Here is a 115343-nt window from a genome sequence, read left to right as displayed (position 1 = left end):
CCATACGCACGGCGGTACGGTAGAACTCATCCAGCAGCAAAATATGTTGGGTAGAACCGCAGTCTTCACCGCCGAGGCTACCGCTTTCGTTATGGCGGAAACGGTTCTCGTCAATCAGGAAGAAGCTGACTTCCACACCCATCGACACACACCATTTCTGCAACAGCGTACACTTACGCTGCAGATTGAGGCGCTCTTCATTATCCAGCCACGATTGGTGGCATACCCAGATGTCGAGGTCGGAAATGCTGTTTTGCCCAACCGACGAGGTGCTGCCCATTGAGTAAATGCCGGTAATTGGACGTTCGCCCGCGACGGCGGCGGTGAGATCGAGCGGTTGTCCGCCCGCTAAGTTCTGCAGCAGCTGGAATTGATTTTCATCGGGCGTGTAAAGGCAGACGCCATGCGGAACGCTACCTTCGAGGTAGCCCGGCATCAGCGGATGATGGTAGTGCAATAATGTTGGCAGCAGACTGTAGACTTGCTGGAAAGCAGGCCCCATGGCAGCCAGTGCGCGATCTACACGCAGCTGGTTAATCGCATCCAGTCTCTGTTTCAGTGTCTCAATGTAGAGGTACAAGACGTTTCGCCTGATTGTCCCAGTGTTAAGCACCCTGTTTCCGCATTCTGCCGCTTAATAATAAAGATATCGGGCAAATAATTGCTGGAAACGTGATCAATCTAACACCCGGAGGATTGACCGTAAAGAAAGTTGCGCTACTTAACAGTTTAGCATGTTCCGACCGTAGCCCTGCTTTTTTCAGACTTCGACACAAAACTGCGACCCGCAAGATCCAGGCGCAGTCTGACATCGCGGCCTTTTCAATCCGTTGAAACTGACAGCATTCCCCTATCAATGATAGGATATTCGATGAACGATCAAAATGGTTAACAGCATGTTAAACAAAATTTTCAGAATTGCTACCAGACAAAGTCCCCTTGCTTTGTGGCAGGCACAATATGTCCAACAGCGTCTGATGGCGGCTCATCCGGGTCTGCAAGTTGAGTTGCTGCCGATGGTCACCAAAGGTGATGTCATCCTTGATACGCCACTGGCAAAGGTTGGCGGCAAAGGGCTGTTCGTTAAAGAGCTTGAGCTGGCAATGCTGGAAGGCCGCGCCGATCTCGCCGTGCACTCAATGAAAGATGTGCCGATCGATTTTCCAGAAGGCCTCGGTCTGGTGACCATTTGCGAGCGTGAAGATCCGCGCGATGCTTTCGTCTCCAATCGTTACAACAGTGTTGATGAGCTGCCACAAGGCGCGGTTGTTGGGACGTCCAGCCTGCGTCGCCAGTGCCAGCTTAGCGCCCGTCGTCCGGATTTAGTGATTCGCTCACTGCGCGGCAACGTCGGCACGCGTCTTGGCAAACTTGATGCCGGTGAATATGACGCCATCATTCTGGCGGCGGCCGGTTTGAAGCGTTTAGGTCTGGAAGATCGCATCCGTCAGGCAATGCCTGCCGAGATCTCCCTGCCCGCCGTGGGTCAGGGCGCCGTCGGCATTGAATGCCGCGCAGATGATGAGCAATTGATTACGCTGCTACAGGCGTTGAATCACGACGATACCGCCGTGTGCGTGCGCGCCGAACGCGCAATGAACACGCGGCTGGAAGGCGGTTGTCAGGTGCCTATCGGCAGCTTCGCGGTGCTGGAAGACGATCAGCTGTGGCTGCGCGGATTAGTTGGCTCACCGGACGGCAGTCAAATGGTGGTCGGCGAGCGTCGCGGTCCACGCGATCACGCCGAAAGAATGGGGGTTTCGCTGGCTGAAGAGCTGTTGGATGGCGGCGCGCGCGACATTCTGCGTGAAGTGTATCAAGGTCAACCGCCAGTATGACCATCCTCGTGACCCGCCCGGAACCGGCCGCCACTGAACTGGTCTCGCGTTTGCGCAGCCTGGGCAAGCTGGCATGGGGCTTCCCGCTGATTGAATTTACGCCGGGTCGCGATCTTATCCATTTGCCAAGCCAACTTGCGGCGTTACAGCAAGGCGATCTGGTGTTTTTACTGTCGCAGCAGGTCGTTACTTTCGCCGAGCCCGCTTTACAGCAAAGCGCGACAACATGGCCTGAAGCCCTCAACTATTATGCTATTGGTCGCAGCACTGCTTTAGCCCTGCATACCGTCAGTAATCTCAAAGTAGACTATCCTCATGCGCGGGAGACCAGTGAAGAGCTGGTGCGCCTGAATCGGCTGCAGCAGGTCAGCGGCAAACGCGCGCTGATTCTGCGCGGCAGCCCAGGGCGTGAGTTGCTGGCGGAAACGCTGATTGAACGCGGCGTTGAGGTGCAATATTGCGAGTGTTATCAGCGCTGTGAAAAGCACTACAACGGCGCGACTGAAGGCCGCCGCTGGCGCGATCGCGGCATTACAACGCTGGTGGTAACCAGCGGCGAAATGTTACAACAACTCTTTTCTCTGTTTCCGCCAATTGATCGTCGGGAATGGTTACTGCACTGTCGGCTTGTGGTCGTCAGTGAACGTTTGGCTACGCAAGCCGCTGAATTAGGCTGGCAGGACATTGATGTAGCCGATGGTGCCGATAACGATGCGCTGCTGCGCGCGTTACGCTGAACTTAACAATGGGATGAGCCATAATGACGGAACAAAAAGCCTCCTCCGCCATGGTTGAAGAAACCACCCCAGCGGACAATTCTCCCTCGCCAGCAACCAAGCCACCTCGCGATAAAAAAGGCGATGGCAAGGTGCTGAGTGCAGTGGCGATTGTGATTGCGCTGGCGATTGGGGCGGGACTTTACCTTAATGGGAAACATCAGGCCGATTTACAGACTCAAACTAACCAAAACCTCAGCGAGCAGCTGAGCGCCTTGCAGCAGCAACTGGGCAGCGACAAACAGCAGCTGACGCAACAGCTGGATAGCGCCAACAGCGCCTTGCAGCAGACGCGCACGCAGCAGGATAACAGCGCAAAAGAGCTGGAAACCCTGCGCGATAAAGTCGCCACCATCTCTGGAAACGACACGCGTACCTGGCTGCTGGCGCAAGCGGATTACCTCGTCAAACTGGCGGGCCGCAAACTGTGGAGCGATCAGGATGTCACCACCGCGGCAGCGTTATTGAAAAGTGCTGATTCCAGCCTGGCCGACATGAATGATCCGAGCGTGATGAACGTGCGTCGCGCGCTAACGCAGGACATCAGTTCACTCTCCGCCGTCAGCCAGATTGATTATGACGGCACCATTCTCAAGCTCAATCAGCTGTCGAACGGCGTCGATAATCTGCGTCTGGCAGACAATGACAGCGATGATTCACCTATGGACGCCGATGGCGGCGAACTCTCCAGTTCGCTACACGAATGGCGTCAAAATCTGGTGAAAAGCTGGCACAACTTTATGGATGATTTCATCACCATCCGCCGCCGCGACAACACCGCACAGCCGCTGCTGGCACCGAATCAGGACGTTTACCTGCGCGAAAACATTCGTTCGCGCCTGCTGATTGCGGCTCAGGCCGTACCGCGTCATCAGGATGAGATCTACAAACAGTCTATCGATGCGGTATCAACCTGGGTTCGCGCCTGGTATGACACCAACGATGCCGCCACCAAAGCCTTCCTTGCACAGCTGGATGAATTGAGCCAGCAAAGCATTTCAATGGATGTGCCGGATACGCTGGAAAGCCAGCCGTTGCTGGAAAAACTGATGCAAACCCGCGTACGTAATTTGCTGGCTCAGCCATCGGTTGCTGCTGATCAACAAGGAGGCTAACCATGCTGAAAGTATTGGTGCTTTTCCTGCTGCTGATTGCGGGCATTGTGGTTGGACCGATGGTAGCCGGCCATCAGGGCTACGTGTTGATCCAAACCGACAACTGGAACATTGAAACCAGCGTAACCGGCCTGGCGATCATCTTGATCCTCAGCCTGCTGGTGATTTTGTTGGTGGAATGGATTCTGCGTCGCCTGTTTCGCACTGGCGCCCGCACACGCGGCTGGTTCACCGGCCGCAAGCGCCGTAGCGCGCAGCGCCACACGCAAAGCGCGCTGATGAAACTGGCGGAAGGTGACTTTAAACAGGCCGAAAAACTGCTGTCGAAAAATGCCGACCACGCCGATCAGCCAGTGGCAAACTACTTGCTGGCTGCCGAAGCGGCACAGCAACGCGGTGACGAAATCCGTGCTAATCAGCATCTGGAGCGCGCTTCTGAGTTGTCGGTGAACGACACGATTCCGGTTGAAATCACACGCGTACGTCTGCAACTGGCGCGCAACGAAGATCATGCGGCACGCCATGGCGTTGATCGCCTGCTGGAAGTCGCGCCGCGCCATCCGGAAGTGTTGCGTCTGGCAGAACAAGCCTATATTCGTACCGGCGCATGGGGCGCATTGCTCGACATTCTGCCTGCGATGCAGAAAGTGCAGATCAATGATGAAGCACAGCGCGATGCCTTGCAGCAGCAAGCCTGGCTGGGCCTGATGAACCAGGCGATGGCCGATCAAGGCAGCGACGGTTTGAAGAGATGGTGGCAAAACCAGAGCCGCAAAACGCGTCAGGAAACCGCCTTGCAGGTGGCTATGGCAGAACATCTGATTGAGTGTGACGACCCGGATACCGCACAGAGCATCGTGCTGGAAGGTCTGAAACGTCAATATGACGATCGTCTGGTGTTGCTGATGCCGCGCATCAAAAGTGGCGATCCGCAATCTCTGGAGAAAGCATTGCGTCAGCAGATTAAACAGCATGGCGCCACGCCGCTGCTGCACAGCACGCTGGGTCAGCTGCTGATGCGTCATGGTGAATGGCAGCAGGCAGCAGAAGCGTTCCAGCAAGCGCTGGCGCAGCGTCCGGATGCGTTTGATTATGCCTGGCTGGCCGATGTTTACGACCGCCTGCATCGCCCGGAAGACGCAGCCAAAATGCGTCGCGAAGGCCTGCTACTTACGCTTAAGACCAATCCCAGCGCCTGATTTTACGATTGTTACTTTTGTGCACGCCGGGCTTGTCCCGGCTTTTTTTTGCCTGTCATAAACTACAGATAAAAAAACACCTGCCATAAGCAGGTGTAAGATCAGGTCGTTAAGACAACTGATGGCATCCGACTCAACGCAATGTCCTTCTTACTGCAGTAAAGCGTGCGCAAATACTGCCAGGCTGGACAACGGATGCCGTAAGGGGCTCTGCATCATTCCCAAGTTTATGTAGCATCAGCAAACATAAGAGGTGGAATGAGCATCTACAGGTAGATTATTGCACAAGACGTGCCAAAGTTGCAGTTAGCGCAATAAGTTAATTAATATCAACAAGATAAAATTTCAGCTCCGATCCTGGTTTAGCCACTGTCGGTAAAACGCGACGAATACTCAAAAAGCTGTCTCCGCAGAGCGACAAGCTATGCAAGGAATTGTCATGCCCATATAAATCAGTGATTTATATGTATCTGAATAGCGACAATGTGCGGAATTACGCTCAAAGGAAATGATGGGAAGAGTTGAGAACACGAATGGCGGATATAAACGAAAAAAGCCTGCTTTTTCAAGCAGGCTTTTCGAATATGGTCGGCGAGAGAGGATTCGAACCTCCGACCCACTGGTCCCAAACCAGTTGCGCTACCAAGCTGCGCTACTCGCCGATTTTTTACTTCTTTAACGCTACTGCGTAATTTTGCCTGGTGCGAAGGGAGGGACTTGAACCCTCACGTCCGTAAGAACACTAACACCTGAAGCTAGCGCGTCTACCAATTCCGCCACCATCGCGTGACCGAGCAAAATCTGGGGTGGCTAATGGGACTCGAACCCACGACAACTGGAATCACAATCCAGGGCTCTACCAACTGAGCTATAGCCACCATAATTCTGGTGCGTAAGCGTGTTTCGCTTACTAATTCACTGCATAACGCGGTCTAACCAACCACCGAAGCTCTTGCGCACAAACTAAATGGCGCGCCCGACAGGATTCGAACCTGAGACCTCTGCCTCCGGAGGGCAGCGCTCTATCCAGCTGAGCTACGGGCGCGTAGCGCCGTTGCGGATGGGCATACTACGGGCTTGACCTCATACTGTCCAGCCCTTTTTTAGAAAAAAAACGCGTTTGATTACGCTTTGTGCATTCCATCGATAATGACAGCAGTTTGAGGCGCTTACCCTCTCATTTTCGCTGGAAAAACCAGCAATTTCAGAGATCGCCCCGCCAATGGTAGCGTAAGTATTTCAGCAGCTTTAATTGGCGACGCAGACGCGAAGGCTGACGAATAAGGCGATAAAGCCATTCCAGTCCGGACTTTTGCCACCAAACGGGCGCGCGCTTAACGTGCCCGGTAAACACATCGTAAGTGCCACCAACGCCCATATAGAGCGCATGCGGCCAATGGGCGCGGCAATCACGCATCAACAGCTCCTGGCGCGGCGAACCTTGCGCCACCGTAACAATCTGCGCACCACTCGCGGCGATGCGGGCAAACAGCGCGTCGCGCGCTTCAGGCGCAAAGTAACCATCCTGACTGCCAACGATATTCACATTCCACTCTCGGCGCAGCTTGTCGCAGGTTTCCTGCAGCACCGCCTGACGTCCACCAATCAGAAACACCGGAATGCCGCTACGCCCTGCACTCTCCATCAACGCTTCCCATAAATCCGCGCCTGCAATGCGGTTCACCTGCAGCTGAGGATACTTCTTACGTAGCGAACGGACGATGCTGATGCCATCCGGATATTTGAACTCAGCCTCAGCGATCAGTGCGCGTAGCTGCGCATCTTCTTCCAGCGTGAGCATTTTCTCGGCATTCATCGCCACCAGCGTGCCGCAACGCGGTTTACCCTCGGGCAGCAGAAAGCGCAGAAAGCTCGCCATATCGTTGAAGGCGTGAAGATCGACTCCGCGCAGGCTATAGCGCGGCTTATCGGTTTCCATGGTATGAATTTCCCGTTGTGCCCAAAGGTTAAGAAGGGCTGTGTAAAACCGGCTCGCTGCGCGGACGAATCAACCCCGCGCGCGCCAACAGCCAGTAAAGCAATTTAGCCGCCCACATACAGGCCGCAAAAATCAGACAAAAGAACACCACGCGCGAGCCGAAAGCATCCAGCCCTTCACGCGCCAGCACGATCATATTAAACACCGCGCCGAAGCAGAAACTCTGCAAAATCGCCCCGCTGTAACGATTGCTGGTATCGCGGCCATACAGATAAAGGTTATCGAAGCCTTTCATCAGCAGGCCGACAGCCACCGCACCGATTGGGATAAACCACACGCCGCCCATCACCACCAGCGAACCCAACAGCGTGGGCGAGATCGCCAAGCCGGAATGGTTATTCAGCACTTCCCAGGTAAAGTAGTTAGCGCTGTTAAGAATGGCTGTTGGACGTCCCGGCCACATCCAGCTGGGAATGAACACGTAGAAATCGCGCCAAATCGGTGCCAGCCCCTGAAAATCGATCTTGTCGTAGTTTTGCAGCAACAGCGCCAGATTTTCCCACGGCGAGAAGGTGTCGCGCGTCAGATAAAGGAAGGTATAAAACGCTTCATCGCCCACTACGTCGAGGTTATAGCGACGCAACGCCAGCCAGAACATACCGCCAATCGCCATCACACCGGCGCCAACCAGCATCCACAGCGTGATCCAGCCGCGCGTAATGCCAATAAACAAGAACAGCGCGAACGCGATAATGATATTGGCGCGCGTGCCGCCCACCAGCGCGTAGGTCAGCAAGCCAAATGCCACCGACACCAGCAAAAACCACAGCCACTGACGCTGGGTTGGCTTGAGGAAGTAGCGAATCAGCATCGCCGGAATAAAGAAGTAGAAGAAGCGTTTAAGCGCCACGCCGGACACTTCGCTGGAGAAGATCTGGTTGTAAGCCGAAAGCCGGAACAGCAGCAGGCCGTTGTGCATAAAGAACACCGTTACCGTGCCAATCGCCACCAGCGCCAGCAGCAGACAGGTCAGATGGGTTTCAACCCGGTTCATCTGCAGCCAGGGTTTGCGCGCAGGCGCATTGGCCGGCCGCAGCCGCACCTTATAGCTAACGTAATAGATGGCATAAAAGCTGGTAGCGGCCAGCAGCGCCTGCAGCAGATATTCCGGCGGCACCACCGCCACGTTAAAGCGGAATACCAGCACGCTGGTCAGCGGGAAGCCGAAATAGAAGGTCAGTAAAAACAAAATGGTGAAGAACAGGTGGAAGTTGAAGCGCACCCGTTTAAATTCCCGCCAGGTTAGGGTCAGAATGAAACCCAGCGAACACAGATAAACCACCAGCAGACCACTAAACTGCATCAGGCTCATGTTCTCTCCCTTTCACTCAGGGTTAGCGCGTCGCGCCAGCCTGCCAGATAGCCGGGGGCAAAAAAGGCGATCGAAGAGTGATCGCATTGCGCTAATTGCCGTTGCGCTTCGGCCACGCTGGCGCTATCCAGCGCATCTTCGCTAAACAGCACCGGCAAACCTTGCTCGCTAAGATCGCGCCAGAACGGATTTTTGCGGTTCAGCACAAACGGAATATTGGCCTGAATCAGCAAGCAAAGCGTACCAATGCCTTGCTGGCGCTCGAACATAAAATAGCCGAGCTGGCAGCGGCTAAGCAATGTCAGATAGGCATCAAAGTCGATCTTGTCGCGCAGCAGCGTCACTTGCCCCGCCGGGAACAGGCGCTGTGCGGCGGCGGCAATCTCATCGATGTAAGCGTGATTGTTCTGCGGATAACCGAGCGGCACGACGATTTTCACCTGTTCACCAAACTGGGCACGAATCGCCTCTAAACCGGCAATGTGACGATTACTGCGATCGCCGGAGTTACCGAGCAGAATAGTGAAATCGGGGCTTTCCACTGGCGCAGGCAGCGCCACATCCGGCATGCGCGTCGGGAAATAGAGCCGCGAGGCGGGAACGCGCGGATGTCGCTGCTGGAAATGGTGCAAATCACCGCGCGTCGCAAACACGCGCGCCACGCGCCCTTGCGCCATTCTGCGCAGCAGATAAAACAGCTGATACTTAAGGCCGCGCCCTTCTTCGTAGAGATCTGCGCCCCATACATGCCAGAACGCCTGCTGACGACGCAGTTTGCCGCTCAGCAAGGCCAACCAAATGCTGGGATTAAACTGGCCGTGAAAGAAGAAGCGCTGCGAGCGATCGGCAGCACGCGTCACCACCGCTTGCGCCAGCGCACGCTTGCTGGCAAAGGTTTCAATCTGCAATGAAGCATACGCTTGCAGCGTTTCGGGCGCGCTGGATACCACCATAAACTGACGCGGCGCAGCGCCAGGCAGCTCGGCGCTCATCACGTCATTAAAGAAGCGCAGCACCGTATGATTGTGATGCGGGATATCCGATCCCAATACGTGAAAAGTCGTCATTTTTTCCGGCAATAAATCATGAAGGCGCCACAACAAAGGGCGAAATAGAGAACGTAGGTTGCCATGTAAGCCTGCGCGGCCCCGGCGGTCCCGTGCAGCGGAATCAGCCAATGGGAAAAACCGGTCAGCAGGGCAAACTGGCTGATTTCCGTCAGAATATAGAAGCGCAGTGACGCTTTGGCGATCACCAGATATCCGAAAACATAGGCGCCGACTTTAAACACATCACCGCACAACTGCCAGACGAAAAGGTCACGCATCGCGCTGAACTGCGGCGAAAACAGCAGCCAGATAGCGACATCGCGCAGCAGCCATACGCAGAAACTGGCCGCTGCGACGGCAGGTAACACAAAGCGCAGCGCACGCCCAATCTCACGGGCGATTTGCGGTTTCTGCTCCAGCCGCGCCAGTGTGGGCAGCAGCCAGACGCTAAAGGTGGCGGTGATAAATTGCAGGTAGGCATCGGAAATACTGGTCACGCCCTGCCATAAACCGACCTGCGCCCAACCTTGCTGCTCGGCCAGCAGATTTCGCATCATCACCCACGCCACCGGCAAGGTGAATGAGGTGATCAGCGCCATCAGCGTAAACTTCGCCAGATTGCGCGCCAGGTCAGGATGCCAGCCTGGCATCAGCCAGCTCAGCGGCAGCCGATCGCGATGGCGACGTAGCATCAGCAACGCCGGAAACACCAGCAGCGCCGGCACCAGCGCCAACCCCACTAACGCACCAGCATAGCCGCCCAGCCACCAGCACAGCACATAACCCAGCACGCCGACGATACTTCCGGCAATCAGCGCCAGCGCATTGCCGCGCGCATCGCGAAAGCCCTTCAGCAACGCCAGCGTCAGATTGGCCCAGGCAATACCGAGCTGCAGAAAGGCGACAATGCGCACCACGTTGGCATATTCAGCATGACCAAAAAGCGCCGTGCTGATGGGCGTTGCCGCCAGCAAAAACAGCAGCGCCAGCAGCGTTGAAAAGCCGAGCACAATCGCCGAAGCCGTGCCGGTGACCGCGCGCAGTTGTTGTGGCTGTTGCTGATGTTGCGCGACTAAGGTGGTGACGCCGTTAAAGATGCCGGCGCCCGCCAACACGCCGAGTACGGTAATCAACTGGCGGAAGTTACCGGCTTGCCCGATCCCTTCGGGTCCGAAGCTTATCGCTAACAGTTTCACCACCAGCAGGCCAGCAACGATTTTTACCAGCGTGGAAGACGCGGTCCAGACTGACGCTTTTGCTAATGACATCAGGCAAAGAAACTCAGCAGCGAACTGATCACCGTACGCTGGTTGTTATCCGATAAGTTGTAGAACAGCGGCAGGCGCAGCAGGCGTTCGCTTTCACGCGTGGTAAAGGCATCATCACCGTGGAAGCGGCCAAAACGTTCACCCGCTGGCGACGAGTGCAGCGGGATGTAATGGAACACCGTGAGGATTTCCGCCTCTTTCATCCAGTTGATCAGCGCCTGACGATCGTCGCTGTCGCGCAGCTTGATGTAGAACATATGTGCATTGTGGCGGCAATTTTTTGGCACCACCGGCAGCTCAATACGGCCGGCAGCAGCCAGCGGCTGCAGCGCATCGTAGTAGCGTTGCCACAAACGCAAACGCTGCTGATTAATTTGCTCCGCCGCTTCCAGCTGCGCCCACAAATAGGCCGCCTGCAAATCCGCCATCAAATAGCTGGAGCCAATATCGCGCCAGGTATATTTATCTACCTGACCACGGAAAAACTGGCTGCGGTTGGTGCCTTTTTCACGAATGATCTCGGCACGATCCACCAGCTTCGCGTCATTGATCAGCGTTGCGCCGCCTTCACCGCCGGCGGTGTAATTTTTAGTTTCGTGAAAGCTAAAGCAGCCAATGTGACCAATGGTGCCGAGCGCGCGTCCTTTGTACTGCGACATCACGCCTTGCGCGGCATCCTCGATAACATAGAGTTTATGCTTCGCCGCCAGCGCCATGATGCTGTCCATCTCGCAGGCCACGCCCGCGTAATGCACTGGCACGATGGCGCGGGTTTTCGGCGTGATCGCCGCTTCAATCAGCGTTTCATCGATATTTAGCGTATCGGGGCGCACATCGACAAACACAATGGTCGCGCCGCGCAGCACAAAGGCGTTGGCGGTGGAGACGAAGGTGTAGCTCGGCATGATCACTTCATCGCCAGGCTGCAGGTCAATCAGCAGCGCCGCCATCTCCAGCGACGCGGTGCAGGATGGCGTCAGCAGCACTTTTTTGCTGCCGAAATGCTGTTCCATCCACTGCTGGCAGCGGCGAGTAAAGCCGCCATCGCCGCACAGCTTGCCGCTGGCCATCGCCGACTGCATATATTCAACTTCGCTGCCGACAATCGGCGGCGCATTAAATGGGATCATGAGGCTTTCCTGTAGAACCAGTAAGCGGTGCTTTCCAGCCGCGCACCGCTGCGTAAATAGAGGCGCATCGCCGTGAGATTGCTGAGCTGGGTCGCCACGCGCAGATGCGTTAGCTGACGCACGCGGCCCCAGTCGGCGGCGGCGAGCAGTAAGCGCTGGCCGACGCCGCAACCTTGTGCGGCGGGCAATACCGCCAGCAGACCGATGCGCATGTCGCCGTCCACTTCGCGCATCGAGACGAAACCTTGCAGCGCGCCCTGCTCATCGCAGGCCACCAGACATTGATTATCAAAGGTGCCGCGCACCGCATTTTCAATCCACTGCGCGTAGAAACGTCCGCTGTCCGCCGCAGCAAACCACGGCGCGCGGAAGCGACTTTGGCTAAACGCCCGCGCAGCCGCTTCACGCAGTGCCGGGATTTGTGCTTCCCGCGCAATGCGCACGCCAACTTGCCGCTCGGTATGTTTGATGCTGAGGGAAAGGTCAGCTTCGCCTTCCACTAACTGAAAACCATGCTGGCTCAGCGCATCGATGGCATCAACGCGTTCAGCGGGCACCTTCACTTGCCACAGCGCATACGGCTGCTGAAGGGCCTCGGCCAGCACCAAATCGCCATCCAGCGATAAGCGCACGCTGTTCTGACCGAAGAACTCATTTTCCCATGTAAGGGGATCAATATTGACGCGGACGGGCATTGTGAACATCCAGCAGATACTGGCCGTAGCCGGTTTTGGTTAGCGCCTGAGCCGCGGCTAAAAGCTGGGCATCGCTCAGCCAGCCGTTACGCCATGCAATCTCTTCCAGGCAGGCAATTTTAAAGCCCTGCCGTTTTTCCACCGTCTGCACAAACATACTCGCCTCAATCAGGCTGTCGTGCGTGCCGGTATCCAGCCAGGCAAATCCGCGCCCCAGCAACTCCACCGCTAGCTCGCCCTGATCGAGATACATTTGGTTGATGGCGGTGATTTCCAGCTCACCGCGCTCGGAAGGTTTCACCTGTTTGGCGAACTCCACCACGCGGTTGTCGTAAAAATAGAGTCCGGTGACCGCCCAGCGCGATTTCGGCTGCTGCGGTTTTTCCTCAATGGAGAGCGCGTTAAAGTCGTCATCAAACTCCACCACGCCAAAACGCTCCGGATCCATCACCTGATAAGCAAAGACGGTCGCGCCGCTGCTGCGCGCGGCCACTTTCTTCAGCTTGGGGCTGAAACCCTGGCCGAAATAGAGATTGTCGCCCAGCACCAGACAACAGTGATCGTCACCAATAAAACTTTCGCCAATGATAAATGCCTGCGCCAGCCCATCAGGACGGGGTTGTTCTGCATAGGTTAGCTGAATCCCAAATTCACTGCCGTCGCCCAGTAAACGTTCAAAATGGGCGCGATCTTCTGGCGTGGTGATGATCAAAATTTCGCGAATCCCTGCCAGCATCAGTACCGACAGCGGATAGTAAATCATGGGTTTGTCATATACCGGCAACAGCTGTTTCGAGATGGCGCGGGTAATCGGATGCAAACGCGTGCCCGAACCTCCGGCTAAAATAATGCCTTTCATCGCTGCTCCTTCTGAAGTGCGTTTAACGCGGCGTGGCTAATCCCAGACGCTCACCGCGATAGCTGCCGTTAAGAATTGCCTGCCACCATTGCGGGTTTGCCAGATACCAGTGCACGGTTTTACGAATGCCGCTCTCAAAGGTTTCCTGCGGCGTCCAACCCAGCTCACGCTCAATTTTACTGGCGTCGATGGCGTAGCGCTGGTCGTGGCCGGGACGATCGCTAACAAAGGTAATCAGGTCACGGTAGCGGCTCAGGTGCGGTGCACGCTGCTGCGGCGCCAACTCATCCAGCAGATCGCACAGCGTTTCCACCACTTCAAGATTACGTCGCTCGTTATGACCACCAATATTGTAGGTTTCCCCTACTTTGCCGCTGCTCACCACGCTATACAGCGCCCGCGCGTGATCCTCTACATATAGCCAGTCGCGTATCTGGCTGCCGTTGCCATACACTGGCAGCGGTTTGCCCGCCAGCGCATTAATGATGGTGAGTGGGATCAGCTTCTCCGGGAAATGATACGGTCCGTAATTGTTGGAGCAGTTAGTGATGATGACCGGCAAACCGTAGGTGCGCAGCCAGGCGCGCACCAGATGATCGCTGCTGGCTTTGGTCGCCGAATAGGGGCTGCTCGGCGCATACGGCGTGGTTTCGGTAAAGAAATCGTCGCTACCGTGCAGGTCACCAAACACTTCATCAGTGGAGATATGATGCAGAATGAAGCCTTTTTTGCGTTCATCTGCCATGCCATTCCAGTAATGACGCGCCGCTTCCAGCAGCTGATAGGTGCCGACAATATTGGTTTCGATGAAGGCGATAGGTCCATCGATCGAGCGGTCAACATGACTTTCTGCCGCCAGATGCATAATGCAATCCGGTTGATAGTGTGCCATGACGCGATCCAGCTCAGCGCGATGGCAAATATCCACCTGTTCGAAGGCGAAACGTGCATTCTGTTGCACCGGCGCCAGCGACGCCAGATTGCCGGCATAGCTTAGCTTATCGACCACCACCACGCGGTGTTCAGTGTTTTCAAGCAGAAAACGTACCAGCGCAGAACCGATAAATCCTGCCCCGCCGGTCACCAGAAACTGTTTCATCGCCAAACGCCTTTGGTATCAACAATCCACGGCTGGGCAATCTGGGCCGCATCAATCGCGCGGAACTGTGCGTGATCAACCAACATCACCAAAATATCCGCCTGCTGCAGCGCTACGTCCGTGGCAACCAGCGTGGCTTCATGCGCCAGACGTTGCGGAATGTCTTCCACATGCGGTTCAACCACCCAGGTTGCGCCGCTGTGCCACTCGGCAATACGATGCGCGACGCTCATCGCCGGGCTTTCGCGCAGATCGTCAATATTCGGTTTGAAGGACAGACCAAAGCAGGCAATGGTGACATCACTGGCGCGTTTTCCGCTGGCGGTGAGGCACTCTGCTACCGCCTTTTTTACCTGATCCAGCACCCAGCCCGGTTTGGCATCATTCACTTCACGTGCGGTGCGAATCAGTCGCGCCTGTTCTGGATTCTGCGCCACGATAAACCACGGATCGACGGCGATACAGTGCCCGCCGACGCCCGGTCCGGGTTGCAGGATGTTGACGCGCGGATGGCGATTCGCGAGCGCAATCAGCTCCCACACGTTGATGCCCTGCTCGGCGCAAATCAGCGACAGCTCATTGGCAAAGGCGATATTCACATCGCGGAAGCTATTTTCTGTCAATTTGCACATCTCGGCGGTACGCGCATTGGTTTCCACACACGCGCCGCGCAGGAAAATGCGGTACAGCTCGCTGGCGCGTGCGGAACAGGCTGGCGTCATGCCACCAATGACGCGATCGTTTTCCAGCAGTTCAACCATCACTTTGCCGGGCAACACGCGCTCCGGGCAGTAAGCGATAAACACATCGCACGCATCACCGTGCTGCGGGAAACGCAAATCGGGACGCGCCGCCGCCAGCCATTCCGCCATTTGCTCGGTGGCGCCCACCGGCGACGTCGATTCGAGGATCACCAGATCGCCCGCTTTTAACACGGGTGCAATCGACAGCGCCGCGGCCTGCACATAGCTGAGATCCGGCTGATGGTCGCCGATAAACGGCGTGGGCACGGCGATCAGGAATGCATCGGCGGCTTCGGCCTGTGTAGTCGCACGTAGATGACCGGCACGCACGGCTTTGCGCACCACATCACCCAACTCGGGTTCCACGATATGGATATCGCCACGATTGATGGTTTCAACGGCGCGGACATTAATATCCACCCCAACGACTTTCTTTCCCTTTGAGGCAAAAACGGCTGCCGTTGGCAGCCCAATGTAGCCCAGTCCGATAACGGAAATGGTTTCAAAACGCATGGTTACACTCTGTGTTGTTTTAGGGCCTGCAAGATGCGCGCGCAGGCATGGCCATCGCCATACGGATTGTGCGCGCGACTCATTGCCTGCCAGGCTTCATCGTCCTGCAACAGCAGGCTGACTTCAGCGACAATTTTACTGATATCGGTGCCGACCAGTTTCACCGTGCCTGCCTCCACCGCTTCCGGACGCTCGGTGGTATCGCGCATCACCAGCACCGGTTTGCCTAATGACGGCGCTTCTTCCTGAATGCCACCGGAGTCGGTGAGAATCAGCCATGAGCGATTCATCAGCCAGACAAACGGCAGATACTCTTGCGGCTCAATCAGAATGATGTTTTCGATGCCGCTGAGAATGCGATTAACCGGTTCGCTGACGTTGGGATTGAGGTGCACGGGATAGACAATTTGCACTTGCGGATGCTGGCGCGCGATTTGCGCCAGCGCACTGCAAATGCGTTCAAAGCCGTCGCCAAAACTTTCACGGCGATGTCCCGTAACCAGAATGAGTTTTTTGTCAGCGTCGAGGAACGGATAGCGCGCGGCGAGGCGGGCATTGAGATCGGCATCGTCCAGTACGCGATCACGCACCCACAGCAGCGCATCAATCACCGTGTTGCCCGTCACGAAAATGCGCGCATCTGGCAGATTCTCGCGCAACAAATTTTGTCGCGAATTTTGCGTGGGCGTGAAGTGATAACTGGCGAGATGGCCGGTGAGCGTGCGATTGGCCTCTTCCGGCCACGGCGACATCAGGTTGCCGGTACGCAATCCCGCTTCTACGTGACCCACCGGAATCTGGTGATAAAACGCCGCCAGGCTGGCCGCAAACGTGGTGGTGGTATCGCCGTGCACTAACACCACATCCGGCTGGAAATCGGCGAGTACGGTTTTCATGCCCTGCAGAATGCGGCTGGTGATCTCCGTCAGCCCTTGCTCCGGGCGCATGATATTCAGATCATAATCAGGCTGCAGCTGGAACAAACGCAGCACCTGGTCGAGCATTTCACGATGTTGTGCGGTGACGCATAGGCGTGACTCGAACGCAGCATCCTGCGCCAGCGCCTGCACCAGCGGAGCCATTTTGATCGCTTCAGGACGCGTGCCAAATACCGTCAGAACTTTCACGTGGCTTCTCTTAATGGCTCGTTGCTAACGTTGAACGCGGACGACGCACCAGCGCCACTCCCGCACCGACCAGCGCGCCAATCACGCCCCACATGATCATCATAAACAGGCGGCGCGGACTATCGCGCGACACCGGCTCTTCCGGGGTGCGCAAATAGCGGTAAGTCTGAAATTGTTTATCCAGACGCGGACCGGCCTGCAGCGTACTCAGCATCGCTTTGTTTTGATCATAGCTTAAATCGTAAGCAGGCCCGCTGGCTTGCAAGGTGTCGAGTTGCGCCTGCAGCATTTGCTGACCCAGCAGGAAACGATCGCTGTCTGGCAGCGCTTCGCCGGTTGCCGGCGCGCGGTTCTCTTTAATCCCCTGCTCGCTCGCCACTTTCAGCGCCTGCTCGATGCGCTGACGTTGACGTTCAAATACCGCCTGCGCCACTTCCTGCTGGCGGTTAACCTGCGACGCCAGCTGCACGCTGCGCGCCTGCCAGGCGCCTTTCAGCTCCGCATTAAGATGACGCGCCGCACGCTCGCTGGCGTAGGCAATATATTGACGCAGCAGATTGTTAGCATCGCTGGCGGTTTCGGCGACCAGCTTAATGTTATCTAAGATATTGCGCGCCGGGTCGGCAGCGGTGAACTGAATGTTGGTGATCAGGTCGTCGAGCAGCGCCGCATCGTTGTGCGCGTTACCGCTTTTGCGGCTTTTGAAGTATTCGGTCTGCTGCCAGAAATCACGGCGCGTATCCCATGATGCCAGCTGCATGGTGAACTCCTGATAAACCTCATCCATCACGGTCGGCGCTGGCGAACTGAGATTGAGCGTATTGGTGCGCACATCCAGATTATTGAGGAATTGCTGCTGTACGAAGAAATCACCCAGCATATTAACCGTTGGACGATCGGTCACCGCCGTGGTGCTCCACGCCTGCTTCATTAACATCGATGCTAACCAGGCGACCAGCGCAAACAGCAGCGCCAGACCGATAATCCAGCGTTTACCACGCCAGAGTGTGCAGCCAAGGCCACGTATATCCAGTTCGTTCTCCACAACGACAGAGGTCATAACAAAATCCTTATCAGGGTACTTTCTGGGTAATTTATTTTTTATCTTCGCTGCTTTGCCAGCGACGTTTAATGCGACGGATTTTGCGCGCCACGCGCCATGCGTGTTTCAGGCAATAGCCATAAAGGAGGAATGCCATCATGAACAGCACCAGCATCACCCATTCCGGGATGAAAGCCAGATACTCGCCGAGCACACCAATACCCGCCAGAAGCGCGGCGGCGACGGTAATCAGCAGGAACGCCTGACGTGACGTGAAGCCGGCGCGCATAATTAAATGGTGGATGTGCTGGCGGTCAGCGGAAAACGGGCTCATGCCTTTGCGCAAACGGCGATACATAATCGCCACCATATCCATCAGCGGAATCGCGATCAGCCACAGCGCGGTGACGGGCGTGATCGGATGGCTCAGGCCTTGGGTGGTTTCCAGCAGAATCCAGATGATGGTGAAACCGATCATGGTGCTGCCGGCATCGCCCATAAACACTTTGTAGCGACGGCCAATCAAGCCGAGATTAAGCAGGATATAAGGAATGGTGGCGGCGATCATCGCGAAGCACCACATGGCGAGGCTGGTCTGGCCGTCGAAATAGAGAATGATGCCGATGGCGGCGAAAGTGACGCTGGAGAGGCCGCCAAGCAGGCCATCAATCCCATCCACCATATTGAACGCATTGATGGCGGCCCATACGGCGAATAGCGTCAATACGTAGCCAAACGGACCGACAATTAACTCAACCGGCCCGATAATGAAGCCCAGACTGAGCAAATAGAGTTTGGCGCCGACCATCATCACGATGGCGACCGCCGCCTGCACCAGCGCGCGAATTTTAACGCTGATATCGAAGCGATCGTCCAGTGCGCCAACCAGCACCAATACGCCCGCGCAACTCAGATACAACATCGCGTGCGGCAAATAATAATTTGAGATGGCAAAAGCGAAGCAGATTCCCGCGTACACGGAAATGCCGCCAACTAACGGAATGGCGCCATGGTGCCTTTTTCTGGAGTTTGGTGTGTCCACAAGCCCAATTTTTTTAGCTGCTTTGCGAGCAAAAAACAGGAACACTAAAGTAAAAAGAAAAACTAAACCAAGCTCAGTACTCATAGTGAGTAAATTCACGTTAATGCTCTCAGCTAAAATCGTGGACAACAATATGCAAAACACCCGCCATTGCCGTATATCCCTATTCCGAATTCTGCTACAGAAAAGTCTGATTGCTGAAAAAACAAACGAATCTCTGCCACAGTCAATATAAAAGCTTCCTGACTGCGCTAATCCTAATGCCCATAAATAAAAAACGCCACGTTAAGACGTGGCGTTAGCAATATTTCCTGGCAAATTGTGCGAATCACCGCTTGGCTTAGCGACTCGCCGATCGCAACTTAGGAACGCTTCATCATATCGAAGAATTCGTCGTTGGTTTTGGTCATGGCCAGTTTGTTAATGAGGAACTCCATCGCGTCGATTTCACCCATTGGATGGATGATTTTGCGCAGGATCCACATCTTCTGCAGCTCTTCCTGAGTGGTGAGCAGCTCTTCTTTACGGGTACCGGAGCGATTGTAATCAATCGCTGGGAATACACGCTTCTCGGCGATTTTGCGCGAGAGGTGCAATTCCATGTTACCTGTACCTTTAAACTCTTCGTAAATCACTTCGTCCATCTTCGAACCGGTATCAACGAGCGCGGTCGCGATGATGGTCAGGCTGCCGCCCTCTTCCACGTTACGTGCCGCACCGAAGAAACGCTTCGGACGATGCAAGGCGTTGGCATCCACACCACCGGTCAGGACTTTACCTGATGCTGGAACCACGGTGTTATAGGCACGCGCCAGACGCGTGATGGAGTCAAGCAGGATGATCACATCTTTCTTGTGCTCAACCAGGCGCTTGGCCTTCTCAATCACCATCTCAGCAACCTGCACGTGACGTGACGCTGGCTCATCAAAGGTCGAAGCGATCACTTCACCTTTAACCAGACGCTGCATCTCGGTCACTTCTTCCGGACGTTCGTCAATCAGCAGCACCATCAACAGGCAATCTGGATAGTTGTAGGCGATGCTCTGCGCGATGTTCTGCAGCAGCATGGTTTTACCCGCTTTCGGCGGCGCCACAATCAGACCACGCTGACCACGACCAATCGGAGAAGCCAGATCCAGCACGCGTGCGGTCAGATCTTCAGTCGAGCCATTACCGCGTTCCATACGCATACGCTTGCTGGCGTGCAACGGCGTAAGGTTTTCGAACAGAATCTTGTTACGCGCGTTTTCCGGCTTGTCATAGTTAACTTCATTAACTTTCAACAGCGCAAAGTAGCGTTCACCCTCTTTTGGCGGGCGAATCTTGCCAGAAATGGTGTCACCAGTGCGGAGGTTGAAGCGGCGGATTTGGCTAGGAGAGACGTAGATATCATCGGGACCGGCGAGGTAGGAGCTATCTCCAGAACGGAGGAAACCAAATCCGTCCTGCAATATCTCCAGCACACCATCACCAAAGATGTCTTCGCCGCTTTTTGCGTGCTGTTTCAGGATAGAGAAAATAATATCCTGCTTGCGCATACGCGCCTGGTTTTCCAGCCCCATATTTTCGCCGAGGGTAATCAGCTCAGAAACCGGCGTATTCTTTAATTCGGTAAGATTCATAGTGATGGGTTCTTAAACTCGGGGTAATTCTCGAAATGATTGTCGTGAGTGGTATGGCAAAAATTCCATGCCTGTTAATGGCTCTTTTTCAACTCAGCTCGACGATTATCGTCAGATGTGGCGATAGGAAACGAGGAGACGGTCGAAAGATGATGCCGAATGTGCTAGTCATCAGATTGCCAAACCACGATAACGTTCATTGCGAGTAGGGTCTGACAAGGGAAAACTTAGATGCAAACTACAAGGTAAGAGCGTAATGCAGTGAAATTAACTTAACACGCTTAAAGTGAGACGTCCAGCAGTGGCGAAAAAATTCACCACTGCCGAACAAACACCGCGCCGGGCTTAGGCCAGGTTGGCGTTCAGGAACTCTTTCAACTGCCCTTTAGACAGTGCGCCAACCTTGGTTGCCGCAACTTCGCCGTTCTTGAACAGCAGCAGAGTTGGGATACCGCGGATGCCATATTTTGGCGCCGTACCCGGGTTGTCATCAATGTTCAACTTAGCGATGGTAAGTTTACCTTCGTACTCTTCTGCGACTTCGTCGAGAATTGGGGCGATCATTTTGCAAGGACCACACCATTCAGCCCAGAAATCTACCAGAGTGACACCGTCTGCTTTCAGTACGTCTGTGTCGAAACTGTCATCGGTCAAGTGAACGATCTTATCGCTGCTCATGTTTAACTCCAAAAGATTGCGCCTGGCGAATTGGCGGAAATGATACCAACGTAGGTTGACTTTATTTCATCGGATACGCTTTCGTAAAGCGCTAGTAAGCTGATATTCTACCACACTATGAGCAAAACACACTTAACTGAACAGAAGTTTTCCGACTTCGCCCTGCACCCTCAGGTGGTAGAAGCCCTTGATACCAAAGGCTTTTCTAACTGCACGCCTATCCAGGCGCTCGCATTGCCTTTTACGCTTTCAGGGCGTGATGTTGCGGGTCAGGCGCAAACCGGTACCGGCAAAACGATGGCGTTCCTGACGTCAACGTTTCATTATCTTCTTTCTCATCCTGCCGCAGAAGGTCGCCAGATCAATCAGCCACGTGCGCTGATCATGGCCCCGACGCGTGAGCTCGCCGTACAAATTCATGCCGATGCAGAACCGTTAGCCAAGGTCACTGGCTTAAAGCTGGGCCTGGCTTATGGTGGCGACGGCTACGATAAACAGCTGAAAGTGCTGGCTGATGGTGTCGATATTCTGGTGGGCACCACCGGACGTCTGATTGACTACGCCAAGCAGAACCATGTCAACCTGGGCGCGATTCAGGTTGTTGTGCTGGATGAAGCCGATCGCATGTTTGATCTCGGCTTTATTAAAGACATTCGTTGGCTGTTCCGCCGCATGCCGCCGGCCACCCAACGCCTGAGTATGCTGTTCTCTGCAACCTTGTCTTACCGCGTGCGTGAACTGGCGTTTGAGCACATGAACAACGCCGAATACGTGGAAGTGGAACCCGAGCAGAAAACCGGCCACCGTATTAAAGAAGAGCTTTTCTACCCTTCAAATGAAGAGAAAATGCGCTTGCTGCAGACGCTGGTAGAAGAAGAGTGGCCAGATCGCGCCATTATCTTTGCGAACACCAAGCACCGCTGTGAAGACATTTGGGGCCATCTGGCTGCCGATGGTCATCGCGTGGGTCTGCTGACGGGTGATGTGGCGCAGAAAAAACGTCTGCGTATCCTCGATGACTTCACCAAAGGCGATGTGGATATCCTGGTTGCCACCGACGTCGCGGCACGGGGTTTGCACATTCCTGCGGTAACGCATGTGTTCAACTACGATCTGCCTGACGATCGCGAAGATTACGTGCACCGTATCGGTCGTACTGGCCGCGCGGGCGCCAGCGGTCACTCCATCAGCCTGGCGTGTGAAGAGTACGCGCTGAACCTGCCGGCAATCGAAGAGTACATCGGTCACGGTATTCCGGTTAGCAAGTACAACAGCGATGCCTTGCTGAATGAACTGCCACCGCCGAAGCGTCTGCAACGCAGCCGCTCGGGTAACGGCCCACGTCGTGGCGGGAACAACAGTAACCGTCGGAGCGGCGCGCCGCGCAATAGCAACCGTAAACGTTCGGGTTAAGCACACCATGCTAAGCGCATCGTCACTTTATGCAGCGATTGATTTAGGTTCTAACAGCTTTCATATGTTGGTGGTGCGCGAGGTGTCTGGCAGCATTCAGACCGTCGCGCGGATAAAGCGCAAAGTGCGTCTGGCGGCTGGCCTCGACAAAGCGAATCACCTCTCCGCTGAGGCGATGCAACGCGGCTGGCAGTGCCTGAAGTTGTTCTCTGAACAGCTGCAGGATATTCCTCCGGAACAAATCCGCGTGGTGGCAACCGCCACGCTGCGCCTTGCCGAAAATGCGCAGGATTTCCTCACAACGGCTGAACAGATTCTTGGCTGCGCGGTGAATGTTATTAGCGGCGAAGAGGAAGCACGCCTGATTTATCAGGGCGTAGCGCATACCACCGGCGGTTCCGATCAGCGTTTAGTGGTCGATATCGGCGGCGGCAGCACTGAACTGGTGACCGGCGAAGGTGCACATGCCACCACGCTGTTCAGCTTGTCGATGGGTTGCGTAACCTGGCTTGAACGCTACTTCAGCGATCGTCATTTGGCCAAAGAGAATTTTGAGCAGGCCGAACTGGCCGCGCGCGAGATGATCCGTCCGGTGGCTGCTGCGCTGCGCGAGAAAGGCTGGCAAATCTGTGTCGGGGCATCGGGCACCGTACAGGCGTTGCAGGAAATTATGATGGCGCAGGGCATGGATGAGCGCATCACCCTAAGCAAACTGCAACAGCTGAAACAGCGCGCGATTCAGTGCGGCAAGTTGGAAGAGCTGGAAATTGAAGGATTGACGCTGGAGCGCGCCTTAGTGTTCCCGAGCGGTTTATCGATTCTCATCGCTATCTTCCAGGAACTCAGCATTGAAGGCATGACGCTAGCCGGCGGCGCACTGCGCGAAGGTTTAGTGTATGGCATGCTGCATCTGCCGGTGGATCGTGATATCCGCAGCCGCACATTGCAGAACGTGCAGCGTCGTTTTGCCATTGATATTGACCAGGCCGGTCGCGTACGTCAATTGGCGGAAAGTTTCTTCCGTCAGGTGAGCAGCAGTTGGAAGCTGGATAACCGATGTCGCGATCTACTCCTTAGCGCCTGTTCTATCCACGAAATTGGCCTGAGCGTCGATTTCCGCCAGGCACCGCAACACGCCGCTTACCTGATTCGTCATCTCGATCTTCCTGGCTTCACTCCCGCGCAGAAAAAAATGCTGGCTTGCCTGCTGCAGAACCAAAGCGGCAGCATCGATTTAGCCTTGCTGACCCAGCAAAACGCCGTACCGCCGCGCATGGCGGAGCGTTTAAGTCGTTTGCTACGCTTAGCGATTATCTTCTCAAGTCGTCGTCGCGATGACACTTTGCCTGCCGTGCGTTTACAGGCGGATGATGATGCGCTGCATTTGACGTTGCCAGCCGGTTGGCGCGAAGTGCATCCGCTGCGTTCTGAGCTGCTGGAGCAAGAGAGTCATTATCAGTCCTACGTGCACTGGTTACTGACGATTTCCTGATTGGAAATGTGCTGGCTGTCCCCCATCCCGACCTTCCCCCGCAAGCGGGGGAAGGAGATGCTGCCACATGCAGTTCCATCACTAACATGTGGCAGCATCTTCCTCCCCCATTCATGGGGGAGGACCGAGGAGGGGGACTGCGAGCACGGACCGAGGAGGGGGACTGCAAGCACGGACCGAGGAGGGGAACTACGACCACTAACCGGGAACTCAACCCTTCTTCGCATTCTCCAGCATCGCTCTTAACCCAGCGACGCGCGTCTGTCCGGTCTTCACGCGCTCTTCGGCGCTTACCACTTTTTTCTCGCGTTCCCACACCACATCGTCCTGCGGCAACTCCAGCAGGAAGCGACTCGGTTCCGGGCGCATCAGCTCGCCATACTGGCGGCGTTCACGGCACAGCGTAAAAGTCAGCTCTTTCTGCGCCCGGGTAATCCCCACGTAAGCCAGACGCCGCTCTTCCTCGATGTTGTTCTCATCGATGCTGCTCTGGTGCGGCAATAACCCCTCTTCCATGCCAACCAGATAGACATACGGAAACTCCAGCCCTTTTGAGGCGTGCAACGTCATCAGCTGCACCTGATCGAGCTCCTCGTCGCTTTCACCGCGCTCCATCATGTCGCGCAGCGTAAAGCGCGTCACCACCTGCGCCAGCGTCATCGGCTCGTTCAGCTCATCGCCTTCCAGCATCTCGGTCATCCACTGGAACAGCAGGTTAACGTTCTTCATGCGCATCTCAGCGGCTTTCGGGCTGGGCGAGGTTTCAAACAGCCAGCTTTCGTAGTCGATGCCGCGAATCAGGTCGCGCACCGCATTCACTGGCTCGCGTTCGGTCAGTTGGACGATTTCACTCAGCCAGTGCGTAAAGCGCTGCAGATGCTCCAGCCCGCGCCGGCTCAGCGTTTGCTCCAGCCCCATATCGAAGCTGGCGTTATACAGGCTTTTATTGCGCAGGTTGGCCCATTCGCCCAGCTTCTGCAGCGTTGCCGGACCAATCTCACGGCGCGGCGTATTCACGATACGCAGAAACGCGCTGTCATCTTCCTGATTGGTCAGCACGCGCAGATAAGCCAGCAAATCTTTGATTTCCGGGCGTGAGAAGAACGACGTACCGCCCGAAATACGATACGGAATACGGTTCTGCATCAGCTGCTTCTCGAACACGCGCGACTGATGATTGCCGCGATAAAGAATGGCGTAATCTTTGTAGGCGGTTTTGTTGATGAAGTGATGCGCGATCAATTCACCCGCTACGCGTTCCGCTTCGTGGTCTTCGTTATTCGCGCTCAGCACCTTCAGCTCGCTGCCCTGCCCCAACTCTGAGAACAGGCGCTTCTCAAATACGTGCGGATTGTTGGCGATAAGGATGTTGGCCGATTTCAGGATGCGCTGCGTCGAGCGATAATTTTGCTCCAGCTTCACCACTTCCAGCGCCGGGAAATCCTGCTGCAGCAGCACCAGGTTTTGCGGACGCGCGCCACGCCACGAGTAAATTGACTGATCGTCATCGCCCACCACGGTAAAGCGCGCGCGCGCACCCACCAGCAGCTTGACCAGCTCATATTGGCTGGTGTTGGTGTCCTGATACTCATCCACCAGCAGATAGCGGATGCGCTGCTGCCAGCGTTCGCGCACTTCCTGATTGCGCTGCAGCAGCAGCGTGGGCAGCGCGATTAAGTCGTCAAAATCCAGCACGTTGCAGGATTTCAGATGTTGGTCGTACAGCTGATAACAGTGAGCAAAAATCTGATCACGCTGCGATTGCGCCAAACCCGCTGCGCCCTGCGGATCGACCAGATCGTTCTTCCAGTTGGAGATGGTGGAAATCAGCTGCTGTAACAGCGTCTTGTCCTCTTCCAGCCACTGTTTGGTCAGGTCTTTAAGCAAGGCCAGCTGATCCTGATCGTCGAACAGCGAGAAGCTGGCTTTCATTCCCAGCGCCTTGTATTCGCGTTTAATGATCTCCAGTCCCAGCGTATGAAAGGTGGAAATCATCAGGCCGCGTGCCTCTTTACGCCCCAACGTCTGCGCCACGCGCTCTTTCATCTCGCGCGAGGCTTTATTGGTAAAGGTTACGGCGGCGATATGGCGCGCCTGATAGCCACATTCGCGGATCAGGTGGGCGATTTTGTTGGTGATCACGCGGGTTTTACCCGAGCCAGCACCGGCCAGCACCAGACAAGGACCGGTGACAAATTCGACAGCTCGTTGTTGGCCGGGGTTTAAACGCATAACGGAATTCGCTCAGTTGAATCAAAAGAAAGGAGGTTATAATGGCCGGATTATACACATTAGGACTTCATCATGGCGAAAACCGCGGCGGCTTTACATATCCTCGTGAAAGAGGAAGCGCAGGCCAAATCCCTGCTGGCGCAACTTGAGAAAGGGGCGAACTTCCAGCAGCTGGCAAAGAAACACTCTACCTGCCCATCCGGACGCAACGGCGGTGATTTGGGTGAGTTCCGTAAAGGACAAATGGTACCGGCATTTGATAAGGCGGTCTTCTCCTGTCCGCTGCTACAGCCTTACGGACCGGTGAAAACCGCCTTTGGTTACCACATCATCAAAGTGCTGTGGCGTAACTGATCACTTCTGATTCTTCATCTGCTGCAGCACATTACTGCACTGATTGTCGTCAGTATCGCTAGGCGAAATCAGTGCGATCAACGCGGCGGCGGGAGCAACCACCGCCCCGAGCGCCACCGCTGCGGCACCGCGTGCAATCAGCGGTCCGGCTTTCACCCCGGCATCCGGATTTTTAAAGGTGCCGCGCACATACAGCGGCGAACGCAGCGTGATGATGCGAATCCCTTTACTCTCCGGATTGATCGACAAGTCCATGCGTTCATTCGCGAAATTAACGTTGCCGGTCACGTTGATCACCGCGTTCTCGGTATCCAGCAGGAACAGTTTCGGCGTCGCTAAGCCCTGACGAATATTCATATCGGTCGCCGCGCAGTTGATCTTCACTTCATCATCGCCGAACAGCTTACCCACCACATAGTTACCGACGTTCAGTCCGGCAATCTCCATCAGGCTACGACTGATCAGGCCATCATTCATCAGTAGCTTAAGTTCGCCATTGCTGGTGCCGAGCAGATCCGCCACCGAATTGCCGGTGCCGCTCAGCGAGGCATCGCCGTTGAGCTGGCCCAAACTGTTCTGCATCGCCGTGACATCCGGGAACAGCTGACGCAGACGCAGCTTACGCGCGTGCAAATCGGCACGTCCGCGCATCGGGCTGCGATTGCCCTCCAGATGAATGGTGGAGTTGATGCTGCCGCCGGCCATACCGAAGCGCAGCGGATCGAGCAGCAGGTCGCCGTTTTTCAGCTGCAGATGCGTATAGAGATCGCTGAGCGGCAGCTTGCTGCTGTGTTCGATGCGTTTGCCGCTGAACTTCACATCCGCATCCATCACGTCCCAGCTCTTGGTATCAAACTTGTCGTGTGGCAACACGCGATCGGCAGGCTGCGATGAGGCTTCGCCGCGCTGCGCTTTGGCCTGCTGCGTTTTCTCGCTGCCTTTGCCGGAGTTGACGCCAATCAGCGGCCCCAAATCTTCCATCCGCAGCTGGTTCGAGGTCAATTCACCGGTCAGCGTTGGACGCGGTTTGCCCTGACGATAGGTGAGCGAGCCGTGAATATCGCTGTCGCCGATGTGGCCGTTAAACTTCTCGTAGCGGAATAGCGGCCCTTTCGCCTCATTGAAACGCGCAATCAAATGGCCGTCAGTTTCATAGGGCGGCGTATCGGGCAGCAGCACGCCGGTCAGGCCATACAGATTGGCCAGCGTATCGCCCGCGAAGCGCAGACGCACATCAAGTCCGCCAAGATTGAGCGGATCCTGCAAGGTACCGTCAATACGTACACGCGTGGTGCCATTACGCACATCCACCTGCAGCGGGAACGGCGTGGTTTTACTGCGCAGCGATAGCATGCCGCCAATTTTGCCGTCGCCATCCAGCTTCTGATTGTTGTAGGTGCCGTTCGCCTGCCAGCCAAAGACAAAATCACCCGCGCCTTTCTGCTGATCGTCACCGCCCGCTACTTGGGCGTACGGCACCGGTTTGCCCAGCGGATTGATGGTCACTGTGACATCGGCTTTATTGACGGCGTCGCGATAGCGCACTTGTCCCTGATCGAACAGGATGTTGTCGAGGCGGAAGGACCAGGCAGAAGGCGCGGCGTTAGCATCGCTGTTCTGGCTGCTGGCGAGATCAAAGGTCCAGTTATTCTTTTTGTCTGCGGTTTGCACCAGCCGCGCATCCGGCTTTTGCATCTTGATCCACGGCAGGTAGATCTGCTGATGCAGCAGCGCCAGCGGCGCAATGGTGGCTTCAACCCGCTGCAGATGCACCATGGTGACATCAGGAATAGAGGGCGGATTGCCGAGCATCACATCATCGGCATGCACCTGCGGCCACGGCACCCAACTGCGCCAGCCAGGTTCCTCACGGTTGCGAACCCAGGCCACGCCGAGATCGCCGCGAATCGCGAAAGGTCGGTTCAGTTCGGCTGAAACTTTTTGATTAATCGTTGGTTTCAAGCGGTTCCAGTCAAAGGTGGCGATGAGCACCACAATCACTACAACCAATAACAAAAAAATCCCGAACACCCAGCTCAGGATCTTTCGAGTACGTGACATATTGCTTCCTCCTTGCCCTTCCACGTCTGACTAAGGATAGTCGAGACGCCGCGGAACGGGATCAGGGAAGCTCAAGTGCCATACGTTCCAGCTCGCTGAATGGCACCGGACGCGAGAAGAAGTAGCCCTGCGCCGCCATCGCTGGCGAGCTACGCACCTGTTGCCACTCCTCTTCGGTTTCGACGCCTTCAACGATGACGCCGTTGCAGTAACGGTTAATCAACGCCAGCAGCATCGAGAACATCGAGCGGCCTTCATCGCTGGCGCGCAGCAGCATAAAGAGCTCGCGCGAGAGTTTGATGTAGTCGTAACGCAGTTCGGTCAGCGCGGAGAAGTTCGCCATGCCAGAGCCAAAATCATCCAGCCACAGCGGTCCGAGTTCCGGCATCTTCGCCACCATCTCTTCCTGCGGCAGCGCATGATGCTCCGTTAGCTCGAAGCGCACCCACGGCAGTTGCGCAATCAGCGTGCGAATCGACTCATGCTTCTCAATCTCCATCAGCGTTGGACCGTCGATATTAACCGACGCCACCAGCTGACGCTGATTGAAAAACGCTGACCATTTTATCAGCAGCTCGAGTTGTTCCTGGACGACACCAAGCCGCTGCGCGATAGTCAGTGCTTCAAAATAGTCTTCGGGCGACAGCCTTTTTTCTGGCGCGGAGGGATGGGTAACCGCCGTCAGTAATTCAATAGCCAGCATGCGGCCTGAGACCTGGTAAATCGGCTGGAAAGTATAGAATCGTTGGCACTGCTGCCAGAAGAGACGCGTTTCCTGTTGTTGCTCCAATTCATTTGAAACAGGCAGCCGATGACTCAAATTCTTCATCACCATGGTATTTTCCTGGTTGGTGTTGAGTGCCTGCAAATAGCATCTCAGCGGCAAGTATCGGCGATCGCCGGGATAACTTTATCAATCTCGTTAGTCCCATGAAGAGTTGAGTGTAACAGCGTGCTTCGCACTTAATCGGCAAAACAAAACGCGCTTTGGCCGCTAAATCACCGTGGCGCAGGCGGTTTGCTGCCTTAAGTTAAATCAAAACATCGTTTTAAAAACCATTGACGACTGCCATACCAGACGCGAGACTAAGGCAGAATTCACTACAGGCTGAAGACCATGACGCAGAAGAAAATCGCTATTATTGGCGAATGCATGATTGAGCTGTCCGAGAAAGGTGAGAACATCAAACGCGGTTTTGGCGGCGATACGCTGAACACGGCGGTGTATCTGGCGCGTCAGTCAGATAAACAGCTGCGTGTCGATTATGTCACCGCACTCGGCACCGACAGTTTCAGTAACCAGATGATCGCCGCCTGGCAGCAGGAAAAGGTCGAAACCGCGCTGGTTCAGCGCCTCGACAATAAAATGCCGGGTTTGTACTTCATCGAAACCGACGACCACGGCGAGCGGACCTTCTGGTACTGGCGCAACGACGCCGCCGCCCGTTTCTGGCTGGACAGCGCGCAAGCGGACGCGATTTGCCAGCAGCTGGCGCACTATGATTATCTCTATTTGAGCGGCATCAGCCTGGCGATTCTGCCTGCGACCAGTCGCGAAAAACTGATGACGCTGCTTAGCGCCTGTCGTCAGAACGGTGGCAAGGTGATTTTCGATAACAACTATCGTCCGCGTCTGTGGGCCGATAAAGCCAGCGCTCAGCAGGCGTATGCCGAGATGCTGCGTCATACCGACATGGCATTTCTGACGCTCGACGACGAAGATTTGCTGTGGGGCGAGCAGCCGCTGGATGCGGTGATTGCTCGCACACGCGCTGCGGGCGTGCAGGAAATTGCCATCAAACGCGGTGCGGACTCCTGTCTGGTGGCGGTTGGCGATGAGCCGCTGCGCGAGGTCGCCGCCATCAAGCTGGCGAAAGAGAAAGTGATCGATACCACCGCGGCTGGCGACTCCTTCAGCGCTGGTTATCTGGCGGTGCGTTTAGCCGGAGGAAGCGCCGAAGATGCCGCCGCACGCGGTCATCTCACCGCCAGCACGGTGATCCAGTATCGCGGGGCGATTATCCCGCTCAGCGCGATGCCGCGTTAATCCAGGTGCGCATGTTGTAGGGTCGCCATTTATGGCGACCAAACGCATAAACACTGCTAACCAACCCGCCCGCGCAGTTTGCCTTAACGCAGCATTTTTCCCTGCTAATTTCCGCTAACGACCTGACTCATCCACTTCTGTAACAAAACCGGTATGACTTCTTCACTCGCGCTAATCAGATCGATTTAAATTCAATGCGTTATGGCACGAAATCTGGCCGCCAGGCATAGTCCGAAACTGGCGTAATCGGCGGTTTTCGGCTGGACGCCAGCGGCAAAAGAGACCATGTTTTAATCAACAACAGCAGGACGCTGTTACTCCGGCCGCGAAAAAATAACGACAACATGACTCGCTCAGGACTGACTTATGCACACAGAAATCATCAATATCTGGCCACACGGTGATGCGCCAGGCGCGAGCGATTCGCGCGCTCAGCCGCAGATCGTCGATCTCGCCAAAGAGTACGAACCTTATGACCGCGCCGCCACCGGCGTGCGCTGCCCGGAAATTGCCATCTGGCATCCGGAAACCTCGAACGGCATCACGCTGCTGGTCGCGCCGGGCGGCGGTTATCAGCGGGTATTGATCGACCGCGAAGGCAGCGCGCTTGCCACTTTCTTCACGTCAATGGGCTACACGCTGGCGGTGATGACGTATCGCCTGCCGTATGACGGTCACCATGAAGGTCCAGACGCGCCGCTGGCCGATGCGCAGCGTGCGGTGCGCGTGCTGCGTGAACGTGCGCAGCGCGGATTGAACGGCAAATATATTGTGATGATGGGTTTCTCGGCGGGCGGACACGTTGCCGCCAGCCTCGGCACCCGCTTTGGCGAGAAACTTTATCCAGTGCAGGATCAGGCCGACAGCTTCACGCCGCGCCCGGATGCGATGGTGCTGCTCTATCCGGTGATCAGCATGCGTGAAGGTCTGGCGCATGAAGGTGCGCGCACCCGCTTGCTCGGCGCATGGCCGGATCAGAAGATGGTTGATGCTTATTCGCTGGAGACGCGCGTGCACGCACAAACGCCACCGACGCTGCTGATTCACGCCTCCGATGATGAATCGGTTTCGGTGAACAACAGCATGGTGTTCTTCAGCGCGCTGCGTGAGCACAAAGTGCCGGTGGAGATTCACTTCTACCAGAAAGGCGGCCACGGATTTGGTATCCGTGGCGTGGCGGATTTACCGCTCGCCAGTTGGCCGATGCTGGTAACCGAATGGCTACGTGCTAAGACCTAATGGTTAGGATGATGGCGCGGTCTGATCCGCCGCGCCTGCGCTGTTATCCGGTTTCACTTCTTCCGGACTCGCGGGTACCGCTGGCGGTTCGGGTAGCTTCATCACTTTATCCCAGCTTTCCTGCAGCATCTTCACGTTGGTCTCAGCTTCACCCTGCGGCTGAATCAGCACCATGGTCAGCTCCTGCGACAGTTGCTGGCGCAGTTCCTGATTTAGCTGGTCGCGCGTCATTTCGCTGAGGAAGGTTTGACGCAGCTTCTGATACTGCTCAGGCGCAATGTCCACCACCGCGTTTTGCTGCGAGCGCAGACGCTGGCCCATCAGAATATCGGTGTCGGTGCGGGCGTATGTGGCAAACAGCTTGTTGAGCTCCAGCAGCTTCTGCGCCATCAGCGCATCAAACTCCTCCTGCGGTAACCCTTTGTCACGCACCGCCGCCAGCTCTTTCGCCACCTGATTCATATTCTGCGGCAAAGAGGCGTTCGGGCTGTCCATGTTGATTGAGCACTGCGCGCGTTGATAAAGCACACGGCAATCGAAGCCAACCTGCACGCTTTGCGCTTTGCTGTCAGCCAGCGCGCGCTGCACATGCCAGAACAGCGCTTCACGCGCTAAATCGCTCTGCCAGTAGCGCTGCAAATTTTGCGAATCACGAATCGGCTGCCATGCGGTGTCCCACACCAGCGACAGGCGATCCTGATTCATGCCGCCATTCACCAGATTCACCGGCTGATGCGGCAGCGGTGACAGCGTCGGTAGCGCGGCAGGTGCGACACGCTTGCCTTTCAGCGGCGCAAAAGCTTTGTTGATCTGCTCCGCCATGCTGCGGCTATCGACATTCCCCACCACGTACAGCGTCATGCCGTCTGGCGTGTACCACTGTTGATAGAAGCTGTTGAGTTGGGCGATATCCACAGGCGCGCGCGGTTGTTCGCCCGGATCGTGCGCCAGCATCGCCGAGCCTTTCAGGCGATAGCGCCACCACACATCCTGCGTATTGGCGGGCCAGGTGGCTATCGGATCGGTCGCCATTAATGCGGTAGAAACCACCTGCTCATTAATCGTCATTTTCCCGGCGGTCGCCGCCAGCCAGCTGAGCGCTTCTTTCAGCAGATCAGGGCGGTTATTTGGCAAGCTCAGGTTGTATTGGGTGTAATCGTACGACGAAATAGCGGGTGGCAGCGGACGTTGCGGATCCATGGCTTGCTGCCACAGCGCACGTTGCTGATTGGTGTCCAGCGTGGCGTTATGCACCATCGCTAAACGCGGTAAAAGATGGCTATAGCCGGTTTGTTGCGCACTCTCCACCAGCGAACCGGTGTTAACAATCAGGCGCAGCTCAATACGATCGCTTGGACGTTGTGGTGTGGTTAGCAGTTGCCAGCTAAAACCATTGTCCAGTTTGCCTTCCTGCCAGGCGGGATCGGGTTGGAGCGTCTCGGCGTGCACGCCAAAACCGGACGCTGCCAGTAGCAATCCGCCAACCAAAAGCCGAATTCTGGTGCCCTGCATGTGAACCCCTACTCAAACAGATCAACGCTCGTTAGCGCGGCATGTTCGGTCACATCTGGGGTGACCGGCGCGGCATTGTGCCGCCACGTTTATTTGATAACAGACTCTTTGACCACGAGAAGGTCAGGATGTCGCGCAACGAGGCAAAAAATCGGGAAAAAAATCAATGGGGTTTATTATGCAAATGCCCGCTGTCAGGGCAAGCGACAGCGGGCATTTCTCGGCAAATTAACGCAAATAGCAGGTTATGCGGCGGTTTCTGGTGCGTTATTCACCTTTTTCCCGGCAGAAAGCGTCGCATTCAGTTGTTTCTCATCCAGCTGGCCGACCCACTTCGCCACCACGATGGTCGCCACGCCGTTGCCCACCAGATTGGTCAGCGCACGCGCTTCGGACATAAAGCGGTCGATACCGAGAATCAGCGCCAGGCCCGCAACCGGTAAATGGCCCACCGCTGACAAGGTCGCCGCCAGCACGATAAAGCCACTGCCGGTTACACCCGCTGCGCCTTTTGAGGAGAGCAGCAGCACCACTAACAGCGTGATTTGGTGGAACACATCCATATGCGCGTTGGTCGCCTGAGCGATAAAAACCGCCGCCATGGTGAGGTAAATCGAGGTGCCATCCAGGTTGAAGGAGTAGCCGGTTGGAATCACCAGCCCCACCACCGATTTCTTACAGCCCAGCTTCTCCATCTTATCCAGCATGCGCGGCAGCGCAGACTCGGAAGATGACGTGCCCAGCACAATCAGCAGCTCTTCTTTGATGTAGGCGACAAATTTAAAGATGTTGAAGCCAGCGAAGCGTGCAATCAGCCCCAACACCACCACCACGAACAGCACGCAGGTGATATAGAAGCAGATGATCAGCTGCCCCAACTGCACCAGCGAGCCGACGCCATATTTACCGATGGTGAAGGCCATCGCCCCGAAGGCACCGATTGGCGCGAGACGCATAATCATGTTGATCACGCCGAAGATCACTTTTGAGAAGCTCTCAATGACGTTGAACATCACGGTGCCGGCGCTGCCCAGGCGATGCAGGGCGAAGCCGAACAGGATAGCGAACAGCAGCACTTGCAGAATGTTGCCGCTGGCAAAGGCACCAATGACGCTATTCGGGATCACATCCAGCAGGAAGGCGACCACACCTTGCTGCTCTGCCTGCTGCGCATAAACCGCGACCGCTTTGGCATCCAGCGTGGCCGGATCAACGTTCATGCCCGCGCCAGGCTGCACCACGTTTACCACCACCAAACCGATGATCAGCGCGATGGTGCTGACCACTTCAAAGTACAGCAGCGCCACTGCGCCCGTACGTCCAACGGCTTTCATGCTCTCCATGCCGGCAATACCGGTCACCACCGTACAGAAAATCACGGGGGCGATGATCATCTTGATCAACTTAACGAAACCATCGCCAAGCGGCTTCATTTGCGCGCCTAACTCAGGATAGAAGTGGCCCAACAGGACGCCGATGCCGATGGCAACCAGTACCTGAAAATAGAGGCTTTTTAAGATTTTCATAACAGGTGTCCAGTAAGACGGTTCGCACCGCCATTGTTGTGGAGAACGCATGCGGCAAGCCGCCAGAAGCGTAAAACCTTACCGATGGCGAGGAAAATAACACCCTGTTAACAAGATTAATATCCCCTACTATTCCTTACAAAAGTTACAAAACTCTAACTATGAACTGAAACGCTTCAGCACAACGCTTCACTGCATTTTTGTAAGGAAAATCAATAACCAAGGTGATTATTCAGGGAGTTGCGAGCTATTGAGCCAGCGTTGATTAAAGACGTGGAGCGGCAGCGCTTCAGCGTATAAGTAGCCTTGCCCTATAGTAATTCCGCGCGCCAGCAGCCAGTCGCGCTGCTCGGCGGTTTCCACACCTTCGGCGATGACGTCGAGGTGAATGATGTCGGCAATCGCCGCCACGATACGCACCATGGTGTCGTCATCCGGCAGCGCGGCGACGAAGCTGCGATCCATTTTCAGCTTATTTACCGGCAGCGCTTTGAACTGATGCAGATAGTTGAGGTTGGAGTAGCCCATTCCGAAATCATCGAGCGCAACCGCCACACCGGTTTGCTGCAGCAAGCGCAGTAGCGCAATCGCCTGTTCGGCATCGCCAATCTGCGCGGTTTCGGTGATTTCCAATACGAAGTTGCCCGGCGCGATGCGATGGCGCTCCAGCAAGCCCTGCAAATGGCTGACCATGCTGGCATCACGCAGCTGCACCGCCGAGATATTGACGCTGAGCGGGATGTTAATGCCCTGCTTCTGCCAGCCGGCCAGAATGCGGCAGGCTTCTTCAAACACCCAGCGGCCAATGGCCGAGATCACGCCAATCTCTTCGGCGCTGGCAATAAACTCTTCCGATAATCCGTAGCTGCCATCCGGCATGCGCATGCGCAGCAGCGCTTCGGCACCGGCCAGCTCGCCGGTTTCCATATTGATTTGCGGCTGGAGATAAAGAGCAAACTGCTCGTCCTGCAGACCTTGCAAGATGTCGTGTTCCTGCGTTAAACGCTTTTGCGCCCGCTCGGTGAGCGCCGGATCGAAGAACAGAATCTGGTTTTTGCCCTGATGCCGCGCCGACATCATCGCCGAGGTGGCGCGATCGAGCTGTTCGCTGGCCGAGATGCTGCTCTCTTCGTGCAGCGCCAAACCAATGCTGGCGTTCGGGCGCAGCTGCAGCTGTTGCAGGTTCACCGGCTGATTAATGCGAATCATCAGGTTACGCGCCAGGCGCATGGCGCGGAACGGATTATGCGCGCGTTTCATCAGCAAGGCGAAGTCGCTGGGCCCGGTTTGCGCCAGCAGTGAGTGATCGTCAACGGTGCTGCGAATCTTCTCCACCAGCGTCAGCATCAGCGTATCGCGCTGCTCATCACTCAGCACGCCGTTGGCTTCCTGCAACGTTTCAATGCGAATCACCATCAAACCCCACGCCTGACGATTGTGGCGATGGCTGATGTGCTGTTCGAGCAGCGCAAGGAACAGCGCGCGATTGGGCAGATCCGTAACGGCAAAATGCGTGGTCATGCGGCTCATTTCGTCGTGAATCGACTCCAGCACCTGCTGGTTGCGGTTATAGCTGCGGATCAACATGCCGATTTCATCATCGCGATGATTATTAGGCAGCTTCATTTTGTGGGTCAGAATCGCCTGCGGCGGCAGCTCCTGCAAATCACGCGAAAGGTCGCGCAGCGGATGCACAATCAAGCGGTTAATACACCAGCTAATGGCGATCGAGAGAATCAGCGCCAACAGCAGATAGGTGGTGATCATGGTGGATAACGTGCTGAGCAGGAACTGATAAACGCGCGAGGAATCGGCCTGCAGTACCAGATAGGCAATCGGCTTCGGCAAGCCGGAACGCTCCACCGAATAGAGCGGCAGCGTGATTTGCACCGGCAGCTCAAACAGGCGCGCGACCCAGCGCGGCACCGGTTTCTCCGGCGCGAAATCGGCGTGCAGCGCCTGGAAGGCATTCGGCAACACCACATCGGCGCGCGATAAAATACCGGCCGGTTTCAGGGTATTAAGGATGCGTTCGGCTTGCGGAATATCGGCTTTGAGCACCGCTTCGGAGAGTGGCTGACGCACGGTGTGCGCCACATTTTCCATTTGCTGGGCGTAGTCAATCCTGCGCTGCTGCACAAAGTGAAAGAGCTGGATGACAATAAAGATGCAGATGGTCACCATCGCCACGGCGGAAACCGTCGCCATCTGCTTTATCGTTAGAGAACGACTGACGCGCAACAAAACTTCTCCAGGCCACCAAAGGCGTGTAATGAGATGAAATTCGCAGCGAGTATATCCCAGGTCACGCGTTTTTTTCGCCGGGATAAAGGCGAAAAATAAGCAAGTTTGGTTATTTATGAAGTGATTCGGAATTATGCAGGTTTTGACGCGCATTCAAGCGCAACCGTAGATTCGCAATCAATAGCGTAGTGCTTGCCAGTGAAGAAAGTATTTTGGTGCGGGCGCCAGCGCCTCCAGCCAATGAGCCCTTTTCAACAACATTCACTGAAGGTTCGGAGCAGGCCGGGGCCACTTTTGGGCCGGCAATCCGCAGCGCTGAACGAAGCGAGGAAGCCAGGAGAGCCCGCAGGACGCGGGCGAAAGGCGGAGCCGGGACAGGGAGGTCCCGTCTCCGCCGGTCCGACAGGCAGACGAGCGAAGTGAAGGTACCGCGCTAGCGGCGCGAGGACCGCCGGACCAACAGTGGCCCCGGCCAGCGTATTCATCGTAGGCTTATTACGCCATTAATGGCGCCCTACTGCGGATACGGCACCCAATCGCCGCCGTTGAGGCGGATCCACGGTTTACCCTGATACATCATCACCACCGCGTTATCGTTCTCAGACACCACCGGCGTCTGCGGCAAATTATCGGTCAGCACCGACATATTAACGTTCGGCGCGTTAAATACCTGGCCATCCACCACGCGCGACACGATTTCCGAGATCGCCATCAGGCTGGTAGGCGTCTCCACGCTAAGCGGCTGGCCCTGATGCGGTGCTTTCATGCCAACAAACTTAATGCCGACCGGCACATGGGTAATATCCGGACTGGGGATATCACGCAATCCTGACATCTGCATCTTGTCGCCCTGCAGCGCCGCGCCGTGTTCCGGCACCACCAGCACCATCACGCGACGGCCCGACTTCTCCAGATTGGTCAGGAAGGCATCGAGCTGATCAAACAGCACTTTGGCGCGCGGCTGCCAGTCTGCGCTGCGCGTACTGCCCAACTCGCGCGTACCGTCATGCAGCGGAATCAGGTTATAGAAGGTCGCGGAGCGCGCATCGCTGCTCTTGGTGCGATCGTCGAGCCAGCGCTGCATCAGCTGCGCATCATTAAATACCGGCGAGCCATCAAATGACGTCACCTCCGGCGAGATGCCCGCCTGCGACATCAGCGGCGCCTGCAGATTGCCCTCTTCACGCAGTTCCTTGAGATAGTTACCAAACACGCCGGTGTGATCCATCATCAATTGCTGTTTAAAGCCTAGCTTCGCCAAATTATCAAACAGATAGCAGCGCTGATCGGTGGCTTTGTACAGATCGCTGTGCGAGCTCTGGCCGCAGCTGGCGCGCAGCAGACGAATCCCCGCCGGGCCGCTGTAACCGGTGGCAGAGTTGTAGTTGTTAAGCAGAATATCGAAGTGCTGCCACAGCGGATGATTACGCAGCTGCGCGACGTTCAAATCCGACCACGACAGCGAACAGATGTTGATAACCAGAATATCGAACGGCTGCGAATCAGCTGGCAAGGCGTCCGGGAAATGGGTCGCACGCTGGCGCTCGGCGTCGTAAAAACGGTTGAGCCACGCAGTAAGATTGGCGCTGGTTGGCGGCGCGGATTGATCGAGGCCATCTGGCGCTTTCGCCGCTGGCGTATCGTTGAGCTTCACCGTCGGCGTGGCGGCGCTGGTCGGCAGTAAATTCATTGCCGGTCCGGCGATCGTCAGCACGTTAAGCCAGATCAGCATCAGCGACACCAGCACGGTGACGCGAATCCACTGCGCGACGAACAGATACAGCACCAGCAGCACAAAGCCCGTGCCAATCATCTCCCAGTTGATAAAGCGATTAGCAAGATCGAGCAGATAGCTGGGCGAGAAGCCCGCCAGCTGGCTGCCCTGGCTCATAATCGAATTGAGTCCCGGCAGCCAGGTATCGTGCCAGAACAGCGCCACGCCAATCGGCAGCGAAATCCACTGACGCAGGCGATGCAGCCGCGCGCCCGGCAGCGGGAACAGCAGCCACGCCAGAAACACCAGATTACTCAGCGCGTGAAAATTGAGGTAGCCGTACCACAGCAGCGCAAATTTGATCAGGAAGTAAAAGTTCCAGCCGCCGAGGCCGCGCCACCACGAACCGTGCATCGTGAATCTGTTATTCATGTTTATCCGTTTTATTGGTTTTGCGTTGCCACTGTCCTTCTGATTTTAATGCGCGCGTCGGCAGCAAACGCCGCAGCGGATTGGTGCCGCTGCGCGCTCGTCCGCGCCCAAACAGTGATGTCAGGAACAGCAAAATCAGTAACAGCAGGATCGCCACCTGCACCCAATCCATCAGCGTCATTGGTGGCTTACTCCGTCGAGGTTGAGGGTAATCGGCTGCGGCGTTTGTGCCCCGCGCTCAGGCGCGGCGGTTTGCGTGCTGACTGGCGCAGCGGCCAGCGGCACGGTTTGCCTGTCACGCTGCGCCACCGAGGTTAACTGCCGAATTTTATCCGCCTCCGACACGATCTGATTGTCTTCAAACCAGACGATACGATTGCTAAACAGCTCGTCGTGCGGCAGCGAGAAGATCGACTTCAGCGCGATATCCAAATCATTGAATCGGCATGAAGAGAGGAACAGATAGATGCGGTCATTCACCAGCGTCACCAAATCGCCGAAGCGGCGCGGTTTACACAGCGTCAGAATCTGTTCGGGTTTCAGCTGCGGCACCGCGCGCAGCGCCACCAACAAGCCTTTGTCATTTTCCGGCAGCAGCGTATTGCTCATCAACTGCTGCACCGCCGCGCAAAAGGCATCCAGCGGTAAAAAGCCTTTCTGCTGTAGCGGCTGCAGCGCCTGCATCAGGTCATGGAGATTGGCAGGCACATGGCGCGAGAACTGCTGCCCCTGAATCCCTTCCAGCGTGGTCAGAAAGCGCGACAGGCTAGCCGCGGTCGGCACAATGGCATTCACCCCGCAGGCCAGCAGCAAACGCTCATCACTGTAGCGCAGCGTGGTAGTGATTTCGCGCACCACAATCTTAAGCGCGCTACCGCGTGAGCGACGCAAACTATGGACCATCGTTGCTAAAGAATTAATGTCTTGATTATGAACCAGACTAAAGATGACCGTGGCGGCATTCGCCTGCTGGGCACGCGAGAACACACTTTCATTGTCACTAAATAATTGCCACTGCACAGAAAGTGGCGGTGCGCCTTCCAGCACACCTTCTTGCGCAAGGAATTGGTTTTCATCATTGCGGCTTAAGGGAATATTTTGTTCCGCTTGATTAACGGCAATAAATTGATTATCGACATAACTCAAACGGATAGCGCGGTCGGCCAGCAATTTATCTGCCGCATACCACCAGTTAATTCGATATTGCCAACTGTCCTGCTGAAACTCTAAATGTGCGAGACCATCAAGCTGGCGAAAATAACCTTGCAGATGATTACGCAAGTGAATTATTGACGTACCGGAGGTGATCATTAACAGCGTAATTTGTTTTTTAGATAACAAACGGCGCATTCGCTTAAGCCAGAGGATTAACTCGTCGGGCGATAATTTCCCCCACAGCGCGGCATTACTATAAAAAATTACCAGGCCGCTGCGGCTATTCAGCACGCGGGAAAAATCACTTTCCAGCTGCTTTAAGCTGCTTTTATTTGCCGGCAGTGAAAATAACGGCATACGCGCCGGACCGCCGATGGGATCTGGCGTCAACAGCGCCTGCGGTTTCTCGTCCGCACTAATGAGCGTAGCCGCTTTTTGCTGGCTAACCACCTGACGCAGCAGTATTCGCGCATCTTCCTGACGCTGGCTGGTAATCCAGTAAAACCCTGGATTCTGCAGAGTATTTAATTCCTGCTGAATCTGCTGCAGGCCAAGCGCATAATGTTTTTTCATATTTGATTCGCGATCGATACAATCCAGGCTAGTTTAATCGAGACAGCCACAATTGGAACGGGTGAAATAAAAAATAGCGTATTGGTGAAAATCATATTGATCTGTGGATAGCATTTGTCTTTACTTCAGGTTTAAACTTTACAAAAAATAAAACCACAATTCATCCGTTGTCGATTTTTCGGTGGCAAAAAAATAATGAAAACAGAGAATGCATTTTCGCTGAATGCTGCTAGCAGCGAAGAGCACGATGACATTACAGCCTTAAGTTATGCCTTTTCCCTTAAGGCATTTCGCTACATTGATATTGCCCGCGAAGCGCGACTTAATACCATTATGACGCGCTGGCCATTGCTGCGTGAAATAAGCGCCGCACAGGAGTCAGAACGTTAATGCCTGTTATTGCATTACAAGGATTGCGTGGCGGTTGTGGCGCCACTTCGCTGAGCGCCGCACTTGGCTGGGCGTTTAACGCGCTGCAGCAGTCGGTGCTGGTTATCGATTTTTCACCGGTAAATCAGCTAGCTGCCCACTTTAATATGCCGCTCGACCGCTCTCAGGGCTGGGCGCCCGCGCTGCTCGAACAGCACGCTTGGCAGCAGTACGCACAGCGCTATCAAGCGGGGCTGGATTTTCTGCCGTTTGGCGCTCTCACGTCGCAACAGTACGCCAGCATCAGCGCTATCAACGCAGAATTTGCCGCACCGCTGCTACACGCGCTACCGGTCCTGAAATCGCACTACGACTGGATTATTTTCGACATGCCAGCGGATCTGTTGCCGTGGCAGCGATCCCTGGTTACCACCGCCGATCGTCTGCTGCAGGTGCTAACGCTGGATGCCAACTGTCAGTTGCGTCTGCATCACGCGCGTTTTCCTGCGCACACGCTGTTTCTGATCAACCAGTTCAACGCCAACAGCCAGCTACAGCAGGATCTGCATCAGCTGTGGATCAGCTCGCTGAAAAACCTGATTCCCCAGGTGATTCACAGCGATGAAGCGCTGGCGGAAGCGCTGATGATGAAACAGCCGGTGGGCGAATATCGGCCGCATGCGCTGGCCAGCGAAGAGATCAACACCCTGGCTAACTGGCTGCTGCTGCATGTGCCGGGAGGCGCGGCGTGAATCCATTACGCTGGCTGCTGATGCCGCAAGCATGGCAGGCGCTGCAACGCCGCGCTCAGCTGGCGCATCAGCACGGCGCGGGCCGTTTCACCATCGCGCTGCATTTAATGTGGTGCATACTCGCGTGGTCGCTGTTGCGGCTGGAAACCCCCGGTTGGCAGCGCATCCTGCAACATCGTCAACGTTACTACCCGCAAATTTCGCCGCTGCGCCCACGTCCGCTTGACCCGCTGCGCTATGCACTGCAAAGCCTGTGGCTGATGCTGGTATTGCCGCTGGATAAACGCACGCGTAAAAGTTTCAGCGTCAAGCCGCTGTTCCGCTGGCGTGAGCCGCTCTATCAGTGGCTCGGTGCGCTGCCGGCACGGCTGGAACAAAACCGGTTCGCCCAGCGCAGCGAACAACGTATTCAGGCGCTGCCCGTGTGGTTGCGGCAGCTGCTGTTTATCGTGGCAGCGATTGTCGCCAGCCTGCTGGCGCTGCTGTGCATCTCGCAGCCCTTCGGCATCACTACGCAGTTTGTCTTCGTGCTGCTGTTATGGGGATTGGCGATGCTGGTGCGTCGCGTGCCGGGCCGCTTGTCCACCATCATGCTGATCGTGTTATCGCTGACGATTTCCTGCCGTTATCTGTGGTGGCGCTACACCGAAACCCTCAACTGGGACGACCCGATCAGCCTGACATTTGGTCTGCTGCTGATAGGTGCAGAAACCTATGCGTGGGCGGTATTAGTGCTGGGTTATTTCCAGACGCTGTGGCCACTCAATCGTCAGCCGGTCTCGATGCCGCCGGAAATCACCTCGTGGCCGAGCGTCGATATTCTGGTACCGACCTACAACGAACCGCTGAGCGTCGTGAAACCGACCCTCTACGCGGCGATGGGCATCGATTGGCCGCAGGACAAGCTCAATATCTACCTGCTGGACGACGGCACGCGCGAAGAGTTCCGCGAGTTTGCCGCCAGCGTCGGCGTCAATTACGTGGTGCGTCCCACCCACGAACACGCCAAAGCGGGCAACATCAACCATGCTTTGAAAGCCGTGTGCCGCAGCGAATATGTTGCCATTTTTGACTGCGACCATGTGCCGACGCGCTCGTTCCTGCAGCTGACGATGGGCTGGTTCCTGAAAGATCATCGGCTGGCGATGCTGCAAACGCCGCACCACTTCTTCTCACCCGATCCGTTTGAACGTAACCTCGGTCGCTTCCGCCAGACGCCTAACGAAGGCTCGCTATTTTACGGTTTGGTGCAGGATGGCAACGATACCTGGGATGCGGCGTTCTTCTGCGGCTCTTGCGCCATATTGCGCCGAACTGCGCTGGATCAGATCGGCGGCATTGCGGTAGAAACCGTCACCGAAGATGCGCACACCTCGCTGCGCCTGCATCGTCAGGGTTACACCTCGGCGTATATCCGTATTCCGCAGGCTGCGGGTCTGGCCACCGAGAGTTTGTCCGCGCATATCGGCCAGCGTATCCGCTGGGCGCGCGGGATGGTGCAGATTTTCCGCCTCGATAACCCGCTGTTCGGTAAAGGATTAAAGCTGGTGCAGCGCCTGTGTTACGCCAACGCCATGCTGCACTTTCTCGCCGGGATTCCGCGTCTGATCTTCCTGCTGGCACCGCTGGCGTTTCTGCTGTTCCACGCCTACATCATCTACGCGCCCGCGCTGGCGATCGCCATCTACGTGTTGCCGCACATGCTGCACACCAGTTTGACCAACTCGCGCATTCAGGGCCGCTGGCGACATTCGTTCTGGAGCGAAGTGTATGAAACTGTGCTGGCGTGGTACATCGCGCGGCCAACCACGGTGGCGCTGTTTAATCCGCACAAAGGCAAATTCAACGTTACCGCCAAAGGTGGTTTGGTGGCCGAACGTCATCTCGATTGGGTGATTACCAAGCCGTACATGATGCTGGTGCTGCTGAATATCGCCGGTATTGGCATGGCCTTCTGGCGCATGGCGTACGGTCCGGCCAACGAAATGCTCACCATTTGGGTCAGTTTGGTGTGGGTGATTTACAACATGATTATCCTCGGCGGCGCGGTGGCGGTATCGGTTGAAGCGCGTCAGATCCGCGAAGCGCATCGTGTGGAAATCGCCATGCCCGCCGCCATCGCGCGTGAAGATGGACACATGGTGCCGTGCACGCTGCGTGACTATTCCGACGGCGGCGTGGGCGTTGAGCTGCGCGAAGCCGATGCGCTGAAAGAGGACGAAACCGTGTCGCTGCTGCTGCGCCGTGGTCAGCAAGAGTTCAGTTTCCCGTGTCAGGTGCAGCGTGTGTTTGGCCGTCGCGCCGGGATTCGTTTGCATCAACTCAGCACGCGCCAACACATTGAATTTATTCAGTGCACCTTCGCCCGCGCCGATACCTGGGCGCTGTGGCAGGACGGCTTCCCGGAAGATAAACCGGTGCAAAGTCTGGCCGACATTATGGTGCTGGGTTTTAAAGGCTATCTGCGTCTGGCCGAGTATGGACCTGCGCCGCTGCGCCGCTTATTCCGTGGCCTCACCGCGCTGGTGAGTTGGCTGGCGACACTGCTACCGCAGCGTATTGACCGCCAGCCTGCGACGATCAAAACCGATTTTACTTAAGTTGATGATATGACCATGACGAAAAAACTGAGTTGGTTCACCGCCCTGCTGCTGGGCTGCGTCTCTGTGGTGCAGGCCGCGCCGCTGACTTCTGGCGCCATGACTGCGCCGCAGCCGTTACCGGAGGTGAACGCGCGGGTCGACGCCAACGCGCCGCTGCGTGACAGCCAGCTGGTGTTTAATCAGGTCGCTCCGCCGCCCGGTAGCATGACGCTGCGCGGTACCGAACCAAGCAGCCAGATTGAGTTCGGCGTGCGCAGCGATGAAGTGGTGACGCGCGCGCTGCTGAATCTGAGCTATCGTCCCTCGCCGGCGCTGATTCCGACGCTGTCGCAGCTCAAAGTCTATCTCAACGATGAGCTGGTGGGATTGGTGACGGTCACCGCCGAGCAGCTCGGCAAAGAGAACCAAACGCAAATCCCTATCGATCCGCGCTTTATCAGCGACTTCAACCGCGTGCGGCTTGAGCTGGTAGGTCACTATGCCAACGTATGTGAAAACCCGGCCAACAGCACCATCTGGCTGGATATCGGCAAAGCCAGCAAACTCGATCTAACGCTGCAAAAGCTGCCGCTGAAAAACGATCTGTCGCATTTCCCGGAGCCGTTCTTTGATACGCGCGACAGCCGTCCGCTGCAGCTGCCAATGGTCTTCAACGCCCAGCCGAATCTGCTGCAACAGCGCGCGGCGGGGATTCTGGCTTCCTGGTTTGGCAGCAAAGCGCAGTGGCGCGGACAATCCTTCCCGGTGCTGTATAACCAGCTGCCCAAAGAGCAGCATGCGGTGGTGTTTGCCACCAACGATCATCGCCCCGACTTCCTGAAAGATCTGCCGCCGGTGGAGAAACCGACGGTGGAGATGGTGAATCAGCCGGACAATCCGTACGAGAAGATGCTGCTGATCCTCGGCCGTGACGATAACGACCTGCTGACCGCCGTCGAAGGCATTGCGCAAGGCCAGCTGCTGCTGCGCGGCGACAGCTCAACCATCGACAGCGTAAAACGGCTGGCCGCACGCCAGCCGTACGACGCACCGAACTGGGTGCGCACCGATCGCCGCACCACCTTTGCCGAGCTGGCGCAGTATCAAAACCAGCTGCAGGGCGACGGTTTGCAGCCGAATCCAATCAGCCTGACGCTGAATCTGCCACCGGATCTGTTCCTGGTGCGCGCGCGCGGCATCGATATGGATCTGCGCTACCGCTACACCTCGCCGATTCAGCAGGATGGTTCGCGCCTCGCGGTGCATCTCAACAATCAGTTCATGCAGGATTATCCGCTGACGCAGAAAGATACCGCCGGTCAGCAGCTGATGCGCATCCCGCTGATGCAAGGTTTGCAGGACAGCAATCGCCAGTTGACCATTCCGGCGCTGCGCCTTGGCGTAGTGAATCAGCTGCGTTTTAACTTTGATTACGCCAACACCTTTATTGGCGGTACCGCCGATGGCCGCTGCGAAACCGTCACCGCCGTCGGACATCACGTGGTGATCGACGATACCTCGAGCATCGATTTCTCTGGCTATCGTCACTACATCGAAATGCCGTCGCTGGGCGCGTTCGCCAACGCTGGTTTCCCGTACAGCCGCTACGCCGATCTGGCGCAAACGCTGGTGTTGGTGCAATCCAGGCCGAGCAATGATGAAGTCAGCACGCTGCTGAATGCGCTCGGCAGCATCGGCGCACAAACCGGTTATCCGGCGCTGCGCGTGCAGATGAGCGATGACTGGAGCACAGCGAAATCGGCGGATGCGGATTTGATGATGATCGGCGGCATTCCGCAGGATCTGCAGGACGACACGAAGATCACGCTGCTGGCCGATGCCGCCCGCAGCTGGATCAGCATGCCTGCACGCAGCAACGCGGCAGCCAACGTACCGATTTCTGACAGTGAACGTGCAGTGGAAAGCCAAACCACCATCAGCTCACGCGGGCCGATGGGCGCGATTGTCGGCTTCCAGTCACCGTTTAACGATCAACGCAGCGTCGTGGCATTGCTGGCCGACAGCCCACGCGGCTGGGAGCTGCTGAATAACGCGCTGCTCGACAGCGGCAAACGCGCGGCAGTGTTCGGTACCGCCACGGTGATCCGTGAATCGGGCGTTAACAGCATCCGCGTCGGCGATACTTATTACGTCGGTCACCTGCCGTGGTGGGAACGCCTGTGGAATCTGCTGGCCACCCATCCGGTGTGGCTGGCGATTTGCGCGGTGGTGGTGGTGGTTCTGTTTGCGCTGATGGCATGGCGTTTAATGCGCATGGTCAGCCGTCGCCGTCTGGCCGAGCTGGATGACGATGAATAAGCTGCAGCTGGGATTGCTGATCAGTAGCACGCTCGGGGTGTTGGCCGGCGCGACTGCCGCCCCGATCGGTCCCCAGGTTTCGCCGGTTGAGTGGCTGCTGATGCAGATTCGTACCGGCGAATCGACCAACAAAATCGATCTGGTACAGCAATCGCTCTATCGGCTGGAAAAAATCGATCCTGATAATCCGCAGGTGCTGGCGGCGCAAATCCGCATGGCACTGCGCCAGGGCGATCAGGCCAAAGCGCAAAAACTGCTGGATGAACTGAAGCGCGTGGCACCGAATGCCGCCGCCACGCGTGAATCAGCAGCCGGCTTGCGTCTGGTGACTGCGGAAGGGCGTCAGCAGCTGCAGCAGGCGCGACTGCTGGCCACCGCCGGGCATGTCGTCGAAGCCAAAGCCGCGTGGGACGCGCTGTTCCAAGGCGTGTTCCCCGATGTGAATACCGAGCTGGAGTATTGGCGGCTGGTGGCGCGTTTACCCGGCCAGCAGCCGCAAGCGTATCAACAGTTGCAGGCGCTGGAACAGCGCTATCCCGGCAACATCGGCGTAGAACTGCAGCTGGCGCGCATGGCGTTTGATAATAATCAGCCGGCCGAAGCCTTCACCCAGTTGCGTCGTCTCGCCAACCGCAACGGCGGGCGCGATGCCGCTTCCGAGCTGTGGCTACAGCAGATCCAGAATCAGCCGGTGAGCGAAAGCAGCGTCGCCAGCCTGCAGCAATATCTGCAAACCTTTACCGAAGGCGATGCCCAGCAGCGCGGTCAGCAAGAGCTGGCGCGTCAGCAACAACTGCTCGCCGATCCCGCGTATCGCCAGCGCATGCGTGGCTTAGCGCTGGTGGATGCCGGTGGCGGCGCCAATGCGATTGCCGCGCTCAATGCCGCGCTAACCGCCAATCCCAACGATGCTGAATTGATGGGCGCGATGGGCCAGGCGCAGGCGCGAGCCAACAATCGCGCCGCCGCCATTAGCTGGCTGGAGAAAGCGATACAGGCCGGTCAGGCCAGCACGCAGATCGGCAAATGGCAGTCGCTGCTGCAAACCAACCGTTACTGGTTGGCGATCAACAACGGCGATGCGGCGCTGAAAAAAGGCGATATCGCGGCGGCGGAAGGGTATTACCGCAGCGCGCAAGCGCTGGATAATCGCGATAGCTGGGCGCTAATTGGCTTGGGTGATGCCGCGCTGGCACGTAAAAACACTGCGCAGGCAGAGCGTTATTGGCAGCAGGCGCTGCGCTTAGATCGCAGCAATAGCACGGCGAAACGTCGTCTGCTACAGCTGCGCACCGATGCGCTGATGGCCGAAGCCGATGCGTTGGCGCAGCAAGGCCAATGGCATCAGGCGGCGGAGAAGTATCGCCAGGTAGCGCAGGCGAATCCCGATGATATCTGGCTGGTTTATCGACTGGCTGGCGCGCTGCGCAACGGCGGCGAAGAAACTCAGGGCGCGCAGGTGATGGACGCGATGGTGCGCCAGCATCCACAGGAACCCACAGCGCTGTATGCATCGGCGCTGTGGCTGGCTTCCGGCGACCGCGATGACGCGGCGCTGGCCACCTTGCATCGCCTGCCCGCTGCGCGCTGGGACAGCAACATGCATGAGCTGGCCGATCGTCTCGAGCAGGACAAGGTGTTTACCCGCGCCAGTGATTTACGCACGCGCGGCGATGAAACGGCGGCGATTGCGCTACTGCAACAGCAACCCGCTTCTATCCGCCGCGATATCACGCTGGCCGATTGGGCGCTGGAGCGCGGCGACGCCCGCCGCGCGCTGGCGAACTATCAACAGGTGCTGCAGCAAGACGGTAAAAACGGCGATGCGGCGCTGGGTCGTATCGAAGCCTTGATCGCCTTAAAACGCCCTGCTGAAGCGCAACGCGCGTTACAAGCCTTGCCGCCAGGCGTGGCGCAGCAAAGCGTGAACAGCGGTCGACGCGTGGCGCTCGCCTGGCAAAACAGTGGCGATGCGGTGCGTGCTCAACAGATTTTTGCTGAGCTGAAAACCCGCGCGACGCAACAGGTCGCGTCACAGGAAAAAGCGTTGGTGTTTCGCGATGCGGCGCGGCTGGAAACGCAGCTGCAACAACCCGCACAAGCGCAGCAGGATTATCAACGGGCGATGGCCGCGAGCGGCATCAGCCCGGATGTGCCACAGGATAACGATCGTTATACGCAATTAACCCGCAATCAGGTGCAGGATGACTGGCTGAAACGCAGCATCCGCAGCGACGCCGCCGATCTTTATCGCCAGCAGGACACCACGTTCACGCTGGAGCAGGATTACTCGCGCAACAAAGGCAACGGCGGCACCTCCGATTTCACCGCCCATACCACCATGATGCAGGCAGAAACGCCGCTGGCCGATGGCCGCAGCTTTGTGCGTGTCGATCATGTGCTGGTTTCAGCTGGCACCTTCTCCACCAGCAACGGCAGCCACAGCGAGCAGTTCGGCAGCTGTAACGATGACAATTCCGGCGGATGCAGCCGCGACTTTAACCAGCGCGATGAAGGCACTGCGCTGGGCGTGGGCTGGCATAACGATCGCTGGTCGGCAGACTTCGGCACCACGCCGCTCGGCTTCGAGACCAGCAACTGGGTCGGCGGCGTCAGCTGGAAAACCGACGTCAAAGACATTGGCCTGACGTTCACCGCATCACGCCGACCGATCTCCAGCTCGCTGCTGGCGTACGCAGGCGCGCGCGATCCCGCGGCGAACGGCGGCAAAACCTGGGGCGGCGTGGTGGCAACCGGCGGCTCGCTCGGGCTGAGTTATGATCAGGGCGGCGCGCATGGCGTGTGGGGCGATATCAGTGCGCATCAGCTCAGCGGTGATAACGTCGCAGATAACAGCCGCGAACGCCTGATGGCGGGCTATTACTACAAGCTGATTAATGAAGATAATCGCCGCGCCACCGTTGGCCTAAACAGCATGCTGTGGCATTACCAGAAGGATCTCAGCGACTACACCTTTGGTCAGGGCGGCTATTACAGCCCGCAGCAATATTTCTCGCTGTCGGTGCCGGTGACCTATCGCCAGCGCACAGAGAACTGGTCGTTTGATCTCGGCGGCTCGGTTTCCTGGTCGCAATCGCATACCGACGGGCAGCTGCGCTATCCGGTCAATCCAGGCTTTACGCTGGCGTCGAATCCCACTTCAGACAGCAGTTCGGGCGCCGGTTTCGGTTACACGCTGCAGGCGCTGGTGGAGCGACGCATTACGCCGCATTGGTCGGTGGGATTGGCGATGGATATTCAGCAGGCGAAGGATTACACCCCAAGCCACGGCCTGATTTTCATGCGCTACTCGATGTCCGGCTGGAACGGCGACATGGATATGCCGCCACAACCGCTAACGCCGTATGCGGATTTTAAATAGCGACTTCGGATGTAACTCACAATAACTCTGACGCCTGAGAGTCTTTAACGGCACACATTTTAGTGTACAATGTACTCCTTGAAGGCAAAGGAGATAGCCGATGAGTCATGCGATTGAGTTTATTGAAACTCCGATATTTACTCGTCAGATAAAGCAAATCGCCACGGATGACGAACTCAGGGAGTTACAAAAAACGCTTATCGAGTCACCCGATAAAGGTGATCTCATTCAACATACGGGTGGCCTGCGAAAAATCAGGATGGCAACGGGTAATCAGGGAAAAAGTGGCAGTGCAAGGATGATTTATTTCCTGGCCACCGTTGAAGTGATTTACCTGGTAATGGCCTACCCGAAAAATATCAAAGAGAGCCTCACGGATGCGGAAAAAGCCGAGTTGAAGAAGTTGACCCAACGATTAAAAGACGAGGTATAACATGAGTTTTTTTGACGAGCTGAAAGCATCGCTTGAAGAAGCTGTAGAAATTAAAAACGGTACAAGCGAGCCTGCTCGCGTAACCCGTTATGAGTTGGCTGACGTAAAAGCCATTAGGATGCAGCTGAACGTCTCGCAAAGCGAAATGGCGCAGGTCCTCGGCACCAGCCTCGATACCATTAAAAGTTGGGAAACGGGGCGGCGCAATCCGACCGGGCTGGCCGCAAAGGTGCTGGCAACGATTCAAGCCAATCCAAAATTCTTCCATGAGCTTGCGTCACACTAATGAACAGCTCCGCCGTCCTGAGGTCGCCATAAATGGCGCCCCTACGGATGAGGTGCCGGTTTTGTAGGGTCGCCATTTATGGCGACCTGGTTAAAAATGGGACTTACCGCTTTTCCTGATACGCCATCCAGGTCAGCAGCTGCAGGCTGGCGGAAAAGTAGTTTTGATCCGCTGCTAGCGTGTCATTGAGATACTGGGTTTGACCCAGGGTCAAATCGCGCACCGCAATCAATCCCCCCTCCATGTTGTACGGCGCTGGCGTGTTGCCCAACACATCATACCAGGCGGGCGTGGTCATGCGCGCCGAACCTTGCCAGACACGCTGGAACGGCACCAGACGCAGGCTTTGCGGGTCGTACCACCAGATATTTAGCGGAATACGGATCGCGTCATAGCTGAAGCGATTGGAATAGCCGACCGCCGGTGCCACAGAACCATCAGCATTCAGCGCCACCCAATCGAGCGGCAGGCCGGTTTTGCCGAAGTGCATCTCACCCAGCAAATCCATGCTGTCATCAATCAGCTCATTCCAGATACGCAGATGGCTGTGTTCCGCAAACTCGCGCCAGGCCTCAAACAGGAAATAAGAGGGATTAAGCACCACGTAGCTGGTTTTGTTGAAGCCCTGCGCGCCCGGCAGCATCACTTTATGTCCGCCGTAGCTGATCACATTCAGCTTGACGATCGCACGCTGAATGCGGTCGGAGGCCTGCTGATAATCGCCGCCCCACTTTTGCGCCGCACGTTGCAATGCCCAGGCAATCAGGACATCACCATCTGAAGCATTGTTTTTGTCGGCAATCGGATCGGCGGCACCTGGCGTGTAGCGCCAGTAGAACAGATCGTTTTGCGGATTACGCAGATGGCTGCGCGTCCACTGCCACAGCAGATCGAAGGTGGCGCGATCGTCATGCGCCACCGCCAGCAACATGCCGTAGCCTTGCCCTTCGGTATGGCTGACGTTGTTGTTGGCCGTATCGCTGATTCGACCATCACTGCCCATAAAACGGCTTTTGTAACTACTCCAGCCATCTGCGGCCGCCTGAGCGCTAAAAAACATCACCATGAAACACAGCATCCATTGACGCCAGAACCGCATCACTCTCATTACAGCATCCTATTGATATCGATAGTGCAGCGTGCCGCCGTCGTTGTTCTCCAGCGTCACCGGCACCGCCGCGCTGCCGCCTTGTGCCTGCAGCCACTGCGCATACACGCCCGCCAGCACCGCGCTCAACGCCAGCTGCCAACGTTCAACACCGACGTTGCTGTCACCCTGCGGCAGCGCGTGGTGCTGAATCAGAATGGCATTCTCCTGCGGCTGTAATTGCACAAAGCCCCAGTTAAATCGCGCCAGCTGCAAATTCATTTCACGCTCCAGATCCTGCACGGTGCGCGCGTCGGGTAAAGGATAGCGTGTTGCCAGCGATACGCCGACTCCGTTGAGGAAGCCTTCTGCTTCCTCGCCCGCGTTGTCCAGCATGCTCTCAATCATCGCGCTCACCAAATCAAACCAGCCCGGCTGATGCGGATGGCTGACGCGCGCGGTTACTTGCTCACTCATTAGTAATCTCCGAACATGTAACGAAAGTACAGATTGGCTGTGCTTTCGTTGTAATCGCCAAAGGTGTCGTAGCCGAGCTGACCGCCCACGGTGACATCTTTGTTGATCTTATAATCCGCACCGGCATGCAGGTTGTAGCCAATGCCGTTTTTGCTGTCGCCGCTGTAGAACGCATCCTTCACGTAGCCTTGATCGGCCAGACTTTGCAGCTGCGCCTGCAACGACGGATTATTCGGGAAGTAGGCGCTCTTATCCTGGCTGTAGGATTGATAACCCACCGAACCGCCGACGTTCACTTTCAGATCGTCAAACTTGCGGCTGAACTCGATAGGGAACGACACCGACGCATAGTTCTGCGGGCTGAAGTAACCGCCCTGACCGTAGCTGAAGTAGCTGAGGTTTTTCGAGTAATCCATCCACGACAAGCTCATGCCGACTTTCAGCTCGCGATCGTCAAGATGATACGGGCGCACATACGCGCCTGCGGTGGCCTGCACGCTGTTGTTGCTCGCCACGTTTTCGCCGATGTAGCTATACGCGCCGCCGCCGACATAGAAACCGGCATCGCCGTTGTCGTAACTCAGCAAGGCGTTACCGCCGTTTTTGGTCACGCGGCCCCAGCGTTTACCGCTGGTTTTGTCTTCGACGCCGACATACGACAGCAAGCTGTCGGTCATCGCGCGACGTTCACCGGTGAGGATCAGCGTCAGGAAGTCGGTCAGCTTCGGCGACCACTGCACGCCGCCCACCAGCGTGCTCAAGTCCTGACCCAGCGGCGTGCTGCCGAGGTCAATCTTGTAGCTGTCGCCCTTCAGCGCCATGTTCAGCTCCACGCCGGTCGCGGATTGCGAATCGGTGGAGGAGTTGGGCACATCGTCGATTTTCGCATCACCCGATGCCACCACTTGTCCCTGCACCAGCGAGTTGGTGCCGAAACGACGCCATGCGTCGCCACCGGCGCTGCCGGCGGTGAGGGAAACCGGCGTCATGGTGAAGTCGAAGCGCGACTCGCCAAACGGCACGGTGGAGAAGGTGAGCGGCGCTTTGGCTTCGGTGAGTTTGCTCAAGCCTGATTCGCCATCACGACCGCGTACCTGCATTTCGCCCTGCACCCAGGTGCCGGTTTTCTCTTGCAGGTCATCCATCATGTTGTCGATTTGGCGCAGCGTCTGGCTCTGCTGAATCGCCGGCGTGTTGCTCGCCAGCGTCACGCCTTCGGCGCTGCTGGTGGCCGCCGGAGCCGACTGCCACGGCATCACCGCGCCATAGCTGGACGGCGTGCGGCCCACCGGCGAGGTGCCGCGATTGATAAACGGATTGTCGGCCAGCGCCAGACCGCCAACGCTTGGTACGCTGCCGGTTTCTGCGCCCTGCAGACCAATCAGCTGACCGCGCGCGGTACGCAGGTAGCTCATCGCCTGGCTGTGTTCGCCATTGGCTTCGGCCACGCGGGCTAACAGTAGCAAGCGATCCGGCGACTGCTCATTGCGCAGGCCGCGCGTTAAGGTATTGGCTTTGTTGACGTCATTCTGCGCCAGCGCCACGTTGATGGCGCCGGTGCGCGCATCTTGCGTTGGCGTATCCTGCGTCATCAGGTAGTCGTACACCACGCCCGCTTCTTTGTTCATCTTGCCGGACTGATAGAGTCGCGCCATGGCGAACATCAGATCGCGGTTCTGCGGATCGTGCTGCAGCGCGCCCACCAGCTTGTCGTAAGCGGCGGCGTACTGTTTCTGCTCGCGCAGACGATCCACTTCGTTGATCACGTAGCCGTTGCGGATGCCCGCCAGCTGGGTTGGCGTGCTGCGTGCCTGCAGTTCCGGGCTACTGAGGAAGCTCTGCGCTTCGGTATTCTGCCCGGCCTGATTCAGCACCGCCACCTGCGCGGCGTAATCACCGGCGTTGCCCTGAATGCCGCGCTGCATGTTGCTGCGCACCACGGAGACGGCAGTGGTGAGATCGCCGGCTTTCGCCAGCTTCTGCGCCAGGTTACCGGCATCAACCGGATTGGCGGGCGGCGTAGAGGCCAGCGCACGCAAGGTGTTGGCTGCTGCCGCGTTCGAGCCCTGCGCCAGATACTGATCGGCGGTAGCCATCTGCAGGTTGAAGTTGACGCGCTGCGCCAGCTCGCGCATATCGCTGTTTTTGCTGCTGTTGGGAATGCGAGACAGCAACTGACTCGCCTGCTGCCACGCGCTGCTTTCGCTGGCGTTTAACGCACCCGCGTAGAGTTCGGTGGTGCTGGCGCCGCTGCGCATAGTGGGCTGCATGATATTGGCCGCCATCATGTTATTGCCCTGCGCGCGGTAGAGACGTGCCAAATCGAGACGCAGCCAGCCATCGTTAGGATAGCGCTGAATACCCGAGGTCAAGGTGGCGATGGCGGCACTGTTATTGCCCGCCGCCACTTCACGTTTGGCCTGGGCACGAATTGGATCGGTACTGCTGCCGCGCGGTGCCACGCTTTGGCGCACGCTGTCGGGCAGCGACGCCAGCAACGTATTGGCTTCTGCGCCACGGTTCTGCTGACGCAGCACGTAGAACAAGCCTTCTTTGGCGTTGCGGTTATTGGCATCGCTTTGCAGGATGGCGCGATAGGTTTGCTCCGCCTGATCGAGCTGATTGCTGCGACGCTGCACATCGGCGCGGAACAGTTTAGCGGAGACGCCTTTCTCGCCATCGGCCTGCGCCAGCGGTTCGCTCAGCGCCAACGCCTGCGCGCTGTCACCATTTTTCAGCGCCTGCTGCGCGGTGCCCAGCTGCGCGTAGAAGCGTGCATCGGCGGCCTGCTTCTGGCGCGTGTCGCTCTGATCGCCACCCATCTGCGCTGCGCGCGTCAGGTAATCCGCCGCTTCGGCATAACGTCCAGCGCGCTGGGCAACATAGCCCATACCGGCCAGCGCATCCGCATCTTGCGGGTTGGCTTGCAGCACTTTCTCAAAGTTGTTCTGCGCGTTGCTGACGTCGCCGCTGTTCAGCGCGGTAAAGCCCGCACCCTTCTCAGCGCCGCCGACGTTTTTACGGTAGTAATCCAGCACCGCGTTGTCTTGCGGATGGCGCTGCTGCCAGGTTTGGTACAGCGACGCATCGGAAGCCTGCGGACCAAGCCACAACAGCGCCTGACGCAGTGAACGATCCGCTTCTTTGTTGCCGTCTGCCAGGCTGCCGAGCACATCGATACCCTGACGACGCGTTGCTTCCTGATAGGTCAGCGCTTTACCCAGCGCCAGTTTGGCACCGGTATCCTGCGGATGATCGGCGGAGAACTGACGCAGCGCTTCAACCGCCTGCGGCAGCAGCGAACGATCGCCCGCCATGGTCAGATAATATTCGGCTGCCACGCTCGGCGGCGGCTCGTTGCCACTGAAGGTGTTACGCCAGGTTTGCAGCGACGCCGCGATGTTGCCGCTGCGTGCCTGCTGGCGCGCCAACTGCAGCTGCGCCTGCGGAATGGTTTGCAGCTGGCGGGCGTTATCCAGCTCGGTGAGATGCGGATCGTTCGGCGAGGCCGCGCTCAGGCGCGCACGCCACTGCGCCGCTTCCGCCGTGCCGCCGCTCTGCTGTGAATAGAGCGCCAGCAGATAGAGCGCTTGCGTGTTGTTCGGCTCAACCATCAGCACTTTCTGCAGCGAGGCTTTGGCCAAATCGTCATGCGCTTTCTGGTGCCAGTAAGCCGCCTGATCGAACAGCGCCTGTAACGCAGGATTACTGCTCTCCGCCGCCAGCAGCGGCTGAGAGAGCGTCAGCGCCCCACCCAGAATCAGGGCATGGCGAATACCGGCACTTAACAGATGTTTTTTCATTGTTTTTATCCTTACTTCTTGCCGGACTTGCTATCAACTTTTGGATTAAGACGACGCCACGCATGACGTTTCAGCATCACCCACGCACCGCCGCCGACCAACGCTGAAAGCAGCAGCGCCGCCAGCGCCATCAGCACCGAGTGCTGGTTGGCATACCACACCACCATCATGTACCACGGCATTTCGCCGCTCGGGAATTGCGGGCCGACGCGGAAGCTGCGAATGCCGTTCTCATCGGTGATGATGGCGGTATCGCCGCGAATCCCGGCGTTGATGCGTGCAGAATTCAGGTCTTCATGCAGGCGCAGCAGTTGCTGATCGCTGGTCGCCACCGTCATCACCACTAAGCGATCCGGGTTCCACGGCGATCGATAGCTGACAAAGCCGCGCCACGCTTCGTTGGAGGAGAAGTAACGATCGGCATCCAGCGGCTGGCGATACCAGTCGCCGGTCAGCCAGCCACGCAGTTTGTCCCAGGTGGTGGGCTCTTTCACGCCCAGCGTGTTGCCGCTGGTATCGAACGGCGTGTTCGCCAGCATTGCCTGGTTGAAGTCGTTGTTCTGCGTGGTGCTCACCGCCAGCAGATCGCTCTGCTGCAGGCGCGTCATGTTGGTGCCGCCGTTTGGCAGGCCAAACAGCACCTGATTTTGCAGCAGCGGCACGCCGGTAGCGTTACCGGCGCGTGAGGCCATATCCAGCAGCGTGGCGATCTCCGCATCGCTTGGTTGTTCCGGCAGCAGCAGCGTGGTCTGCGAGAAGTCCGCCAGACGCGAGAACGGGAACGAAGCGCCAACAAAATAAGAGAGATTTGGCAGCATGGTGAAGTGGCGCGTGTGGCTCAGATCGATCCACGAATCCTCTTCGATGCGGCTCTTAATGTTGTTGTTCAGCAGCACGCCGCACGGCGCATCCGCTTTCGGCTTGATGTTGAAGTAGAGCGCCAGCTGGTTATCACCGTAAATCAGATAGGGTTCGAGCTTCAGGGTGTAATGCTCCTGACGCGCGTCGCCGCCCAGCCGATGCCAGGCGCTCTCCAGCAAGCCGACTTTATTCACCGTTAGATTGCGCAGGAACGTGCCGTTAATCATGACGTTGAGGAACGAGTTGTCCTCATCAATCCAGCTTTCGGATGGGAAGCGATAATGCAGCTCCACCGGAATGGTATCGCCATCCCACAGGAACAGGTCTGGCGCAGCGCGGAAGTTGACGCTCAGCGCATCGTGCCAGATGCCGGTGGTGGTCAGGCTCTGATCTTTGCGCAGCAGTTCGCTCAGACGCACCGGACGCGTGGTGTTGATCCAGCGCGGCGCATCGTACGGCTTACGCACGCCAATCGGCTGCGGCTGCACGTTAAGGCTGCTGGCATCGGTCGCCAGCGGCTGAGTGGTTAAACGGTTAGCGGCCTGACGCAGTTGATCGTCATTCGCGCCCACCACCAGCAGCAATTTGTAGACCGGATTGTTCGGGTTATCGATCACCTGCAGCAGCGGACCACTGGTGGCTGGCAAGGTTACGGTACCAATTTTGTCGCCCGGATGGCCGACCAGAATGCCGTTGTGTTCAGGCAGATCGCCGCGCACCACCGGGAAACGGATGCCACGATAATCCGACTGAATGCCCATCCACGATGCCACCAGCGCAGCGGCGCTGATGCTGTCCGGCGCGACATTGGCGGCAAAGCCAAAGGTGACGCTGGCTGGCGTCATGCGCTGCGCATCGATAAACGGACGCGGGAAGTTACGCAGGCTGGTGCCGATGTTCAGCTGCTGGCCTTCGAGGCTCAGCGTGGTTTTCGGCAAAATCGACACCTGATACTGCTGCGCGCTCTCTTTCTCGCACAGCAGCTTGTCGGCATCGTTAATCTTGAAGCTGAGGTTGTTGCTGGAGACCACCATCGCCGCCGGAATATCCAGCTGGTAATCGCTGACATCGCTGTCGCTGGCGCCTAAAGGCAAGGTACCCAGCGGCTGACCGTTCAGCATCAGCTGCAGCGAGGTGTTACGCGCGGCCAGCGCCGCCGAGACGCGCAGCGACAGATTAAGACGCGCGTTGGTGATCACTTCATCGCTGGGCAGGGTGAACATGATACCGGATTGCAGCTGGCCGCCGGTCAGCGTAATGCCGCGTGGCTGGCCCATCTGCGCCACCGAAACGGTGCTGCTGATTGGCTGGTTAAGCGTCACGGAAGCCGTTTCTGGCATTACCGCCGGTGCGGTTGGCGTTACCGTTGGCAGCACCATTTCTGGTGCGGCAGCAGCAGGTTCGCTGGCAGCAGGTTCAGCAGGCGCGTCGTTTTCCATTGTCGATGCGGCTTCCGGTACGGTTTCCGGAGCAGTTTGCGGTGCGGTTTCCGCTGGCGCATAAGGTGCAGCGCCCGCCGCCTGTTGCAGCTGTTGATCGGCGGCACTTTCAATACCTTGCGGCGGCGGCACGTCTGAAAGCGCGCCGCTATCCTGAGTGACTGGCGGGGTTTCGGCCCACGCTGGTGCGAGCAGCAGCGCCGTTGCCAGCGAGCTTGCCAGCAACGTTTGCGTCAAATTCTTCATGCAGCGCTGTCCTCTTTTACCGCGGGCTGGTTGTCACGCTTACGCTTCTCACGGCGATCTTTCCAGGTCAGCCAGAACAGCTCAAATACGGTACGAATAATGGTGCCAAGCGAAATCAGTGGATTGTCTTGCTTATACTCTGGCTGAATCCACGCATCGGCACGCGCCAGTACCACGCGCACCAGCTCACGGCGGCGCGACAGCGGCATATCGCCAAAGCGCAGACGGATGCTCTCCTCATCGCCGGAAATTTTGTTCACCGGAATGGTGATAGTGCCCGACTTCAGCAGCAGATCGATCTCTTCAATTTCATCGTGCTCATGACGATTGTCCGGCGCATCCAGCTGCGCGCCGCCCATCGACAGATCGCTGGTTTTCGTGCGTGACGAGATGCCGCTGGCGTAGTGAATCACCGCCGGAATCTGCACTTCAATACGGATGGTTTTACGCACCTGCTTGGTTTCGCGCGCCACGGCAATCGCCGCCATCAGGATAACCAGGCTGAATACCGCCCAGCCGACGTTGAGCGCAATAACGTAAGGATCAACGCCAAAGTAGTCATGCGCGGTCGCACGCACCACGCCCGCGATGATGCCGATCGACAGCAGCACCGCGACAATCACATGCGGACGCACGATGTGGAAGTCGAAGAAGCCCTGATCGAGCAGGCCGCCTTTATCCGTTACGTTAAACTTACCGCGCTTCGGCGCCAGCATGGTGAGCAGCGTTGGAATGACAAGGTGGAAGCACATCACGGTTTCGTAGATTTCGCCCCAGAAGGTGTAACGGAACTTGCCGTTCATTCGCGAGTTGACGTAGAGCGACATCACTAGATGCGGTAGGACGTAGGCGAAAATCAGCGAGGCTGACGAGTGAATGATATTCAGGTTAAACAGCAGGTAGGCCAGCGGTGCCGTCAGGAACGCCACGCGCGGCAAGCCAAACTGGAAGTGCAGCATGGCGTTGAGGTAGCACAGACGCTGCTGCCACTTCAATCCACGGCCAAACAGCGGATTATCAACGCGGAAGATCTGCGTCATGCCACGCGCCCAGCGGTTACGCTGCACGACGTGCAGGCCAAGACGCTCGGTCGCCAGACCGGCCGCCAGCGGAATCGCCAAAAAGGCCGATCCCCAACCGCGACGCTGCATTTTCAGCGCGGTATGCGCATCTTCGGTCACGGTTTCCACCGCAAAACCACCGATCTCTTCCAGCGCGCTACGGCGAATCACCGCACAAGAACCGCAGAAGAAGGTGGCGTTCCAGTTATCGTTACCCTGCTGCACCGGGCCGTAGAACAGTGAACCTTCGTTCGGGATGCTGCGCGCTGCGCGCAGGTTACGCTCGAACGGATCTGGCGAATAGAAGTAGTGCGGGGTTTGCAGCAGCGCCAGCTTTGGGTCTTTCAGGAACGGACCGACCGTCGCCTGCAGGAAGGTGCGCGTGGCCACGTGATCGCAGTCGAAGATGCAAATCAGCTCACCTTTGGTGATCTTCATCGCGTGGTTGAGGTTACCGGCTTTAGCGTGATTATTGTCGTCACGGGTGATGTAACCCACGCCAACATCGGCGGCAAATACCGCAAACTCACTGCGCTTACCGTCATCCAGCAAATAGACCTTCAGCTTGTCGCGCGGGTAATCAATACACTGCGCCGCCAGCACGGTATCACGCACCACTTCGAGACTTTCGTTGTAGGTCGGAACATAGACGTCCACCGTCGGCCACAGGCTGGTATCATCCGGCAGAGGTTCGATGGTGCGTTTTAATGGCCAGGTGGTTTGCAGGAAGCCGAGAATTAAGATCAGCCAGACGTACAGTTCGGCCAGATATAAGCCGATACCGAGAATCGCTTCAATCTCAGAATTAAATTGCAGCGTCTCCGTGGTGCGCCACCAGATATATCGGGTCGACATCAGCGCGGATAAGATAACCATCACGATGGTTATTTTGCGGCTTTTGCTGAAGCCCAGTAGAAACATCATCCCGATGCTGATTAAGCCAAATATATATTGCTTCTGGCTGTCCATAGGCGTGATGACAATTACCGCCGCCACCGGTGCAAGCACCAGCAGCAGCAGGTAAAACCCGAGTTTACTCATGATTCACCCTGAAGAAGCTGTGTTGTTATTATGTGGCCGGAGTCGGCCTCATTATTAATAGTGGCTGCGAATAGGTGCCTGAACTTCGCCGTTACCCACGGTGATATCCAGGATATTGGCTACGCGTTTTGCCACTAATTCGATATCAAACGCAGCTGCAGACGCTGGGCTGAAATCATAAACCGATTGTTGCGAGGCATTGGCTTCCGCGACACTTTCATCACGATGAACCACGCCTAATAAGTTTTCACCCAGACGCTGCTGCATAAAAGCGGTGACTTCACGGCTAATATTGCGGCGGTTATCGCTCTGGTTAAGGACAAAATAGTGACCACGTTTATTATTCAGCGGTCGACCGATCATGCGGTCATTTTCTATTTGCGGCAGCAACGAGACCGATGCGGTATCCGCTAACATCACCACTAAATGCATATCGGCAAGTGCCTGCATTGCTTTAAGCGCCGGACCCGGACCGGGAGGAAAATCAGCGATAATTACCAGCCCCGGATAATTCAGCACCGTATCCAGCCCGCGTTTCAGGAAATGCGGATCTTTAACCAGGTTCTCTTCAAAGCGTTCACGCTGCTCTTCGCTGACCTCGCCATACGGCATGACGAAAATATTGCCGCCGGTGGTCAGAATCGATTGGCTCCAGTCAGCCTGATCTTCAGAGCGTGCCACAAAGCCGCGACCATCATTCAGCGGTACACCAAAATGCAGGCGCAAGGCGTTCTGAACATCGAAATCGATTGCCAATACCTTGCTGCCAGCGCGAGCCAGACTCCACGCAAGGTTGGCCGCCATGGTGGTTTTCCCTACTCCCCCTTTTGGCGAGCACACACAAACTAACGGCATAGCGCAATCTTCTCCAGTAGCGGTTTTAACGGTGTTTCTTTTAACAAATTAGCGGGCTCGGCGGGACGCGAGCGGAACAGCGCACCAAAGCGAGACGGGGCCGGCGCAGCCGGACGTGCCGGTTCAACCGCAGCGGCCAAGGTTGGCACAGGCACTGGCGCGATTGGCGCGGGAGCTGCCGGTGCGGCAACAGCAGCAGGCTGAGCGGCTGGCGCGGCGGCGGGTTTTGCTGGTGGAAACAGTGAGGTTGTCGCCTGGCGCTCGACCAGCGTGGCTTTCGGCGCTAATGGCGTCGCAGAGGAGAGCGGCTTAACCGACGGCGCGGGCGGAAACAGCGGTGAGCCGCTCTCCGGTTGCGCGGCGGCAGGTGCGTTCAGGCGATCGAGAATCGATGCGCGCGTCGGGCTGGCTGGTGCAGCCTGAGCCGGTTCCGGCGGTGCGCTGAATTCATCCCCGCGAATCGGCTGTGGTTGCGGCATATCGATGCGCTGACCGCTGCCTAATTCAGGCTCTTGTTCGGTGGTCAATTGACGCAGTAACGCCCACTGACTTTGATCGGCTTCCTGCGATTGACCGGACATATCCTTAAAAGCGATGTCAAGCGTCTGCGTTTTCTCTTTAAAACGCTGCAGATCGTCGTAATTCTTCATGATCAGAGCCTGTAAAAGCGGGAGGGAATTTTCCGCGAATATATCACACACATTAAAAGACGGTGAGACAAATCTGATTACTAAAACAGCGCATTCAATAAAACAATTCTATCTTTAAGATTGAAAAAGCGGGAATGCAAAAAGCATGCAGTTATTTATGGACGGAGATTAATTAGTATCAATTAACAGAAATAATCACGCAGGGGATTTTAACCTAAGCTACTGAAAAACCTCTACTGCGCTGCAAGTTATGGATTTTATTCTACAGTGACATTGCTCACACAATGATGATGAAAATAGGAATTTGCCTTTACGCTATATATCTTAATCAGGACCAATTGTTCACAGATGCAGTGGCGTAATGCTTTTGCCAGGGCTTTGGCAGTAACACTTTTTGTCGTTAATTTATCTCATGTATTAATCAGCAAAAAGAAAGGCTCCCGCAGGAGCCTTGATTCATTTATGGCAGTAATTTATGACACGCCTACCGGCTGATTTTCATCCTGATCAACCGCGAAGCAGGCGATTTGCTGATCGCCATATTGCTTCAGTTTTGGCTGCAGCTGAACGCAGGTGCCAAAACGACGACGGCAGCGCGCGTTAAACGCACAGCCCGGCGGCGGATTGAGCGGGCTTGGCAACTCGCCCGTCAGTTTGATGCGCTCGCGGCGATCGTCCGGGTTGAGGCGTGGTGTCGCCGACAGCAGTGCCTGCGTATAAGGATGACGCGGATTGCTGAAGATCGCCTCTTTGCTGCCCTTCTCAACGCAGCGGCCGAGATACATCACCATCACCTCATCGGCGATGTGTTCCACCACGGAGAGATCGTGCGAGATGAAGACGTAGGACAAACCTAAATCCTGCTGCAAATCCATCATCAGATTCAGCACCTGCGCTCGCACCGACACGTCGAGCGCGGAGACCGGCTCATCGGCGATCAGCACATCAGGATCGAGCATCAAACCACGCGCGATAGCGATACGCTGACGCTGGCCGCCCGAGAACATGTGCGGATAGCGATCGTAATGCTCGGTTTTCAGGCCAACCTTCGCCATCATCTCCAGCGTTTTTTCCTTGCGCTCCGCTTTGGTCAGCGAGGTGTTGATCACCAGCGGCTCTTCCAGAATCTGGCTGATTTTCTTACGCGGATTGAGCGAGCCATACGGGTTCTGGAACACGATCTGAATTTTCTGGCGACGCAGTTTCTGCGCCTGCGGATCGTGTTTCAACAGATCCTGACCGTGCCAGAACAGCTGGCCTTCGGTCGGCGTTTCAATCATCGTCAGCAAGCGGCCCAGCGTGGATTTACCACAGCCGGATTCACCCACCACCGCCAGCGTTTTACCGCGTTCGAGGTTGAACGAGACGCCATCCAGCGCTTTGACCAGACGTTCCTGGCCAAACAGACCTTTCTTCACCGGGTAGTGTTTTTTCAGGTCAATCGCCTGCAGCAGATAATCCTGCTTATCGTTATCAAGACTCATAAGTCGGTCTCCCGGCATCATCCAGTGGGAAGTGACATTTGGCCTGGCGGCCAGGAATGTCGCGCAGCTCCGGCTCTTCGCGGCGGCAGCGATCGGTCACATACGGGCAGCGCGGATTTAACAGGCAGCCGGTTGGGCGATCGTATTTACCCGGCACTACGCCAGGCAGCGAGGCCAGACGCGCTTTATCGGCAGCAAACTCCGGCAGCGCGCGCAGCAGCGCTTGCGTGTAGGGATGACGCGGCGCTTTGAAGATATCCACCGCTTTACCGCTCTCCACCACTTGTCCGGCATACATCACGATGATGTGCTGAGCCGCTTCGGCCACCAGCGCCAGATCGTGGGTAATCAGGATCAGCGCCATGTTCTCCTGCTTCTGCAACTCCAGCAGCAGTTCGATGATTTGCGCCTGAATGGTCACGTCGAGCGCGGTGGTCGGCTCATCGGCGATCAGCAGCTTCGGTTTGCAGGCAATCGCCATCGCGATCATCACGCGCTGGCTCATCCCGCCCGATAGCTGATGCGGATAGACATCCAGACGCGATGCCGGGTCGGGAATGCCCACCTGATCGAGCAGATCAATCGCACGCTGACGACGGGTACGTTTGCTGCCACCCTGATGCACCTTCAGCGCTTCCATGATCTGGAAACCCACGGTGTAGCAAGGGTTGAGGCTGGTCATCGGGTCCTGGAAGATCATCGCTACTTCGGCGCCCACCAACTGGCGGCGCTCTTTTTCGGAAATTTTCTGCAGGTCGCGCTGATTGAATTCCAGTTTCTCGGCCATCACGCGGCCGGGATAATCGATCAGGCCCATAATCGCCAGCGAACTGACCGATTTACCGGAACCGGATTCCCCGACGATGCCGACTACCTGGCCTTGCTCGACCTGATAGCTGATGCGGTCAACTGCACGGAACGGTGTTTTTTCGTCGCCGAAATGCACCGATAACTTGTCTACATTTAATAACGCCATCTCGGTGCCTCTTTACTGCTTGAGTTTCGGGTCGAGTGCATCACGCAAACCATCGCCCATGAGGTTGAATGCCAGAACCGTTAGCAGAATGGTCACTCCAGGGAATGTCACCACCCACCAGGCACTTTGCGCATACTGCAACACGTCGGAGAGCATGGTGCCCCACTCCGGCGTTGGCGGCTGCGCCCCCATACCGAGAAAGCCCAACGCCGCCATATCCAGGATGGCGTTGGAGAAACCTAATGATGCCTGCACGATCAGCGGTGCCAGGCAGTTAGGCAGAATATTGATGAACATCTGGCGCAGCGTACCGGCACCCGCCACGCTTGAGGCGGTAACGTAGTCGCGGTTAACTTCAACCAGCACCGCAGCACGCGTCAGACGGATATAGTGCGGCAAGGCGACGAAGGTAATCGCCAGCGAGGCATTAACGATCGACGGACCGAAGATTGCCACCAGCACCAAGGCCAGCAGCAGGCTTGGCAGCGCCAGCATAATATCGACCACACGCATAATGATGGCGTCAACCACGCCGCCGAGGTAGCCGGCCATCAGGCCAAATATCACGCCAAGAATCAGCGACAGCACGACGACCATGCAGCCAACCAGCAGCGACAGGCGCGCACCGTACATCAGACGCGACAGCACATCGCGGCCCACGTCATCGGTACCGAGGATGTAGCTCCAGCTGCCGCCTTCCTGCCAAACTGGCGGATGCAGCAAGGCATCACGGAACTGCTCGGCCGGTGCGTGCGGTGCCAGCACATCAGCAAAGATAGCGATTAACAGCATCAGAACGATGTAAACCAAACCGATAACCGCGCCTTTATTACGTTTGAAGTAGTGCCAGAATTCCTGCAACGGGGTCATCGGCTTGGGTGCAGCAGTTACGCTTGCGGGATCAACAGCAGACATGATTCCCCCTTATTTCTTATGACGGATACGTGGATTGACCACGCCGTACAACAGATCAACCAGCAGGTTGACCACGATGATCAGAATCGCCACCAGCAGCACGCCGCCCTGCACTACCGGATAGTCACGGCGTTGCAGCGCTTCAATCAGCCAGCGACCGAGTCCCGGCCATGAGAAGATGGTTTCGGTCAGAATCGCACCGGCCAGCAGCGTACCAACCTGCAAACCAATCACGGTGACGACCGGCAGCATGGCGTTACGCAACGCGTGGACCACAATCACACGCATACGCGTCAGACCTTTGGCGCGCGCGGTACGGATGTAATCTTCACCCAGCACTTCCAGCATTGAGGAGCGCGTCATACGCACAATCACCGCCAGCGGAATGGTGCCGAGCACGATGGCAGGCAGAATCATGTGCATCACCGCATCTTTGAAATCGCCCTCTTCGCCCCAGAACAGCGTATCGATCAGCATAAAGCCGGTGAGCGGATGACTGTCGTCGAGGAAGATGGTGTCGCTGACGCGCCCGGAGACCGGCGTGAGGTTCCACTGCACCGAGACCAGCATGATCAGCATGATGCCCCACCAGAAAATCGGCATCGAGTAACCGGTGAGCGAGATGCCCACGGCGGTGTGATCGAAGATCGATCCACGTTTTACTGCGGCCAGCACGCCGACGGGAATGCCGACAGCTACCGCGAACAACATGGCGCAGATGCCCAGTTCCAGCGTGGCTTTGAAGCGTGGTACGAATTCGTCCCAAACCGGGATGCGGCTTTTCAGCGAGATGCCGAGGTCACCGTGTAAGACACCGTTGATGTAGGTGATGTATTGCTTCCACATCGGCTGATCGAGGCCAAACTGCGCCATCAATTGTGCGTGACGTTCAGGAGAGATGCCGCGTTCGCCGGCCATGATCAGTACCGGATCGCCGGGGATCAAGTGGACAAACGCGAAGGTCAATAATGTGATACCGATGAACGTTGGGATGACAAGGCCCAAACGTCGGAGTATGAATTGCAGCATAAGCCTGGTTCTCTGACATTTCCCACAGCGTTACCGCGGGGACAACATTGCTCAACACTCGCAGCCAGCCAAGGGCGGACGCGACGCAAGAAGCGCTTCATTAGTAGAATTTGCCGGAAAAAAAGAGCGGAATACGGGCGGCGAAGGTGCCGCCCGAGGGCCAGCAATGCTGGCCCTGACCGCGATAATCCGAAAGGTTATTCCTGGATATCGACGTTTTCGAAGTGATGTTTACCTAATGGATCAACCACATAACCAGAGACTTTCTTACTCACTGGCTCGTATACGGTTGAGTGAGCGATGATCAGCGCTGGAGCCTGGTCATGCATCACTACCTGAGCCTGTTTGTACAGTTCAATACGTTTGTTGTGATCGGCTTCAGCACGCGCTGGCTGAATCAGATCTTCAAACGGCTTGTAGCACCAACGTGAGTAGTTAGAACCGTCTTTCGCCGCTGCACAGCTGAACAGCGTGGCGAAGAAGTTATCCGGATCCCCATTATCACCGGTCCAGCCCATCATCACGGTCTGGTGTTCACCGGCTTTTGCCCGTTTCAGGTACTCGCCCCATTCGAAGGTGACGATTTTGGCTTTCACGCCAATTTTCGCCCAGTCAGCCTGAACCATTTCCGCCATGCGACGTGCGTTCGGGTTGTATGGACGCTGAACCGGCATTGCCCACAGGTCGATGGAGAAACCATCAGCCATACCTGCTTCTTTCAGCAGCGCTTTGGCTTTCTCAGGATCGTAAGCGTAATCTTTGATGTCGTCGTTGTAGCCCCACATGGTGGGTGGGATCAGGTTTTTCGCGGCCTGGCCAGCGCCCTGATAAACAGCATCAATGATGGCTTGTTTGTTCACCGCCATGGTCAGTGCCTGACGCACCTTCACGTTATCCAGCGGCTTTTTCTCGGTGTTGAACGACAGGTAACCGACGTTCAAACCAGGCTGTTCCATCAGGTTAATTTTGTCGTCTTTCTTCATGCTGGCGATGTCGGCCGGGTTCGGGTACGGCATGACCTGGCACTCGCCTTTCTGCAGTTTCGCATAACGCACAGAGGCGTCTGGCGTGATGGAGAACACTAAGCGATCAATCTTCGGCTTGGTGCCCCAGAAGTCTGGGTTAGCTTTATACAGAATGCGCGAGTCTTTCTGATACTGCTGCAGTACAAACGGACCGGTGCCCACTGGATTGAGGTCCAGCTTCTCAGGCGTGCCCGCTTTCAGCATGTTGTCGGCATATTCTTTAGAAATGATTGAGGCGAAGTCCATGCCGAGGTCAGCAATGAACGGCGCTTCAGGACGCGTCAGAGTGAAGCGTACGGTGTAATCGTCAACTTTTTCGATTTTGGCGATCAGCTTAGGCATGTCCATGCCTTCGAAGTATTCGTAGCTGCCGCCAGAAACACCGTGATATTTGTTGTTTTTGTCGAGCTGACGCTCGAAGGAGAACACGACGTCATCGGCATTGAAGGTGCGGGTTGGCTTGAAGTCTTTGGTGGTTTGCCACTTCACGCCCTGACGCAGGTGGAAGGTATAAGTTTTACCGTCCGCGCTGACATCCCATTTTTCTGCCAGACCTGGCTGCAGCTCGGTGGTACCGGTTTTGAATTCAACCAGACGGTTGTAGATCGGTACGGAGCTTGCGTCGTAGGTGGTACCCGATGTGAAGAGCTGCGGGTTGAAGCCTTCCGGCGAACCTTCTGAACAATAAACGAGGGTTTTCGCCTGGACACCAGCGGCAACGGTCATAGCAATCAGGCTGAGACCGACCTTCAGCATCCTGGATTTAGCCAGGGAGTTGATCATGTTTTGCTCCATTGTGATGTGATGTTGTGTGCGTCGCCCGACCTCTGATTTTTTTATGCGGTTCGGGCAGGTCAATTAAGAGTAAGCAAAATGTGAGCGGTTATTTTTTTGTGCTGGCACCGTGGAATCTGTCAGACACGTCCTTCTCTACATTTTATTGACGCATCAATTTGTCAACAGTTGCAATGAACGTCAATACAGTGTGGGGTTATTTACACAGAGTGTGAGTAAGTGCAAGCAACGATAAAAAACACCCTTGCGCGCCTAAGCCAAAATTAAAAAAGGTGATAAAGCACTCAATGCCGCGTGATTATCTGGCTATGTAGCCAAATGACAGTGATTATCACCGCTAAAAAACACACGAAACTTATTGGTAAATGTTGAATATCTGAACGATTCTGCGTGCGTTATGACGTTCAGGCAGCGGAATGTGCTAGGGAAATGGCATAAGAAATCAGCATGATGCATAAACCGGTCATAAGAAGAATGTTTCGCGAATTAAGCCTGTTGGTGTGATTTGGCAAGGGATGCGGAGAGTAAACTGGAGATATTAATGGTTATTATTGGTTTGACGCGCGGAAGGGTTAAATCGACGGGTTTTGCTGTTCGCTCGGTGCGTTGCTCAGGAAAGGCGGCTCGAACGCAAAGTCGGCGTAAATACATCCCTGTAGCCTCGACCGCCGCATCCCTGCGGCGGACGCTTTGCTAACCGAGCCGCCTTCCCATCGCTGATCAGCATTGGTGTGGCGGTAAAAGGCAACGCATCGGAGCCTCATTAAGGATGAGATACAGGGCCGCGGAGTAAAGCTTCCGACGCATGGATGCGTCGGCAGAGCCCACAGGGATGTGTCCACGGCGACTTTACGGAGCGGCCCTGTATTTCAGCCTGATCGGCACAAGGCCCAACAAATTACAGACGAAAAAAAACCTGCTTATAAAAGCAGGCTTCTTCAAAAATGGTCGGCGAGAGAGGATTCGAACCTCCGACCCACTGGTCCCAAACCAGTTGCGCTACCAAGCTGCGCTACTCGCCGATGGGGGCGCATATTACTGTGCTGCTAAAAAAGCGTCAATGCCTTTTACTGAAAACCCAACTGATCGCCTGGAAAGCAAGCAGCGGTCAACAACCCCAAAAAATCACAGTGCTTTAGCAGGCGCGGCCGCAGGTGCTGAACACCAGTTGTTTGCGTCTTTAATTCCGCCGTCCGGTGAGGTGTAGCCGAGGCATCCCATAATGGTATCGAACAGTTCAACATGACGATGGGTTTTACCCACGCGCTGCTGCGCCTGTAAACGTTCGAAGTTGCTGCGGTTGGTTGGATCCTCAAGATACTTATCAGAAGCCCACACCATCATCGGTACACGGAACTGCTCCGGTGGCGCCATCTCGCGCGGTGTGCCGTGCAAGTGCATATTCTCGCTGATTGATTCACCGTGATCGGAGGCGTAGAACACAATCGCCTTCTTATCACGCAACTGATCGAGCACGCTATCCAGCATGGTATCAACGTATAAAATCGAGTTGTCGTAGGCGTTAATCAACTGCGCTTTACTGCACTTCTCATCAACGCCCATGCACTCCGGCTGATAGCGCGCGAAGTCTCGCGGGTAACGCTGAGAATAAAGGTAGTGCGAGCCTTTGGTGTGCAGAATCACCACGTGCTTGCCTTTCGGGAAGCGCTGTAGCGATGCCTGCAACTCCGGCACTAACAGCATGTCATCGACCGCTTTGCCCTGATTACGCTTCTCTGAACCAATCTGCTCGCGGAACGAGAAGTTATTGGTGTCAGCGTTATCGTAGAACCACACTTCGCTCTGCATCGCGAACAGCTCAGACGTGAAGCCCAGCTCTTTCAACACGGCGAAAACATTTTGTTCTTTCAACGTGCGGCCCGGATTATCCATGGTGCCGCCTTCGCGCACGAACATGCAGCGCAACGACAGCTTGGTGGCGGTATCACAAGATTCACCACGGAACGCGACCAGATTCTTCTCTTTCGACAGCTTCGGCGTGGTATCACGATCGTAGCCGAGCATGCCCATGTGATCCCAGCGCGTGGTTTCGCCAATCACAAACACCATATAGGTATCGTCGATGCCCGCAGGCGCGACGTAAGTAAACTCTTTTGCCGGATCGAGTAATTTCTGACCATCCCACTCTTCATCAACTTTGGTCCAGGCGAACAGGCCCAGCGCGGCAATCCAGTTGGATGGCAGATACGAGTGCGCCACCACGCCGCCATAGCTCGGCAAATCGATGTTGGTGATCTCTTCATTCACCTTCTGCAGTTTGTCGAAATAGCGAATCGGCAGCCAGACCAGCGCCACGCTCAGCAGCATAATGGCTACCGGCTTCAAACGTTGCCCTGGCGTTTTAAGTTGTTCAATCAGCGTTTGGCTAAGCTTATTGCGCCAGATAAGCAGCAGTGGCAGCGCGCTCACCAGCACCATCCACAGCACGAAATGCAGACCAATCACTTCTTTAGAGAGATCGATATCGGTGGTCATCACCGAGGCGATAATGCCGTAGCCGATCACCACGTTGAAGAACGCCATGTAATAGGCGGCGGCAACAGAGATGATCACGGTGAGTGTGGCGAGAATGCGGTAAACCCATTTGCCGCCCAGCGACAGTAAGCGCATCAGGAAGAAAGTCAGCAGCACAGCTGCCATCACTTCCGCCGCCGCGGAGAGCCAATTAGAGATATTGGATTTCGTTAAGAAGCCGTCAAAGCGGCGATAAAATATCGGTAAATTCAGTAAGATACCGAGATATAACGCAAGCAGTAGTGACAGCTTCTGCTGCGTTAAACTTTTAATATAATTCATGAAAATTTCTATTCCCGACCTGGTGTCGTTGTATCAACCGTTATGTGACTGTTTAAAGACAGCAGAGTTCGCTAAACCGCAGAAAAAGCGTGACGCAAGATGCAGGATCGGGACGATTCCGACTGGCGAAAGGGCGATGGCGCGAAGCCGAGCAGTAGAACATTTAACCAATGGTAAGACCAGATAAATTTTCTAATCGAACCGGTTAGCGTTTTATTCATATGTAAAAAAGGCTCCCGCAGGAGCCTTTTGTCATTAACAACATCAATTAGTTGATGATGTTCAGCGTCACGTCGATGTTGCCACGCGTTGCGTTTGAGTATGGGCAAACGATATGTGCCGCATCCACCAGCTTCTGCGCTTCAGCTGCGTCCATCTCTGGCAGATGGATATTCAGCTTGGCTTCAATACCGAAACCGTTCGGGATTGGGCCAATGCCAACTTCGCCTTCAATCCACGCATCTTTCGGCATCGCAATCTTGTCGCGGCCAGCCACAAACTTCATCGCACCGAGGAAACACGCTGAATAACCTGCAGCAAACAGCTGCTCTGGGTTAGTCACTTCGCCGCCTGCGCCGCCCATCTCTTTTGGCACGCCCAGTTTTACATCCAGCACGTTGTCGGAAGAAGTAGCACGACCATCACGACCGCCGGTAGCTTTAGCTTTTGCAGTGTAAACAACTTTTTCTAAAGACATAATAACCTCATTAATTCGCTATATAATCGCGCACTACTTATTATGCGCAAACCTGAACGTCATCTTTTGGGTTGTCTGGACAGCGACTTCCCCTGTTTATTAATTGGCGCGGTAAAGGCTATCGCGCAACTCGTCTAACTGAGCTTTCAGAGATGCCATCACCTGGTCATCGCAGGCTGTTGCGCACTGAATGGCTTCCGGAATACTTTCTGCTTTGTCACGCAACGCACGACCTTCATCGGTCAGCGTTACCACAACCTGACGCTCATCCTGACGGGAACGCTGGCGATGCAATAAACCCGCGCTCTCCAGACGTTTCAACAGCGGCGTCAGCGTAGCTGAATCAAGAAACAGCTGCTCGCCAATCTCAGAGACCGTCACATCGTCCTGATTCCACAGCACCAGCATCACCAGATATTGCGGATAGGTAATCTCCAGCTTTGATAGCAGCTGGCGATAGACTTTGTGCATCGCGAGATTCGCCGAATACAGCGCAAAGCAGAGCTGCTGATCTAACTGAAGTGGCGCCTGCTTCACTTTTTTGTCATCTTGATTACTGTTCATGGGTTTCAATATAAATAGCGCGCTAGATAATTGCAAGCGACTTTTCTCTGGGAGAGTGAAATATGCGAGATTCACTGGAAGAGCAAGCGCGCCGTTATGCCACTGAGGCGCATGCCGCTGCGGGTCAACGTCGCAAATACACTGACGAGCCTTACATTGTGCATCCGGCTGCCGTCGCCGAATTAGTGCGTAGCGTTACCGATGATGAACAGATGATTGCCGCCGCCTGGCTGCATGACACGGTAGAAGACACGCCCAGCACCATTGACGATATCGAACGCCATTTCGGCCCGCGCGTGGCGGAACTGGTGGACCAGCTCACCGACAGCGCGCAGCCTGCGGCAAAAAACCGCGCCGCACGCAAGCTGGCGCATTTTCGTCATACCGCCGATGCCTCGCCCGAAGCGCAAACCATCAAGCTGGCCGACATCATCGACAACACCCGCGCCATCGTGCAGTACGATGCCGACTTTGCGCGCGTCTATCTGGTGGAAAAGCAGATTCAGATTCAGCTACTGCGCGAGGGCGATAGCCATCTTTGGCGGCAGGCAGAGCAGACCATCAAACAAGGGCTTGCGCAGTTAGCGCAACCGCCGCACTGCGTGCCGGAGAGCTGGTTCGTTAAACAGGCAGCAAAGTATGGCGCCATAAATTAAAAAACCCGCCATCAAGGCGGGTTGGATCATCCCAAAAAAGGGATTACTCCAGCAGCTGACGCCCTAAATAAGGGTTGGCCTGCAACAACTTCATCAATTTACGCGCCGTAGCGGAAGGACGTGTACGTTGCGCCTCCCAGCTTTTCACTGACGAAACGCTGACACCCATCACACGGGCAAATTCGTCAACCTGCATGCCGGTCATCTCGCGTAAACGCTGCGGCTCGGGAACTGTAGTCTGATTGATTGAAATTTCTGATACGGATGGCTTCGCGTCACGTGTCAAAACAATCTGCTCAAGGCTGCTGAGCAACTCGACCATGGGATCTTTTAATTCCATAGAGAACTCCTTAAAAACTCACTATGAAGCACGTGAAAGTAGAGAGGTAAGCGCCACCAGGCGCTGAAACCGGACGATCAGGCTGTATCCCGAAGCGGTTTAGCATAGTTATTATCAAACCGATGCGGGACACAGCCTGTTGAGCACTGCAAAAGATGTCAGGGCAATGCAACAATAGTTCGGGTTTCTAAGTATGGGACATATCCCCGACTTTGCTGCCAGATTCCTGATTATTTTTTATTCTTTCTTATGCCACTTTTGGGTCGATCAGCATAAGCAATTGACCTGCCTGCACTTGCTGCCCAGACTGCCGCGTCAGACTATGGATTTTTCCACTGACGGGCGCGACGATCGGGATTTCCATCTTCATTGATTCGAGAATGCCGACCGTGGCCCCCGCACTGATTTCACTGCCTTCCTCTACCAGCCATTGCCACACGCTGCCCGCCACCTGGCTTTCAACGGGATGACAACCGGCTGGCACCACACTCTCTTCGCTGCTCTGCGCTTGCAGCTGGCTATCGAAGGTAAACTGCCCTTCCGCTCGCCAGCGCAACAACTCCTCATCAAACGCCTGCTGGCGCTGCTGCTGGAAGGCATCAATCTCCTGCGCGTGCTGCGTCAGCATCGCCTGATACTCGGCGAGGCGGAATTCACCCTGTTCCACGCGTAGCGGATAATCGCCCCACGGAAAACGCTCACGAATCTGCAGCAACTCGTCGGCATCTACCGGATAAAAGCGAATTTGATCGAAGAAGCGCAGTAACCAGGGCTGGGTAAACGCAGCTGTGGGTCGATCGCGGTTCCACATCTGCATAGTGCGTCCAACAAACTGATAGCCGCCCGGCCCTTCCATGCCGTACACGCACATATAAGCGCCGCCGATACCGACCGAATTTTCCGCCGTCCAGGTGCGCGCCGGATTGTATTTGGTGGTCACCAGGCGATGGCGCGGATCGAGTGGCGTAGCCACCGGCGCACCGAGATAGACATCGCCCAATCCCATGACCAAATAAGAGGCGCTAAATACGATCTCTTTTACCGACTCAATGCTATCCAGCCCATTGATGCGGCAAATAAATTCAATATTGCTTGGGCACCACGGCGCATTCGGTCTGACGGAGTGGTCGTAGCGCACAATCGCTTCACGACAGGCCGCATCATCCCAGCTAAGTGGCAGCCAGACGGTGCGCGCAGGCACGGCCGCATCGGCCAGGCTTCCCAATGCTAAATCAGCGTGCAATATTTGCGCCACTCGCTCACTTCTGGCACACATTTGTGCGTCATAATGAATTTGTAGCGAGCGGATGCCAGGCGTCAATTCCAGTTGCCCCGGCAGCGGGTGCGCTTCCAGCCATTGCATCAGCGCATGCACGCGAAAACGCAACGCGATATCCAGTTGCAAATCGCCATATTCCACCAGCAGAAAACGGTCGCCTGCCGTCCGAATACAGAGCGAAGGACGTTGCTCCGTTGCCGCATGATGGTGCAGAACCGGATCAATTAAGGGCAGCGCCGCGTTCACTGTAATCGGTTGAGATTGCAGTTTGATGATCTCGTCACGCTGCGCTTGCGCCAGTTGATCGGCGGTGGCAAGTTCGATCGGCTGGAACTGGACGCGATCGCCAGCTTTCAGCTGCCCCAGCTTCCACAGATCGGCTTCGATCACCGTTGCCGGACAAACAAAACCTCCCAGCGATGGGCCATCCGGGCCGAGGATCACCGGCATATCGCCGGTAAAATCCACCGTGCCGAAGGCGTACGCATTGTCGTGGATGTTCGAGGGATGCATGCCCGCTTCGCCGCCATCGTTGCGTGCCCAGGTCGGTTTGGGGCCGATTAGGCGAATGCCGGTGCGGCTGGAGTTGTAGTGCACTTGCCACTCAGCGGCGAAAAATTCGGCGATGTCTTCATCGGTGAAGAAGGTTGGCGCGCCATGCGGACCGTAAATCACCCGCAGCTGCCAGCTGCCGTTCAGTGACGGCAGCAAATTATCCGGCAAGCTGGCCGCTGTCAGCACCTGCGGCGCGGCGAGATGCAGCACATCACCAGCGCGCAGCGCGCGTCCGGCATGACCACCAAATTTGCCGAGGGTGAAAGTGCTGCGGCTACCCAGATAGCGCGGCGTATCGAGGCCACCGGCCAGCAGCAGATAGCTGCGGCTGCCGTCTCGAACTTCGCCGAGCGTCAGCGTTTGCCCGGCCTGCGCCGTCAGCCGCTGATGCATCGGTATCGTTTGTTGATCAAGCTGCGCGGCAATCGGCGCGCCGGTCAGGACAAAACTGCAGGCCTGGTTGAAGCGCAGCGTCGGGCCACGCAAGGTGATCTCCAGCCCGGCGGCCTGCGCATCATTGTCTAACAGGCGATTACCCAGCTGGAACGCGCGGCTGTCGAACGGACCGGAAGGCGGCACGCCAACATGCCAATAACCGATGCGGCCCGGCGCATCTTGCACTGTGGTTAAGGTGCCGCCGCTGAGAATATCCAGCGTTGGCGGCTGCCACTGCAGGGTGCCGAGCGTGGCGGTGATGATGCGTCCCTGCTGCACGTCCGGCAGCGTGCACAGCTGGCGCAGCCATAGCAAATTGGTTTCGATGCCGTACAGTTCGGTGGCGGACAGCGCCTGCGCCATGCTGCCTAGCGCGCTGGTACGGTCAGCGGCATGCACGATAAGTTTCGCCAGCATCGGATCGTAAAATGGCGAAACCTCCATGCCGCTCTCCACGCTGCTGTCGATGCGCAGCGTAGCGCCCTCAATCGTAGTCGGGAACTGCACATGGCTGAGCAATCCCGCGCTGGGCTGGAACTGCTTAGCCGGATCTTCGGCGTAAAGCCGTACCTGAATGGCGTGACCTTGCACCACCGGCTGCAAATCGGCCAGCGGCGGCAATTTTTCCTGCGCCAGTTCTACCATCCAGCGCACCAAATCAACGCCATACACCATTTCGGTGACGCCATGTTCCACCTGCAAGCGCGTGTTCACTTCGAGGAACCAGAACTGCTGGCTGGCATCGTCATAAACATATTCCACCGTGCCCGCGCTGCGATAGTTCACCGCCCGCGCCAGCCTTACGGCGGTGGCCTGCAACTGCGCGCGCACCGCAGCGCTCAAGCCCGGTGCGGGCGTCTCTTCCAGCACCTTTTGATTGCGGCGCTGGGCCGAGCAATCACGCTCGCCGAGCGCGATGACTTCACCTGCGCCGTCGCCAAAAATCTGCACTTCGATATGGCGCGCACGCGCAATAAACTTCTCTAAAAACACGCCATCGTCGGCGAAGTTGTTGCCCGCCAGGCGCTTCACGCGGGTAAATGCCGCGTCGAGCTGTTCGGCATCGTCGCAGCGCTGCATGCCAATGCCGCCGCCGCCCGCGGTGCTTTTCAACATGACCGGATAGCCAATCTGCGCCGCCATCTGCTGCGCCTCGGCCAGCGAAGCCAGTAAGCCGCTGCCCGGCAGCAGCGGCACGTTATTCTGTTCAGCCAGCGCACGCGCGCTGTGTTTCAGGCCAAAGGCCGCCATCTGCTCGGCGCTCGGCCCAAGAAAATGCACGCCCGCCGCTTCGCAGCGCGTGACAAACTCCGGATTTTCACTGAGAAAACCGTAACCGGGATGCAGCGCCTGCGCGCCACTCTGCGCGGCTATCGCCAGTAATTTATCCTGATTGAGATAAGTGTCTCGCACCTGACCTTCACCGAGCGACCAGGCTTCATCCGCCAGACGCACATGGCGCGCATGACGGTCGGCTTCGGCGTATACGGCAATCGCCCGGATATTCATGGCTTGCAGGGTTCGAATAATGCGCACGGCAATCGCGCCACGGTTGGCAATTAATACGCGATCAATCATGACTGAATACTCTCGTTGCGGCAGGTCGTCCTGCGTAGCATTGACGGCAGAAAACGGGTCGTCCCGTTGCGTCAGAGAATCACCACACGCTGACTAAAATCGGCGTTGGGTTGTAACCGTTGCAGGGATTATTGAGCTGCGGGCAGTTGGAGATCAGCACCAGCACGCTGATGTGCGCCAGCATCTCGACATATTTGCCCGGCGCAGAAATGCCGTCGGCAAAGGTCAATCCGCCATCCTGCGTCACCGGCACGTTCATGAAAAAGTTGATGTTGTGGGTGATGTCGCGGCGCGTCAGGCCAAACTCCGGCTGTTCCGCCACCGCCAGCATCCAGCTATCGCGGCACGAATGCATATGGCGCTTCTCCAGGTCATAGCGCACCGTGTTGCTTTCGCACGAACAAGCGCCGCCGAGCGTGTCGTGACGGCCGCAGGTATCGGCAGTGATGGTCAGCATTGGGCGATCAAAGTTCGAGCGCAGCACGCTGCCGGCCGTCAGAAACACATTGTTCTGCCCGCGCAGCGTGTCGCTCATGCTGTAGCGTTCGGCGGTGTCATCAGCATTGAAAAACAGCGTATCTGCGGCTTGATTGCCTTCAAGATCGGTGATGCGTAGCGTTTGGCCCGCCTCGATGCGCTGCAGCCAGTAATCACCGGCATCAATTTGTTGCTGGAAGCGCGCTTCGGCTGGATTGCGCTGACTTTCAATGATCATCACATTTCTCCTTGCAGTTGATACAGCGCGTTATTGCGCAGACCGCGCTGATTCTCGTCGCGCTCGAGACACATCGCCGGCAGCGGCGCGTGTTGCGCATCCAGTTCGATCTGCACCGGCTGGCGCGGATAATCCTGCGATGCGCTGAGCGGATGCGGGCAAGTGTGCAGCAGCACCAGCGTGTCCATCGCGAAACGTAAACGCACGCTGGCACCCGCCGCGCCCTGACGTTCCAGCTGCAAAGTGCCACTGTCGTCGGCGCGCACCTGCGCAAACAGGTTGAGGCAGGACGCCATATCGCGCTGGCCGAGCCCATATTTGGCCAGCTCGACAAGAAAACTGTCGTAGCCATTTTGATGGCGCAAATTGCGCGCCTGCTGATAGGTGCTGGCACCAAAACGCGCGGCGGTTTGTGCGGCATTCAGCGTGCCGCACACGCTTTCGTGCCAGCCGAAGCTGTCGTGTTCGATGCCGCAGAAAATACGTCCCATATCTGAATAGAGACAATGACCGGCGGTGAGGCGGAAAGTGTGCTGGCACTTCAGGGTGTCGGGCGCGTTATAGCGCTCCAGCAGGTTTTCCGGGTTGTAAAACAGCAGGCCGACGTTGGCGCCACCTTCGACATCGGTGAGGGTCAGCGCGCTGCCGCTGCGCATCACCAGCGACAAGTGTGCGCCGCTCGGCAACAAGGTTTGGTAAGGCTTCATGGTTTTCTCCTTTAGGCGACCTGCGGTTCGGATGGCTGTGCGCGATCCAGCGGCAGATCGTAAGTGATGGTCGCGCCCCAGGCTTCAGGCGCGTGCGGATCGTGGCGCAGCTTGTCGAACACCAGCAGACGCGATGCAAGGCTAAATCCCTCTTTCAAATCGTGGGTGATCATGAAAATGGTCAGGTTATGCTGCTGCCACAAACGGGTGATCAGCTGGTGCATCTCGCTACGGATGCCGGGATCGAGTGCGCCGAAGGGTTCATCGAGCAGCAAAATGCGCGGCTGCTTCATCAGCGCCTGCGCCAGCGCCAGACGCTGCTGCATGCCGCCCGACAGCTGATGCGGATATTTATTCTGTGCCTGTTCAAGCCCAACCTGCGCCAGCATGGCCTGCGCGCGCTGGCGAATCGCCTGGCGTTTCTTTCCCCACACGCGGCCCAGCCAACGCGCACTGCTGAACTCGTCGCCCAGCATCACGTTGCCCAGCACCGTCAGATGCGGAAACACGGAATAACGCTGAAACACCACGCCGCGATGCGCATCCGGTTCGTCGGGGATAGGTTCGCCATCCAGTAACAGCTGGCCTTTGCTGGGCGCTTCAGTGCCGAGCAGCATATTCAGGAAGGTGGTTTTGCCGCAGCCGGACGCACCGACAATCGCCACAAACTCGCCCTCTTCAACCTCGATATTGAGGCGCTCCAGCACCACTTGCTGGCCGTAATGTTTCTCAAGGTTTTTCAGTTGCAGTAACGGCATCGCTCGCCCCTTATTTCGCGTGATACCACGGCCAGCAGCGACGGCTAATCAGCCGCAGCAACAGGTCGAGCAGGAAGGCCAGCAGCGCGATCCACGCCACGTAGGGCAGAATCACATCCATTGCCAGATAACGCCGCATCAGGAAGATGCGATAACCCAGGCCTTCTGTGGCGGCGATGGCTTCGGCGGCAATCAGAAACAGCCACGCCGACGCCAGCGACAGCCGTACCGCATCCAACAGCCGCGGCATCAGCTGCGGCAGGATCACGCGCCATAAAATCTGCGCGCTGTGCGCGCCGAGCGTCTGCGCTTTTACCAGCTGCTCGCGCGGGATCTTCTGCACCTGCAGCTGCAAATCGCGGGCAATCAGCGGCGTAATGCCGATGACAATCAGCACCACTTTCGATACTTCGCCGAGACCAAAACAGATAAACAGAATCGGCAGAATCGCCAGCGGCGGCACCAACGCAAACAGCGTCACCAGCGGCGCCAGCACCGCACGCACCACCGGCAGCGCGCCGGTGAACAGACCCAGCGCCAGCGCCAATAGCGCGCTGATCGCCACACCACACAGCAAACGCAGCAAACTGGCGGCGGTATCGCTCCACAACAGATATTCGCCGGTGCGCGGGCTGGGCTGAAACGCCATGCGGCTGAAGGCGTCGCCCATGGCGTTAAAGCCCGGCAACAGCTTGTCTGCCGCATTCAGACTGAGACGCGCATCCGACGCGAACAGATACACCAGTAGCAGCGCCAGCAGCGGCAGAATGCCCAGCAGCAAGCGCCCCAGCGGCAGCGGTTGGTAGTTGATCAACTTACGCATCGGCATCGCCTCGCTTACAGCTGCCCGGCGGCGGCCATTTTGGTGTACTCATCGGTGAAGCGCAGTTTGAGGTTACCCGCATCGCCCCAATTGCCCGCAGGCGTTGCCACGCCAACCACATCGGCGCTCGGCGCGCCCTCGCCCAGCAAACCGTGCTTGAACGAGAACTCGGCGACCATCTGCATGGTGGCTTTGAGCTGTGGGCTTTGGACGAAATCGAGGGTGGTTTTGGCATCGCTAAACAGATGCGTGGCGGCCAGCTGCTGGTCAAAGCCCGCCAGATCGGTGCCGGAAGCCTGCGCCATTTGTGTACGTGCCGCTTTAGCGCTGTCGGTTGGGCCGGACATGGTTTTCAACGTTTCATACCATGCGCCGGTCAGCGCTTTGCCGAGCTGCGGATACTTCTGCAACGTGGCGCTGTTGACCACCAGCAGATCGAGGATTTCGCCCGGAATTTGCGCGGAAGAGAAAATCAGATGGCTGTTCGGCTGCTTCTCCGCTTCGGCGAGCAGCGGATTCCACGTAACGATAGCGTTGACGTCGGCGGTGCCGAACGCCGCCACCAAATCGGCATCGGCGGTGTTCACCACTTTGACGTCTTTCTCGCTCATGCCGGATTTCTCCAGCGCCCGCGCCAGCAGGTAATGCGAAACCGAGAGTTCGACCAGGTTGATCGGCTTGCCTTTCAGCGCTGAGAGGTTGCCCGCACCTTTCAGCAGAATGCCGTCGTTACCGTTGGAGTAATCGCCGACGATCAGCGCCGTGCTATCCACGCCGCCGGTGGCCGGAATGGTCAGCGCATCCATGTTGGTCATGGTGCAACCAGCAAAACCCCCGGCGGTGTATTGATTCACCGACTCGATGTAGTCGTTAACCTGCACAAACTGGATATCGATGCCGTATTTGTCGGCCCATTTTTTGACGATGCCGCTCTGCTGCGCGTAATCCCACGGCATCCAGCCCGCGTAGATCGACCAGCAAATCTTAAAGGAGGGTTTGTCGGCGGCCAGCGTGTTGACGCTGAACAGCGTGATGGTGCAAAGCAACAGCAGGCGAAGGCAGGCTTTGATCATGATGGTTCCTCTGGCGTTAACGAACGAAAAAAAGCAGGAGGCGGCGAGCAACGTTCTCGCTTTCCTCCCGGGCTTTTTTCCCGCCGTGTAACCGTCAGAGGACGGTCGGTCACTCTCGGACCAGCATCTTTCGACCGGAACCCTAGTGACCCATTGCAAATTGTCTGGCGACCTCGGTTGCCCGCTATCGCTCCTGCATCTGCGTAAAAACATACAAAATAGATGCCAAGGTTATATCCCGCTGAAAACCATCGGTTATTAACTCACCGCGCGTCGCCGCACTGCTGGCATTGCACAGATAAGCAGCGCGCGCGCACCACCGTGAAGCAGCATGCCGGTGAGGACGTTGACGCTTCTCGCAATTCTCAACCGGCACTGAAAAAACTTTTACTTTGCGATCATGGGGTTATTACACATTGATGACACGCCAATCCGAACCAATTAAATATTGGTTCACTTCTTGCCTACGCTAAGAAAGCTGCCGAATTCGCCTTTCATCAGCAAAAGTGCTGGATACGCGGCGATTACCGATCTTTTTCTGATGCATAAACAGGCGAACCAATCATGAATGACACGCCAGAAACCAGCCGCAACTCCAGCACCGCACTTGAGCAACTGCGCCAGCTGATTCAGCAGCAGGAGCACACGCCCGATCGCGCGCTGCCCACAGAACGTGAGTTAGCCGAGCGGTTTGGCATCGGTCGTCGTGAAATTCGCCGGGCATTAGATGTGCTGGAAGAAGAGGGCCGCATCTGGCGTAAACAGGGCAAAGGCACCTTTATTGGGCCCTCCGCGCCAGTGCAGCCGCTGGTGCTACAGGATCTGCCGCAACAATCGAATCTGCTTGAAGTGATGGAAGCGCGTTTGCAGCTGGAGCCGGGGCTGGCAAGTCTTGCCGCCCTGCGCGCCACCAAAGAACAAATCGCCTTAATGAAACGCCTGCTGGAGCGCATGCACGCCATCACGCCGCCTGAAGATGGCGATCAGCATGAACTGTGGGACAGCGCCTTCCATCGCGCCATCGCCGAAGCGGCGGGCAATCGCCTGATGCTCGGGCTGTTTGATGCCGTCGATGCGGTTCGCCGCGATCCCGGCTGGCAGCATTTGCGGGTGCAGGCGCGTACCCCGGCACGCCTGGATAACTATGACACCCATCATCAGCGGCTGGTGATGCACATCGCCCAGCGCCAGCCCCATGAAGCGGCAGCGGCGATGCGTGAGCATCTGCTTGCGCTGCAACAGGCGCTGATGGAAACGCTCTATTCCCGCCAGGAGGAAGCGCCATGACCGCACATCCCGTTTTATCGCTACGCAATCTGCGCGTGCAGTTTCGCGGCTCGCCGGTCACGGTACTGGATGATATTTCTCTGGAGCTACAGGCGGGAGAAACGCTGGCGCTGGTCGGTGAATCGGGCTGCGGCAAAAGCATCACCTCACTCACGTTGATGGGTTTGCAGCCTGACAGTGCGCAAATCTTGCAGGGCGACATGCTGTTTGATGGCCGCGATCTGCGCCAACTCAGCAGCAGTGAATACGCCAGCCTGCGTGGCAACCAGTTGGCGATGATTTTTCAGGAACCGATGACCTCGCTTAATCCAGCCTTCACGCTTGGCGATCAGCTGAGCGAAGCGGTAATGCGCCATCGCAAAGTGAGTAAGCGCCAGGCAATGGACGCGGCGCTGGCGATTCTGCAAAAAGTGCAAATTCCAGCAGCGGAACAGCGGCTGAAAGCCTATCCGCATCAGCTCTCCGGCGGCATGCGCCAGCGCGTGATGATTGCCATGGCGCTGATCAACCAGCCAAAACTGTTGATTGCCGATGAACCCACTACCGCGCTCGACGTCACCATTCAGGCGCAAATTCTGGCGCTGTTGAACACCCTAAAACAGGAAACGGGCACCGCAGTATTGATGATCACGCATGACCTCGGCGTGGTAGCGGAAGTGGCGCAGCGCGTGGCGGTGATGTATGCCGGTCAGGTGGTGGAGAGCGGCAGCGTGGAGCGTATTTTCAACGATCCGCAACATCCGTACACCATTGGCCTGATGGGCTCAATTCCCAGCCTGAGCGCACGCGAAGGTGCGTTAGCCACCATTCCCGGCCAGGTACCGTTGCCGGAAAATATGCCGGCTGGCTGCCGCTTTGCCACGCGTTGCCCCTTCGCCGAAATACGCTGCCACCAGCATCGTCCGGCGTTGCGTGCACTGGCGAACGATCATCAGGTGGCCTGTTTCCGCGCTCCGTTAGAGCAACACGTCACGCTGGGAGAAAGTGCATGAAGCCGATTTTAGAGTGCCGCGATTTAAGCAAAACCTTCTCCACCGGCAACCGGCTGTTTTCACGCAATCGCGGCGTGACGGCGGTTGATCGCGTTGCGCTACAGGTGATGCCGGGCGAAACGCTGGCGATTGTCGGCGAATCCGGTTCCGGTAAATCGACGCTGGGACGTTTGCTGCTGCGTTTATTATCCGCCAGCGCCGGCGACGTGTTCTATCAGGGTGAAAGCATCACCGATGCCAGCGGCGCGCGGCTCAATCAGCTGCGTCGCGAATTGCAGATTATCTTTCAGGATCCGTTTGCCTCGCTCAATCCGCGCATGACGGTGCAGCAGATTGTGGGCGAACCTTTGTGGCTGCATGAAAAGATGAGCCGCGATCAGCGCCACGCGCGCGTCGCCGAACTGCTGCGCACCGTTGGCCTGCCTGCGGCCTGGGCCGAACGTTACCCGCACGAGTTTTCAGGCGGTCAGCGCCAGCGCATTGGTATTGCCCGCGCGCTGGCCTCACAGCCGAAATTACTGCTCGGCGATGAGCCGGTTTCAGCGCTGGATGTGTCCGTGCAGGCGCAGGTGGTGAATCTGCTTGAGAGCCTGAAACAGCAGTTTGGCCTGACGATGGTGATCGTGGCGCACGGTTTGGCGGTGATCCGCCATATGAGCGATCGCGTGGCGGTGATGTATCTCGGTCAGATTGTCGAACTGGCCAGCGTCGATGAGATTTTTGATGCGCCGCTCCATCCTTATACGCAAGCGTTGATTGCCTCCGCGCCACAAATGCAGCCGGGCGTCAGTCGCACCATCCCCATGCTGCAGGGTGATTTGCCCAACCCTGCAGATCCACCTAGCGGCTGCCGTTTTCATACCCGTTGTCCCTATGCCACAGCGGAATGTCGCCAGTTTGAACCGATTAATCAGGTGCTGAGCGGCGGCCGTCAAATTGCCTGTCACCGCTGGCAGGAGATTAATCGCGATCGCAGCGTCATCACCCTTGCGCCACCTTCCGCCGCTTTTTTACGTCGCCGCGCCCTGTTTGAGCAGGCGGTGAATCAGCAAGCCTAACCTCTGGAGATACACCGTGAAGCAAGCTCGTCATACGTTATTAACCGCCCTCAGCGGTCTGTTACTGCTCGGGGCTAGCGCCCACAGCCAGGCTGACAGCGTGATTCGCATCGGCCTGGGCGCCGATCCCGACATGCTCGATCCGCATCTGGCGCGCACCTATTACGGCCGTTTTGTGTTTGCGGCCATGTGCGATCGTTTGGTCGATGTTGACCAAAACCTCAAAGTGGTACCGGGTCTCGCGACCGATTGGGCGTGGAGCGAGGACGGCAAAACGCTGACCATGAATCTGCGCAGCGGCGTGACCTTCCACGATGGCGAAAAATTTGATGCGCAAGCAGTGAAATTCAATATCGAACGTGCGCAAACGCTGCCGGGTTCGCTGCGTAAAAGTGAAATCTCCTCGATTGAAAGCGTGGAAGTGAGCGGCCCGATGCAGGTGAAGTTCCACCTGAAAAACCCGGATGCGGCGCTGCTGAGCCAGCTGACCGACCGCGCCGGAGCCATGCTGGCACCGGAAGCGGCGAAAAAGCCCGATTTCGCCGCTCATCCGGTCTGCTCTGGCCCGTATCAGTTCGACAGCCGTGTTCAGCAGGATCGCATCGTGCTCAAGCGCTATGACAATTACTGGAATAAAGGCGCCTATCACTTCGATAAGGTGATTTTCCTGCCGATCCCGGATGCTTCAGTGCGCCTCGCGAACCTGCGTGCGGGCGATTTGGATCTCACCGAAGGCGTGGCCGCCAGCGATGTGAAAACCGTTGAAGCCGATAGCAAACTGGCGCTGGCAAAAGTCACAGGTCTTGGTTATCAGGGCATCACTTTCAATATCAACAACGGCAAAGTCGATGCTAATAGTCCGCTGAAAGATGCGCGGGTGCGTGAAGCGTTCTCACTGGCGATTGACCGTGATGCGCTGAATCAGGTGGCGTTTGAAGGCTTATATACGCCAGCCAATCAGGCGTTTTCACCGGTCAGCGCGTATCACGTCAAAACACCGATCGCACCGCGCGATGTTGAGAAAGCCAAAGCACTGCTGAAGGCTGCGGGTGTTACCACACCGCTGAATCTGACGCTGCTGGTCAGCAATAACCCGACCGCGCAGCAGGTGGGCCAGGTGATTCAGGCGATGGTCGGTGAAGCCGGTTTCAACCTCAATCTGCAAATGAGTGAGTTCGCCACCCTGTTGGATCGCCAGCAGCGCGGGGATTATCAGCTTAGCCTGTCGGGTTGGTCTGGTCGTCCGGATCCGGACGGCAGCATCTATTCGTTTATTAACAGCAAAGGCACGCTCAATGACGGACGCTACAGCAATGCGCAGGTCGATGAGTGGCTGAATGCCGCGCGTCTCACCAACGACCAGGCACAGCGTCAGGCGCTCTACACCCAGGTGGTGAACCAACTGCAAAGCGATATGCCGATTGCTTACCTCTACTTTGAGCCACGCATTTTTGGCATGTCGAAAAAACTTCAGGGCTTCAAAGCCTGGCCGGACGGATTGGTACGTTTGGCTGGCGTAAGTCTGGCGCAGTAAACCGCTAAGGAGCGAGGATGCTGGAACTGATTGTAAAACGGCTATTGCTGGCCATTCCGACGCTGCTGCTGGTGAGCATTATGGTGTTCGCACTGCAAAAGCTGCTGCCGGGCGATCCGGTGCTGGCGATGGCGGGCGAAGAGCGCGATCCAGCGGTTATCGCCCAGCTGCGGGCGGAATATCATCTGGACGATCCGATTCCCGCGCAATATTTCGCCTGGATGGGTAATGCGCTAACCGGCGATTTGGGCATGTCGCTGCGCACCAAAGAGCCGGTGACGGCGCTGATCGCCAGCAAATTGCCGGTCACGCTGGAATTGTCATTGCTGGCGATGATTATCGCGCTGGTGATTGGCATCAGCATGGGCATCATCGCCGCGGTGCGCAAAGACAGTTGGGTCGATCACACCACCAACTTTGTCGCGCTTTCCGGGATTTCAGTGCCTCACTTCTGGCTCGGTATTCTGCTGATTCTACTGTTCTCCGTGCACCTGCAATGGCTGCCGGCATCGGGTTTTGTGCCGGTTAGCGAAGATGTGGCGCAGAACCTGAAAACGCTGCTGCTGCCGGCGCTGGTGCTTGGTACCGGACTGGCCGCCACGTTAATGCGCCACACTCGCGCTTCAATGATCGCCGTGCTGAAAGCGGATTACATTCGCACCGCACGCGCCAAAGGGCTGCTGGCAAAGAAAGTGGTGCTCAAGCATGCGTTGCGTAATGCGCTGATGCCGATTGTTACTCTCACCACGCTGCTGTTTGGCGAGTTGCTGGGTGGCGCGGTGCTGACCGAGCAGGTCTTCACGCTGCCCGGCTTTGGCAAGATGATTGTCGATGCGGTATTCAACCGTGATTACGCCGTGGTGCAAGGCGTGGTGCTGGTGGTGGCGATTGGCTTCTTGCTGCTCAATCTGCTGGCTGATGTGCTCTATCTGATCATTAACCCGAAAATGCGAGGCTGACCATGAGCGAGGTTTTAACCGCTGGCGCACTGCCTGCAGTGGCAAAGCCGAATCGTCGGGTGCTGAAAAAGTTCCTGCGTAATAAAAGTGCGCTGATTGGTGCGGTGATTGTGCTGCTGTTTGTCGCCGTGGCGCTGCTGGCACCGTGGCTGGCACCGTTTGATCCCATCAAAGCCAATTTCCTTGCGGTGCGCAAAGCGCCAACGGTGCTGCATTGGTTCGGCACCGATGAGCTGGGGCGCGATATTTTGTCTCGCCTGGTGTGGGGCGCGCGTACTTCGCTGCTGGCGGGTTGCATTTCGGTGCTGATCGCCATTCTGATTGGTGTGCCGCTTGGGTTGATTGCCGGTTACTGGCAAGGCTGGTGCGACGGCATTATTTCGCGCTTTATCGAAGCGCTGCTGGCATGCCCGTTTCTGATTCTGGCAATCGCGCTGGGAGCGTTTCTCGGCCCGAGCTTATCAAACGCTATGATTGCCATCGGTTTATCTGCGATGCCGATTTTCGCGCGCTTGACGCGCGGCCAGGTGATCGCCATACGCCACGAAGAGTACATTGACGGCGCGCGAGCGATTGGCCTGCCCGATCGCTGGATCATCCTGCGTTACGTGCTGCCCAATGTGCTATCGCCAATTCTGGTGCAGGCCACGCTGGCGATTGCTTCGGCGATCATTACCGAAGCCAGCCTCTCATTCCTTGGCCTCGGCCAGCAACCGCCCTCGCCTTCATGGGGCGCGATGCTGAATACCGCCAAAGGCTTTCTCGAACAGGCGCCGTGGATGTCGATTTTCCCCGGCCTGGCTATTTTTCTCACCGTGCAGGGCTTCAACCTGCTGGGCGACGGTTTGCGCGACGCGCTCGACCCACGTGATGACTCACACTAAGGAACGATCATGAGTGAACTGGATTTTAACGTCAGCTATGCCTCACACCGCGTACCGATGATGGGACGCAACGCGGTTGCCACTTCGCAGCCGCTGGCGGCGCAAGCCGGGATGCGTATGTTGCAACAGGGCGGCAATGCGGTAGATGCGGCGATTGCCAGTGCAATGGCATTGACCGTGCTGGAGCCTAGCGGCAACGGACTCGGCAGTGACGCCTTTGCGATTATCTGGGATGGCAAACAGCTGCACGGTTTGAATGCCTCGGGCCGCTCGCCCACCGCATGGAACCCGGAACGCTTTGCCGGACGCGATGCCATGCCGGAAATTGGCTGGGAAGCGGTCACCGTGCCGGGCGCGGTTTCGGCGTGGGTGGAGCTGGCCGAACGCTTTGGCACGCTACCACTCACCACGTTAGCGCAACCGGCCATTGAATACGCGCGCGATGGTTTCCCGGTTTCACCGCTGATTGGTCATCTGTGGCAGCGCGCTTACCACAAGCTGAAAGATCAGCCCGGCTTCGTCGAGTGCTTTGCGCCCGATGGACGACCGCCGTGTGCCGGCGAGCTGTTCCGTAATCCGGCGCAAGCCGAAACGCTGCAAAAAATCGCCGAAACGCGCGGTGAAGCCTTCTATCGTGGCGAGCTGGCTGAAAAGATAGTGGCGTTTGCTGAGCAGCATGGTGCGGCGCTGAGCCTTGATGATCTGAAAAATCATCGCGCCGACTGGGTAGAATTGTTATCGCGTCCGTTTGCGGGCGGATCGGTGCAGGAATTGCCGCCGAACGGTCAGGGCATTGCCACCCTGATTGCGTTGGGCATTCTTGAGCAGTGGGATATTGGTCGCTATGAACCGGATTCGGTGCCGTGGCTGCATCTGTCGATTGAAGCGATGAAGCTGGCGCTGGCCGATCTGGATCGCTATGTCAGCGATTACGATCACCTCGAGTTCCCGGCAGAATTGCTTCTCAGTGATGAGTATTTAAAACAGCGCGCGCAGTTGATTAATCCCGAACGGGCCGGAGATTTTACCTTTGGCTCCCCGCAGCAGAGCGGCACGGTTTATCTTTCTACCGCCGATGCCAGCGGCATGATGGTTTCCTTTATACAGTCAAACTACATGGGCTTCGGTTCTGGCGTAGTGGTGCCGGGCACCGGCATTAGCCTGCAAAATCGTGGCTGCGGTTTCTCGCTCGATCCGCAGCATCCCAATGTGGTCGCCGGCGGCAAACGTCCGTTCCACACCATCATTCCGGCGTTTGCCCTCGACGGTGACGGCCAGCCGCTGATGTCGTTTGGCGTGATGGGCGGCCCGATGCAGGCGCAAGGTCATTTGCAGATGGCGCTGCGCATCATGCAGCATAAGCAAAACCCGCAGGCAGCGATTGATGCACCGCGCTGGCGCGTTGAGCAAGGACGTGCGGTGGTGGTTGAACCCGGCATCGACCGTAACGTGCTGGCGAAGCTGCGCGAGATGGGGCACCAGATCACGCTGGAAGATCCTTTGCTTGGCTATAACTTCGGCGGTGCGCAGGCGATTGTGCGCGATCCGCAAGGCTTCTATATCGCCGCCACTGAAAGCCGTAAGGATGGTCAGGCGCTGGTGTTTTGATTTAACGTGTTAAAACGGTCACCATAATGGGTGACCCTGGAATTCCGCCATTTCCTTATCGGGTGCGCATTTATGCGCACCAGGCAAACGCCGCCCGTTGTACCCGTCAGGCCATTGCACTATCCTTTAGGACCATTCCCATCGAATCGAATTAGCCATAACAGGAGTTCATCATGGCGTCAGGAATTTCTCGCATCTGGATGCGTACCGGCATGCTGATGGTCAGCGCGTTAGTGGTGCTGCAACTCACAGCCTGCGGTGACAAAGAGGGCGATCAGCGTAAAGCGTTCAGTGACTTCCTTCAGAACACGGTGATGCGCAGCGGCGAACATCTGCCAAGCCTGAGTGAAAACCAAAAGCAAACCTTCGGCAATTACGCCAGCGACTACGCCATACTTTATGGCTTCTCGCAGCAGACCAATCAGGCGATAGAGCAAGGCATGCGCCCGGTGGTTGATGAGTTAGCAGCGATTCGTGTACCACAGGATTACCTCACGCGTCGCGATAGCCTGCGCCAGGCCAGCGGCAATCTGAGCGTGCTGACCCAGCAGATTCAGAGCGCCAAAATGCAGGCGGACAGCAGCAAAGCCACCCTGAAGCAGCCGGATGATCTGAAGAAAGTGTATGACGCGGCCTACGTCAAAGTCGTGACGCAGCCAGCGAGCACGCTGATTCCGCTGCTGCCACAGCTGCAGGCGCTGAGCCAGGCAGCCGTGCAAACCGGCGACTATCTGCAATCGCAAGGCGCGCGCGTAACCTTCAACGATGGCGGCGTACAGTTCCCAACCCAGGATCAGGCAACGCAATACAACACGCTGATGAGCAATCTCTCCAGCAACGCGCAAGCGCTGACGCAAGCGCAAAATGCGGTGCAAGGCGGGTTGTAACAGCCGAACTATTTTAGTGGTCGCCATCAATGGCGACCCTGAAAGTCTGTTGTCCCTTTCCAGAATTTCGTCACTTCCTTACAGCTCACTTATCTGCTGCAGCATATTGTGATCTGGCGCATTTTCGACCACAAATAGTTTGTGACATTGATCACACTTACACAACAAAGCGCCCACTTCAAAAGGTGACTTAAGTCACATTCATCGCCTTGTTTGGCTTAATTTTTCGACACCGTTGCTTTCTTACAGCGCCTTTTTGTGATCGATGTCACCTTATTGCCCCCCAATCACCCCAGCTTAGCGTGATCTGCATCACACTTAGGCGCAGCTCTACGCAGCGTAATAAACTAGTGCTAGAGTCCGCGTGCATACAGTAATGCCACGGCCCCCGCCGTAACGTTCAAACAAAAACAAACGCGCTCTCTTATTGCAGCGCGTCTCAATAAGGGGTGGGTTTATGTCCTCATCAGTAAAGGTCAAGGTTCAGAGCTTTGGTCGCTTTCTGAGTAATATGGTGATGCCTAACATCGGTGCGTTTATCGCATGGGGTATCATCACTGCGCTGTTCATCCCAACCGGATGGATTCCAAACGAAACGCTGGCGAAACTCGTCGGCCCAATGATCACCTACCTGCTGCCACTGCTGATTGGTTTCACCGGTGGACGTCTGGTTGGCGGCGATCGCGGTGGCGTGGTCGGTGCGATCACCACCATGGGCGTGATCGTCGGTGCCGATATGCCGATGTTCCTCGGCTCCATGATTGCCGGTCCGCTGGGCGGCTGGGCGATCAAATCCTTTGACCGCGTTGTTGATGGCAAGATCAAAAGCGGCTTCGAAATGCTGGTTAACAACTTCTCGGCCGGTATCATCGGTATGCTGCTGGCGCTGCTGGCGTTTGTCGCTATCGGTCCACTGGTTGAAGGCCTGTCTCACATTCTCGCCGCGGGCGTGAATCTGATGGTGCAGAACAACCTGCTGCCGCTGACCTCAATCTTTGTTGAACCGGCGAAAATCCTGTTCCTTAATAACGCCATTAACCACGGTATCTTCTCGCCGCTGGGTATCCAGCAGGCGAGCGAGGCGGGCAAATCAATCTTCTTCCTGATTGAAGCCAACCCAGGTCCGGGTATGGGCGTGCTGGTTGCCTACATGGTATTTGGCCGCGGTAGCGCCAAACAATCTGCAGGCGGTGCAGCGATCATCCACTTCCTTGGTGGTATCCACGAAATTTACTTCCCATACGTGCTGATGGCGCCGCGTCTGTTGCTGGCGGTTATTCTCGGCGGTATGACTGGCGTATTCACCCTGACACTGCTGAACGGCGGCCTGGTCTCTCCGGCTTCTCCAGGTTCTATCCTGGCGGTGCTGGCGATGACGCCAAAAGGCGCTTACTTCGCGAATATCGCTGCCATTATCGCTGCGTTTGCCGTCTCCTTTGTGGTCTCAGCTATCCTGCTGAAAACCAGCAAAGTGAAAGAAGATGACGATATCGAAGCGGCGACACAGCGCATGCAGGATATGAAAGCGCAGTCAAAAGGTCAGGCTGTTGCCGGTTCGCCAGTTGCTGGCGATGCGATGAGCGTTGACCTGAACCACGTGCGTAAAATCATCGTAGCCTGTGACGCCGGTATGGGTTCAAGTGCGATGGGTGCGGGCGTGCTGCGTAAGAAAGTGCAGGACGCAGGTCTGAGCAATATCTCCGTCACCAACACGGCGATTAACTCGCTGCCGGGCGACGTCGATCTGGTGATTACCCACCGCGATCTGACCGAACGTGCGATGCGTCAGGCACCGCAGGCGCAGCACATTTCGCTGAACAACTTCCTTGATAGCGCGCTGTACAGCAACCTGACCGAACGTCTGGTGGCCGCTAACCGCAGCGAAGCGCGTCGTGAAACCGTGCAGACCACGCTGGCTGACAGCTACGACGAAGGCAACGCGCACCTGTTCAAACTGGGTGCAGACAACGTGTTCCTCGGTCTGAGTGCCACCCATAAAGAGCAGGCGATTCGCTTTGCGGGTGAGCAGCTGGTGAAAGGCGGCTACGTGCAGCCGGAATATGTTGATGCGATGCTGGAACGCGAAAAGCTGACGCCAACTTACCTCGGTGAATCCATTGCTGTACCTCACGGAACCGTAGAAGCGAAAGACCGCGTGCTGAAAACCGGCGTGGTGTTCTGTCAGTATCCGGCGGGCGTACAGTTTGGTGATGAGCCAGAAGACGTGGCGCGTTTGGTGATTGGTATCGCCGCTCGCAATAACGAGCACATTCAGGTGATTACCAGCCTGACCAACGCGCTGGATGATGACAGCGTGATTGAGAAGCTGGCCAATACCACCAGCGTGCAGGACGTGTTGGATCTGCTCTCGGGCAGCACCGTCAAAGCGTAATACCCCGTTTTACCTTCCCTGGGGCGGGTAAGCCCGTCCCACATTTCCGGGGCGGACTTGCCCGCCCTTTCGTCATTTGATATGGGTCAAATTTATGAAAGCGTTACATTTTGGAGCAGGTAACATCGGTCGCGGTTTTATCGGTAAGTTACTGGCAGATGCCGGCATCGAGCTGGTGTTTGCTGACGTCAATCAGGTGGTACTTGATGCCCTTAACGCCCGTCATGAGTATCCGGTTCATGTGGTTGGCGAACAGGCAAAAGTCGAAATCGTAACAGGCGTGAGCGCCGTTAACAGCACCAGCGATGACATCGTTACGCTGATTGCTGAGGTTGATATCGTGACCACGGCGGTTGGTCCGCAGATTCTGGAGCGCATCGCCGGTGGCGTCGCGAAAGGTCTGGCCAAACGCAGCGACAGCGGTAATGTGCGTCCACTCAACATCATCGCCTGTGAAAACATGGTGCGCGGTACCAGCCAGCTGAAACAGCACGTGCTAAAAGCGCTGCCAGAGCAGTATCACACATGGGTTGAAACGCATGTTGGCTTCGTGGATTCCGCGGTAGACCGCATCGTGCCGCCGTCCGAAGCGGGCACCACCGATCCGCTGGAAGTGACAGTTGAAACCTTCAGCGAGTGGATTGTTGATAAAACCCAGTTCAAAGGGGAATTGCCAAACATTCCTGGCATGGAATTGACCGACAACCTGATGGCATTCGTTGAGCGCAAGCTGTTCACCCTTAACACCGGTCACGCCATCACCGCGTATCTCGGCCAGCTGGCTGGTCACGCTACCATTCGTGACGCGATTCTCGATGAGAACGTGCGTGCGGTAGTGCAAGGCGCGATGCAGGAGAGCGGCGCCGTGCTGATCAAGCGTTATGGTTTTGAAGCCGATAAACATGCTGCCTATATCCAGAAAATCCTCACCCGCTTCGAAAATCCGTACCTGAAAGATGACGTTGAGCGCGTCGGTCGTCAGCCACTGCGTAAACTCAGCGCGGGCGATCGCCTGATCAAGCCAACGCTGGGCACGCTGGAGTATCAGCTGCCGCACGATAATCTGGTTAAGGGCATTGCCGCCGCGATGCACTATCGTAGCGAAGCCGATCCGCAGGCGCAGGAACTGGTCGCGCTGCTGGCAGAAAAAGGCCCGCAAGCCACGCTGTCGGAAATTTCTGGCCTGGATGCCAACAGCGAAGTGGTCACCTCAGTGGTGAGCGCTTACAACGCTATGGCATAATGCGCGCCCTTTAGTGGTTAACTCGGGCGCGCTTGCGTGCCCGCTGGCGGTAGCTGAACGGTGCAGGCAATGATGGAAGAGAAGCAGGCTTTTGAAAACCGGGTGCTTGAGCGCCTGAACGCCGGTCGTTCGGTGAGAAGCTTCCTGATCGCCGCCGTTGAGCTGCTGACCGAAGCAGTTAACCTGCTGGTACTGCAAGTGTTTCGCAAGGACGATTACGCGGTTAAATACGCGGTAGAACCGCTGCTGCTGGGTGATGGTCCGCTGGGCGAACTCTCGGTTCGCCTCAAGCTGATTTACGGCCTGGGCGTGATCAACCGGCATGAGTACGAAGATTGTGAACTGCTGCTGGCGCTGCGTGAGGAGCTGAATCACGACATCAGCGATTATCGTTTTACCGATGATGAGATCCTCGGCCCGTTTGGCGAACTGCACTGCGTGGCCGCCTGGCCACCGCAGCCTGACTTCAACCGCGATGACGACCAACTGCGCTCCATGCAGCAACAGCGCTATCTGCAGATGGTGCGTTCAACCATGGTGCTGTCGCTCACCGAGCTGATTTCACGGATTTCGCATAAGCAGGTGTTTAAAAAGCCTGCGCTGTAGTTTTTGTATGAACAAGCGCGCTGGAGCGTGCCGCTGCGGAGAAATGCGCGTGAGGCATCTACGTCTTAAATCAGCACGCATTGTCGCGGCGCGATTTATCGCGCGAAGTCATGCGCTGCAAAGTTACCTGAATTTGATGTATCCTTTGCCTGTTTTCCTTAACGAGTTTTCCCCCAATGAAAGAACAAGAAAAAGCCGAGATCAAACTTCTGAGCGATCAGCTCGATGCGCTTAACCGCAAAGAAGCCCCGCTGTTAGCCTCTGGCGATGCCGAAAAGCTCGGTGAACTGCTGCGTGAAAAAGAGAAGCTGGAGCTGGAAATTGAGCGCCTGCGCGGTGTGCGCACCGAGAAGCTGAGCAAAGAAGCGCAACAGCTGCAGAAGCTGGGCTTTAGCCGCGAAATCACCAAAAAAGAACAAGCCAACATGGGCGCATTCAAGAAAAGCGTGCGCGGCCTGGTGGTGGTACACCCAATGACCGCGCTCGGACGTGAGATGGGACTGAAAGTGATGACCGGCTACGCGAAGCAGCCGTTCTAATCTTGACTTACGCGGCGTGTGAAACGTCGCGTAGGATGCCCGCCGCCTGATGAACTTGTTCATTCAGACTGTCCAGCAAGGCATAGCGACGGCGATACTCGGCGCGCTTCTTGCTGGCAATCTCTTCCAAATCTTTACGCTCCGCGCGTAACGGCAACGCAAATAGCTCATCGCCACGCGCCACGCCACCCAACGACAACCAAAACTCGCTGTAGCTGGCAAAGAACTTATCACCTTTACTGTGACGGTAGCGCAGGCTGCGAAACACGTGCGTGGTATCGCCAACGGCGGTGATCGCCTCAACGCCACACTGTTCCGCCAGATTAAATACTACTTCCATCAGCAGGCGTTTTGGGAATACGCCGTGCGCCGCTTTGGTGGCATCGCGAATCACATCGTTAGAAATATGCTTACGCGGCCCCTGCAATCCACCAATTAATAACGTGCGCTTCTGCTGTTCGCGAATAATTGAGAAAGAGAGCGACGCAATTAACTGCGTTTCATAGCGCAATTCCAAAGTAACTTCACCTTCACGGTCAAAGCGGCCCGGACAGCAGTGAATCACATACGTCTCATCATTTTTGCCGCTCAGGCTGGCCAGTAAATTATCACCCGGACTCTGCAACAGCTGACGCAGCGCCGCATTATCTAACTGATCCATCAACGTATAGTGATCGATGATCGCCTGTGCGCGCTGCGCCACGCTGAATCCCGCACGCAGATAAGGACGATGTGGCTTCGCCGGCAGCAAACCCTGCATGGTCAACAGCTGTGGTAACGCAGATAATTGCGCCAACTGGTGCAGGTAATTAAAGGTAGTTACAGGAAAGACCAGCGATCTTAAGGCAAATTTCGCGCGAAATCTTCCGCTATTCCATAATTTATTTGGCCTGAACTTTCCGCTTATTAACGGCAAAAATAGCGGTGCTGACGAATCATTATTCGTCACAGAAGTTGTGATAGTAGACATGATTATTTAGGCTTGACGAGACAAATTATCGCCACTATATGCCCCAAATTATCAACGGCAGGTTAATAGCTTTCGCAGCGGAATAGTCGTGTGCGGGAATATTCAGGTCGTTTAGCAAGGGTTTATAAAGGCGAAAAAAAACCGGTGAAGAGATCACCGGTTTAGTGCGTTGCGGCTATCGCCTGAACTTACTTCGCAGCAGCGAAACGTGCTGCAGCTTCGTCCCAGTTCACTACGTTCCAGAATGCTTTGATGTAATCAGGACGTTTGTTCTGATACTTCAGGTAGTAAGCGTGTTCCCACACGTCCAGACCGATGATCGGCGTGCCTGAAACGCCAGCAACGGCTTCACCCATCAGCGGGCTATCCTGGTTTGCGGTTGAAACCACAGCCAGTTTGTCGCCTTTTTTCACCAGCCACGCCCAGCCTGAACCGAAGCGAGTAGTCGCAGCTTTCTCAAACTCAGCCTGGAAAGCTTCAACGCTACCGAAATCTTTTTCGATGGCGGCTTTCAGGTCGCCCTGCAGCGAGGTGCCCAGCTTCAGACCTTTCCAGAAGAAGCTGTGGTTAGCGTGGCCGCCTGCGTTGTTACGCAGTGGACCTTTTTTGTCTGCTGGCAGCTGATCCAGTTTGGTGATCAGCTCTTCTACCGGCAGGTCAGCGAATTCGGTACCTTCCAGCGCAGCGTTAGCGTTGTTAACGTAGGTCTGGTGGTGTTTAGTGTGATGGATTTCCATCGTCTGCTTGTCGAAGTGCGGTTCCAGTGCGTCGTACGCATACGGCAGGGATGGCAGTGAATAACTCATGTTCTTCCTCTCCATTTTAGTGTTTTGCAGCACCACCTCACTGGGCGTGCCGCGTAAGCAGTCGAATCATTATAGTTAAAAACATGATCCGTAAAAGGGTTATCAATGCCTTAGAATTGATAAGGATTTGATGAATCTGGGAAAAGGTGCGCACGCACGGCTACACCTTGTGGCTGCTGGCGCGCAGTTTTAGCTGCACCGGCAGTTCATTGATGGCTGGCGGCTCATCACCTTTGAGCGCCGCCAGCAGACGTTTACCCGCCATGCGCCCCATCTCTTCATAAGGCAGCACAATGCTGGTGAGCGGCGGCGAACATACGGCCGCCAGCGGACCGCCGCCGATGCTGGCAATCGCCAACTGGCTGGGAATCGCAATCCCCGCCGCATGGCACGCCATGATAGCGCCGCAGGCCACTTCGTCGCTGGTGCAAATCAGCACATCCAGCTCCGGCCAGGTCAGGCGAATTTCCGCCAGCAAGCTGTGCCCGGCGGCAAAGGTCGGCATTTTCGGCGAGGTCACCACGCGATGCGGCGCCTGATTCATCGCCAGCATGCCGCTGTGCCAGCCATTCAGCAGCTGGCGGAAGATGGTGTTATTACTCTGCGTGCACAGCAAACCGAGATTGCGATAGCCGCGCTCGACCAGACTTTGCACCAGTTGGCGAATCGCTTTGGCGTAATCGACACCAATGCTGATCCCCGCCGAATCCTGATGCACGCCGCCAATATCCATGACCGGCAGCCCGGAATTGCTCAGCAGACGATGCGCTTCGGCGGCGTTATCGAAATTGAAATGCACCATCGCCGCCGGATTATAGGAGAGCAACATTTCGATCAGCTCGCTCTCTTCTGCCGCCGAATGGTTGGCTTCAGCCAGCATCATGTTATAGCCCTGCGGCCGCAGCACTTCCTGTAGCGCTTCGGACACAATCGCACTGCCCGGCGTGGCAAACGATGGCACCACCATGGTGATCAGGCGTGATGTGGCCGATGCCAGATTGCTCGCCTGCACATTCGGCACATAGGAGAGCTCCATCACCGCCGCATCGATTTTGGCGCGAATTTCAGGCGACACTTTCTCCGGCATGCGTAGCGCGCGCGACGCTGTCATGGTGCTTACGCCCACCAAACGGGCAACATCGGCTAAAGTGCTTTTACCGGTACCGCGCCGTTTTTTTTCTGTCATGCGATCTCCTGCATTACTCGCTACTTTTTTGCCAGGACGCAGCTTAAAACCAAATCTGTTAACGCGCCATGTGAAAAACCACAGTTTCGGGCATGCCTCACCCCGCGATCTTTTCAGAATGATTGAGCATGTCAGGTGCTTGCAACCAAGACAAACGCACAGCAAGGAAATGTTAGCGATAACACGTTTTTTAACAATAACGGTGTTAGCGCTAACTTTTGCGACAATCATCACAGAAAACCGCTGAGAAAATAACCTACATTGCACTCCATCGACGAATAAACAGGAATGACTGATGCTCACTCAATGGCTAACGCCGGAACATATTCGGGTAGTCGAGCAGGTTAGCGACTGGCAGGAAGCAGTGCGATTATCTGCCGAACCGCTGCTGGCCGCTGGGGCGATCAGCCCGGCTTATCTCGATGCTATCTTCACTTCGCATGCCGAACTCGGCCCTTACTACGTGCTGGCGCCGGGCCTGGCGATGCCGCACGCCCGCCCGGAACAAGGCGCGCGCAAAAACGGCCTGTCGTTGCTGCATGTGAAAAATGGCGTGAATTTTCAGGCCGATGAAAACGATCCGGTTTATGTGGTCATCATGCTGTGCGCGGTATCTGGTGACGATCACATTCAGATGATCACCGCCTTAGCGGACGTGTTCAGCGATGAATCCCGCCTGCAGCAGTTGCTGTCGGCTTCTACCCTGTCAGCGATTGAAGCTGTCATTGAAAATAAATAACCAGAGAACCCTATGATGAAAAAAGTCCTGATTGTGTGTGGAAATGGTTTAGGTAGCAGCTTTATTGTTGAAATGAACGTGAAGAAGATTGTGGCGGAATTAGGCAAAGAGGCAGAAGTGGGCCACACCGATTTAACCTCTGCGAAATCTGAACAGGCTGATTTAATCATTGCCGCAAAAGATATTGCCGACCAATTAGCCGGGCACAGCGCGAAAGTCGTTGGTCTGACAAACCTGCTGGATAATGCAAAGATTAAAGAAATTCTGGCTGAAAATATCTAATAACAGTTTATCCCGAAAAACTTTACTCACTATGGAGTAAGTTATGCTGCAGTTTATAATTAAGGATGTTCTTGGAACACCCGCTATACTTGTCGGCCTTTTTTCCCTATTTGGTTTATTACTGCAAAAGAAACCGGTTTCTGATGTTATTTCCGGCACGCTTAAAACCATCATGGGTTTTGTTATTCTCATCGCCGGGGCCAATTTAATTGCGGCCACGCTGACCATCTTCAGTCAGCTGTTTGAGCACTCTTTTAATATTCAGGGCGTAGTGCCAAATACGGATGCAATGGCCGCGCTGGCGCAGAAAAGTTACGGCACCGAAACCGCCATGATTATGGTGTTTGGTATGCTGGTGAACATCTTGCTGGCGCGCATTACCCCGTTGAAATACATCTTCCTGACCGGTCACCACACGCTGTATATGTCGGCGATGCTGGCGGTAATTCTGTCGGTAGGCGGCATTCACGGCTTCTGGCTGGTGCTGATTGGTTCGCTGATTCTCGGCACCATGATGGTGGTTTGCCCGGCGATTCTGCAGCCGTTCACCCGCAAAATTACCAACTCGGACGATCTGGCGCTCGGCCACTTTGGCTCAACCGGTTATCTGCTCTCCGCGTTAGTGGGCAAAATGGTCGGTAAAGGCAGCCCGTCGATTGAAGAGCTGAAGGTGCCAAAAACCCTCAACTTCCTGCGCGACTCATCGGTAGCGATTTCGCTGACCATGATGATTCTGTTTGTCGCGCTGGTTCTGGTTGCCGGTAAAGAGTTCACTGAAAGCATCAGTGGCGGCCAAAACTACATTGTGTTCGCCATCATTCAGTCGATCACCTTTGCTGCGGGCGTCTATATCATCCTCGCCGGTGTGCGCATGGTGATTGCCGAAATCGTGCCGGCCTTTAAAGGTATCGCCGATAAGCTGGTACCCAACGCCAAACCGGCGCTGGATTGCCCAACCGTGTTCCCGTTCGCGCCGAACGCGGTAATCATCGGCTTCCTGTCGAGCTTCTCCGCCGGCTTGATCAGCATGTTCCTGTGTCCGCTGTTTGGTCTAAGCGTTATTGTTCCGGGTCTGGTACCGCATTTCTTCTGCGGTGCGACCGCCGGCGTCTACGGCAATATCACTGGCGGACGTCGCGGCGCAGTGATCGGCGCCTTTGTGCAAGGCTTGCTGATCTCCTTCCTGCCAGCGATTCTGCTGCCGCTGATGGGCGACCTCGGCTTCGCTTCCACCACCTTCGGTGATGCCGACTTCGGCATTGTTGGTATTGTGCTCGGCCACATTATTTCGTTCTTCCATTGATGTCATCAACAGCGCCTGCGGGCGCTGTTGTTGTAATGAGGAAATAAGTTATGCAAGCCAAATTCTCCCCCTCCTTAATGTGCATGGATCTCACGCGTTTTCGCGAGCAGGTTGAAGCGATGAATAGCACCGCTGCCTTTTATCATGTCGATATTATGGATGGCAGCTATGTGAAGAATATTACGCTGTCGCCGTTCTTTATTGAGAACCTGCGTAAAATTACTGATGTACCAATTGATGTGCATTTAATGGTAAATCATCCCGAAGATATTATCCCGATGTGCATTGAGGCCGGCGCCGATATTATTAGCTTCCACCCGGAAACCGCTAATAACAAAATCTTCCGCCTGCTGATGCAAATTAAAGACGCAGGCCGTCGCTGCGGCGTGGTGTTAAATCCGGCCACACCGGCAGAAACTATTCGTGAATATGCGCACCTGCTGGATAAAGTCACGGTGATGTCAGTGGATCCGGGTTTCGCCGGGCAGACATTTATCCCGCAAACGCTGAATAAGATTCGCCAGCTGATCGCCATGCGCGAAGAGCATGGTTATCACTATCTGACCGAAATTGATGGTTCATGCAACGCACGCACCTTCCGGCAGATTGCTGCTTCAGGCGTGGATGTGTTTATTGTGGGCACGTCAGGTTTGTTTAATCTGGATGACGATGTCGCGCAGGCGTGGCAGAAGATGGAGCGCATTTTCGCCGAGGAAACCGCCGCGTAATACCCCGTAGGGTCGCCATTCATGGCGACCTTATTCATTACCGCACCCTATCCACAGCGACCGTTTTACCGCCCCAACTCACTCAACGACTTATCCAGCGCGCCCACCAGCCAGTCGATATCCGCTTCCTGGAACGCCAACGGCGGACGCAGTTTCAGCACGTTGCCGTAAGGTCCCGCCACTGACGTCAGTACGCGGTGTTCGCGCAGTTTCTCGATCAAATCCAGCGCCAGCGCTTTATCCGGCGTTTTACTGGCGCGATCCTGCACCAGTTCGAAACCAATAAACAGGCCCGCACCGCGCACGTCGCCGATCGACTCGTGGCGATCCATCAGTTTCTGCAGTTCACTCAACAGCCTGGCGCCCACCACGCGGCTGTGCTCCTGCAAGCCCTCTTCTTTAATTACCGTCAGCACCGCTTGCGCGGCGGCCATCGCCACCGGATTACCGCCAAAGGTGTTGAAGTAAGGAATCTCGTCACTAAATGCCGCTAGCACATCGCTTTTCGCCAGCAAACCTGAAACCGGAATGCCGTTGCCCATTGGCTTGCCGGTGGTGATCACATCAGGCACCACGCCGTGACGCGCAAAGCCCCAGAACGCATCGCCGGTACGACCAAAGCCCGGCTGCACTTCATCGGCAATGAAAATCCCGCCGTTGGCATGCACCACATCGACCGCTTTTTGCAGAAAGCCGCGCGGGTTCGGCAATACGCCATCGGATGAGAAGATCGAGTCAGCGAGGAAGCCGGCAAACTTAATGCCGTGCGCTTTCATATCGTCAATCTGCTTCTGGATTTCATTGGCAAACCACTCGCCGAGATCGGGCGCATTCACGCGATAGGCATCCGGCGGTGAAACCAGACGCGTGGTTGCCGCCAACGGCTGTCCGCTGCCGAGGGCGGGCGACACACCTGACGTGAGATCGCTGGTGCCGTGATACGCCTCCTGCGACACGATAATGCCGGTGCCGCCGCTGAAAGCCCGCGCCACGCGTATCGCCAAATCGTTGGCTTCCGAACCGGTACACATATACATGGCGCGATCGATGGCATCCGGCGTGGTCGCCAGCAGCTCTTCGGTGTAATCGAGAATGCGTTCGTGCAGATAGCGCGTGTGAGTGTTCAGCATCTTCATCTGCTGATTCACCGCCTCAATCACCGCCGGATGGCAGTGACCAATGCTCGCCACGTTGTTGTACACATCAAGATATTTATCACCGGCGGCATCCCACACATACTGCCCTTCACCGCGCACTAAGTGCACCGGCTTGCGGTAAAACAGGCGATACGACTCGCCCAACACTTTGCTGCGCTTGTCGGTAAGCTTGCGGGTTGCCGCATCCAGCCCATCGGCGTGCTCAGCACGAAAACTGTTGGTATCCATGATGGTAGAACGTGTAGCCATGGTAACTCCCGTTGCGAAGGTGAAAGGGGTGCATGCGAAATCGCCGTTTGCCAATATCATGCCTGCTTTGGCGACAAATGCAACCAAATACACAAATACAACCAAATACACATGACGGCGTCATGACACTCAGGTAAGCTTAGGCCCAGGTTGAACACGCCACAGGGAAAAGTCATGCTGCAGGAAACCCGCTTACACCGCATTCGCGCGCTGCTGACCACGCAACATCAGCTCAGCACCGAGCGCATCATCAACGAGCTTGGCATTTCGCGTGAAACCGCGCGGCGCGACATTATTGAGCTGGAAGCGCAGGGATTCGCGCGGCGGGTCCATGGCGGTTTGGTTGCCGTTGATAGCCAGCCGGAGCCGCCATTACAGGTGCGCCGCAACGCGCAGGCGAAAGAGAAACGCGCGATTGCGGTTGCCGCCGCGCAGCATCTCCAGCCCGGCCAAACGCTGTTTCTTGATGCCGGCACCACCACCACCATGCTGGCCGAACAGCTGCGCAGCATGTCGGGTTTAACCATCATCACTAACAGTTTGCAGGCCGCGCTGGCGCTGAGCGCAGGGGAAGAGCATGAGACGTTGAATAATCAGGTGATTTTGCTTGGCGGCATGATGATGGCGGGCGCGCAGCAAACGCGCGGTGAGATGACCATCGGCGAAATTTATCGTTATCGCGCCGATGTGGCGTTGCTTTCGCCGGTCGGTATTGACGCTAAAAACGGTGCCAGCAGTTTTCATCCCCACGAAGCGGCGATTGCCCGCGCCATGGTGCAGCAGGCGAACCGCACCATTTTACTGGCGGATCACAGCAAACTCGGCGTGATGAGCCGCACCGTTTATGCAGCGATTGCGGAAATCGATCTGCTGATCTGCGACAGCGGCGCGGTAAAACCCGGCGCGCTGACGGCGCTGCAACAGGCGCTGCCGCAGGTACAGGTGGTTTAACGCAGCCGCTGCGGATGGCTGTAAACCGTGGCGCGGCCCGGTTTACTAAAGCCGACTAGCGTGAGATTGCAGCGTTCGGCCACCTCAACGGCGAGCTGTGTCGCAGCCGACACCGCGAACAGAATCTCCACGCCGCACATGGCGGATTTCTGCACCATCTCATAGCTGGCGCGACTGGAAACCAGCACCGCGCCCTGCTGCCACGGCTGCTGGCTGCGATTCCCCAGCAGTTTATCCAGCGCCACATGGCGACCGACATCTTCATACCCGCCCTGCAATTCGCCTTGCGGTGACATCCACGCCGCCGCGTGCGTGCAGCCGGTGAGATTGCCGATCGGCTGGTAATCGCGCAGCTGCGCCAGGCCTTTATCCAGATTGACTAAATCAAAGGTTTGGCTGAACTGCAGCGGCTGTAATGGCTTACCGATTTGATCGAGTTGCTCCACGCCACACACGCCGCAGCCGGTACGGCCAGCCATGGCGCGGCGCTGCTCTTTCAGCGCCATAAAGCGGCGGCTGGAGAGTTCAATCTGTACTTCAATGCCATTACAGCCCGGAACCACATCGATACCGTAGATTTCATCCGGGCGCGCAATAATGCCTTCCGAGAGCGAGAAACCTATCGCAAAAGCTTCCAAATCATTGGGTGTCGCCATCATCACAACGTGCGAAATGCCGTTATAGACCAGCGCCACCGGCACTTCCTGCGCCAGCCAGTCTGTTTCCGCAAGGCTGATATCACGCCGCTGATGCACCTGCGCCTGCACCGCACCTGAGATCTTATTCACATTAATGTGACTTTCCTGCTCATTCTCTGTCACTTTTTTCGCCTCACATAACAACCTTACTAAAGTAGTGGTAATATTAGGTCGCTATTGCCGCAATATTCGTCGGGTTATTGTGACGCCCGATTCACTGCACTGCAAAAGTAAAAAATCATTCATGTTGAAAGGATAATCCATGAACGTCAGCCGAAGAAAATTCTTCAAGGTCTGTGCTGGCGGTATGGCAGGGACAACGGCAGCACTGCTTGGCTTTGCGCCAGAGGTAGCGCTGGCGGAAACGCGACAGTATAAACTGCTGCGCGCACGCGAAACCCGTAACACCTGCACTTACTGCTCAGTTGGCTGTGGCTTGTTAATGTACAGCCTCGGTGACGGCGCGAAAAACGCCAAAGAGACCATTTTCCACATCGAAGGGGATCCGGATCATCCGGTGAGTCGCGGCGCATTGTGCCCGAAAGGCGCAGGCCTGCTCGACTTTATTCACAGTGAAAGTCGCCTGCAATACCCGGAATACCGCGCGCCAGGCTCCGATAAATGGCAGCGCATTAGCTGGGACGATGCCTTTGATCGCATCGCCAGGCTGATGAAAGCGGACCGCGACGCTAACTTCGTGGCGCAAAACGCTGCGGGCGTGACGGTAAACCGTTGGCTCTCCACCGGCATGCTGTGTGCTTCCGCTTCCAGCAATGAAACCGGCTACTTAACCCAGAAATTTACCCGATCGCTCGGCATGTTAGCGGTCGACAACCAGGCACGCGTTTGACACGGACCAACGGTAGCAAGTCTTGCTCCAACATTTGGTCGCGGTGCGATGACCAATCACTGGGTCGACATCCGTAATGCCAATCTGATCGTTGTGATGGGCGGGAACGCCGCTGAAGCGCATCCTGTGGGATTCCGCTGGGCGATGGAAGCCAAGATTCACAACAAAGCCAAACTGATTGTTATCGATCCGCGCTTCACGCGCACGGCATCGGTAGCCGATTTCTATACGCCGATTCGTTCGGGCACCGACATCACTTTCCTGTCGGGCGTCCTGCTGTGGCTGCTACAAAACGACAAAATCCAGCATGAATATGTGCAGGCGTACACCAATGCCAGCCTGATCGTGCGCGAGGATTATCATTTTGAAGATGGCCTGTTCAGCGGCTACGACGAAGAGAATCGCAAATACGACAAAACCAGCTGGAACTACGAGCTGGACGCCGACGGCTTCGCCAAACGCGACACCACGCTCACGCATCCGCGCTGCGTATGGAACCTGCTGAAGCAGCACGTTAGCCGTTACACGCCAGAAATTGTTGAACGCATCTGCGGCACGCCAAAAGCGGACTTCCTGCACGTGTGTGAACTGATTGGCGAAACCAGCGCGCGCGATCGCACCACCTCGTTCCTGTATGCGCTCGGCTGGACGCAGCACTCGGTCGGTGCGCAGAACATCCGCACCATGGCGATGATTCAGCTGCTGCTCGGCAACATGGGCATGATTGGCGGCGGCATCAATGCGCTGCGCGGTCACTCGAATATTCAGGGTCTGACCGATCTCGGTTTGCTGTCGCAAAGTTTGCCGGGTTACATGACTTTGCCGTCGGAAAAACACACCGATCTGCAGAGTTATCTTGCTGCCAACACGCCGAAAGCGCTGCTGCCGGGCCAGGTAAATTACTGGAGCAACTACCCAAAATTCTTTGTCAGCCAGATGAAAGCCTTCTTCGGCGACAAAGCCCAGGCGGAAAACAGCTGGGGCTTCGACTGGTTGCCGAAGTGGGATAAAGGCTACGACGTGCTGCAGTACTTCGAGATGATGTCACAAGGCAAGGTCAATGGCTATCTGTGCCAGGGCTTCAACCCGGTGGCGTCGTTCCCGAACAAGCGCAAAGTGATCGCATCGCTGTCGAAGCTGAAGTTCCTCGTCACCATCGATCCGCTCAACACCGAAACCGCCACCTTCTGGGAGAATCACGACGAGTTTAACGATGTCGATCCGTCAAAAATTCAGACCGAAGTGTTCCGTTTGCCCTCCACCTGTTTCGCCGAAGAGAACGGTTCAATCGTTAACTCTGGCCGCTGGCTGCAGTGGCACTGGAAAGGTCAGGATGCACCGGGCGAAGCGCTGAATGACGGCGAGATTCTTTCCGGCATTTATTCACGCCTGCGCAAAATGTACGCCAGTGAAGGCGGTGCGCTGCCTGAGCAGGTGCTGAACATGAGCTGGAACTACCTGACGCCAGAAAATCCTGCGCCGGAAGAAGTGGCGATGGAGAACAACGGCAAAGCGCTGGCGGATGTATACGATGACAAAGGCACGCTGCTGGTGAAAAAAGGCCAACAGCTCAGCACCTTTGCCCATCTGAAAGATGACGGCAGCACCAGCAGCGGCTGCTGGATTTTCGCCGGCAGCTGGACGCCGGACGGCAACCAGATGGCACGCCGCGACAACACCGATCCCACCGGTTTAGGCAATACGCTGAACTGGAGCTGGGCGTGGCCGCTCAACCGCCGCATTCTCTACAACCGCGCCTCGGCTGACCCGCAAGGCAATCCGTGGGATCCGAAACGTCAGATCCTGAAGTGGGATGGCAGCAAATGGGGCGGCATGGATGTGCCGGACTACAGCGCAGCCGCACCCGGCAGCGATGTCGGGCCGTTCATCATGCAGCCGGAAGGCATGGGCCGCCTGTTTGCGCTCGATAAAATGGCCGAAGGTCCGTTCCCGGAACACTACGAGCCGTTTGAAACGCCAATCGGCACCAACCCGCTGCATCCGAACGTGGTATCCAACCCGGCGGCGCGCGTGTTCAAGGACGATATGGCATCGATGGGCCAGGCGGAGCAGTTCCCGTATGTCGGCACCACTTATCGCCTCACCGAGCATTTCCATTACTGGACCAAACACGCGCGGCTCAATGCCATCGCACAGCCGGAACAGTTTATTGAAATCGGCGAGAAGCTGGCCAACAAGCTCGGCATCGTGCAGGGCGACACGGTGAAAGTGAGCTCCAATCGCGGCTACATCAAAGCCAAAGCGGTGGTCACTAAGCGCATCCGTCCACTCAACGTCGACGGCAAAATCGTCGATACCATCGGCATTCCGATTCACTGGGGTTATCAGGGCGTGGCGAAAAAAGGCTTTATCGCTAATACCCTGACGCCGTTTGTCGGTGATGCCAACACGCAGACGCCAGAATTTAAGGCGTTCCTGGTCAACGTCGAGAAGGTGTAAGGAGAACGAATATGGCTTATCAATCTCAAGACATTATCCGCCGCTCCGCCACCAATGGACTCACGCCTGCCCCGCAGGCACGTAACCATCAGCAGGAAGTGGCGAAACTGATCGACGTGACCACCTGCATCGGCTGCAAAGCGTGTCAGGTGGCGTGTTCGGAGTGGAACGATATCCGCGATGAAGTGGGACATAACGTTGGGGTGTACGACAATCCTGCCGATTTGACCGCCAAATCGTGGACGGTGATGCGCTTCTCAGAAGTGGAGGAGAACGGCAAGTTAGAGTGGCTGATCCGCAAGGATGGCTGCATGCACTGCGCCGATCCCGGCTGCCTGAAAGCCTGCCCATCTGAAGGCGCGATTATTCAGTACGCCAACGGCATCGTCGATTTTCAGTCAGAACAGTGCATTGGCTGCGGCTACTGCATTGCGGGCTGTCCGTTCGATGTGCCGCGTCTGAATAAAGAGGACAACCGCGTGTACAAATGCACGCTGTGCGTCGATCGTGTCAATGTCGGTCAGGAACCGGCGTGCGTGAAAACCTGCCCGACCGGCGCGATTCACTTTGGCAGCAAAAGCGATATGCAGGCGCTGGCGGGTGAACGTGTGGCCGAGCTCAACACGCGCGGCTATGCCAACGCCGGCTTGTACGATCCGGAAGGCGTCGGCGGTACGCACGTGATGTACGTGCTGCACCACGCCAATAAACCGCAGCTCTATCACGGTTTGCCGGATAATCCGAGCATCAGCCCGGCGGTAACCTTCTGGAAAGGTATCTGGAAACCGCTGGCGGCGATCGGTTTTGCCGCCACCTTCGCCGCGTCGGTGTTCCACTACGTTGGCGTAGGGCCGAACCGCGTGGAAGAGGATGAGGACGAGAATCTGCACGAAAAAGAGGAGCGCGAATAATGAAAAAACGCGATCGTCTGGTGCGCTACAGCGCACCGGAACGCATCAATCACTGGATTGTGGCGTTCTGTTTTGTGCTCGCCGCGCTGAGCGGACTGGGTTTCTTTTTCCCGTCGTTTAACTGGCTGATGCACGTGCTCGGCACGCCGCAGTTGGCGCGTATCCTGCATCCGTTTGTTGGCACGGTGATGTTTGCCGCCTTTATCATCATGTTCTTACGCTATTGGAAACATAATCTGATCAATCGCGAAGACCTGGTTTGGGCGAAAAACATCCACAAAATCGTGCAAAACGAAGAGGTCGGCGATACCGGCAAATACAACTTCGGGCAGAAGTGTGTGTTCTGGGCTGCTATCATCAGCTTAGTCTTGCTGCTGGTGAGCGGAATTGTTATCTGGCGCCCGTACTTTGCCGGTGCCTTTACTATTCCGCTGATTCGCATCGCGCTAGTGGTGCATTCGGTCTCAGCTGTGGCGCTGATCGTGGTGATTATGGTGCACATTTACGCCGCCTTGTGGGTAAAAGGCACCATTACCGCCATGGTTGAGGGCTGGGTTCCGGCCGCGTGGGCGAAGAAACATCACCCACGCTGGTATCGCGAGCAGCGCCAACGCCAAACACAACAGGAAAAACGTCCCTGATGAGTATTCGCATCATCCCGCAGGACCAGCTGGAGAAAAGCGAAAAGCACACGGCGGAGCAAGTTCCGCCGTTACTTTTCCCCCGGCTGAAAAATCTGTATAGCCGCCGTGCGGCACGTTTGCGCGACCTGGCCGCGAAGAATCCGCTGGGTGATTACCTGCGCTTTGCTGCGGTGATCGCCGAGGCGCAGGAGATCGTGCTGTATGACCATCCGCTGCAGCTCGATCTGCAGCAGCGGCTGACGCAGAGCGCCGAGCAGGGCAAACCGCCGCTCGATATCCACACCTATCCGCGCGATGCGCACTGGCAGCGTTTGCTGCATTCGCTGATCGCCGAGCTGAAGCCAGAGATGAGCGGCCAGGCGCTGGCGGTGCTGGAGAATCTGGAAAAATCCTCCACTAGCGAACTGGAAAATCTGGCGCATGCGCTGCTGGAAGGCGATTTCGCGCAGGTGAGCAGCGACAAATCGCCGTTCATCTGGGCGGCGTTGTCGATTTACTGGGCGCAGATGGCAGCATTAATTCCCGGCAAAGCGCGTGCGGAATACGGTGAGCATCGCCAGTTCTGTCCGGTATGCGCCAGCGTGCCGGTCACCAGCGTGGTGCACATGAGCGTGGGTCAGCAAGGGCTGCGCTATCTGCACTGCAATCTGTGTGAAAGCGAATGGTATGTAGTGCGCAGCAAGTGCTCCAACTGTGAACAAACCGGCGATCTGCATTACTGGTCGCTGGACAGCGAAAAAGCGGCGGTGAAAGCAGAGAGCTGCGGCGATTGCGGCACCTACCTGAAGATGTTGTATCAGGAGAAGGATCCCGCCGTGGAGCCGGTGGCCGATGATTTGGCCTCGCTGGTGCTGGATGCCCGCATGGAGCAAGAAGGATTCGCCCGCAGCAGTCTGAATCCGTTTATGTTCCCCGGCGATTAAGGATTCGCCCCGACGAAAGTTCGCAACAACCTCGTAGGGTCGCCATTTATGGCGACCTTCTCGATGAACGCACAAATCCACGCAGCTCAACACGGAGGCGCACGATGAAACTGATTGGCAGCTACACCAGCCCTTTTGTACGCAAAATATCAGTGATATTGCTGGAAAAAGGCCTGGTTTTCGAATTCGTTAATCACTCTCCGTGGATCGATGACAGCGATGTACCGCACTACAATCCGCTGGGCAAAGTGCCGGCGCTGATTGATGACAATCAGCTCACCTGGTTCGACTCTTCGATCATCGCGCAAGTCATTGAACTGCGCGGCGATGCGCCTGCGCTGCTGCCCGATGATGCGCTGCACGCGTTGCACATCCGTCAGCTGGAAAAACTGGCCGACGGCATTAACGATGCGGCGGTGATGATCGTGCGCGAGCAGATGCGTCCCGGCGATCAGCAATCTGAAGAGGTGCTGCTGCGCAACCGTGACAAAATCCAACGCGGCCTCGATGCGCTAGAAACCGCCGCCGCCCAAGGCGAATGGCTCAATAGCGGCACGCTCAATCTGGCCGATATCGCCACCGGCTGCATGATTGGTTACCTCAACTTCCGCCGCGTGCTGCCAAACTGGTGCGTAAATCGCCCGGCGCTGGTGAAGCTGGCCGAAAACCTGTTTGCGCGCGAAAGCTTTGCCCGCACCGTTCCGCCCTCTCTGTAAGTCACCCGATGAAAACCCTGTACAGTCAATTACCTGCTATCGACAGCCTGCTGCGCGATCCCGCGCTGCAGCCGCTGCTTGCCGATCACGGAACCGCCTTCGCCACGCGCCAGCTGCGCAGCATGCAGCAGGAAGCGCGCGACCATATTCAGCAGCACCAAACCTTGCCAGAGTGGCACCTGAACTGGCCGGATGAAGCGCTGCGCCGCAGCCAGCAACAGCAGCAAAGTGCGCTGCGTCCGGTGTTCAATCTCACCGGCACCGTGCTGCACACCAATCTTGGCCGCGCACAGCTGAGCGATCGCGCTATCGACGCGGTGGTGAATTGCCTGCGTCAGCCGGTCACGCTGGAATACGCGCTGGATGATGCGGCGCGCGGCCACCGCGATCGTGCGGTTAGCGCGCTGCTGTGCGAGTTAACCGGCGCGGAAGCGGCCTGTATCGTTAACAACAATGCCGCCGCCGTGTTATTGATGCTGGCCGCGTTAGCGCCGGGGCGCGAAGTGATTGTCTCGCGCGGCGAGCTGGTGGAAATTGGCGGCGCCTTCCGCATTCCTGACGTGATGCGCCAGGCGGGCTGCAAACTGGTGGAAGTAGGTACCACCAACCGCACGCACCTGAAAGATTATCGCGCCGCCATCGCGGAAAACAGCGGCCTGCTGATGAAGGTGCACACCAGCAATTATCAGATTCAGGGCTTTACCCATGCGGTAACGGAAGCGGAACTGGTTGAGCTGGGTGACGCTTATCAATTGCCGGTGATCACCGACCTTGGCAGCGGATCGCTGATCGATATGACCGAATTTGGTCTGCCGGCTGAACCGATGCCGCAGCAGCTGATCGCCGCAGGCGTCAGTCTGGTAAGTTTCTCCGGCGACAAACTGCTCGGCGGTCCGCAGGCGGGGATTATCGTCGGCAAGCAGACGCTGATTGATCAGCTCCAGTCGCATCCGCTGAAACGCGCGCTGCGCGTCGACAAAATGACGCTCGCGGCGCTGGAAGCCACGCTACAGCTCTATCGTCAGCCGGAAACGCTGCGTGAAGCCCTGCCGACGCTGCGGCTGCTCACCCGTCCAGCGCAGGATATTCAGCAACAAGCTGAACGATTGCTGCCCGCGTTACAACAGATTTATCGAGATGACTTTTCGCTGGCGATTGCGCCCTGTTCATCCCAAATCGGCAGCGGATCGCTACCGGTTGAACGCCTTCCCAGTTTCGCCCTCACCTTCACGCCACGCGATGGGCGCGGTAGCCAGCTCGTCAATTTGTCACAGCGTTGGCACAGCTTAGCGCGCCCGGTGATTGGCCGCATCCAGGAAGGCAAACTGTGGCTGGATCTGCGCTGCCTTGATGATGAAAGCGCGCTGATTCAGGCCTTAGCGTCATGATTATTGCCACCGCTGGACACGTCGATCACGGCAAAACCGCGCTGCTACAGGCATTGACCGGCGTGGATGCCGATCGCCTGCCGGAAGAGAAACGGCGCGGCATGACCATCGATCTCGGCTACGCGTACTGGCCGCAGCCGGATGGTCGCGTGCTCGGCTTTATTGATGTGCCGGGCCACGAGAAATTTCTCGCCAATATGCTGGCGGGCATTGGCGGCATTCATCATGCGCTGCTGGTGGTGGCCTGCGACGATGGCGTGATGCCGCAAACCCGCGAACATTTGCAATTGCTGAGCCTGGCCGGACAGCCGCCGCTCAGCGTGGCGCTGACCAAAGCCGATCGCGTGGATGAAACGCGCATCGCGGAAGTCCAGCGGCAGGTGGCGCAGCTCACGCAGCAACTCGGCTGGCCGGCGGTGCCGCAATTTGTCACCAGCAGCCACACCCAGCAAGGCATCGACGCGCTGCGCCAGCATCTCAGCATGCTGGCGGAACCGGCCTTCGACTCTCGTTACCGTTTCCGTCTCGCTATCGATCGCGCCTTCACGCTGAAAGGCAGCGGATTGGTGGTCACCGGCACCGCGCTGTCGGGCGAAGTAAACGTCGGCGATACTCTTTGGCTTAGCAGCCTGAATCTGCCGCTGCGCGTGCGCGCGCTGCATGCGCAGAACCAATCGGTGACGCGCGCGCAGGCCGGTGAACGTATCGCATTGAATATCGTCGGCGATGTGGAAAAAGCGCAGATCGCGCGCGGCGACTGGCTGCTGTCACAGGCCAGAGCGGAAGGCACCACGCGCTTAACCGTGGCGCTGCGCTTGCTGCAGCCGCTTAAGAGCGCGTCGCAGCCGATTCATCTCCACCACGCCGCCAGTCACGTCACTGGACGCATTACGCTGCTGGCGGATGATGTCGCGGAATTGGTGCTGAACCAACCGCTGTGGCTGGCCGAGAACGATCGGCTGATTATCCGCGACAGCAACGCACAGCAAACGCTAGGCGGCGCGCGCGTGCTGCTGCTCAACAGTAAAAAGCGCGGCAAACGTCAGGCGGAGTATCTAGCCTGGCTGCAGCAGCTGGCCGCCGCACCCGATGATGACGCCAGCCTGCAGGCGCATCTGGCCTATCAACCGACAGAATTGCGTGAGCTGGCGTGGGCGCGCCAACTTACCGAGTCCGCACTTGATGCACTCATCGAACATGCAGCGCCGGTGCAGCTTGATAACGCGCTGATGAGTGCCGCGCAGGCAGCACAATGGCGGCAAAAGCTGCTGGAATCGCTGGCGCATTTTCATCAGCAGCATCCCGAGGTGCCGGGCATCGGCCACGATCGTTTGCGTCGTGTGGCAATGCCGCATCAGCCTGCGGAATGGGTATTAGCGCTGATTGATCAGCTGCTGGCGCAAGGTCAGCTGCAACAGCGACAGGGCTGGCTGCATCTGCCCGATTTCGAACCGCGCTTTAATCCGCAGGAAGAAGCCCTTTGGCAGCAGGTCGGCCCGCTGTTTGGCGATCAGCCGCTGTGGGTGCGCGATATCGCGCTGGCGCTGCAGCAGGATGAACAGGCGATTCGCTCACTGCTGCTCACTGCTGCGCGGCTCGGACATATCACCGCGATCGTACGCGATCGCTACTACCGCAGCGACCAGATCCAGATCTTCGCCGATCTGATTCGCCAACGTGCCGCGCAAGAGGGCAGCACCAGCGCCGCCGACTTCCGCAACCAGCTCGGCACCGGGCGCAAAGTGGCAATACAGATTCTGGAATTCTTCGACCGCAGCGGCTTCACCCGCCGCCGTGGTAACGATCATCTGCTGCGCGACGACCGCCTGTTTCCCGCCTCATCTGCCTAAATTTCCTCGCGTTGCCTCGCAGTTCAGCCTGTAACTGCGCTGCAACGCGCATTCCCTGTTGCGCAAAAAAGTGCCAGAATGTAAGAAATACTCTTACACTGGATGACGATGATGGCACGTACCATGACAATCGATTTAGGCGATGAACTGCGCGAGTTTGTTGAATCTCTGGTTGAATCCGGCGACTACCGTACGCAAAGCGAAGTGGTGCGCGACTCGCTACGCTTGCTGCGTGAGAAGCAGGCGGAATCAAAGCTGGAAAAGCTCAGAGAGTTGGTCAGAGAGGGCTTTGAAAGCGGCCCGGGAAAAGAGTGGGATCATGAAGATTTTCTAAGACGAGCAAAAGCCAGGGTAGGCATTTATGAAAAGGACCATCACGATAAAACCGGAAGCTGATGCAGATCTAATGAAGATCTGGATTTATGGCTACTGGAATTATGGAGAGCAGTTAGCTGATGACTATAGCGCCAGATTCGCTCAGCTCTTCGACAAACTCGCCATGTTTGATTTAGGTCGTAAACGACCGGATTTAGGTCAGCAGATCTATTCGCTGCCTTTCGAACAGCATATTGTGATCTA

Annotated in this window: 94 protein-coding genes, 5 tRNA genes and 1 riboswitch (2 of these 100 only partly in view); of the genes, 43 read left to right on the top strand and 56 right to left on the bottom strand. The window is 56.6% G+C overall.

Features of this window, described 5'->3' with window-relative positions; translation table 11 throughout:
* Positions 1 to 580 carry the 5' end (the start) of a class I adenylate cyclase gene (locus tag K5Y32_RS21345; protein ID WP_101763758.1) on the bottom strand. It extends 1982 nt beyond the left edge of the window, so 580 of the gene's 2562 nt are visible here — the first part of the coding sequence; it begins with the start codon at positions 578 to 580; the stop codon falls past the left edge of the window.
* Positions 581 to 896: 316 nt separating this feature from the next.
* On the opposite strand from K5Y32_RS21345, the gene hemC reads away from it, so the two are divergent.
* Genes hemC through hemY form a run of 4 tightly spaced genes read left to right on the top strand, consistent with a single transcriptional unit; the run spans position 897 to position 4928 of the window.
* Positions 897 to 1838: a hydroxymethylbilane synthase gene (gene hemC / locus K5Y32_RS21340; protein WP_192236889.1), complete on the top strand. Its 942-nt coding sequence runs from the start codon at positions 897 to 899 to the stop codon at positions 1836 to 1838.
* Positions 1835 to 2575 (top strand): uroporphyrinogen-III synthase, encoded by a 741-nt coding sequence (gene hemD / locus K5Y32_RS21335; RefSeq protein ID WP_222185713.1) that lies wholly within the window; start codon positions 1835 to 1837, stop codon positions 2573 to 2575. The genes hemC and hemD overlap by 4 nt, the downstream gene beginning before the upstream one ends.
* Before the next feature lie 23 nt (positions 2576 to 2598).
* Positions 2599 to 3729, top strand: coding sequence for a uroporphyrinogen-III C-methyltransferase (gene hemX, locus K5Y32_RS21330; protein ID WP_222185712.1), 1131 nt, complete (start codon positions 2599 to 2601; stop codon positions 3727 to 3729).
* A 2-nt stretch (positions 3730 to 3731) separates the two neighbouring features.
* Entirely contained in the window at positions 3732 to 4928 is a 1197-nt protein-coding gene (gene hemY / locus K5Y32_RS21325; protein ID WP_222185711.1) for a protoheme IX biogenesis protein HemY, read from the top strand.
* Between the two features lie 585 nt (positions 4929 to 5513).
* Here hemY and K5Y32_RS21320 read toward each other — a convergent pair.
* The 18 genes from K5Y32_RS21320 to trxA form a co-directional block, all read right to left on the bottom strand.
* Positions 5514 to 5590 (bottom strand) — tRNA-Pro (locus K5Y32_RS21320).
* 37 nt (positions 5591 to 5627) lie between these two features.
* A tRNA-Leu gene (locus K5Y32_RS21315) sits at positions 5628 to 5714 on the bottom strand.
* 16 nt (positions 5715 to 5730) lie between these two features.
* Positions 5731 to 5806, bottom strand: a tRNA-His gene (locus K5Y32_RS21310).
* A gap of 90 nt (positions 5807 to 5896) precedes the next feature.
* Positions 5897 to 5973, bottom strand: a tRNA-Arg gene (locus K5Y32_RS21305).
* A 159-nt stretch (positions 5974 to 6132) separates the two neighbouring features.
* Positions 6133 to 6867 carry a lipopolysaccharide N-acetylmannosaminouronosyltransferase gene (gene wecG, locus K5Y32_RS21300; RefSeq protein WP_192236886.1) on the bottom strand — a complete coding sequence of 245 codons (735 nt, stop codon included), beginning with the start codon at positions 6865 to 6867 and terminating at the stop codon, positions 6133 to 6135.
* Between the two features lie 28 nt (positions 6868 to 6895).
* Positions 6896 to 8239, bottom strand: a complete 1344-nt coding sequence (gene wzyE / locus K5Y32_RS21295; protein WP_192236885.1) for an ECA oligosaccharide polymerase — start codon at positions 8237 to 8239, stop codon at positions 6896 to 6898.
* Positions 8236 to 9306: a TDP-N-acetylfucosamine:lipid II N-acetylfucosaminyltransferase gene (locus K5Y32_RS21290; protein ID WP_222185710.1), complete on the bottom strand. Its 1071-nt coding sequence runs from the start codon at positions 9304 to 9306 to the stop codon at positions 8236 to 8238. Before K5Y32_RS21290 ends, wzyE begins: the two co-directional genes overlap by 4 nt.
* The gene (gene wzxE, locus K5Y32_RS21285) at positions 9303 to 10556 is read right to left on the bottom strand and encodes a lipid III flippase WzxE (RefSeq protein ID WP_222185709.1); all 1254 of its coding nucleotides are present in this window, start codon (positions 10554 to 10556) and stop codon (positions 9303 to 9305) included. The genes K5Y32_RS21290 and wzxE overlap by 4 nt, the downstream gene beginning before the upstream one ends.
* The gene (gene rffA, locus K5Y32_RS21280; RefSeq protein WP_008105756.1) at positions 10556 to 11686 is read right to left on the bottom strand and encodes a dTDP-4-amino-4,6-dideoxygalactose transaminase; all 1131 of its coding nucleotides are present in this window, start codon (positions 11684 to 11686) and stop codon (positions 10556 to 10558) included. The genes wzxE and rffA overlap by 1 nt, the downstream gene beginning before the upstream one ends.
* On the bottom strand, positions 11683 to 12381 hold the full coding sequence (gene rffC / locus K5Y32_RS21275) for a dTDP-4-amino-4,6-dideoxy-D-galactose acyltransferase (protein ID WP_222185708.1): 699 nt from the start codon (positions 12379 to 12381) through the stop codon (positions 11683 to 11685). Before rffC ends, rffA begins: the two co-directional genes overlap by 4 nt.
* Complete coding sequence (gene rfbA / locus K5Y32_RS21270) at positions 12359 to 13240, bottom strand: glucose-1-phosphate thymidylyltransferase RfbA (protein WP_101763770.1); 882 nt, start codon at positions 13238 to 13240, stop codon at positions 12359 to 12361. The genes rffC and rfbA overlap by 23 nt, the downstream gene beginning before the upstream one ends.
* Positions 13241 to 13262: 22 nt before the next feature.
* Entirely contained in the window at positions 13263 to 14339 is a 1077-nt protein-coding gene (gene rfbB / locus K5Y32_RS21265) for a dTDP-glucose 4,6-dehydratase (protein WP_101763771.1), read from the bottom strand.
* A complete protein-coding gene (gene wecC / locus K5Y32_RS21260) occupies positions 14336 to 15595 on the bottom strand; it encodes a UDP-N-acetyl-D-mannosamine dehydrogenase (RefSeq protein WP_222185707.1) in 1260 nt (419 codons plus the stop codon). The genes rfbB and wecC overlap by 4 nt, the downstream gene beginning before the upstream one ends.
* 2 nt (positions 15596 to 15597) lie before the next feature.
* Positions 15598 to 16722 (bottom strand): non-hydrolyzing UDP-N-acetylglucosamine 2-epimerase, encoded by a 1125-nt coding sequence (gene wecB / locus K5Y32_RS21255; protein WP_101763773.1) that lies wholly within the window; start codon positions 16720 to 16722, stop codon positions 15598 to 15600.
* A 10-nt stretch (positions 16723 to 16732) separates the two neighbouring features.
* Entirely contained in the window at positions 16733 to 17782 is a 1050-nt protein-coding gene (gene wzzE, locus K5Y32_RS21250; RefSeq protein ID WP_137384901.1) for an ECA polysaccharide chain length modulation protein, read from the bottom strand.
* Between the two features lie 34 nt (positions 17783 to 17816).
* On the bottom strand, positions 17817 to 18890 hold the full coding sequence (gene wecA / locus K5Y32_RS21245; RefSeq protein WP_101763775.1) for a UDP-N-acetylglucosamine--undecaprenyl-phosphate N-acetylglucosaminephosphotransferase: 1074 nt from the start codon (positions 18888 to 18890) through the stop codon (positions 17817 to 17819).
* A 278-nt stretch (positions 18891 to 19168) separates the two neighbouring features.
* Entirely contained in the window at positions 19169 to 20428 is a 1260-nt protein-coding gene (gene rho / locus K5Y32_RS21240; RefSeq protein ID WP_008105744.1) for a transcription termination factor Rho, read from the bottom strand.
* A 345-nt stretch (positions 20429 to 20773) separates the two neighbouring features.
* Positions 20774 to 21106 carry a thioredoxin TrxA gene (trxA, locus tag K5Y32_RS21235; RefSeq protein ID WP_008105741.1) on the bottom strand — a complete coding sequence of 111 codons (333 nt, stop codon included), beginning with the start codon at positions 21104 to 21106 and terminating at the stop codon, positions 20774 to 20776.
* A gap of 117 nt (positions 21107 to 21223) precedes the next feature.
* Here trxA and rhlB point away from each other — a divergent pair, with 117 nt between their 5' ends.
* Entirely contained in the window at positions 21224 to 22519 is a 1296-nt protein-coding gene (gene rhlB, locus K5Y32_RS21230; protein WP_222185706.1) for an ATP-dependent RNA helicase RhlB, read from the top strand.
* A 7-nt stretch (positions 22520 to 22526) separates the two neighbouring features.
* Positions 22527 to 24011: an exopolyphosphatase gene (ppx, locus tag K5Y32_RS21225; RefSeq protein ID WP_222185705.1), complete on the top strand. Its 1485-nt coding sequence runs from the start codon at positions 22527 to 22529 to the stop codon at positions 24009 to 24011.
* Positions 24012 to 24221: 210 nt separating this feature from the next.
* On the opposite strand, the gene rep is transcribed toward ppx, so the two are convergent.
* Positions 24222 to 26243 (bottom strand): DNA helicase Rep, encoded by a 2022-nt coding sequence (gene rep, locus K5Y32_RS21220; RefSeq protein ID WP_222185704.1) that lies wholly within the window; start codon positions 26241 to 26243, stop codon positions 24222 to 24224.
* A gap of 72 nt (positions 26244 to 26315) precedes the next feature.
* Here rep and ppiC point away from each other — a divergent pair, with 72 nt between their 5' ends.
* The gene (gene ppiC, locus K5Y32_RS21215) at positions 26316 to 26597 is read left to right on the top strand and encodes a peptidylprolyl isomerase PpiC (protein ID WP_008105734.1); all 282 of its coding nucleotides are present in this window, start codon (positions 26316 to 26318) and stop codon (positions 26595 to 26597) included.
* Here the strand turns inward: ppiC and K5Y32_RS21210 are convergent, their stop codons facing one another.
* Together K5Y32_RS21210 and pdeH are read right to left on the bottom strand one after the other, a co-directional pair.
* Positions 26598 to 28658 carry an AsmA family protein gene (locus tag K5Y32_RS21210; protein ID WP_222185703.1) on the bottom strand — a complete coding sequence of 687 codons (2061 nt, stop codon included), beginning with the start codon at positions 28656 to 28658 and terminating at the stop codon, positions 26598 to 26600.
* A 61-nt stretch (positions 28659 to 28719) separates the two neighbouring features.
* The gene (pdeH, locus tag K5Y32_RS21205) at positions 28720 to 29493 is read right to left on the bottom strand and encodes a cyclic-guanylate-specific phosphodiesterase (protein WP_222185702.1); all 774 of its coding nucleotides are present in this window, start codon (positions 29491 to 29493) and stop codon (positions 28720 to 28722) included.
* A 282-nt stretch (positions 29494 to 29775) separates the two neighbouring features.
* Between pdeH and K5Y32_RS21200 the strand changes: the two genes are divergently transcribed.
* Entirely contained in the window at positions 29776 to 30705 is a 930-nt protein-coding gene (locus K5Y32_RS21200) for a sugar kinase (RefSeq protein ID WP_222185701.1), read from the top strand.
* 366 nt (positions 30706 to 31071) lie between these two features.
* A complete protein-coding gene (locus K5Y32_RS21195; RefSeq protein WP_137384896.1) occupies positions 31072 to 31944 on the top strand; it encodes an alpha/beta hydrolase in 873 nt (290 codons plus the stop codon).
* A gap of 3 nt (positions 31945 to 31947) precedes the next feature.
* On the opposite strand, the gene K5Y32_RS21190 is transcribed toward K5Y32_RS21195, so the two are convergent.
* The 6 genes from K5Y32_RS21190 to bcsE all read right to left on the bottom strand — a co-directional run bounded on the left by K5Y32_RS21190 (position 31948) and on the right by bcsE (position 41100).
* Positions 31948 to 33456 (bottom strand): pitrilysin family protein, encoded by a 1509-nt coding sequence (locus K5Y32_RS21190; RefSeq protein ID WP_101763783.1) that lies wholly within the window; start codon positions 33454 to 33456, stop codon positions 31948 to 31950.
* Positions 33457 to 33701: 245 nt separating this feature from the next.
* Positions 33702 to 34982, bottom strand: coding sequence for a dicarboxylate/amino acid:cation symporter (locus K5Y32_RS21185; RefSeq protein ID WP_222185700.1), 1281 nt, complete (start codon positions 34980 to 34982; stop codon positions 33702 to 33704).
* Positions 34983 to 35210: 228 nt separating this feature from the next.
* Complete coding sequence (gene hmsP, locus K5Y32_RS21180; protein WP_206098225.1) at positions 35211 to 37223, bottom strand: biofilm formation regulator HmsP; 2013 nt, start codon at positions 37221 to 37223, stop codon at positions 35211 to 35213.
* 517 nt (positions 37224 to 37740) lie between these two features.
* Positions 37741 to 39372, bottom strand: a complete 1632-nt coding sequence (gene bcsG / locus K5Y32_RS21175; RefSeq protein WP_222185699.1) for a cellulose biosynthesis protein BcsG — start codon at positions 39370 to 39372, stop codon at positions 37741 to 37743.
* A complete protein-coding gene (locus K5Y32_RS21170) occupies positions 39365 to 39553 on the bottom strand; it encodes a cellulose biosynthesis protein BcsF (RefSeq protein WP_222185698.1) in 189 nt (62 codons plus the stop codon). The genes bcsG and K5Y32_RS21170 overlap by 8 nt, the downstream gene beginning before the upstream one ends.
* Entirely contained in the window at positions 39550 to 41100 is a 1551-nt protein-coding gene (gene bcsE / locus K5Y32_RS21165; RefSeq protein WP_222185697.1) for a cellulose biosynthesis protein BcsE, read from the bottom strand. The genes K5Y32_RS21170 and bcsE overlap by 4 nt, the downstream gene beginning before the upstream one ends.
* A 195-nt stretch (positions 41101 to 41295) precedes the next feature.
* On the opposite strand from bcsE, the gene bcsR reads away from it, so the two are divergent.
* The 7 genes from bcsR to nadS all read left to right on the top strand — a co-directional run bounded on the left by bcsR (position 41296) and on the right by nadS (position 51223).
* A complete protein-coding gene (gene bcsR, locus K5Y32_RS21160; protein WP_222185696.1) occupies positions 41296 to 41490 on the top strand; it encodes a cellulose biosynthesis protein BcsR in 195 nt (64 codons plus the stop codon).
* Positions 41490 to 42221, top strand: coding sequence for a cellulose biosynthesis protein BcsQ (gene bcsQ / locus K5Y32_RS21155; protein WP_222185695.1), 732 nt, complete (start codon positions 41490 to 41492; stop codon positions 42219 to 42221). The genes bcsR and bcsQ (K5Y32_RS21155) overlap by 1 nt, the downstream gene beginning before the upstream one ends.
* On the top strand, positions 42218 to 44821 hold the full coding sequence (gene bcsA, locus K5Y32_RS21150) for a UDP-forming cellulose synthase catalytic subunit (protein WP_370635126.1): 2604 nt from the start codon (positions 42218 to 42220) through the stop codon (positions 44819 to 44821). The genes bcsQ (K5Y32_RS21155) and bcsA (K5Y32_RS21150) overlap by 4 nt, the downstream gene beginning before the upstream one ends.
* A 15-nt stretch (positions 44822 to 44836) precedes the next feature.
* A complete protein-coding gene (gene bcsB, locus K5Y32_RS21145; protein WP_222185694.1) occupies positions 44837 to 47122 on the top strand; it encodes a cellulose biosynthesis cyclic di-GMP-binding regulatory protein BcsB in 2286 nt (761 codons plus the stop codon).
* The gene (bcsC, locus tag K5Y32_RS21140) at positions 47115 to 50504 is read left to right on the top strand and encodes a cellulose synthase complex outer membrane protein BcsC (RefSeq protein WP_222185693.1); all 3390 of its coding nucleotides are present in this window, start codon (positions 47115 to 47117) and stop codon (positions 50502 to 50504) included. The genes bcsB (K5Y32_RS21145) and bcsC overlap by 8 nt, the downstream gene beginning before the upstream one ends.
* A gap of 100 nt (positions 50505 to 50604) precedes the next feature.
* Positions 50605 to 50937 carry a type II toxin-antitoxin system RelE/ParE family toxin gene (locus K5Y32_RS21135; RefSeq protein WP_222185692.1) on the top strand — a complete coding sequence of 111 codons (333 nt, stop codon included), beginning with the start codon at positions 50605 to 50607 and terminating at the stop codon, positions 50935 to 50937.
* Position 50938: 1 nt separating this feature from the next.
* Positions 50939 to 51223: a NadS family protein gene (nadS, locus tag K5Y32_RS21130; protein ID WP_222185691.1), complete on the top strand. Its 285-nt coding sequence runs from the start codon at positions 50939 to 50941 to the stop codon at positions 51221 to 51223.
* 103 nt (positions 51224 to 51326) lie between these two features.
* Here nadS and K5Y32_RS21125 read toward each other — a convergent pair whose 3' ends face one another.
* The 16 genes from K5Y32_RS21125 to K5Y32_RS21050 all read right to left on the bottom strand — a co-directional run bounded on the left by K5Y32_RS21125 (position 51327) and on the right by K5Y32_RS21050 (position 73045).
* Entirely contained in the window at positions 51327 to 52331 is a 1005-nt protein-coding gene (locus tag K5Y32_RS21125) for a glycosyl hydrolase family 8 (RefSeq protein ID WP_222185690.1), read from the bottom strand.
* A gap of 9 nt (positions 52332 to 52340) precedes the next feature.
* Positions 52341 to 52787 carry a cellulose biosynthesis protein BcsD gene (gene bcsD, locus K5Y32_RS21120; RefSeq protein ID WP_008104594.1) on the bottom strand — a complete coding sequence of 149 codons (447 nt, stop codon included), beginning with the start codon at positions 52785 to 52787 and terminating at the stop codon, positions 52341 to 52343.
* Positions 52787 to 56590 (bottom strand): cellulose biosynthesis protein BcsC, encoded by a 3804-nt coding sequence (locus tag K5Y32_RS21115; RefSeq protein WP_222185689.1) that lies wholly within the window; start codon positions 56588 to 56590, stop codon positions 52787 to 52789. The genes bcsD and K5Y32_RS21115 overlap by 1 nt, the downstream gene beginning before the upstream one ends.
* Before the next feature lie 11 nt (positions 56591 to 56601).
* Complete coding sequence (gene bcsB, locus K5Y32_RS21110; protein ID WP_222185688.1) at positions 56602 to 59136, bottom strand: cellulose biosynthesis cyclic di-GMP-binding regulatory protein BcsB; 2535 nt, start codon at positions 59134 to 59136, stop codon at positions 56602 to 56604.
* Complete coding sequence (gene bcsA, locus K5Y32_RS21105) at positions 59133 to 61238, bottom strand: UDP-forming cellulose synthase catalytic subunit (RefSeq protein ID WP_222185687.1); 2106 nt, start codon at positions 61236 to 61238, stop codon at positions 59133 to 59135. Before bcsA (K5Y32_RS21105) ends, bcsB (K5Y32_RS21110) begins: the two co-directional genes overlap by 4 nt.
* A 54-nt stretch (positions 61239 to 61292) precedes the next feature.
* Entirely contained in the window at positions 61293 to 62093 is an 801-nt protein-coding gene (gene bcsQ / locus K5Y32_RS21100; protein ID WP_222185686.1) for a cellulose biosynthesis protein BcsQ, read from the bottom strand.
* Positions 62084 to 62743 (bottom strand): cellulose biosynthesis protein BcsO, encoded by a 660-nt coding sequence (bcsO, locus tag K5Y32_RS21095; protein WP_222185685.1) that lies wholly within the window; start codon positions 62741 to 62743, stop codon positions 62084 to 62086. Before bcsO ends, bcsQ (K5Y32_RS21100) begins: the two co-directional genes overlap by 10 nt.
* 473 nt (positions 62744 to 63216) lie before the next feature.
* Positions 63217 to 64227: a dipeptide ABC transporter ATP-binding subunit DppF gene (dppF, locus tag K5Y32_RS21090; RefSeq protein WP_137384884.1), complete on the bottom strand. Its 1011-nt coding sequence runs from the start codon at positions 64225 to 64227 to the stop codon at positions 63217 to 63219.
* Positions 64217 to 65203, bottom strand: a complete 987-nt coding sequence (gene dppD / locus K5Y32_RS21085; RefSeq protein ID WP_008104610.1) for a dipeptide ABC transporter ATP-binding protein — start codon at positions 65201 to 65203, stop codon at positions 64217 to 64219. Before dppD ends, dppF begins: the two co-directional genes overlap by 11 nt.
* 12 nt (positions 65204 to 65215) lie before the next feature.
* Complete coding sequence (gene dppC / locus K5Y32_RS21080; RefSeq protein WP_061719333.1) at positions 65216 to 66118, bottom strand: dipeptide ABC transporter permease DppC; 903 nt, start codon at positions 66116 to 66118, stop codon at positions 65216 to 65218.
* Between the two features lie 9 nt (positions 66119 to 66127).
* Positions 66128 to 67147, bottom strand: coding sequence for a dipeptide ABC transporter permease DppB (gene dppB / locus K5Y32_RS21075; RefSeq protein WP_110867892.1), 1020 nt, complete (start codon positions 67145 to 67147; stop codon positions 66128 to 66130).
* Between the two features lie 197 nt (positions 67148 to 67344).
* Entirely contained in the window at positions 67345 to 68955 is a 1611-nt protein-coding gene (gene dppA, locus K5Y32_RS21070; protein WP_101763804.1) for a dipeptide ABC transporter periplasmic-binding protein DppA, read from the bottom strand.
* Between the two features lie 957 nt (positions 68956 to 69912).
* Positions 69913 to 69989 (bottom strand) — tRNA-Pro (locus K5Y32_RS21065).
* Positions 69990 to 70092: 103 nt separating this feature from the next.
* Positions 70093 to 71784, bottom strand: coding sequence for a kdo(2)-lipid A phosphoethanolamine 7''-transferase (gene eptB / locus K5Y32_RS21060; protein WP_101763805.1), 1692 nt, complete (start codon positions 71782 to 71784; stop codon positions 70093 to 70095).
* Positions 71785 to 72052: 268 nt separating this feature from the next.
* The gene (locus tag K5Y32_RS21055; protein ID WP_222185684.1) at positions 72053 to 72481 is read right to left on the bottom strand and encodes an organic hydroperoxide resistance protein; all 429 of its coding nucleotides are present in this window, start codon (positions 72479 to 72481) and stop codon (positions 72053 to 72055) included.
* Positions 72482 to 72580: 99 nt separating this feature from the next.
* A complete protein-coding gene (locus tag K5Y32_RS21050) occupies positions 72581 to 73045 on the bottom strand; it encodes a MarR family winged helix-turn-helix transcriptional regulator (protein ID WP_110867890.1) in 465 nt (154 codons plus the stop codon).
* 62 nt (positions 73046 to 73107) lie between these two features.
* Here K5Y32_RS21050 and K5Y32_RS21045 point away from each other — a divergent pair, with 62 nt between their 5' ends.
* Positions 73108 to 73701, top strand: coding sequence for an HD domain-containing protein (locus K5Y32_RS21045; RefSeq protein WP_222185683.1), 594 nt, complete (start codon positions 73108 to 73110; stop codon positions 73699 to 73701).
* A gap of 43 nt (positions 73702 to 73744) precedes the next feature.
* Here K5Y32_RS21045 and K5Y32_RS21040 read toward each other — a convergent pair whose 3' ends face one another.
* The 7 genes from K5Y32_RS21040 to K5Y32_RS21010 all read right to left on the bottom strand — a co-directional run bounded on the left by K5Y32_RS21040 (position 73745) and on the right by K5Y32_RS21010 (position 81964).
* Entirely contained in the window at positions 73745 to 74041 is a 297-nt protein-coding gene (locus K5Y32_RS21040; protein WP_008104629.1) for an HTH-type transcriptional regulator, read from the bottom strand.
* A 247-nt stretch (positions 74042 to 74288) separates the two neighbouring features.
* Complete coding sequence (uca, locus tag K5Y32_RS21035; RefSeq protein WP_222185682.1) at positions 74289 to 77888, bottom strand: urea carboxylase; 3600 nt, start codon at positions 77886 to 77888, stop codon at positions 74289 to 74291.
* A 79-nt stretch (positions 77889 to 77967) separates the two neighbouring features.
* A complete protein-coding gene (locus K5Y32_RS21030) occupies positions 77968 to 78603 on the bottom strand; it encodes an urea amidolyase associated protein UAAP2 (protein ID WP_222185681.1) in 636 nt (211 codons plus the stop codon).
* Complete coding sequence (locus tag K5Y32_RS21025; RefSeq protein ID WP_222185680.1) at positions 78603 to 79310, bottom strand: urea amidolyase associated protein UAAP1; 708 nt, start codon at positions 79308 to 79310, stop codon at positions 78603 to 78605. The genes K5Y32_RS21030 and K5Y32_RS21025 overlap by 1 nt, the downstream gene beginning before the upstream one ends.
* A gap of 11 nt (positions 79311 to 79321) precedes the next feature.
* The gene (locus K5Y32_RS21020; protein ID WP_222185679.1) at positions 79322 to 80068 is read right to left on the bottom strand and encodes an ABC transporter ATP-binding protein; all 747 of its coding nucleotides are present in this window, start codon (positions 80066 to 80068) and stop codon (positions 79322 to 79324) included.
* 10 nt (positions 80069 to 80078) lie between these two features.
* Entirely contained in the window at positions 80079 to 80891 is an 813-nt protein-coding gene (locus K5Y32_RS21015) for an ABC transporter permease (RefSeq protein WP_222185678.1), read from the bottom strand.
* A gap of 14 nt (positions 80892 to 80905) precedes the next feature.
* Positions 80906 to 81964, bottom strand: coding sequence for a putative urea ABC transporter substrate-binding protein (locus tag K5Y32_RS21010; RefSeq protein ID WP_061719325.1), 1059 nt, complete (start codon positions 81962 to 81964; stop codon positions 80906 to 80908).
* Between the two features lie 62 nt (positions 81965 to 82026).
* Positions 82027 to 82121, bottom strand: a riboswitch (guanidine-I (ykkC/yxkD leader).
* Between the two features lie 407 nt (positions 82122 to 82528).
* Here K5Y32_RS21010 and K5Y32_RS21005 point away from each other — a divergent pair.
* From K5Y32_RS21005 to K5Y32_RS20950, 12 genes are all read left to right on the top strand, one after another.
* On the top strand, positions 82529 to 83251 hold the full coding sequence (locus tag K5Y32_RS21005; RefSeq protein ID WP_222185677.1) for a FadR/GntR family transcriptional regulator: 723 nt from the start codon (positions 82529 to 82531) through the stop codon (positions 83249 to 83251).
* Positions 83248 to 84243: an ABC transporter ATP-binding protein gene (locus K5Y32_RS21000; RefSeq protein WP_137384875.1), complete on the top strand. Its 996-nt coding sequence runs from the start codon at positions 83248 to 83250 to the stop codon at positions 84241 to 84243. Before K5Y32_RS21005 ends, K5Y32_RS21000 begins: the two co-directional genes overlap by 4 nt.
* Positions 84240 to 85301 (top strand): ABC transporter ATP-binding protein, encoded by a 1062-nt coding sequence (locus K5Y32_RS20995; protein WP_222185676.1) that lies wholly within the window; start codon positions 84240 to 84242, stop codon positions 85299 to 85301. The genes K5Y32_RS21000 and K5Y32_RS20995 overlap by 4 nt, the downstream gene beginning before the upstream one ends.
* Positions 85302 to 85317: 16 nt before the next feature.
* Complete coding sequence (locus K5Y32_RS20990; protein ID WP_192236854.1) at positions 85318 to 86835, top strand: ABC transporter substrate-binding protein; 1518 nt, start codon at positions 85318 to 85320, stop codon at positions 86833 to 86835.
* A 17-nt stretch (positions 86836 to 86852) separates the two neighbouring features.
* The gene (locus tag K5Y32_RS20985; RefSeq protein WP_222185675.1) at positions 86853 to 87794 is read left to right on the top strand and encodes an ABC transporter permease; all 942 of its coding nucleotides are present in this window, start codon (positions 86853 to 86855) and stop codon (positions 87792 to 87794) included.
* 2 nt (positions 87795 to 87796) lie between these two features.
* The gene (locus K5Y32_RS20980; RefSeq protein ID WP_101763820.1) at positions 87797 to 88678 is read left to right on the top strand and encodes an ABC transporter permease; all 882 of its coding nucleotides are present in this window, start codon (positions 87797 to 87799) and stop codon (positions 88676 to 88678) included.
* Positions 88679 to 88687: 9 nt separating this feature from the next.
* Positions 88688 to 90286 carry a gamma-glutamyltransferase family protein gene (locus K5Y32_RS20975; RefSeq protein ID WP_222185674.1) on the top strand — a complete coding sequence of 533 codons (1599 nt, stop codon included), beginning with the start codon at positions 88688 to 88690 and terminating at the stop codon, positions 90284 to 90286.
* A 173-nt stretch (positions 90287 to 90459) separates the two neighbouring features.
* Positions 90460 to 91173 (top strand): DUF3053 domain-containing protein, encoded by a 714-nt coding sequence (locus tag K5Y32_RS20970; RefSeq protein ID WP_222185673.1) that lies wholly within the window; start codon positions 90460 to 90462, stop codon positions 91171 to 91173.
* A 457-nt stretch (positions 91174 to 91630) separates the two neighbouring features.
* Complete coding sequence (locus tag K5Y32_RS20965; RefSeq protein WP_101763823.1) at positions 91631 to 93565, top strand: PTS mannitol transporter subunit IICBA; 1935 nt, start codon at positions 91631 to 91633, stop codon at positions 93563 to 93565.
* 94 nt (positions 93566 to 93659) lie between these two features.
* On the top strand, positions 93660 to 94808 hold the full coding sequence (mtlD, locus tag K5Y32_RS20960) for a mannitol-1-phosphate 5-dehydrogenase (protein WP_222185672.1): 1149 nt from the start codon (positions 93660 to 93662) through the stop codon (positions 94806 to 94808).
* A 69-nt stretch (positions 94809 to 94877) separates the two neighbouring features.
* The gene (locus K5Y32_RS20955; RefSeq protein WP_222185671.1) at positions 94878 to 95414 is read left to right on the top strand and encodes an MltR family transcriptional regulator; all 537 of its coding nucleotides are present in this window, start codon (positions 94878 to 94880) and stop codon (positions 95412 to 95414) included.
* A 176-nt stretch (positions 95415 to 95590) separates the two neighbouring features.
* Complete coding sequence (locus tag K5Y32_RS20950; protein ID WP_007893377.1) at positions 95591 to 95953, top strand: YibL family ribosome-associated protein; 363 nt, start codon at positions 95591 to 95593, stop codon at positions 95951 to 95953.
* A 7-nt stretch (positions 95954 to 95960) separates the two neighbouring features.
* On the opposite strand, the gene K5Y32_RS20945 is transcribed toward K5Y32_RS20950, so the two are convergent.
* From K5Y32_RS20945 to K5Y32_RS20935, 3 genes are all read right to left on the bottom strand, one after another.
* Positions 95961 to 96923, bottom strand: a complete 963-nt coding sequence (locus tag K5Y32_RS20945; protein WP_222185670.1) for a VirK/YbjX family protein — start codon at positions 96921 to 96923, stop codon at positions 95961 to 95963.
* A 188-nt stretch (positions 96924 to 97111) separates the two neighbouring features.
* The gene (gene sodA, locus K5Y32_RS20940; RefSeq protein WP_101763826.1) at positions 97112 to 97729 is read right to left on the bottom strand and encodes a superoxide dismutase [Mn]; all 618 of its coding nucleotides are present in this window, start codon (positions 97727 to 97729) and stop codon (positions 97112 to 97114) included.
* A gap of 160 nt (positions 97730 to 97889) precedes the next feature.
* The gene (locus tag K5Y32_RS20935; RefSeq protein WP_222185669.1) at positions 97890 to 98915 is read right to left on the bottom strand and encodes a LacI family DNA-binding transcriptional regulator; all 1026 of its coding nucleotides are present in this window, start codon (positions 98913 to 98915) and stop codon (positions 97890 to 97892) included.
* A 295-nt stretch (positions 98916 to 99210) separates the two neighbouring features.
* On the opposite strand from K5Y32_RS20935, the gene K5Y32_RS20930 reads away from it, so the two are divergent.
* Genes K5Y32_RS20930 through alsE form a run of 4 tightly spaced genes read left to right on the top strand, consistent with a single transcriptional unit; the run spans position 99211 to position 101967 of the window.
* Positions 99211 to 99654, top strand: coding sequence for a PTS sugar transporter subunit IIA (locus tag K5Y32_RS20930; RefSeq protein WP_222185668.1), 444 nt, complete (start codon positions 99211 to 99213; stop codon positions 99652 to 99654).
* A 15-nt stretch (positions 99655 to 99669) separates the two neighbouring features.
* Complete coding sequence (locus K5Y32_RS20925) at positions 99670 to 99936, top strand: PTS sugar transporter subunit IIB (RefSeq protein WP_101763934.1); 267 nt, start codon at positions 99670 to 99672, stop codon at positions 99934 to 99936.
* A 43-nt stretch (positions 99937 to 99979) separates the two neighbouring features.
* Positions 99980 to 101239: a PTS ascorbate transporter subunit IIC gene (locus tag K5Y32_RS20920; RefSeq protein WP_222185667.1), complete on the top strand. Its 1260-nt coding sequence runs from the start codon at positions 99980 to 99982 to the stop codon at positions 101237 to 101239.
* A 50-nt stretch (positions 101240 to 101289) separates the two neighbouring features.
* Positions 101290 to 101967 carry a D-allulose 6-phosphate 3-epimerase gene (alsE, locus tag K5Y32_RS20915; RefSeq protein ID WP_222185666.1) on the top strand — a complete coding sequence of 226 codons (678 nt, stop codon included), beginning with the start codon at positions 101290 to 101292 and terminating at the stop codon, positions 101965 to 101967.
* Between the two features lie 65 nt (positions 101968 to 102032).
* Here alsE and K5Y32_RS20910 read toward each other — a convergent pair whose 3' ends face one another.
* A complete protein-coding gene (locus K5Y32_RS20910) occupies positions 102033 to 103373 on the bottom strand; it encodes an aspartate aminotransferase family protein (protein WP_222185665.1) in 1341 nt (446 codons plus the stop codon).
* Between the two features lie 174 nt (positions 103374 to 103547).
* Here K5Y32_RS20910 and K5Y32_RS20905 point away from each other — a divergent pair, with 174 nt between their 5' ends.
* The gene (locus tag K5Y32_RS20905) at positions 103548 to 104324 is read left to right on the top strand and encodes a DeoR/GlpR family DNA-binding transcription regulator (protein WP_222185664.1); all 777 of its coding nucleotides are present in this window, start codon (positions 103548 to 103550) and stop codon (positions 104322 to 104324) included.
* Here K5Y32_RS20905 and fdhD read toward each other — a convergent pair.
* Positions 104321 to 105112, bottom strand: a complete 792-nt coding sequence (fdhD, locus tag K5Y32_RS20900; protein WP_222185663.1) for a formate dehydrogenase accessory sulfurtransferase FdhD — start codon at positions 105110 to 105112, stop codon at positions 104321 to 104323. The two genes, K5Y32_RS20905 and fdhD, sit on opposite strands and share 4 nt — an antisense overlap.
* Before the next feature lie 172 nt (positions 105113 to 105284).
* On the opposite strand from fdhD, the gene fdnG reads away from it, so the two are divergent.
* The 9 genes from fdnG to K5Y32_RS20855 all read left to right on the top strand — a co-directional run.
* The gene (gene fdnG / locus K5Y32_RS20895; protein ID WP_222185662.1) at positions 105285 to 108332 is read left to right on the top strand and encodes a formate dehydrogenase-N subunit alpha; all 3048 of its coding nucleotides are present in this window, start codon (positions 105285 to 105287) and stop codon (positions 108330 to 108332) included.
* 11 nt (positions 108333 to 108343) lie between these two features.
* Positions 108344 to 109243 (top strand): formate dehydrogenase subunit beta, encoded by a 900-nt coding sequence (fdxH, locus tag K5Y32_RS20890; RefSeq protein ID WP_101763836.1) that lies wholly within the window; start codon positions 108344 to 108346, stop codon positions 109241 to 109243.
* Positions 109243 to 109884: a formate dehydrogenase cytochrome b556 subunit gene (fdoI, locus tag K5Y32_RS20885; RefSeq protein ID WP_101763837.1), complete on the top strand. Its 642-nt coding sequence runs from the start codon at positions 109243 to 109245 to the stop codon at positions 109882 to 109884. Before fdxH ends, fdoI begins: the two co-directional genes overlap by 1 nt.
* Positions 109884 to 110810: a formate dehydrogenase accessory protein FdhE gene (fdhE, locus tag K5Y32_RS20880; protein WP_137384864.1), complete on the top strand. Its 927-nt coding sequence runs from the start codon at positions 109884 to 109886 to the stop codon at positions 110808 to 110810. Before fdoI ends, fdhE begins: the two co-directional genes overlap by 1 nt.
* Before the next feature lie 104 nt (positions 110811 to 110914).
* Positions 110915 to 111526, top strand: a complete 612-nt coding sequence (locus K5Y32_RS20875) for a glutathione S-transferase (protein WP_222185661.1) — start codon at positions 110915 to 110917, stop codon at positions 111524 to 111526.
* An 8-nt stretch (positions 111527 to 111534) separates the two neighbouring features.
* Positions 111535 to 112914 (top strand): L-seryl-tRNA(Sec) selenium transferase, encoded by a 1380-nt coding sequence (selA, locus tag K5Y32_RS20870; protein ID WP_222185660.1) that lies wholly within the window; start codon positions 111535 to 111537, stop codon positions 112912 to 112914.
* Positions 112911 to 114764, top strand: a complete 1854-nt coding sequence (selB, locus tag K5Y32_RS20865; protein ID WP_222185659.1) for a selenocysteine-specific translation elongation factor — start codon at positions 112911 to 112913, stop codon at positions 114762 to 114764. The genes selA and selB overlap by 4 nt, the downstream gene beginning before the upstream one ends.
* 111 nt (positions 114765 to 114875) lie before the next feature.
* Positions 114876 to 115160 carry a type II toxin-antitoxin system ParD family antitoxin gene (locus tag K5Y32_RS20860; protein ID WP_061719305.1) on the top strand — a complete coding sequence of 95 codons (285 nt, stop codon included), beginning with the start codon at positions 114876 to 114878 and terminating at the stop codon, positions 115158 to 115160.
* Between the two features lie 10 nt (positions 115161 to 115170).
* Positions 115171 to 115343: the 5' portion of a type II toxin-antitoxin system RelE/ParE family toxin gene (locus K5Y32_RS20855; RefSeq protein ID WP_233501802.1), read on the top strand. Its footprint extends 73 nt past the window's final position; 173 of the gene's 246 nt are visible here — the first part of the coding sequence; its start codon is at positions 115171 to 115173; the stop codon falls past the right edge of the window.

Source organism: Pantoea sp. DY-15 (assembly GCF_019795935.1).
Lineage (GTDB): Bacteria > Pseudomonadota > Gammaproteobacteria > Enterobacterales > Enterobacteriaceae > Pantoea > Pantoea leporis.
The sequence above is the reverse complement of the archived record's forward strand: the minus strand, read 5'-3'. Positions and strand labels throughout refer to the sequence as shown.

Bases quoted from the DNA above. Each gene is read 5' to 3' on its own strand.
- dppF (WP_137384884.1), bottom strand. From the start codon at position 64,227: ATGAGTCTTGATAACGATAAGCAGGATTATCTGCTGCAGGCGATTGAC.
- bcsB (WP_222185694.1), top strand. From the start codon at position 44,837: ATGACGAAAAAACTGAGTTGGTTCACCGCCCTGCTGCTGGGCTGCGTC.
- wecC (WP_222185707.1), bottom strand. From the start codon at position 15,595: ATGCGTTTTGAAACCATTTCCGTTATCGGACTGGGCTACATTGGGCTG.
- dppA (WP_101763804.1), bottom strand. From the start codon at position 68,955: ATGATCAACTCCCTGGCTAAATCCAGGATGCTGAAGGTCGGTCTCAGC.
- K5Y32_RS21025 (WP_222185680.1), bottom strand. From the start codon at position 79,310: ATGAAGCCTTACCAAACCTTGTTGCCGAGCGGCGCACACTTGTCGCTG.
- K5Y32_RS20995 (WP_222185676.1), top strand. From the start codon at position 84,240: ATGAAGCCGATTTTAGAGTGCCGCGATTTAAGCAAAACCTTCTCCACC.
- fdoI (WP_101763837.1), top strand. From the start codon at position 109,243: ATGAAAAAACGCGATCGTCTGGTGCGCTACAGCGCACCGGAACGCATC.
- sodA (WP_101763826.1), bottom strand. From the start codon at position 97,729: ATGAGTTATTCACTGCCATCCCTGCCGTATGCGTACGACGCACTGGAA.
- K5Y32_RS20950 (WP_007893377.1), top strand. From the start codon at position 95,591: ATGAAAGAACAAGAAAAAGCCGAGATCAAACTTCTGAGCGATCAGCTC.
- K5Y32_RS20935 (WP_222185669.1), bottom strand. From the start codon at position 98,915: ATGACAGAAAAAAAACGGCGCGGTACCGGTAAAAGCACTTTAGCCGAT.
- K5Y32_RS20970 (WP_222185673.1), top strand. From the start codon at position 90,460: ATGGCGTCAGGAATTTCTCGCATCTGGATGCGTACCGGCATGCTGATG.
- dppD (WP_008104610.1), bottom strand. From the start codon at position 65,203: ATGGCGTTATTAAATGTAGACAAGTTATCGGTGCATTTCGGCGACGAA.
- K5Y32_RS20945 (WP_222185670.1), bottom strand. From the start codon at position 96,923: ATGTCTACTATCACAACTTCTGTGACGAATAATGATTCGTCAGCACCG.
- wecG (WP_192236886.1), bottom strand. From the start codon at position 6,867: ATGGAAACCGATAAGCCGCGCTATAGCCTGCGCGGAGTCGATCTTCAC.
- uca (WP_222185682.1), bottom strand. From the start codon at position 77,888: ATGATTGATCGCGTATTAATTGCCAACCGTGGCGCGATTGCCGTGCGC.
- K5Y32_RS21200 (WP_222185701.1), top strand. From the start codon at position 29,776: ATGACGCAGAAGAAAATCGCTATTATTGGCGAATGCATGATTGAGCTG.
- K5Y32_RS21125 (WP_222185690.1), bottom strand. From the start codon at position 52,331: ATGAGAGTGATGCGGTTCTGGCGTCAATGGATGCTGTGTTTCATGGTG.
- ppx (WP_222185705.1), top strand. From the start codon at position 22,527: ATGCTAAGCGCATCGTCACTTTATGCAGCGATTGATTTAGGTTCTAAC.
- K5Y32_RS21015 (WP_222185678.1), bottom strand. From the start codon at position 80,891: ATGCGTAAGTTGATCAACTACCAACCGCTGCCGCTGGGGCGCTTGCTG.
- K5Y32_RS20905 (WP_222185664.1), top strand. From the start codon at position 103,548: ATGCTGCAGGAAACCCGCTTACACCGCATTCGCGCGCTGCTGACCACG.
- dppB (WP_110867892.1), bottom strand. From the start codon at position 67,147: ATGCTGCAATTCATACTCCGACGTTTGGGCCTTGTCATCCCAACGTTC.
- mtlD (WP_222185672.1), top strand. From the start codon at position 93,660: ATGAAAGCGTTACATTTTGGAGCAGGTAACATCGGTCGCGGTTTTATC.
- K5Y32_RS20930 (WP_222185668.1), top strand. From the start codon at position 99,211: ATGCTCACTCAATGGCTAACGCCGGAACATATTCGGGTAGTCGAGCAG.
- K5Y32_RS21115 (WP_222185689.1), bottom strand. From the start codon at position 56,590: ATGAAAAAACATCTGTTAAGTGCCGGTATTCGCCATGCCCTGATTCTG.
- K5Y32_RS21030 (WP_222185681.1), bottom strand. From the start codon at position 78,603: ATGATCATTGAAAGTCAGCGCAATCCAGCCGAAGCGCGCTTCCAGCAA.
- pdeH (WP_222185702.1), bottom strand. From the start codon at position 29,493: ATGGTGATGAAGAATTTGAGTCATCGGCTGCCTGTTTCAAATGAATTG.
- eptB (WP_101763805.1), bottom strand. From the start codon at position 71,784: ATGAATTATATTAAAAGTTTAACGCAGCAGAAGCTGTCACTACTGCTT.
- wzzE (WP_137384901.1), bottom strand. From the start codon at position 17,782: ATGACCTCTGTCGTTGTGGAGAACGAACTGGATATACGTGGCCTTGGC.
- K5Y32_RS21170 (WP_222185698.1), bottom strand. From the start codon at position 39,553: ATGACGCTGATGGATTGGGTGCAGGTGGCGATCCTGCTGTTACTGATT.
- selB (WP_222185659.1), top strand. From the start codon at position 112,911: ATGATTATTGCCACCGCTGGACACGTCGATCACGGCAAAACCGCGCTG.
- bcsA (WP_222185687.1), bottom strand. From the start codon at position 61,238: ATGAGTAAACTCGGGTTTTACCTGCTGCTGCTGGTGCTTGCACCGGTG.
- bcsD (WP_008104594.1), bottom strand. From the start codon at position 52,787: ATGAGTGAGCAAGTAACCGCGCGCGTCAGCCATCCGCATCAGCCGGGC.
- rfbB (WP_101763771.1), bottom strand. From the start codon at position 14,339: ATGAAACAGTTTCTGGTGACCGGCGGGGCAGGATTTATCGGTTCTGCG.
- wecA (WP_101763775.1), bottom strand. From the start codon at position 18,890: ATGAGTACTGAGCTTGGTTTAGTTTTTCTTTTTACTTTAGTGTTCCTG.
- alsE (WP_222185666.1), top strand. From the start codon at position 101,290: ATGCAAGCCAAATTCTCCCCCTCCTTAATGTGCATGGATCTCACGCGT.
- K5Y32_RS21005 (WP_222185677.1), top strand. From the start codon at position 82,529: ATGAATGACACGCCAGAAACCAGCCGCAACTCCAGCACCGCACTTGAG.
- wzyE (WP_192236885.1), bottom strand. From the start codon at position 8,239: ATGAGCCTGATGCAGTTTAGTGGTCTGCTGGTGGTTTATCTGTGTTCG.
- bcsG (WP_222185699.1), bottom strand. From the start codon at position 39,372: ATGAATAACAGATTCACGATGCACGGTTCGTGGTGGCGCGGCCTCGGC.
- K5Y32_RS20975 (WP_222185674.1), top strand. From the start codon at position 88,688: ATGAGTGAACTGGATTTTAACGTCAGCTATGCCTCACACCGCGTACCG.
- bcsB (WP_222185688.1), bottom strand. From the start codon at position 59,136: ATGAAGAATTTGACGCAAACGTTGCTGGCAAGCTCGCTGGCAACGGCG.
- bcsQ (WP_222185686.1), bottom strand. From the start codon at position 62,093: ATGCCGTTAGTTTGTGTGTGCTCGCCAAAAGGGGGAGTAGGGAAAACC.
- K5Y32_RS20920 (WP_222185667.1), top strand. From the start codon at position 99,980: ATGCTGCAGTTTATAATTAAGGATGTTCTTGGAACACCCGCTATACTT.
- selA (WP_222185660.1), top strand. From the start codon at position 111,535: ATGAAAACCCTGTACAGTCAATTACCTGCTATCGACAGCCTGCTGCGC.
- K5Y32_RS21190 (WP_101763783.1), bottom strand. From the start codon at position 33,456: ATGCAGGGCACCAGAATTCGGCTTTTGGTTGGCGGATTGCTACTGGCA.
- K5Y32_RS20860 (WP_061719305.1), top strand. From the start codon at position 114,876: ATGGCACGTACCATGACAATCGATTTAGGCGATGAACTGCGCGAGTTT.
- bcsE (WP_222185697.1), bottom strand. From the start codon at position 41,100: ATGAAAAAACATTATGCGCTTGGCCTGCAGCAGATTCAGCAGGAATTA.
- rhlB (WP_222185706.1), top strand. From the start codon at position 21,224: ATGAGCAAAACACACTTAACTGAACAGAAGTTTTCCGACTTCGCCCTG.
- K5Y32_RS20925 (WP_101763934.1), top strand. From the start codon at position 99,670: ATGAAAAAAGTCCTGATTGTGTGTGGAAATGGTTTAGGTAGCAGCTTT.
- K5Y32_RS21210 (WP_222185703.1), bottom strand. From the start codon at position 28,658: ATGTCACGTACTCGAAAGATCCTGAGCTGGGTGTTCGGGATTTTTTTG.
- K5Y32_RS20985 (WP_222185675.1), top strand. From the start codon at position 86,853: ATGCTGGAACTGATTGTAAAACGGCTATTGCTGGCCATTCCGACGCTG.
- bcsC (WP_222185693.1), top strand. From the start codon at position 47,115: ATGAATAAGCTGCAGCTGGGATTGCTGATCAGTAGCACGCTCGGGGTG.
- K5Y32_RS21055 (WP_222185684.1), bottom strand. From the start codon at position 72,481: ATGTCTTTAGAAAAAGTTGTTTACACTGCAAAAGCTAAAGCTACCGGC.
- ppiC (WP_008105734.1), top strand. From the start codon at position 26,316: ATGGCGAAAACCGCGGCGGCTTTACATATCCTCGTGAAAGAGGAAGCG.
- bcsQ (WP_222185695.1), top strand. From the start codon at position 41,490: ATGCCTGTTATTGCATTACAAGGATTGCGTGGCGGTTGTGGCGCCACT.
- fdhE (WP_137384864.1), top strand. From the start codon at position 109,884: ATGAGTATTCGCATCATCCCGCAGGACCAGCTGGAGAAAAGCGAAAAG.
- hemY (WP_222185711.1), top strand. From the start codon at position 3,732: ATGCTGAAAGTATTGGTGCTTTTCCTGCTGCTGATTGCGGGCATTGTG.
- wzxE (WP_222185709.1), bottom strand. From the start codon at position 10,556: ATGTCATTAGCAAAAGCGTCAGTCTGGACCGCGTCTTCCACGCTGGTA.
- nadS (WP_222185691.1), top strand. From the start codon at position 50,939: ATGAGTTTTTTTGACGAGCTGAAAGCATCGCTTGAAGAAGCTGTAGAA.
- K5Y32_RS21020 (WP_222185679.1), bottom strand. From the start codon at position 80,068: ATGCCGTTACTGCAACTGAAAAACCTTGAGAAACATTACGGCCAGCAA.
- K5Y32_RS21000 (WP_137384875.1), top strand. From the start codon at position 83,248: ATGACCGCACATCCCGTTTTATCGCTACGCAATCTGCGCGTGCAGTTT.
- K5Y32_RS20965 (WP_101763823.1), top strand. From the start codon at position 91,631: ATGTCCTCATCAGTAAAGGTCAAGGTTCAGAGCTTTGGTCGCTTTCTG.
- K5Y32_RS21135 (WP_222185692.1), top strand. From the start codon at position 50,605: ATGAGTCATGCGATTGAGTTTATTGAAACTCCGATATTTACTCGTCAG.
- K5Y32_RS21010 (WP_061719325.1), bottom strand. From the start codon at position 81,964: ATGATCAAAGCCTGCCTTCGCCTGCTGTTGCTTTGCACCATCACGCTG.
- dppC (WP_061719333.1), bottom strand. From the start codon at position 66,118: ATGTCTGCTGTTGATCCCGCAAGCGTAACTGCTGCACCCAAGCCGATG.
- rffC (WP_222185708.1), bottom strand. From the start codon at position 12,381: ATGCCCGTCCGCGTCAATATTGATCCCCTTACATGGGAAAATGAGTTC.
- bcsR (WP_222185696.1), top strand. From the start codon at position 41,296: ATGAAAACAGAGAATGCATTTTCGCTGAATGCTGCTAGCAGCGAAGAG.
- K5Y32_RS21045 (WP_222185683.1), top strand. From the start codon at position 73,108: ATGCGAGATTCACTGGAAGAGCAAGCGCGCCGTTATGCCACTGAGGCG.
- trxA (WP_008105741.1), bottom strand. From the start codon at position 21,106: ATGAGCAGCGATAAGATCGTTCACTTGACCGATGACAGTTTCGACACA.
- fdxH (WP_101763836.1), top strand. From the start codon at position 108,344: ATGGCTTATCAATCTCAAGACATTATCCGCCGCTCCGCCACCAATGGA.
- K5Y32_RS20980 (WP_101763820.1), top strand. From the start codon at position 87,797: ATGAGCGAGGTTTTAACCGCTGGCGCACTGCCTGCAGTGGCAAAGCCG.
- K5Y32_RS20955 (WP_222185671.1), top strand. From the start codon at position 94,878: ATGATGGAAGAGAAGCAGGCTTTTGAAAACCGGGTGCTTGAGCGCCTG.
- hemC (WP_192236889.1), top strand. From the start codon at position 897: ATGTTAAACAAAATTTTCAGAATTGCTACCAGACAAAGTCCCCTTGCT.
- rep (WP_222185704.1), bottom strand. From the start codon at position 26,243: ATGCGTTTAAACCCCGGCCAACAACGAGCTGTCGAATTTGTCACCGGT.
- hemD (WP_222185713.1), top strand. From the start codon at position 1,835: ATGACCATCCTCGTGACCCGCCCGGAACCGGCCGCCACTGAACTGGTC.
- bcsO (WP_222185685.1), bottom strand. From the start codon at position 62,743: ATGAAGAATTACGACGATCTGCAGCGTTTTAAAGAGAAAACGCAGACG.
- K5Y32_RS21290 (WP_222185710.1), bottom strand. From the start codon at position 9,306: ATGACGACTTTTCACGTATTGGGATCGGATATCCCGCATCACAATCAT.
- K5Y32_RS20875 (WP_222185661.1), top strand. From the start codon at position 110,915: ATGAAACTGATTGGCAGCTACACCAGCCCTTTTGTACGCAAAATATCA.
- K5Y32_RS21185 (WP_222185700.1), bottom strand. From the start codon at position 34,982: ATGAAAATCTTAAAAAGCCTCTATTTTCAGGTACTGGTTGCCATCGGC.
- K5Y32_RS21050 (WP_110867890.1), bottom strand. From the start codon at position 73,045: ATGAACAGTAATCAAGATGACAAAAAAGTGAAGCAGGCGCCACTTCAG.
- hemX (WP_222185712.1), top strand. From the start codon at position 2,599: ATGACGGAACAAAAAGCCTCCTCCGCCATGGTTGAAGAAACCACCCCA.
- K5Y32_RS20910 (WP_222185665.1), bottom strand. From the start codon at position 103,373: ATGGCTACACGTTCTACCATCATGGATACCAACAGTTTTCGTGCTGAG.
- rfbA (WP_101763770.1), bottom strand. From the start codon at position 13,240: ATGAAAGGCATTATTTTAGCCGGAGGTTCGGGCACGCGTTTGCATCCG.
- K5Y32_RS21195 (WP_137384896.1), top strand. From the start codon at position 31,072: ATGCACACAGAAATCATCAATATCTGGCCACACGGTGATGCGCCAGGC.
- rffA (WP_008105756.1), bottom strand. From the start codon at position 11,686: ATGATCCCATTTAATGCGCCGCCGATTGTCGGCAGCGAAGTTGAATAT.
- K5Y32_RS21040 (WP_008104629.1), bottom strand. From the start codon at position 74,041: ATGGAATTAAAAGATCCCATGGTCGAGTTGCTCAGCAGCCTTGAGCAG.
- rho (WP_008105744.1), bottom strand. From the start codon at position 20,428: ATGAATCTTACCGAATTAAAGAATACGCCGGTTTCTGAGCTGATTACC.